General features: G+C 63.7%; 113 protein-coding genes (2 of these 113 running past the window's edge). 40 read left to right on the forward strand and 73 right to left on the reverse strand.

What is annotated here, in order from left to right:
• Positions 1-564, reverse strand: partial view of an ABC transporter ATP-binding protein gene (locus AC1RRE_RS16435; RefSeq protein WP_492982406.1) — the 5' portion only. Its footprint begins 177 nt before the window's first position; 564 of the gene's 741 nt are visible here — the first part of the coding sequence; the start codon lies at positions 562-564; its stop codon lies off the left edge, out of view.
• A 119-nt stretch (positions 565-683) separates the two neighbouring features.
• On the opposite strand from AC1RRE_RS16435, the gene AC1RRE_RS16440 reads away from it, so the two are divergent.
• From AC1RRE_RS16440 to AC1RRE_RS16460, 5 genes are read left to right on the forward strand one after another with little or no spacing between them, the layout of a single operon-like run.
• The gene (locus tag AC1RRE_RS16440; RefSeq protein WP_492982408.1) at positions 684-893 is read left to right on the forward strand and encodes a DUF1289 domain-containing protein; all 210 of its coding nucleotides are present in this window, start codon (positions 684-686) and stop codon (positions 891-893) included.
• 39 nt (positions 894-932) lie between these two features.
• A complete protein-coding gene (locus tag AC1RRE_RS16445; RefSeq protein WP_492982410.1) occupies positions 933-1,880 on the forward strand; it encodes an ABC transporter permease in 948 nt (315 codons plus the stop codon).
• Positions 1,873-2,712, forward strand: coding sequence for an ABC transporter permease (locus AC1RRE_RS16450; RefSeq protein WP_492982412.1), 840 nt, complete (start codon positions 1,873-1,875; stop codon positions 2,710-2,712). The genes AC1RRE_RS16445 and AC1RRE_RS16450 overlap by 8 nt, the downstream gene beginning before the upstream one ends.
• Position 2,713: 1 nt before the next feature.
• Positions 2,714-3,709, forward strand: coding sequence for an ABC transporter ATP-binding protein (locus tag AC1RRE_RS16455; RefSeq protein WP_492982414.1), 996 nt, complete (start codon positions 2,714-2,716; stop codon positions 3,707-3,709).
• Positions 3,706-4,698 (forward strand): ABC transporter ATP-binding protein, encoded by a 993-nt coding sequence (locus tag AC1RRE_RS16460; RefSeq protein WP_492982416.1) that lies wholly within the window; start codon positions 3,706-3,708, stop codon positions 4,696-4,698. The genes AC1RRE_RS16455 and AC1RRE_RS16460 overlap by 4 nt, the downstream gene beginning before the upstream one ends.
• Here AC1RRE_RS16460 and AC1RRE_RS16465 read toward each other — a convergent pair.
• From AC1RRE_RS16465 to AC1RRE_RS16485, 5 genes are all read right to left on the reverse strand, one after another.
• Positions 4,682-5,026: a hypothetical protein gene (locus AC1RRE_RS16465; RefSeq protein WP_492982418.1), complete on the reverse strand. Its 345-nt coding sequence runs from the start codon at positions 5,024-5,026 to the stop codon at positions 4,682-4,684. The genes AC1RRE_RS16460 and AC1RRE_RS16465 overlap by 17 nt on opposite strands.
• Positions 5,023-5,355: a hypothetical protein gene (locus tag AC1RRE_RS16470; RefSeq protein ID WP_492982420.1), complete on the reverse strand. Its 333-nt coding sequence runs from the start codon at positions 5,353-5,355 to the stop codon at positions 5,023-5,025. The genes AC1RRE_RS16465 and AC1RRE_RS16470 overlap by 4 nt, the downstream gene beginning before the upstream one ends.
• Before the next feature lie 10 nt (positions 5,356-5,365).
• A complete protein-coding gene (locus AC1RRE_RS16475) occupies positions 5,366-5,719 on the reverse strand; it encodes a hypothetical protein (RefSeq protein WP_492982422.1) in 354 nt (117 codons plus the stop codon).
• Between the two features lie 126 nt (positions 5,720-5,845).
• Positions 5,846-6,238: a Rap1a/Tai family immunity protein gene (locus tag AC1RRE_RS16480; protein WP_492982424.1), complete on the reverse strand. Its 393-nt coding sequence runs from the start codon at positions 6,236-6,238 to the stop codon at positions 5,846-5,848.
• Positions 6,238-7,008, reverse strand: a complete 771-nt coding sequence (locus tag AC1RRE_RS16485) for a competence/damage-inducible protein A (RefSeq protein WP_492982426.1) — start codon at positions 7,006-7,008, stop codon at positions 6,238-6,240. The genes AC1RRE_RS16480 and AC1RRE_RS16485 overlap by 1 nt, the downstream gene beginning before the upstream one ends.
• A gap of 56 nt (positions 7,009-7,064) precedes the next feature.
• On the opposite strand from AC1RRE_RS16485, the gene sfsA reads away from it, so the two are divergent.
• From sfsA to radC, 3 genes are all read left to right on the forward strand, one after another.
• Entirely contained in the window at positions 7,065-7,760 is a 696-nt protein-coding gene (gene sfsA, locus AC1RRE_RS16490; protein ID WP_492982428.1) for a DNA/RNA nuclease SfsA, read from the forward strand.
• A 69-nt stretch (positions 7,761-7,829) separates the two neighbouring features.
• Positions 7,830-8,636: a type I methionyl aminopeptidase gene (gene map, locus AC1RRE_RS16495; protein ID WP_492982951.1), complete on the forward strand. Its 807-nt coding sequence runs from the start codon at positions 7,830-7,832 to the stop codon at positions 8,634-8,636.
• Positions 8,637-8,646: 10 nt separating this feature from the next.
• The gene (gene radC, locus AC1RRE_RS16500) at positions 8,647-9,345 is read left to right on the forward strand and encodes a RadC family protein (RefSeq protein WP_492982430.1); all 699 of its coding nucleotides are present in this window, start codon (positions 8,647-8,649) and stop codon (positions 9,343-9,345) included.
• A gap of 20 nt (positions 9,346-9,365) precedes the next feature.
• Here radC and AC1RRE_RS16505 read toward each other — a convergent pair whose 3' ends face one another.
• Positions 9,366-11,348 (reverse strand): alkyl/aryl-sulfatase, encoded by a 1,983-nt coding sequence (locus AC1RRE_RS16505; RefSeq protein WP_492982432.1) that lies wholly within the window; start codon positions 11,346-11,348, stop codon positions 9,366-9,368.
• Between the two features lie 149 nt (positions 11,349-11,497).
• Entirely contained in the window at positions 11,498-12,061 is a 564-nt protein-coding gene (locus tag AC1RRE_RS16510) for a TetR/AcrR family transcriptional regulator (RefSeq protein ID WP_492982434.1), read from the reverse strand.
• 49 nt (positions 12,062-12,110) lie between these two features.
• Between AC1RRE_RS16510 and AC1RRE_RS16515 the strand changes: the two genes are divergently transcribed.
• Positions 12,111-12,221, forward strand: coding sequence for a JAB domain-containing protein (locus AC1RRE_RS16515; RefSeq protein WP_492982953.1), 111 nt, complete (start codon positions 12,111-12,113; stop codon positions 12,219-12,221).
• Here AC1RRE_RS16515 and AC1RRE_RS16520 read toward each other — a convergent pair.
• The 8 genes from AC1RRE_RS16520 to AC1RRE_RS16555 form a co-directional block, all read right to left on the reverse strand.
• Positions 12,218-12,595 (reverse strand): YciI family protein, encoded by a 378-nt coding sequence (locus tag AC1RRE_RS16520; RefSeq protein WP_492982435.1) that lies wholly within the window; start codon positions 12,593-12,595, stop codon positions 12,218-12,220. The genes AC1RRE_RS16515 and AC1RRE_RS16520 overlap by 4 nt on opposite strands.
• 20 nt (positions 12,596-12,615) lie before the next feature.
• Positions 12,616-13,110: an SRPBCC family protein gene (locus AC1RRE_RS16525; protein ID WP_492982437.1), complete on the reverse strand. Its 495-nt coding sequence runs from the start codon at positions 13,108-13,110 to the stop codon at positions 12,616-12,618.
• Positions 13,111-13,141: 31 nt separating this feature from the next.
• Entirely contained in the window at positions 13,142-14,695 is a 1,554-nt protein-coding gene (locus AC1RRE_RS16530; RefSeq protein ID WP_492982439.1) for an MFS transporter, read from the reverse strand.
• 94 nt (positions 14,696-14,789) lie between these two features.
• Positions 14,790-15,521: a DUF899 domain-containing protein gene (locus AC1RRE_RS16535; RefSeq protein WP_492982441.1), complete on the reverse strand. Its 732-nt coding sequence runs from the start codon at positions 15,519-15,521 to the stop codon at positions 14,790-14,792.
• Between the two features lie 14 nt (positions 15,522-15,535).
• Positions 15,536-15,937: a GFA family protein gene (locus AC1RRE_RS16540; RefSeq protein WP_492982443.1), complete on the reverse strand. Its 402-nt coding sequence runs from the start codon at positions 15,935-15,937 to the stop codon at positions 15,536-15,538.
• Between the two features lie 10 nt (positions 15,938-15,947).
• Positions 15,948-16,412, reverse strand: a complete 465-nt coding sequence (locus tag AC1RRE_RS16545; RefSeq protein ID WP_492982445.1) for an SRPBCC family protein — start codon at positions 16,410-16,412, stop codon at positions 15,948-15,950.
• Positions 16,298-16,741 carry an ArsR/SmtB family transcription factor gene (locus tag AC1RRE_RS16550; RefSeq protein WP_492982447.1) on the reverse strand — a complete coding sequence of 148 codons (444 nt, stop codon included), beginning with the start codon at positions 16,739-16,741 and terminating at the stop codon, positions 16,298-16,300. Before AC1RRE_RS16550 ends, AC1RRE_RS16545 begins: the two co-directional genes overlap by 115 nt.
• Before the next feature lie 78 nt (positions 16,742-16,819).
• A complete protein-coding gene (locus AC1RRE_RS16555; RefSeq protein ID WP_492982449.1) occupies positions 16,820-18,496 on the reverse strand; it encodes a sensor histidine kinase in 1,677 nt (558 codons plus the stop codon).
• A 385-nt stretch (positions 18,497-18,881) separates the two neighbouring features.
• Between AC1RRE_RS16555 and thiC the strand changes: the two genes are divergently transcribed.
• Together thiC and bluB are read left to right on the forward strand one after the other, a co-directional pair.
• Positions 18,882-20,690, forward strand: coding sequence for a phosphomethylpyrimidine synthase ThiC (gene thiC, locus AC1RRE_RS16560; protein ID WP_492982451.1), 1,809 nt, complete (start codon positions 18,882-18,884; stop codon positions 20,688-20,690).
• Complete coding sequence (gene bluB, locus AC1RRE_RS16565) at positions 20,687-21,334, forward strand: 5,6-dimethylbenzimidazole synthase (RefSeq protein WP_492982453.1); 648 nt, start codon at positions 20,687-20,689, stop codon at positions 21,332-21,334. Before thiC ends, bluB begins: the two co-directional genes overlap by 4 nt.
• A gap of 206 nt (positions 21,335-21,540) precedes the next feature.
• Here bluB and AC1RRE_RS16570 read toward each other — a convergent pair whose 3' ends face one another.
• The 6 genes from AC1RRE_RS16570 to AC1RRE_RS16595 form a co-directional block, all read right to left on the reverse strand.
• Positions 21,541-21,942: a F0F1 ATP synthase subunit epsilon gene (locus AC1RRE_RS16570; RefSeq protein WP_492982455.1), complete on the reverse strand. Its 402-nt coding sequence runs from the start codon at positions 21,940-21,942 to the stop codon at positions 21,541-21,543.
• 24 nt (positions 21,943-21,966) lie between these two features.
• Positions 21,967-23,391, reverse strand: coding sequence for a F0F1 ATP synthase subunit beta (gene atpD / locus AC1RRE_RS16575; protein WP_492982456.1), 1,425 nt, complete (start codon positions 23,389-23,391; stop codon positions 21,967-21,969).
• Between the two features lie 45 nt (positions 23,392-23,436).
• The gene (locus AC1RRE_RS16580) at positions 23,437-24,324 is read right to left on the reverse strand and encodes a F0F1 ATP synthase subunit gamma (RefSeq protein ID WP_492982458.1); all 888 of its coding nucleotides are present in this window, start codon (positions 24,322-24,324) and stop codon (positions 23,437-23,439) included.
• A gap of 25 nt (positions 24,325-24,349) precedes the next feature.
• Entirely contained in the window at positions 24,350-25,876 is a 1,527-nt protein-coding gene (atpA, locus tag AC1RRE_RS16585; RefSeq protein WP_492982460.1) for a F0F1 ATP synthase subunit alpha, read from the reverse strand.
• Positions 25,876-26,433, reverse strand: coding sequence for a F0F1 ATP synthase subunit delta (locus tag AC1RRE_RS16590; RefSeq protein WP_492982462.1), 558 nt, complete (start codon positions 26,431-26,433; stop codon positions 25,876-25,878). Before AC1RRE_RS16590 ends, atpA begins: the two co-directional genes overlap by 1 nt.
• Before the next feature lie 409 nt (positions 26,434-26,842).
• Complete coding sequence (locus tag AC1RRE_RS16595) at positions 26,843-27,349, reverse strand: hypothetical protein (protein ID WP_492982464.1); 507 nt, start codon at positions 27,347-27,349, stop codon at positions 26,843-26,845.
• Positions 27,350-27,511: 162 nt separating this feature from the next.
• Between AC1RRE_RS16595 and AC1RRE_RS16600 the strand changes: the two genes are divergently transcribed.
• Complete coding sequence (locus tag AC1RRE_RS16600; protein ID WP_492982466.1) at positions 27,512-27,937, forward strand: hypothetical protein; 426 nt, start codon at positions 27,512-27,514, stop codon at positions 27,935-27,937.
• Between the two features lie 3 nt (positions 27,938-27,940).
• Here the strand turns inward: AC1RRE_RS16600 and AC1RRE_RS16605 are convergent, their stop codons facing one another.
• From AC1RRE_RS16605 to AC1RRE_RS16740, 28 genes are all read right to left on the reverse strand, one after another.
• Positions 27,941-28,930 carry a dienelactone hydrolase family protein gene (locus AC1RRE_RS16605; protein ID WP_492982468.1) on the reverse strand — a complete coding sequence of 330 codons (990 nt, stop codon included), beginning with the start codon at positions 28,928-28,930 and terminating at the stop codon, positions 27,941-27,943.
• Entirely contained in the window at positions 28,927-30,411 is a 1,485-nt protein-coding gene (glpK, locus tag AC1RRE_RS16610) for a glycerol kinase GlpK (protein ID WP_492982470.1), read from the reverse strand. Before glpK ends, AC1RRE_RS16605 begins: the two co-directional genes overlap by 4 nt.
• A 2-nt stretch (positions 30,412-30,413) precedes the next feature.
• Positions 30,414-30,665, reverse strand: a complete 252-nt coding sequence (locus AC1RRE_RS16615; protein WP_492982472.1) for a DUF1272 domain-containing protein — start codon at positions 30,663-30,665, stop codon at positions 30,414-30,416.
• A 1-nt stretch (position 30,666) separates the two neighbouring features.
• Complete coding sequence (locus tag AC1RRE_RS16620; RefSeq protein WP_492982474.1) at positions 30,667-31,323, reverse strand: bifunctional 4-hydroxy-2-oxoglutarate aldolase/2-dehydro-3-deoxy-phosphogluconate aldolase; 657 nt, start codon at positions 31,321-31,323, stop codon at positions 30,667-30,669.
• A 58-nt stretch (positions 31,324-31,381) separates the two neighbouring features.
• Entirely contained in the window at positions 31,382-31,753 is a 372-nt protein-coding gene (locus AC1RRE_RS16625; protein WP_492982476.1) for a DUF805 domain-containing protein, read from the reverse strand.
• On the reverse strand, positions 31,753-32,364 hold the full coding sequence (gene ureG / locus AC1RRE_RS16630; protein WP_492982478.1) for an urease accessory protein UreG: 612 nt from the start codon (positions 32,362-32,364) through the stop codon (positions 31,753-31,755). The genes AC1RRE_RS16625 and ureG overlap by 1 nt, the downstream gene beginning before the upstream one ends.
• The gene (locus tag AC1RRE_RS16635) at positions 32,361-33,119 is read right to left on the reverse strand and encodes an urease accessory protein UreF (RefSeq protein WP_492982480.1); all 759 of its coding nucleotides are present in this window, start codon (positions 33,117-33,119) and stop codon (positions 32,361-32,363) included. The genes ureG and AC1RRE_RS16635 overlap by 4 nt, the downstream gene beginning before the upstream one ends.
• Positions 33,025-33,621, reverse strand: a complete 597-nt coding sequence (locus AC1RRE_RS16640) for an urease accessory protein UreE (protein ID WP_492982482.1) — start codon at positions 33,619-33,621, stop codon at positions 33,025-33,027. Before AC1RRE_RS16640 ends, AC1RRE_RS16635 begins: the two co-directional genes overlap by 95 nt.
• A gap of 100 nt (positions 33,622-33,721) precedes the next feature.
• Positions 33,722-35,485, reverse strand: a complete 1,764-nt coding sequence (ureC, locus tag AC1RRE_RS16645) for an urease subunit alpha (protein ID WP_492982484.1) — start codon at positions 35,483-35,485, stop codon at positions 33,722-33,724.
• A 14-nt stretch (positions 35,486-35,499) separates the two neighbouring features.
• A complete protein-coding gene (locus tag AC1RRE_RS16650) occupies positions 35,500-35,805 on the reverse strand; it encodes an urease subunit beta (RefSeq protein WP_492982955.1) in 306 nt (101 codons plus the stop codon).
• 151 nt (positions 35,806-35,956) lie between these two features.
• Positions 35,957-36,259, reverse strand: coding sequence for an urease subunit gamma (locus AC1RRE_RS16655; protein ID WP_492982486.1), 303 nt, complete (start codon positions 36,257-36,259; stop codon positions 35,957-35,959).
• A gap of 34 nt (positions 36,260-36,293) precedes the next feature.
• Entirely contained in the window at positions 36,294-36,989 is a 696-nt protein-coding gene (urtE, locus tag AC1RRE_RS16660) for an urea ABC transporter ATP-binding subunit UrtE (protein ID WP_492982488.1), read from the reverse strand.
• 2 nt (positions 36,990-36,991) lie between these two features.
• Positions 36,992-37,762 carry an urea ABC transporter ATP-binding protein UrtD gene (urtD, locus tag AC1RRE_RS16665; protein ID WP_492982958.1) on the reverse strand — a complete coding sequence of 257 codons (771 nt, stop codon included), beginning with the start codon at positions 37,760-37,762 and terminating at the stop codon, positions 36,992-36,994.
• A gap of 56 nt (positions 37,763-37,818) precedes the next feature.
• Positions 37,819-38,973: an urea ABC transporter permease subunit UrtC gene (gene urtC / locus AC1RRE_RS16670; RefSeq protein ID WP_492982490.1), complete on the reverse strand. Its 1,155-nt coding sequence runs from the start codon at positions 38,971-38,973 to the stop codon at positions 37,819-37,821.
• Positions 38,966-40,894 (reverse strand): urea ABC transporter permease subunit UrtB, encoded by a 1,929-nt coding sequence (gene urtB / locus AC1RRE_RS16675; protein WP_492982492.1) that lies wholly within the window; start codon positions 40,892-40,894, stop codon positions 38,966-38,968. Before urtB ends, urtC begins: the two co-directional genes overlap by 8 nt.
• Before the next feature lie 113 nt (positions 40,895-41,007).
• Entirely contained in the window at positions 41,008-42,312 is a 1,305-nt protein-coding gene (gene urtA, locus AC1RRE_RS16680; RefSeq protein ID WP_492982494.1) for an urea ABC transporter substrate-binding protein, read from the reverse strand.
• Positions 42,313-42,604: 292 nt separating this feature from the next.
• Positions 42,605-43,450, reverse strand: coding sequence for an urease accessory protein UreD (locus AC1RRE_RS16685; protein WP_492982496.1), 846 nt, complete (start codon positions 43,448-43,450; stop codon positions 42,605-42,607).
• Complete coding sequence (locus tag AC1RRE_RS16690; RefSeq protein ID WP_492982498.1) at positions 43,450-44,004, reverse strand: dTDP-4-dehydrorhamnose 3,5-epimerase family protein; 555 nt, start codon at positions 44,002-44,004, stop codon at positions 43,450-43,452. Before AC1RRE_RS16690 ends, AC1RRE_RS16685 begins: the two co-directional genes overlap by 1 nt.
• A 102-nt stretch (positions 44,005-44,106) precedes the next feature.
• Positions 44,107-44,943, reverse strand: coding sequence for a sugar phosphate isomerase/epimerase family protein (locus tag AC1RRE_RS16695; RefSeq protein WP_492982500.1), 837 nt, complete (start codon positions 44,941-44,943; stop codon positions 44,107-44,109).
• Positions 44,940-46,106 (reverse strand): dihydrodipicolinate synthase family protein, encoded by a 1,167-nt coding sequence (locus AC1RRE_RS16700; protein WP_492982502.1) that lies wholly within the window; start codon positions 46,104-46,106, stop codon positions 44,940-44,942. The genes AC1RRE_RS16695 and AC1RRE_RS16700 overlap by 4 nt, the downstream gene beginning before the upstream one ends.
• 10 nt (positions 46,107-46,116) lie before the next feature.
• Positions 46,117-47,271, reverse strand: coding sequence for a Gfo/Idh/MocA family protein (locus tag AC1RRE_RS16705; protein WP_492982504.1), 1,155 nt, complete (start codon positions 47,269-47,271; stop codon positions 46,117-46,119).
• Between the two features lie 17 nt (positions 47,272-47,288).
• Complete coding sequence (locus AC1RRE_RS16710; protein ID WP_492982506.1) at positions 47,289-48,710, reverse strand: enolase C-terminal domain-like protein; 1,422 nt, start codon at positions 48,708-48,710, stop codon at positions 47,289-47,291.
• Positions 48,707-49,531 carry a sugar phosphate isomerase/epimerase family protein gene (locus AC1RRE_RS16715; RefSeq protein WP_492982508.1) on the reverse strand — a complete coding sequence of 275 codons (825 nt, stop codon included), beginning with the start codon at positions 49,529-49,531 and terminating at the stop codon, positions 48,707-48,709. Before AC1RRE_RS16715 ends, AC1RRE_RS16710 begins: the two co-directional genes overlap by 4 nt.
• Positions 49,532-49,612: 81 nt before the next feature.
• Complete coding sequence (locus tag AC1RRE_RS16720; protein WP_492982510.1) at positions 49,613-51,139, reverse strand: tripartite tricarboxylate transporter permease; 1,527 nt, start codon at positions 51,137-51,139, stop codon at positions 49,613-49,615.
• Positions 51,140-51,152: 13 nt separating this feature from the next.
• The gene (locus tag AC1RRE_RS16725; RefSeq protein WP_492982512.1) at positions 51,153-51,689 is read right to left on the reverse strand and encodes a tripartite tricarboxylate transporter TctB family protein; all 537 of its coding nucleotides are present in this window, start codon (positions 51,687-51,689) and stop codon (positions 51,153-51,155) included.
• 74 nt (positions 51,690-51,763) lie between these two features.
• Positions 51,764-52,783: a Bug family tripartite tricarboxylate transporter substrate binding protein gene (locus tag AC1RRE_RS16730; RefSeq protein WP_492982514.1), complete on the reverse strand. Its 1,020-nt coding sequence runs from the start codon at positions 52,781-52,783 to the stop codon at positions 51,764-51,766.
• A 133-nt stretch (positions 52,784-52,916) separates the two neighbouring features.
• The gene (locus tag AC1RRE_RS16735) at positions 52,917-53,564 is read right to left on the reverse strand and encodes a TetR family transcriptional regulator (RefSeq protein WP_492982516.1); all 648 of its coding nucleotides are present in this window, start codon (positions 53,562-53,564) and stop codon (positions 52,917-52,919) included.
• Positions 53,565-53,622: 58 nt separating this feature from the next.
• The gene (locus AC1RRE_RS16740; protein WP_492982518.1) at positions 53,623-55,242 is read right to left on the reverse strand and encodes an inverse autotransporter beta domain-containing protein; all 1,620 of its coding nucleotides are present in this window, start codon (positions 55,240-55,242) and stop codon (positions 53,623-53,625) included.
• Between the two features lie 255 nt (positions 55,243-55,497).
• Between AC1RRE_RS16740 and AC1RRE_RS16745 the strand changes: the two genes are divergently transcribed.
• Positions 55,498-56,469, forward strand: a complete 972-nt coding sequence (locus AC1RRE_RS16745; protein WP_492982520.1) for an AraC family transcriptional regulator — start codon at positions 55,498-55,500, stop codon at positions 56,467-56,469.
• Here the strand turns inward: AC1RRE_RS16745 and AC1RRE_RS16750 are convergent.
• The 9 genes from AC1RRE_RS16750 to AC1RRE_RS16790 form a co-directional block, all read right to left on the reverse strand.
• Positions 56,466-57,239 (reverse strand): LamB/YcsF family protein, encoded by a 774-nt coding sequence (locus AC1RRE_RS16750; protein ID WP_492982522.1) that lies wholly within the window; start codon positions 57,237-57,239, stop codon positions 56,466-56,468. The two genes, AC1RRE_RS16745 and AC1RRE_RS16750, sit on opposite strands and share 4 nt — an antisense overlap.
• Positions 57,240-57,256: 17 nt before the next feature.
• The gene (locus AC1RRE_RS16755; protein WP_492982524.1) at positions 57,257-58,300 is read right to left on the reverse strand and encodes a 5-oxoprolinase subunit C family protein; all 1,044 of its coding nucleotides are present in this window, start codon (positions 58,298-58,300) and stop codon (positions 57,257-57,259) included.
• The gene (gene pxpB / locus AC1RRE_RS16760; protein ID WP_492982526.1) at positions 58,297-59,025 is read right to left on the reverse strand and encodes a 5-oxoprolinase subunit PxpB; all 729 of its coding nucleotides are present in this window, start codon (positions 59,023-59,025) and stop codon (positions 58,297-58,299) included. The genes AC1RRE_RS16755 and pxpB overlap by 4 nt, the downstream gene beginning before the upstream one ends.
• A gap of 24 nt (positions 59,026-59,049) precedes the next feature.
• Positions 59,050-59,730: a DUF2848 domain-containing protein gene (locus AC1RRE_RS16765; RefSeq protein WP_492982528.1), complete on the reverse strand. Its 681-nt coding sequence runs from the start codon at positions 59,728-59,730 to the stop codon at positions 59,050-59,052.
• An 11-nt stretch (positions 59,731-59,741) separates the two neighbouring features.
• Positions 59,742-61,109 carry a TRAP transporter large permease gene (locus AC1RRE_RS16770; RefSeq protein WP_492982530.1) on the reverse strand — a complete coding sequence of 456 codons (1,368 nt, stop codon included), beginning with the start codon at positions 61,107-61,109 and terminating at the stop codon, positions 59,742-59,744.
• On the reverse strand, positions 61,109-61,750 hold the full coding sequence (locus AC1RRE_RS16775; protein ID WP_492982532.1) for a TRAP transporter small permease subunit: 642 nt from the start codon (positions 61,748-61,750) through the stop codon (positions 61,109-61,111). Before AC1RRE_RS16775 ends, AC1RRE_RS16770 begins: the two co-directional genes overlap by 1 nt.
• A gap of 7 nt (positions 61,751-61,757) precedes the next feature.
• Positions 61,758-62,834 (reverse strand): TRAP transporter substrate-binding protein, encoded by a 1,077-nt coding sequence (locus tag AC1RRE_RS16780; RefSeq protein WP_492982534.1) that lies wholly within the window; start codon positions 62,832-62,834, stop codon positions 61,758-61,760.
• A 33-nt stretch (positions 62,835-62,867) separates the two neighbouring features.
• Positions 62,868-63,671, reverse strand: a complete 804-nt coding sequence (locus tag AC1RRE_RS16785; RefSeq protein ID WP_492982536.1) for a putative hydro-lyase — start codon at positions 63,669-63,671, stop codon at positions 62,868-62,870.
• A gap of 118 nt (positions 63,672-63,789) precedes the next feature.
• The gene (locus AC1RRE_RS16790; protein ID WP_492982538.1) at positions 63,790-64,698 is read right to left on the reverse strand and encodes a LysR family transcriptional regulator; all 909 of its coding nucleotides are present in this window, start codon (positions 64,696-64,698) and stop codon (positions 63,790-63,792) included.
• A gap of 133 nt (positions 64,699-64,831) precedes the next feature.
• On the opposite strand from AC1RRE_RS16790, the gene AC1RRE_RS16795 reads away from it, so the two are divergent.
• Genes AC1RRE_RS16795 through AC1RRE_RS16805 form a run of 3 tightly spaced genes read left to right on the forward strand, consistent with a single transcriptional unit; the run spans position 64,832 to position 67,928 of the window.
• Positions 64,832-65,743, forward strand: a complete 912-nt coding sequence (locus AC1RRE_RS16795; RefSeq protein WP_492982540.1) for a MurR/RpiR family transcriptional regulator — start codon at positions 64,832-64,834, stop codon at positions 65,741-65,743.
• The gene (locus tag AC1RRE_RS16800) at positions 65,740-67,074 is read left to right on the forward strand and encodes an aspartate aminotransferase family protein (RefSeq protein ID WP_492982542.1); all 1,335 of its coding nucleotides are present in this window, start codon (positions 65,740-65,742) and stop codon (positions 67,072-67,074) included. The genes AC1RRE_RS16795 and AC1RRE_RS16800 overlap by 4 nt, the downstream gene beginning before the upstream one ends.
• Positions 67,074-67,928: a beta-keto acid cleavage family enzyme gene (locus tag AC1RRE_RS16805; protein ID WP_492982544.1), complete on the forward strand. Its 855-nt coding sequence runs from the start codon at positions 67,074-67,076 to the stop codon at positions 67,926-67,928. The genes AC1RRE_RS16800 and AC1RRE_RS16805 overlap by 1 nt, the downstream gene beginning before the upstream one ends.
• Here the strand turns inward: AC1RRE_RS16805 and AC1RRE_RS16810 are convergent.
• Positions 67,925-69,184, reverse strand: coding sequence for a D-amino acid dehydrogenase (locus AC1RRE_RS16810; protein ID WP_492982546.1), 1,260 nt, complete (start codon positions 69,182-69,184; stop codon positions 67,925-67,927). The genes AC1RRE_RS16805 and AC1RRE_RS16810 overlap by 4 nt on opposite strands.
• A 189-nt stretch (positions 69,185-69,373) precedes the next feature.
• On the opposite strand from AC1RRE_RS16810, the gene AC1RRE_RS16815 reads away from it, so the two are divergent.
• The 4 genes from AC1RRE_RS16815 to queC all read left to right on the forward strand — a co-directional run bounded on the left by AC1RRE_RS16815 (position 69,374) and on the right by queC (position 74,989).
• Positions 69,374-70,297, forward strand: a complete 924-nt coding sequence (locus AC1RRE_RS16815) for a LysR family transcriptional regulator (protein ID WP_492982548.1) — start codon at positions 69,374-69,376, stop codon at positions 70,295-70,297.
• Between the two features lie 254 nt (positions 70,298-70,551).
• The gene (locus tag AC1RRE_RS16820; RefSeq protein ID WP_492982550.1) at positions 70,552-71,526 is read left to right on the forward strand and encodes a TAXI family TRAP transporter solute-binding subunit; all 975 of its coding nucleotides are present in this window, start codon (positions 70,552-70,554) and stop codon (positions 71,524-71,526) included.
• 113 nt (positions 71,527-71,639) lie between these two features.
• The gene (locus tag AC1RRE_RS16825) at positions 71,640-74,246 is read left to right on the forward strand and encodes a TRAP transporter permease (protein WP_492982552.1); all 2,607 of its coding nucleotides are present in this window, start codon (positions 71,640-71,642) and stop codon (positions 74,244-74,246) included.
• 20 nt (positions 74,247-74,266) lie between these two features.
• Positions 74,267-74,989 (forward strand): 7-cyano-7-deazaguanine synthase QueC, encoded by a 723-nt coding sequence (gene queC, locus AC1RRE_RS16830; protein ID WP_492982554.1) that lies wholly within the window; start codon positions 74,267-74,269, stop codon positions 74,987-74,989.
• A 13-nt stretch (positions 74,990-75,002) separates the two neighbouring features.
• Here the strand turns inward: queC and AC1RRE_RS16835 are convergent, their stop codons facing one another.
• The 3 genes from AC1RRE_RS16835 to AC1RRE_RS16845 form a co-directional block, all read right to left on the reverse strand.
• The gene (locus AC1RRE_RS16835; protein ID WP_492982556.1) at positions 75,003-75,560 is read right to left on the reverse strand and encodes a VUT family protein; all 558 of its coding nucleotides are present in this window, start codon (positions 75,558-75,560) and stop codon (positions 75,003-75,005) included.
• A 100-nt stretch (positions 75,561-75,660) separates the two neighbouring features.
• On the reverse strand, positions 75,661-77,208 hold the full coding sequence (locus AC1RRE_RS16840) for a gamma-glutamyltransferase family protein (RefSeq protein ID WP_492982558.1): 1,548 nt from the start codon (positions 77,206-77,208) through the stop codon (positions 75,661-75,663).
• Between the two features lie 32 nt (positions 77,209-77,240).
• On the reverse strand, positions 77,241-78,707 hold the full coding sequence (locus tag AC1RRE_RS16845) for a M81 family metallopeptidase (protein WP_492982560.1): 1,467 nt from the start codon (positions 78,705-78,707) through the stop codon (positions 77,241-77,243).
• A gap of 143 nt (positions 78,708-78,850) precedes the next feature.
• On the opposite strand from AC1RRE_RS16845, the gene AC1RRE_RS16850 reads away from it, so the two are divergent.
• From AC1RRE_RS16850 to AC1RRE_RS16875, 6 genes are read left to right on the forward strand one after another with little or no spacing between them, the layout of a single operon-like run.
• Positions 78,851-80,476: an ABC transporter substrate-binding protein gene (locus AC1RRE_RS16850; protein WP_492982562.1), complete on the forward strand. Its 1,626-nt coding sequence runs from the start codon at positions 78,851-78,853 to the stop codon at positions 80,474-80,476.
• Between the two features lie 34 nt (positions 80,477-80,510).
• On the forward strand, positions 80,511-81,452 hold the full coding sequence (locus AC1RRE_RS16855; RefSeq protein ID WP_492982564.1) for an ABC transporter permease: 942 nt from the start codon (positions 80,511-80,513) through the stop codon (positions 81,450-81,452).
• Complete coding sequence (locus tag AC1RRE_RS16860) at positions 81,452-82,294, forward strand: ABC transporter permease (protein WP_492982566.1); 843 nt, start codon at positions 81,452-81,454, stop codon at positions 82,292-82,294. The genes AC1RRE_RS16855 and AC1RRE_RS16860 overlap by 1 nt, the downstream gene beginning before the upstream one ends.
• 4 nt (positions 82,295-82,298) lie before the next feature.
• Positions 82,299-83,912: an ABC transporter ATP-binding protein gene (locus tag AC1RRE_RS16865; protein WP_492982568.1), complete on the forward strand. Its 1,614-nt coding sequence runs from the start codon at positions 82,299-82,301 to the stop codon at positions 83,910-83,912.
• Between the two features lie 34 nt (positions 83,913-83,946).
• Positions 83,947-85,335, forward strand: a complete 1,389-nt coding sequence (locus AC1RRE_RS16870; RefSeq protein ID WP_492982570.1) for an amidase — start codon at positions 83,947-83,949, stop codon at positions 85,333-85,335.
• A gap of 45 nt (positions 85,336-85,380) precedes the next feature.
• Positions 85,381-86,253, forward strand: coding sequence for an NAD-dependent epimerase/dehydratase family protein (locus AC1RRE_RS16875; protein WP_492982572.1), 873 nt, complete (start codon positions 85,381-85,383; stop codon positions 86,251-86,253).
• Here AC1RRE_RS16875 and AC1RRE_RS16880 read toward each other — a convergent pair.
• The 6 genes from AC1RRE_RS16880 to AC1RRE_RS16905 are packed head-to-tail and all read right to left on the reverse strand — an operon-like array spanning position 86,250 to position 91,298.
• Positions 86,250-86,825, reverse strand: coding sequence for a CatB-related O-acetyltransferase (locus tag AC1RRE_RS16880; protein ID WP_492982574.1), 576 nt, complete (start codon positions 86,823-86,825; stop codon positions 86,250-86,252). The two genes, AC1RRE_RS16875 and AC1RRE_RS16880, sit on opposite strands and share 4 nt — an antisense overlap.
• Before the next feature lie 2 nt (positions 86,826-86,827).
• A complete protein-coding gene (locus AC1RRE_RS16885; protein WP_492982576.1) occupies positions 86,828-87,361 on the reverse strand; it encodes a dTDP-4-dehydrorhamnose 3,5-epimerase family protein in 534 nt (177 codons plus the stop codon).
• Entirely contained in the window at positions 87,362-88,585 is a 1,224-nt protein-coding gene (locus AC1RRE_RS16890) for a methyltransferase domain-containing protein (RefSeq protein ID WP_492982578.1), read from the reverse strand.
• Positions 88,582-89,634 carry a CDP-glucose 4,6-dehydratase gene (gene rfbG / locus AC1RRE_RS16895; RefSeq protein ID WP_492982580.1) on the reverse strand — a complete coding sequence of 351 codons (1,053 nt, stop codon included), beginning with the start codon at positions 89,632-89,634 and terminating at the stop codon, positions 88,582-88,584. Before rfbG ends, AC1RRE_RS16890 begins: the two co-directional genes overlap by 4 nt.
• 3 nt (positions 89,635-89,637) lie before the next feature.
• Positions 89,638-90,411: a glucose-1-phosphate cytidylyltransferase gene (gene rfbF, locus AC1RRE_RS16900; RefSeq protein ID WP_492982582.1), complete on the reverse strand. Its 774-nt coding sequence runs from the start codon at positions 90,409-90,411 to the stop codon at positions 89,638-89,640.
• A complete protein-coding gene (locus AC1RRE_RS16905) occupies positions 90,408-91,298 on the reverse strand; it encodes a glycosyltransferase family 2 protein (protein WP_492982584.1) in 891 nt (296 codons plus the stop codon). The genes rfbF and AC1RRE_RS16905 overlap by 4 nt, the downstream gene beginning before the upstream one ends.
• A gap of 147 nt (positions 91,299-91,445) precedes the next feature.
• On the opposite strand from AC1RRE_RS16905, the gene hutC reads away from it, so the two are divergent.
• From hutC to AC1RRE_RS16925, 4 genes are all read left to right on the forward strand, one after another.
• A complete protein-coding gene (gene hutC, locus AC1RRE_RS16910; protein WP_492982586.1) occupies positions 91,446-92,210 on the forward strand; it encodes a histidine utilization transcriptional repressor HutC in 765 nt (254 codons plus the stop codon).
• A 14-nt stretch (positions 92,211-92,224) separates the two neighbouring features.
• Entirely contained in the window at positions 92,225-93,898 is a 1,674-nt protein-coding gene (gene hutU / locus AC1RRE_RS16915; RefSeq protein ID WP_492982588.1) for a urocanate hydratase, read from the forward strand.
• Between the two features lie 230 nt (positions 93,899-94,128).
• Positions 94,129-94,344, forward strand: coding sequence for a hypothetical protein (locus AC1RRE_RS16920; RefSeq protein WP_492982590.1), 216 nt, complete (start codon positions 94,129-94,131; stop codon positions 94,342-94,344).
• Between the two features lie 30 nt (positions 94,345-94,374).
• Positions 94,375-95,889, forward strand: a complete 1,515-nt coding sequence (locus AC1RRE_RS16925; protein WP_492982592.1) for an HAL/PAL/TAL family ammonia-lyase — start codon at positions 94,375-94,377, stop codon at positions 95,887-95,889.
• Positions 95,890-95,898: 9 nt separating this feature from the next.
• Here the strand turns inward: AC1RRE_RS16925 and AC1RRE_RS16930 are convergent, their stop codons facing one another.
• Positions 95,899-97,653, reverse strand: a complete 1,755-nt coding sequence (locus AC1RRE_RS16930; RefSeq protein WP_492982594.1) for a glucan ABC transporter ATP-binding protein/ permease — start codon at positions 97,651-97,653, stop codon at positions 95,899-95,901.
• A 91-nt stretch (positions 97,654-97,744) separates the two neighbouring features.
• Here AC1RRE_RS16930 and AC1RRE_RS16935 point away from each other — a divergent pair, with 91 nt between their 5' ends.
• The 4 genes from AC1RRE_RS16935 (at position 97,745) to rimO (ending at position 101,681) form a co-directional block, all read left to right on the forward strand.
• Positions 97,745-99,064: an amidase gene (locus AC1RRE_RS16935; protein WP_492982596.1), complete on the forward strand. Its 1,320-nt coding sequence runs from the start codon at positions 97,745-97,747 to the stop codon at positions 99,062-99,064.
• A 55-nt stretch (positions 99,065-99,119) separates the two neighbouring features.
• A complete protein-coding gene (locus AC1RRE_RS16940) occupies positions 99,120-99,779 on the forward strand; it encodes a winged helix-turn-helix transcriptional regulator (protein ID WP_492982598.1) in 660 nt (219 codons plus the stop codon).
• Positions 99,776-100,276: a transcription termination/antitermination protein NusG gene (gene nusG / locus AC1RRE_RS16945; RefSeq protein WP_492982600.1), complete on the forward strand. Its 501-nt coding sequence runs from the start codon at positions 99,776-99,778 to the stop codon at positions 100,274-100,276. The genes AC1RRE_RS16940 and nusG overlap by 4 nt, the downstream gene beginning before the upstream one ends.
• A gap of 64 nt (positions 100,277-100,340) precedes the next feature.
• A complete protein-coding gene (rimO, locus tag AC1RRE_RS16950; RefSeq protein WP_492982602.1) occupies positions 100,341-101,681 on the forward strand; it encodes a 30S ribosomal protein S12 methylthiotransferase RimO in 1,341 nt (446 codons plus the stop codon).
• Here the strand turns inward: rimO and AC1RRE_RS16955 are convergent.
• From AC1RRE_RS16955 to AC1RRE_RS16965, 3 genes are all read right to left on the reverse strand, one after another.
• Positions 101,678-103,198, reverse strand: a complete 1,521-nt coding sequence (locus AC1RRE_RS16955) for a hypothetical protein (RefSeq protein ID WP_492982604.1) — start codon at positions 103,196-103,198, stop codon at positions 101,678-101,680. The two genes, rimO and AC1RRE_RS16955, sit on opposite strands and share 4 nt — an antisense overlap.
• A 64-nt stretch (positions 103,199-103,262) precedes the next feature.
• Positions 103,263-104,417, reverse strand: a complete 1,155-nt coding sequence (locus AC1RRE_RS16960) for a glycosyltransferase (protein ID WP_492982606.1) — start codon at positions 104,415-104,417, stop codon at positions 103,263-103,265.
• Positions 104,418-106,226, reverse strand: a complete 1,809-nt coding sequence (locus tag AC1RRE_RS16965) for an ABC transporter ATP-binding protein (protein WP_492982608.1) — start codon at positions 106,224-106,226, stop codon at positions 104,418-104,420. It lies immediately after the preceding gene.
• A gap of 397 nt (positions 106,227-106,623) precedes the next feature.
• Here AC1RRE_RS16965 and AC1RRE_RS16970 point away from each other — a divergent pair, with 397 nt between their 5' ends.
• The 6 genes in view from AC1RRE_RS16970 to asnB are tightly spaced (at most 29 nt apart) and all read left to right on the forward strand, a layout consistent with a single transcriptional unit that may run on beyond the window.
• Positions 106,624-107,574: a Gfo/Idh/MocA family protein gene (locus tag AC1RRE_RS16970; RefSeq protein ID WP_492982610.1), complete on the forward strand. Its 951-nt coding sequence runs from the start codon at positions 106,624-106,626 to the stop codon at positions 107,572-107,574.
• 5 nt (positions 107,575-107,579) lie between these two features.
• Positions 107,580-108,164, forward strand: a complete 585-nt coding sequence (locus tag AC1RRE_RS16975) for an acyltransferase (RefSeq protein WP_492982612.1) — start codon at positions 107,580-107,582, stop codon at positions 108,162-108,164.
• Positions 108,157-109,281: a DegT/DnrJ/EryC1/StrS family aminotransferase gene (locus AC1RRE_RS16980; RefSeq protein ID WP_492982614.1), complete on the forward strand. Its 1,125-nt coding sequence runs from the start codon at positions 108,157-108,159 to the stop codon at positions 109,279-109,281. Before AC1RRE_RS16975 ends, AC1RRE_RS16980 begins: the two co-directional genes overlap by 8 nt.
• Before the next feature lie 29 nt (positions 109,282-109,310).
• Positions 109,311-110,306: an SDR family NAD(P)-dependent oxidoreductase gene (locus AC1RRE_RS16985; protein ID WP_492982616.1), complete on the forward strand. Its 996-nt coding sequence runs from the start codon at positions 109,311-109,313 to the stop codon at positions 110,304-110,306.
• On the forward strand, positions 110,306-111,454 hold the full coding sequence (locus AC1RRE_RS16990) for a DegT/DnrJ/EryC1/StrS family aminotransferase (RefSeq protein ID WP_492982618.1): 1,149 nt from the start codon (positions 110,306-110,308) through the stop codon (positions 111,452-111,454). Before AC1RRE_RS16985 ends, AC1RRE_RS16990 begins: the two co-directional genes overlap by 1 nt.
• Positions 111,455-111,463: 9 nt before the next feature.
• Positions 111,464-111,530: the 5' portion of an asparagine synthase (glutamine-hydrolyzing) gene (gene asnB / locus AC1RRE_RS16995; protein ID WP_492982620.1), read on the forward strand. The gene runs 1,853 nt beyond the window's last position; 67 of the gene's 1,920 nt are visible here — the first part of the coding sequence; the start codon lies at positions 111,464-111,466; its stop codon lies beyond the right edge, outside the window.

Raw genomic sequence — 111,530 nt, forward strand, 5'->3', positions numbered from 1 at the left:
GGTCGAGATGATGATCGCCTTGTCGCGCGCCATGGCCTGGATCAGGCCGCGCACTTCATGCTTCTGGTTCGGATCGAGGCCGTCGGTGGGTTCGTCGAGCACCAGCACCGGCGGATCATGCAGGATGGCCTGCGCCAGACCGACGCGGCGCTTGTAGCCCTTGGACAGCGTGTCGATCGGTTGGTCCAGCACATCCTTGATGTTGACCTGGTCGATCACCTTGTCGAGGCGCCACTGGCGGTCCTTGCCGCTCATCTCGCGCACATCGGCGATGAAATCGAGGAAGCCGCGCGCCGTCATGTCGGCATAGGTCGGCGCGCCTTCCGGCAGATAGCCGATGGCGCGTTTGGCGGCCAGCGGTTCGGCCTCCACGTCATGACCGCAGACCGAGATGCTGCCCGAAGTAGCGCTCAGGAATCCGCAGAGCATTTTCATGGTGGTGGACTTGCCTGCGCCGTTGGGCCCCAGAAAGCCCAGGACCTCGCCCTTGGCGACCGTGAAACTAATCGTGTCGACGGCGGTGAACGGGCCGAATTGCTTGACCAGATTCTTGATGTCGATCATCGTTTTAGGACGTCCCTTGCCTGCCCGTGCAGCCTCCCGCCGCACGGCGCCCGCTAGATAAGAGTTTCCACGGCCATGGTTCAAGTCTCCCACGGGAATATGCGCCGGTTTGCCGCGTCATGAACGATCAGCCGGACGTAGCCTCGCCCTGCATTAACGTCTGCCAGATCGACCGGCGGACCGGCTGGTGCATCGGCTGCTGGCGGACGGGGGCCGAGATCGGGGCCTGGCCGACCCTGGATAATCCGGGACGCCGGGTCCTGCTGTCCGAGCTGCCCGCCCGGAAAGACAATTATCTGGCTGCCAAGGCCCGGGAAGCGGCCCGATGAGCCGCTCTCCCCCGCAGCGCTGATTAGGCCGCACGCCCCATGTCGGCCTTCCTGCTGAAACGTTTCCTCACCCTGCTCGCCACCTTGGCGGCCACTTCGGTGATTGTCTTCCTGGTGCTGGAAATTCTGCCCGGCGATCCCGCCCTGCTGGTGCTGGGCATCGACGCCACCGACGAACAGTTGATCGCCTTCCGCGAACAGTATGGCCTCAACCGCCCGATGCTGGCCCGCTACCTCGCCTGGATCATCGACCTCGCCCATGGCGACTTCGGCATCTCCTATGCCTACAAAACACCCGTATGGCCGCTGATCGCCGACCGACTGGTGCTGACCTATCCGCTGGCGATCAGCGCCATGCTGCTGACCATCGCGCTGGCGCTCGCACTCGGCGTCTTTGCCGCCGCGCGCCACAACCGGGCCGGCGATCTGGTGATCATGGGCCTCAGCCAGCTTGGCATCTCGATCCCGAATTTCTGGTTCGGCCTGCTGCTGATCCTGCTGTTCGCCGTCAATCTAGGCTGGGTCTCGGCCGGCGGCTTTCCTGGCTGGAATACCCCGGCCGGCGCCATCCAGAGTCTGATTCTGCCCAGCATCGCGCTCGCCGTAGTGCAGACCGCGATCCTCGCCCGCATCACGCGCTCATCCGTGCTGGATGTGCTGCGCGAGGATTTCGTACGCACGGCGCGCGCCAAAGGCTTGAGCCGCCAGGCCGTGCTGTGGCGCCATGTGCTGCGCAATGCACTGATCCCGGTGGTGACCGTCATCGGGCTGCAGTTCGGCAACCTGCTGACCGGCACCATCATTGTTGAACAGGTCTTCTCCCTGCCCGGCCTCGGCCGCCTGATCTTCCAGGCGATCAGCAACCGTGACATCGAAGTTGTGAAGGCGGCCGTGATTCTGCTGGCTTTCACCGTGGTGATGGTGAATTTCATCGTGGACATCCTCTATGCCGTGATCGACCCGCGCCTGAAGGCCCGCGATGTCTGATTTCTGGTGGCGCGCCCTCAGACATCGCAGCTTCGTGGCTGGCGGCCTGCTGACCGCGCTGGTGCTGGGCATGGCGCTGCTGTCGCTGGTCTGGACGCCCTATGCGCCGACGGCGATCAATATTCGCAACCGCATGGCGCCACCTTCGGCCGACTACTGGCTGGGGACCGACCCCTTCGGCCGCGACGTACTGTCGCTGATCCTGGCGGGCGCGCAGAACTCGCTACTGGTCGGCGTCATCGCCGTGGGTATCGGCCTGGCGCTGGGCAGTGCGCTCGGCCTGTTGGCGGCGGCCCGACGCGGCTGGCTGGAAGAATTGGTGATGCGCTTCGCCGATTTCACCTTCGCCTTCCCCGCCATTCTCTCGGCCATCATGCTGGCCGCTATCGCCGGCGCCAGCACTATGAACTCGGTCATCGCCATCGCGATCTTCAACATTCCGGTTTTCGCTCGCGTGGTGCGCGGCTCGGCCAACGCGATCTGGGCCCGCGATTTCATCCTGGCCGCCCGCAGTGCCGGCAAGGGAAACCTGCGCATCACCATCGAGCATGTGCTGCCCAACATCCTCAGCGTCATCGTGGTGCAGGCCACCATCCAGTTCGCACTGGCCATCCTGGCCGAGGCCGCGCTGTCCTATCTCGGCCTCGGCACCCAACCGCCGACGCCAAGCTGGGGCCGCATGCTGAACGATGCGCAGGCCATGGTCTTCCGCGCACCCTTCCTTGCCGTCTTCCCCGGCTGCGCCATCGCCATGGCCGTGCTGGGCCTCAACCTGCTGGGCGATGGCCTGCGCGACCTGACCGATCCGCGCCTGTCGCGGCAGAGGCACTGATATGAGCCATGCCCCGCTGCTATCCGTCCGCGACTTGCGCGTGACGCTGCCGGCGCAGGCTGGTGACGTCGCTGCCGTCCGCGGCATCAGCTTCGACCTGCGGCGCGGCGAAACACTGGGCATCGTGGGTGAAAGCGGCTGCGGCAAGTCGATGGCGGCGCTGGCGCTGATGGGCCTGTGGCCCGAGGGCGCCACGACGGGTGGCCGCGTGCTGTATCGCGACCAGGACCTGCTGGAGGCCAGCGAAGCGGCGCTCTGCGGTCTGCGCGGCAATCGCCTGGCCATGATCTTTCAAGAGCCGATGACGTCGCTCAACCCGCTGCACCGCATCGGCGACCAGATCGCCGAGCCGCTGCGACTGCATCGCGGCCTGACCCGGCAGCAGGGACGCGAGCGCGCCATCGACTTGCTGGATCGCGTCGGCATCGCCAGTCCACGCGAGCGGCTGGACGCCTATCCACATGAACTGTCCGGCGGCCAGCGCCAGCGTGTAATGATCGCCATGGCGCTGGCCTGCGAACCCGACATCCTGATCGCCGACGAACCCACCACCGCGCTTGATGTCACCATCCAGGGCCAGATTCTCGACCTGCTGCACGGGCTGGTGAATGAAACCGGCATGGGCCTCATCCTGATCAGCCACGACCTTGGCGTCATTGCCGAAACCGCCGACCGGGTTCTGGTGATGTATGCCGGCCGCGCCGTGGAAAGCGGCCCGGTGCATGCCTTGTTCGAGCGGCTGTCGCACCCTTATGCGCGCGGACTGTTCAAGGCAATACCGCAGGTCGGCAGCAACACCCCGCATCCGCGTCCGCCACTGCCCACCATTCCCGGCATCGTGCCAGATCTGGCCGCTCTGCCACCGGCCTGCGCCTTCGCCGATCGCTGTGCGCTGGTCGAGCCGCGCTGCCGGACGGAATTTCCGCCTGATGTCGCGGTGGGGCCGCAGCATCACGCCGAATGCTGGCGCACCGATGTCACGGCAGGCATGCCATGACGGCATTGGTGGAAATCACCGATCTTCACAAGGCCTATGCCATCGGCCACAGCCTGCCGTTCGCGCCCGCACGACAGGTGCATGCCGTCAACGGCGTGTCGCTGCGCATCGCGCCCGGCGAAAGCCTGAGTGTGGTGGGTGAAAGCGGCTGCGGCAAGTCCACGCTGGCCCGCCTGGTCATGGCGCTGGAGAAACCGGATCGGGGCCAGGTGCAGTTCAATGGCCGCGACCTGCACGGCCTCTCACCAGCCGATCTGCGCGCGGCGCGGCGCGATTTCCAGATGGTGTTCCAGGACCCTTACGGTTCGCTCGACCCGCGTCTCTCGGTCGAACGCATCGTCGCCGAACCGCTGGACGTGCTGGAGAAGGACGGCCGCGCGCATCGCCGGGCCCGCGTGGCGGAGACGCTTGCCACCGTAGGCCTGCGCGCCGGCGACATGGAAAAATATCCACATGAGTTTTCCGGCGGCCAGCGCCAGCGCATCGCCATCGCGCGCGCGCTGATCACGCGGCCGCACCTGATCGTCGCCGACGAGGCCGTATCGGCGCTGGATGTCTCCGTGCAGGCGCAGGTGCTGAACCTGATGGCGGATCTGCAGCAGCGCCATGGCATCACGTACCTGTTCATCAGCCATAACCTGGCGGTGATCGACCATCTCTGCACGCATGTGGCGGTAATGTATCTGGGGCGCATCGTCGAGCAGGGCCGCACGGATACCGTCTTCGCCCGGCCGGCCCACCCTTACACGCAGGCGCTGCTGGCTGCCTTGCCGCGCCCGGTGCCGCCGCCTGTCGGACAGAAACGCCGCCGCAGCCTGCTGCAGGGCAACCCGCCGAACCAGACGCAGCTGCCGTCAGGCTGCGCCCTGGCGCCGCGCTGCATGCATGCCGACGATCACTGTCGCGCCGTCGTGCCGCTGCTGCGGCCGCTGGGCAATGGCCGCAGCGCCGCCTGCCATAAAGCCGAAGACATCACCGAGGCTGACTGAGCACCTGGAGCTGGTAGCCGCGACTGCGCATGCAGTAATCCGCGATCTCCGCCATGCGCGGCCCTCGGTCGAAATAGGACGGAGAATTATGGCCGCGCTCCCAGGGCATGCCGATCCCGCGGTTGAAACCGGTGCCGGTCCAGGGCGGATACAACGGTCGCGACGACATACTTTCGTCAAAGGCCTGGCTGGATGCGGTCTGCTGGCAATCGGCCATATCGCGCTGCCGCTGCGCCGGCGAGGTATCGCTGCGCACCCATTCGGTCGGCGTTGTCGCACAGGCCGACAACGCCACCAGACCGATCAGGATTGCGGTGCGCAATATCATTTGTGAATGGGCGCCAGCGCGTAGCCGCGCTGCTGCATGCAGTATTCGCTCAGTTCATAGACCCGCGCACCGCGCAGGGTGTAGCTGCTGCCGCGACCGCCTTCGCCGTCACCGCCACCGCCATCCTGGAACTGCGTATCCTTGTAGGGCGGATAGATGGCCTTGCTCTTGTCGCTCTCGTCAAAGGCCTGGTAGCTGGCCATGTCGAGGCAGGATTTCTCGTCGGCATTGCGCTGCGCCACCGGCGTCCCGGCACGGGTCCATTCGGTGGTGGGAGCGCAGGCGGCCATGGCAAGCAGAAGCAGGCCGGAGACGGATGAGCGGATCATGGCAGTGTCCTCATTGCGGTATCGGTTGCAGGCTGTAGCCCCGGGCGCGCAGGCAGAAATCCTGCAGATCGCTCTCGCGCTGGCCGCGATACATGAACGGGTCGTTGTAATAGGAACGCCGGTAGCCGTAAGGCCCGTAAGGGTAATACGGATAGCCATAGCCAGGATGACCGAAGGCATAGGACCCGCCGAAGAAATTTTCCCGGAAGGCCTGGTTACGGGCCAGCAGATTGCATTCGCGGCTGTCGGCCTGGGCATCGGCCATGCTGACGCCGGGTTTCTGCCAGGCCAGCCGCGGACCGCAGGCGGCCAGCAGGAAGGCGATGGAAGACAATGCGGCAAGCGAGAGCGTTTTTTTGCCCATGACGTTTCCCGTCCGGTTCTGAAGGGGCAAGAAATTATAGCCTGAAGGCTGTCGCGCGAATGCGGCGGAATCAGGGCCGGACCATCACCTTACCGTGTAGAATCGGCAGGGGCGGTCTCCCGGGATTCAGTCACCCTGGCAGGGGAAGGCGTCGCTCAGCGCCAGACGCACGGTCTGGATCGCCTCCTGCCCCATCTGGTCGGCGTTTTCCTTGACCCATTCCATATACTGCTGACGCAGCAGCGCCGGCGGCGCCTCGCGCGGCGCGCAGAAAATGCTCAGATCCTTGGCCTCGCCGACACTGAGTTCATACATCGCCACCGCGCCCTGCAGATAGCGCAGGCAGCCGGCCATCCGCGCGCTGCCCTCGGCGCCCTCGCACAAGGCCGCGAGGTCTTTACCCAAAAACCGCGGCGGCGGCGTCAGGCCGGGCGACATCGGGGCCTGACTCTGGGCCCAAGCCTGGGCAAAGGTTCCAGTAGCGGTCAGCAGGACGACGGCGACAAGCAATGCACGCATCACACGATCTCGTTCTCGAAAGGCTCGCCGCCCATGCGGCGGAAGATGGCATACATGGCTTCGGCCGCCTGATCCAGACGGTTTTTATCGGTGCTGCGCAGCACAATCGCGGTCGAGGCCCGGCCGGCGCGGAAAGCCGGATACGATCCCATATCGACATCCGGATATTCCTGCTGCAGCGCCCCCAGGTCTTCCGCAACGGCACCCTCGGGCACGAAAGCCAGCACGGTGCGCGACAGCAGCTTGTCGCCGCCGGTCAGCGTCGGCGTCACGCTGCCGACCATGGCCTGGAAGATCATTGGCACGCCGGCCATCACCATGACATTGCCGATGCGGAAACCGGGCGCCGCCGACACCGGGTTGTCGATCAGCGTCGCGGTATCGGGAATGCGCGCCATGCGCAGGCGCGCGGCATTCAGCATGCCGGCCTCGTAATGCGCCTCCAGGCGGCGGCGCGCCTCCGGATGCACGTCGATACTCACGTTGAAGGCTTTGGCGATGCTGTCGGCGGTGATGTCGTCATGGGTCGGGCCGATGCCGCCCGAGGTGAAGACATAGTCATGGCGCACGCGCAGCTCGTTAATAGTCTGCACGATGGTCTCTTCCACATCGGGAATGACGCGCGCCTCGCGCAGGCGGATGCCGATCTCGGTCAGCTTGCCGGCAAGGAAATGCATGTTGGCGTCACGGGTGCGGCCGGACAGGATCTCGTTGCCGATCACCAGGATGGCGGCGGTGACGATCTTGGGCTGCGCGGCGGGCTCGGACATGGTCAGAGGCATAGCATGCGCTGGACGGCCCGGCCAGCCGCCGCTATAGCCGGGGCATGGACTTTCCCGCGCCCCTCACCCCGGCCGTGTTGCTGCGCCGTTACAAACGCTTCCTCGCCGATGTGCGTTTCGCCGACGGCCGCGAGGAAACCGTGCACTGCCCCAACCCCGGCGCCATGCTCGGCCTCGACCGGCCCGGCAGCCGGGTCTGGCTCAAGCCCGGCAAGGGCAAGCTGAACTGGGGTTGGGTGATCGCCGAAGCCGACAACAATACGCTGGTCGGGATCGACACTGGCCTGCCAAACCGGCTGACGGCCGAGGCATTGGCCGCCGGCCGCATCGCGGAGCTGACCGGCTATCACCTGCATCGGCCCGAGGTGAAATACGGCACCAACAGCCGCGTCGATTTCCTGCTCACCGCACCTGCGCGTCCTGACTGCTATCTGGAAATCAAGAACGTGCATCTGAGCCGCCAGCCGCCGCTGGCCGAATTCCCCGACTGCGTAACGGAGCGTGGCGCGAAACATCTGCGCGAGCTGTCGGCCATGGTCGCAGCCGGTCATCGCGCCGTGATGCTGTTCGTCGTGCAGCGCGCCGACTGCAGCCATTTCCGCATCGCCGCCGACTGCGATCCGGGCTATGCCGCCGCCTTCATCGAGGCTAGGAAAGCCGGGGTGGAGACGCTATGTTATGCCTGTCGCGTTACCGAGGCCGGGATCGTGATTACCGACCGGCTGCCGATAGACCCGTAACGCCCTGTATTTGAACGATAAATCGGACGTTTTACCGTGAACCAGACCCAGGCCCGCATCATCGACGACATGGACGAGGACGACGATTTCCGTCCCGGCGCCATCCGCCTGCACAGCGCGGCGGATTTCGAAGGCATGCGCAAGGCAGGCCATCTGGCCGCCGAGACGCTGGATTTCATCACTCCGCACGTGGCGCCCGGCATCACCACGGATGAGCTGAATTCGCTCTGCCACGCCTACATCACCGAGCACGGCGCCGTGCCCGCCCCTCTGGGCTATCGCGGCTTCCCGAAGTCAATCTGCACCTCGGTCAATCACGTCGTCTGCCACGGCATCCCGGGCGACAAGGTGATGGAAGATGGCGACATCCTGAATATCGATGTCACGGTTATCGTCGACGGCTGGCATGGCGATACCAGCCGCATGTTCCTGGTCGGCGATGTCGGTGTGAAGGGCAAGCGGCTCTGCGAGATCACCTATGAATCGATGATGCGCGGCATCGAGGTCGTGAAGCCCGGCGCCACCACCGGCGACATCGGCTACGCGATCCAGCGCTTCGCCGAGAAGGAGCGCTTCTCGGTGGTGCGCGACTTCTGCGGCCATGGCCTGGGCCGCATTTTCCATGAGCCGCCGAACATCCTGCACTATGGCGAGCCGGGCACCGGCGTGCCGCTGCAGGCCGGCATGTTCTTCACCATCGAGCCGATGATCAACGCCGGCAAGTGGCAGGTGAAGCTGCTGTCGGACGGCTGGACCGCCGTGACCAAGGACCGCTCGCTGTCGGCGCAGTTCGAGCATTCGATCGGCGTCACCGAGACCGGCTACGAAATCTTCACGCAGTCGCCCAAGGGCTGGCACAAGCCGCCGTATTTCTAAGACGGACTGATTGGCAGAAGCGGGCGAAACCGAAAAACCCCACTTCCACGGCCATCGCGCAAGACTGCGGGCCCGCTTCCTCGAAAGCGGCGGCGCTGGCATACCCGATTATGAAATCCTCGAACTGATCCTGTTCGGCGTCTTCCGCAATGGCGATGTGAAGCCGTTGGCGAAGGCGCTGGTGAAGGAATTCGGCTCGCTGGCCGCCGCCTTGTCAGCGCCGCCGGAACGGCTGGCGAAGGTGCCGGGCTGCGGCGAGGCGGCCATCGCCGCACTGAAGGTCACGCGTGAAGCTGGCCTGCGCCTGCTGAAGGCCGACGCCATGCAGCGGCCCGCCGTCTCGAACTGGCAGGCGCTGCTGGATTACTGCCGCGCGGCGCTCCAGCATGAGGGCATCGAGCAGTTCCGCATCCTGTTCCTCGACCGCAAGAACCAGGTGATCGCCGACGAGCAGCAGCAGCGCGGCACCATCGACCACACGCCGGTCTATCCGCGCGAAGTGGTGAAGCGTGCGCTGGAACTGAATGCCGCCGCCCTGATCCTGGTGCACAACCACCCGAGCGGCGATCCGACGCCGTCGCGCGCTGATGTCGAGATGACCAGGCAGGTTGCCGATGCGGCGGCCGCGCTCGGCATCGCCGTGCATGACCACCTGATCATTGGCCGCAAGGGCCATGTGTCCCTGCGGGAAAAGGGGCTACTGACGTAAGACCGCGCGTCCCGTGCGCCTTATTTACCACTAGGCTTCGGCTCAACCACCTCAAACATCACCTTGAAGGTATCGAGCATCGAGAGAAGCTCATCAAGCTTGCGTGTATTGCCGTCAATCCTGACCAAGCCTGTTTTCTCTGCATCGGCGAATGTCGTTCGCTGCAAAATAACCGCATCGAGCGTGCCGCGCGCCAGCGTTACGGTCGCATCGGCGTTGGGCACTCGCTTTCCCGCCACATGGGTCAGCGCAGAGTTTTCGAGATTCAGTGCGACCCACTGACCTGAATCGGTAAAATTCCAGTTGATCGCCATGACTTTGCCTTCGGCCCGGGCCGCATTCAGCCGCACACCGAGAAAGTCGAAAACCGCCCCGCTATCGAGAGTCTTCAGCGTATCGGCATTGACCGAGCTGTTTCCAAGACTTCTCGGCAGGCCAGTGCGCAGTTCCATTGCGCCCACGAGGTAGGCATTGCGCCAGGTGGCGGCCTCAGCCTGGAAACCGAGCTGCTCCAGGGCGTCCGCGCCCAATTCGCGCGCGGCACGGTTGGTGGGATCGGCGAACACGACCTGGTTCATCGCACTCGCCACCCAGCGATACTCCCCCCTGGCGAAGTCGCCGCGCGCACGCATGATCACCGCATCAGCACCACCCATGTACTCGACGGTTTTGCGGGCATTCTCGGTTGGCGGCAATGCGTTGAGGTTGGCCGGATTGGCGTCGTACCAGCCAAGATATTTCTGATAGACCGCCTTGGCGTTGTGCCGCAGCGTTCCGTAATAGCCACGCGCGGACCATTCCTGCTCCAGGCTCGCGGGCATCCGCAGGGTCTCGGCGATCTCGCCGGGGGTGTAGCCAAGGTTCAACAGCCGCAGCGACTGGTCGTTGATGAACTTGTACATGTCGCGCTGCTTCTTCATGAGGGCGATGACACGCCCTTGCCCGACCACGGGCCAGTGATGCTGTGCGATGATGATATCCGTGTTGTCGCCAAAACTTTCCATCGCCTCGCTGATATAGCGGGACCACAAATTTCCATCGCGCACCTCGGAACCACGGATGGTGTAGAGATTGTGCATGGTCTGGGTAATGTCCTCGGCCATGTTGAGCACACGGAATTGCGGAAAATACATCAGCATCTCCGATGGCGCTTCCGATCCATGCGCCATCTGGAAGACGATTTCCACACCATCGATGATGTGCTTCTCCATGTTCCTGTCGATTGTGCCGGTGGGCGCAATCAGCGTGACGGTTCCACCCGCCACCCTCTTGCCCAGGCCCGTATCGACCTGGCCGTGCGGCCCCGGCGGCAGGAATGGGCCGAACTGATACTGCGCACGGCGGCTCATCGCCGTACCCGCCATGACGCTTTCACCTGCAATCGCTTCCAGGAATCCTGCAGGCGCCAGCACCTGAATCCTGCCGGCGGCCATATCGGCTTCACCGATCACGCCCCGCGCACCACCGAAATGATCGCTGTGACTGTGCGAATAGATCACCGCGCCCACAGGTTTCCTCGGCCGGTGCTGATAATACAGATCCAGGGCGGCGCGCGCCGTCTCGGATGTCGACAGCACATCGACGATGATCAGCGAAGTGTCGCCTTCGATAATCGTCATGTTGGAGATGTCGAAGCCGCGCACCTGATAGACACGCTCTGTGACCTTGAACAGGCCGTGGATCGCATTGAGCTGTGCCTGCCGCCACAGGCTCGGATTGACGGTGTCGGCCGCTTCGCTCTGCTGGAGAAAGTCGTAAGGCTTCAGGTTCCACACCGGGCGCGGGCCCGTACCGGGCACCAGGGCATCGGGCGCGGTGCCGACGAAGCCGCGCATGGCGTCATCGAAATCCTGCCGATTGTTGAAGGGCAGCGTCTTCGCCAATGCGGCGTTGGCCGCCAACGTCGCAGGTTCAGGTCCCTTCGGAGCGGTTTGACCCTGTGCCGTTGCCGAGCCGACTGCGATCATGACGGCAATTGCAGTTGCGCTGTACGTCTTCAACATGGATTTTCCGGGCTAGGTGAATGTCCCCGGCACAACGGTGGCACCGGCATTTAATGCAATAATAGTTGCATTAAATGCCTTTCTTAACGCAATCATATTTGCGTTACTGGCGCAGAAGCTCACTTTGTCGAAGAGCCAGCAAAGCGGCGCTAGGCCTGCACCATCAACCGGTCGACCAGACGATCCGCGACAGCCTTGCTGAGCGGCCTGCCGAACAGCGCGCGCATGTAAAGCGGCGCCAGCACATGATCCAGCAGTTCCTCGATACCGGGCGGCTTCTCGCCACGCTGCCGAGCGCGCTCCAGCACCAATTCCATCTGTTCACCCCGGCGCCTCAATGCCGCACGACGCATTGACCCATCGGCTCCGGCCGGCGTCGTTGTGGCGATCACGGTCCGAAAGAATGACGAGCCTTCACGGCTCGCGAGGCTGGTAGCGATCGGGCGGGCCCAGGCGAGCAGATCGCCGCGCAGCGAGCCGGTATCGGGCAGCGGACGCTCGCGCATCAGCTTCTCGACCGCAACCTCCATCATCAACGCGCGCACATCGCCCCAGCGGCGATAGAGGCTGGTGACATTTATACCTGCGCGTTCGGCGATATCGGCCATGGTGACCGCTTCGTGCCCCCGCTCAGCCAGCAAAGTCCCTGCAGCTTCAAAAACTGCCATCTTGTTGCGGGCACTCCGGCCACCGGGCCGGGATTTCACTGTCATGCCTCAGTCCTTATTGCGACTATATTGGCACTAATGATACCCCGCCTTGGTGTCGATACGGAATCCGTTATTCGATGGGATCAGCATCGCCGTGCACGACCACCTGATCATCGGCCGCAAGGGCCATGTGTCCCTGCGGGAAAAAGGCCTGATGGGTTAGGCCTGCCGAAGCAGCTCTGCGAATTCCTCTTCCGAGAAAATCGGGCGGATTTCCAGTTCGCTCGGGCCCGGCATCGGATTGGGACAGCGCTTGGCCCAGGCCACGGCCTCGTTCATGTCCTTGACCTGCCAGATCCAGAAGCCGGCCACCAGTTCACTGGTCGCTGCAAACGGCCCGTCCTTGACGGTACGGTTCGGCCCATCAAAGGCAATCCGCTTACCCTTGGACGACGGATGCAGTCCATCACCGGCCAGCATGATGCCGGCCTTGGTCAGGTCGTCGTTGAACTTGCCCATGGCTTCCAGCAGTTCCATAGAGGGCATTATCCCGGTTTCACTGTCGGCCGTCGCCTTCACCAACACCATCACGCGCATCTGCTCTCTCCTTCCGGTGATCAGGCCGCAGCCTTCGAGGCCGCCAACAGATCGTGCAGGCGGTCGTAAACCATCGCCACGCCCTGCTCCATGTTGGAGCCGAGCACCATGTCGCGGGCATCCTTGGTCTCGTAATGCAGCACGGCCTTGAAACCGGTCTGGCCGCCAGCCTGCTCGGTCAGCGTCGTGGTCAGCACGGCGATGCCCGGATACCATGGCGTATCGAAGGCCTCGGTATGCACCAGGCGATGCGGTGCATCGATCTCGCGATATTCGCCACCCATGCCCATCTCCGGGCCATCGCCCCGTTTCCAGACATGGCGATACCGGCCGCCAACCTTCAGATCGACCTCGCAGACGGCAAGGGTCATGCCCGGCGGCGCGAACCAGCGATGCATCAGCTCAGGCCTGGTCAACGCATCGAAGACCTGACGCGGCAGCGCGTTCAGCACCTGCGTCAGTACGATGTCGCTGTCGCCAGATGGTGTGAGTTTCAGATTGGTCTTGTTCGACATGGTTGCAGTCCTTTTTCTCTGGGGGAGGAGATCAATGCGCACCACCGAGCTGCACGCGCCGCAGCATCACGGCAGCCAGCACCGCGCCGGCGGCGGCGATCGCCGCACAAGCCAGCACGCTGAGGAAGAATCCTTGCGAGAATGCATAGCGGGCGGCATCCAGCAGGGCCGCGCCGGGCCCCGGCGGAAGCTCCGCCGCCGCCGCCATCGCGCCGCCCAGCGTGCTGCGCGCCGCTTCGGCTATGTCGGCCGGCAGATCGGCCGGAATCGCCGCATTCATGCTGTTGCGGTAAGCCGCCGTGGCAAGACTGCCGAGGATGGCGATGCCCAGCGCGCCGCCGAATTCAGAGCTGGTTTCGGCCAGCGCCGAGGCTGCACCGGCCCGCTCGGGCGGCGCGCTGCCGATGATCAGGTCCGTCGTCAGCGTGAACACCGGCGACAGGCCCAGGCAGAAGATCACCGAGCCAGTCATCAGCAGCCAGAATCCCGCCTCGGCCTGACCGATCATCACATAGCCGATGGCCGTCATCGTCAGGCCGCCGGCCAGCACGAAACCGGGGCGCAGGCGCCGGATGATTCCCGGCGCGATCATCGACCCGACAACGAAGGTCAGGCCCATCGGCGCCATCCACAGGCCGGCCTCAAACGCGCTCATGCCCAGCACCAGCTGGAAATACTGCGCCAGGAACAGGAACATGCCGAAGGCCACGAAGACGGCGATGATGTTGACGGCCAGCGACGCGCTGAAAGCCGGCGAGCGGAACAGGCGCATGTCGATCAGCGGATCGGCCAGACGCATCTGCCGGCGCACAAAGACCATGCCGATGACCAGACCCAGCAATACGAACACTGCCGAGAGGCTGTTCGGGCCATATTCGGCCAGACGCTTGATGCCATAGATCATGGTCAGCACAGCCGCCAGCGACAGAACGGCGCTGAGGATATCCAGCCTGCCCGCCTTGGGATCGCGATATTCCGGCAGCAGGATCGGCCCCAGCACCAGCAGCATCGCCATCACCGGCAGCGCCACCAGGAAGACAGACCCCCACCAGAAATACGTCAGCAGGATGCCGCCAATCACCGGGCTGAGTGCGCCGCCAGCCGAGAAGCTGGCGATCCAGATGCCGATCGCCACCGTGCGCTCCTGCGGATCAAGGAACATGTTGCGGATCAGCGATAGCGTGGATGGCGCCAGCGTGGCCGCGGCAATCCCCAGCAGGGCGCGCGCCAGGATCAGCATTTCGGCACTGGTGACGAAGGCGGCAAAGAGCGACGCGAGGCCGAAGGCGACCGCGCCGATCATCAGAACCCGGCGGCGGCCGATGCGGTCGCCCAACGTGCCCATGGTGACCAGCGACCCGGCTACCATGAAACCATAGATATCGACGATCCACAGCAGCTGGATGCTGCTGGGCTGCAGGTCGGCGCTGAGCTGCGGCACGGCCAGATTCAGGACGGTCAGGTCCATCGAATAGAGCAGGCAGGGCAGCGCCAGCACGGCGAGGCCGATCCATTCGCGGCGGCCGGCCTTGGGGGCAGGCAAAGCAACGCCGGCCGCATCTTGCGGTTGATCTAAAGCAGTCATGACAGGTCTTTCTGTCTGCGAGGTGGTTATGATTCTGGAACGCGACAGTCTACCGGTGATACCTGACAAGGACCGTCAGGTATCACCGTGACATTCAGTCGTTGCAGCAGTCGGCATTGGCTTTCGGTGCATCCTCGTATTCGTCGTGGCGCCGCATCCAGTCCATGGTTGAGGATTCGTTGCGGCCCTTCGGCGTCAGGTCGAGGTAATTATGCGTGCCGATCAGGATGTCACCGCCACGGGCATAGGATGAATAGGTGTGAAAGATGTCGCCTTTCGCATCCTTGTAGAACACGCTGGTGCCGGGCAGTTCGTCATTGCCATCCTTGATCTGCTCGAAATTGTAGAAAATCTTGCCGGCCTCCAGCTCTTCGGGTGTGAAGGAGACATGGTAGTCGTGGTTAAAATCGCTGCCCTGCGACGACACCCAGTCGAATTTCCAGCCCATGCGCTTGCGATAGGCCTGCAGCTTGTCCAGCGGTCCCCGCGATACCGCCACCAGCGACACGTCATGGTGCTTGAGGTGCTGGTTGGCGCCGTCGATATGGTCAGCCAGGAAGGAACAGCCCGGACAGCCGGCCTCCCAGTCTGGACCGAACATGAAATGATAGACGATCAACTGGCTGTTGCGACCGAACAGGTCCGATAGCGTCTTGCGGCCCGCCGTGGTCTCGAAGACGTAATTCTTGTCCACCTTCACCCAGGGCAGGGCGCGACGGTCCTCATGCAGCCGGTCCATGGCATGCGTGATTTCCTTTTCGCGGGCCAGATGCGCCTTGCGCGCGGCCAGCCAGTCTTCGCGGGATACGACTTTATGGTTTTCCATGGTCCTCTCCTTCGCTACAGGTGACGCGTCTCGGCCGGAGCATGGCTCCAGTCGTTGTTCCGGCCGTCCTCGAACCTGACGGGCGCCGAAGCCAGTTCGGCATCCCCGGCATCGTCCAGGCAGCCGAGATTGATGGCATAGAACGGTCCCAGCCCTTCGATATCACCGCGACCGAACGGCTTGATGCCGCACTGGCTGCAGAAGAAATGCCGGATCGTGCGGCTGCCGAAGCGGTACTCCGTCAGGCGATCCTCGCCCTGCAGCACCGTGACCGCATCTTCGGTCGCAATGGCCTTCCAGAGCCGCGCCTTGCGGCAGACCGAGCAGTTGCACCGGCTGGTGTCGGCCGACAGGTCAAGCTCGCATTCAAACCGCACGGCGCCGCAATGACAGCTGCCTGCATATCGGCGTTTCATGGCCATCCTTTCAGGCGAATTGCGCTTCCAGCTTGTCCAGCGAGGCGGTCCAGCCGCGCGTATGACGAGTCTTGGAGGCTTCGTCGAACATCTGCTCGTGATGCAGGGTCAGGATCGTGCTGTCGCCATCGGGCTTCAGCGTGACCGTGACCTGCGACACGCGGTCAGGCGTGGTCGACCAGTTCCAGCTGAACACCAGCTTCTGGTTCTCCACGATCTCCTTGTAGGTGCCGCCGACCTCATGGGTCTCATCCGCCTTGCCATCGATATCGGTGCGGAAGGCCACGCGGAAACGGCCACCGATGCGCAGATCGATGTCAGACGCCAGATACTCGCAATTGCCGGGGCCGAACCACGCGACTATTTGCGCGGGGTCCGTCCAGGCCCGGTAGACTTTGGCGGGCGTGGCTTTGAGCCGGCGCTTGAGGGTGAGGCTGGGGCGGACGGGGGCACCAGAGAGAGCTTGGGCGGACATGACTTTTCCTCGACAAAGGCAGCGAGACGATCAAGCGACGTGGACCAGAACCGTTGATAGCGATGCAGCCAGTCCATGGCCTGCTCCATAGGACCGGCATTGAGCCGGCAGGTAACCGTCCGACCGCTTTTGGTCCGGGTGATCAGGCCGGCATCCGACAGCACGTCGAGATGCTTCATGATCGCCGGCAGCGACACCGGAAACGGCCGGGCCAGGTCGCTGATCGTGATGCTGTCCTGCGCCTCGAGCTGCGCCAGCAGGGCCCGTCTCGTCGGGTCTGCAAGGGCTGCAAAGGTGCGGTCCAGCTGGGGTTGTGAATACTTAACCATGAGGTTTAGTATTGAGCCGCAGCGGCAGATTGTCAACCCCGTCGTTTCGTGACGGGCCTCACAGGCGATGATGTGGCGTTATTCGCGGTTTCCCACCCGGTCGGCACCGAAGCGCACCGTCACCACGGTGCCCTCGCCTGGTGAGGACTGCACGCTGACGGCGCCGCCATGCAGCAGCGCCAGCTCCTGCACCAGCGGCAGGCCGAGGCCGGAGCCCTGACGCTCGCGCGTCATCACGTTGTCGACCTGCCCGAAGCGCTGCAGTGCCTTGGCGATCTCGTCCTCATCCATGCCAATGCCGGTATCACGCACACCGAAGGCGACACCGTCACCCTGCTCCAGTCGCGCGAACAATGTGACCTGGCCGTCGCGCGGTGTGAACTTCACCGCATTGGTCAGCAGGTTCAGCGTGATCTGGAACACCGCGCGCTGATCCGCCCATAGCGCCGGCAGGTCGCGCGGCATGTCCATGGTCAGCGCGACGCCGCCGTCATGCGCGGCGGCCTCCACCTGGCGCAGGGCGCGCGCACCCACGGCCGGCAGGTCGACGCTGGCTTCCTGCAGCTCATAGGCGCCGGCCTCGATCTTGGACAGGTCGAGCACATCGTTGATCAGGCTCAGCAGATGCAGGGCGCTGTCATGGATATGGGTGGCATAGGTGCGATACCGCTCTTCCAGCGGGCCGATCACCTGGTCCTTCATCACCTCGGCAAAGCCCAGGATGGCGTTCATCGGCGTGCGCAGCTCGTGGCTCATATGCGCCAGGAACGAGGATTTGCTTTTCGAGGCGCGCAGCGCCTGGTCGCGTGCCTCGGCCAGCGCGAAGTTCATGTCTTCCAGGCGGCGACGCTGCATCTGCTCCTGGGTGACGTCGCGGCCGACGCCGATATAGCCGATGAAACCGCCATCGGCATCAAAGCGTGGTCGGCCGCTGACGCTGATGCAAACCAGACCGCGCGGGCGGTGCAGCCATTGCACCAGATCGGAAAACGGCCGGTGACCGCGCAGGTCCTCGACATGCTGCTGCAGGAACGGATCGGTCGTGATGTCATCGAACATCTCGATGCGCGACCGGCCCACATAATCGGTCACGCGCAGGCCCGTCACCTGCTCCACCCGGTCCGACATGTAGGTGTAGACCAGATCGGCATCGGTCTCCCAGATCCAGTCGACGCTCAGATCGGCCACATGGCGGAAGCGCTGCTCGGCCAGGGTTCGCTCCTCCACCTCATGCTGCAGCCGGCCGTTGGTCGCCTCCAGCTCGGCCGTGCGGGCGCTGATGCGTGATTCCAGTTCGGCGTTCAGGGCGCGCACCTGGGCTTCGGCGGCGCGGCGCTCGGCCATCTGGCGGCTCAGGCGCTTGTTGGTGTCGATCCACTGGCCGGCGCTCGGCATGCGGCCGACCAGACGCACCGCCGGAATCAGTGACACGGCGGTCGCCACCGAAACCAGCGCCGTCACGGCTTTCACCAGACCCTCGACGCCGTAATCGGGATTCCACAACACCCAGACGCCCAGCAGATGCGTCAGGCCACACAGCACGATGAAAGCCATGAACAGGCCCAGCAGCCAGCGCGGCACCAGGTCACTGCGCCGGATCGCCACATAGAGCAGCGCGGCGGGAATGGCGAAGTAGCTCAGCGCGATGACGGAATCGGCAACGAAGTGCAGCCAGAACACCTCCGGCTTCCAGATCAGGCACATGCCATGTGGCAGGAACCCGTCGGTTTCCAGGAAATCCAGGACCCAGCGCATGCTTGCTTCCTTCCCCGCGACCACTGCTGTCACAATGCCGTGCCGGAATCGCCTCTGTAAATCGCGTATTACGATCCGTGCACAGTTACAGGTTGCGAACCGGGCCCCGGGTTGACCCCGAGCGCCCTTCGCGCCACCATCCGCCTTACCGAGGGGGGCGCCGCTAGGGCGCTGAGATTCGGCCGGCAGACCTCAACCATCTGCAACGCCGTGACCCTGAAGCCCCGCCATCCCGGCCCAGCCGTGATCGCGGGCTTGTGAACCTGATCCGGGTCATGCCGGCGGAGGGAACGGTCGTATGGCGCATGCTGACGCATGCCGTCTGCATTCCGCGAACATCCACCACACCCCGGATCTCCTGTCGTCTGTTGATACGGAGATCCCCATGGACACGCTTGCCGACGCCCCCAACTTCAAGATCACCATCGGCCCCTTGCCGGCCTCGGTGAAGGTCTACCAGCCGGGTGTTCTTCACCCCGATATCCGCGTGCCGCATCGCGAGATCGCCACGCATGTTTCCGCCAACGAACCGCCGTTGCCGGTCTATGACACGTCCGGGCCCTATACCGATCCCGAGGCCGAGATCGACATCAATCGCGGTCTGCCGCGCTGGCGCACGCGTCTGATCGAAGCACGCGGCGACGTGGAGGTTTACGATGGCCGCCTGGTGAAGCCGGAAGACAATGGCGGCGCCAGGTCGGTGCCGGCCTTCCCGCTGCATCCGCGCCCGCTGCGCGCCAAGGCCGGCATGGCAGTGACGCAATACGAATATGCACGGCGCGGCATCATCACGCCCGAGATGGAATACGTGGCCATCCGCGAGAACGAAGCGCGACAGGAACTGGCCAAACGCGACGGCGAGGATTTCGGTGCAGAGATTCCCGACTTCGTGACCCCGGAATTCGTGCGCGACGAGATCGCCCGCGGCCGCGCCATCATTCCCTGCAACATCAATCACCCGGAGCTGGAGCCGATGATCATCGGCCGCAATTTCCTGGTGAAGATCAACGCCAATATCGGCAATTCCGCCGTCACGTCTTCAGTGGCCGAGGAAATCGACAAGATGGTCTGGGCGATCCGCTGGGGCGCCGACACGGTGATGGACCTTTCCACTGGCCGCAACATCCACAACATCCGCGACTGGATTCTGCGCAACTCGCCCGTCCCGATCGGCACCGTGCCGATCTATCAGGCGCTGGAGAAAGTGAACGGCAAGGCCGAGGACCTGACCTGGGAGGTCTATCGCGACACGCTGATCGAGCAGGCTGAACAGGGCGTGGATTACTTCACCATTCATGCCGGCGTGCGGCTCAGCTACATTCCACTGACAGCCAACCGCGTCACCGGCATTGTCTCGCGCGGCGGTTCGATCATGGCGAAATGGTGCCTGGCGCATCATGAGGAGAATTTCCTCTATACGCATTTCGAGGATATCTGCGACATCATGCGGGCCTATGACATCAGCTTCTCACTGGGCGACGGGCTGCGGCCGGGCTCGACGGCCGATGCCAACGACGCCGCGCAGTTCGCCGAGCTGGAGACGCTGGGCGAGCTCACCAGGATTGCCTGGGCCAAGGGCGTGCAGGTGATGATCGAGGGCCCGGGCCATGTCGCCATGCACAAGATCAAGGCCAACATGGACAAGCAGCTGAAAACCTGCGGTGAGGCACCCTTCTATACCTTAGGCCCGCTCACGACAGACATCGCGCCGGGCTATGACCACATCACCAGCGGCATCGGCGCGGCGATGATCGGCTGGTACGGCTGCGCCATGCTCTGCTACGTGACGCCGAAGGAGCATCTGGGCCTGCCCGACCGCAACGACGTGAAGGTCGGCGTGGTGACCTACAAGATCGCCGCCCATGCCGCCGACCTGGCGAAAGGCCATCCGGGCGCTGCGCGCCGCGACGATGCGCTCTCCCGCGCCCGCTTCGAGTTCCGCTGGGAGGACCAGTTCAATCTGGGGCTGGACCCCGAGACGGCAGCGCAGTTCCACGACCAGACCCTGCCCAAGGAGGCGCACAAGACGGCGCATTTCTGCTCCATGTGCGGGCCGAAATTCTGCTCCATGAAGATCAGCCAGGAGGTGCGCGACGCCGCCCGGCAGCAGAATGATGTCGCGCAGGCCGGCATGACCGAGATGGCGGAACGCTTCCGCAAGGATGGCGGAGAGATATATCATCCGGCCCCATGAGCCAGGCGCCGCCGGTCTTCGATGATGCCTTCCAGGGCAAGCTGGCCGAGCTGATGGCCTGGCGGCGCGATGTGCGCCGCTTCAAGCCGCACCAGCCCGTGCCGGATGCCCTGGTGGCGACGCTGCTGGAGACGGCAGCGCTGGCGCCCAGTGTTGGGAATAGTCAACCCTGGCGCTTCGTGCTGGTCGAGCAGCCTGACCGCCGCGCCAAGGTGATCGCGAATTTCGAACGCGCGAATAAAGAGGCGCTCGGCGATTACAGCGGCGAGCAGGCGAAGCTCTATGCCTCGCTGAAACTGGCGGGCCTGAAAGAAGCGCCGGTGCATCTGGCGGTCTTCGCCGACGAGGCGACGCTGCAGGGCCACGGGCTCGGCCGCCGCACCATGCCCGAGATGCTGGACTATTCCGCCGTGATGGCGGTCTACGGCTTCTGGCTGGCGGCGCGCGCGGCAGGCCTGGGCGCCGGCTGGGTCTCGATCTTCGAGCCGGAAGCCCTCACCCGCGACCTGGAGGTCGAGGCAGACTGGAAGCTGGTCGCTTACCTATGCGTCGGCTGGCCCGAGGAAGAGACCATCACGCCCGAATTGCAGCGCGCCGGTTGGGAGCATCGCCGCGACGTGAGCGAGCACATCCTGAAACGGTAACGCTTCGGACTCTGGGTTCCCGCTTTCGCGGGAACGACGACAGTGTTTTCTTCGTCATGCCCGCGAAAGCGGGCATCCAGGGTCGCAAGGAACAAACGGATTCACGATGGGCAACAGCAGATAAAGAACGAAACTGGTACCCTGGAGTCAAAAATCAAGGCCCGGTTTTGAGGCGGGCCTTGATCGAAACTCTATGACGCTGTGGCTTACGCCGCCGCCTCGAGCATGGCGATGTATTTCTCGACGCGCGCGTTGGCGCGGGCCTTGGCGTGGTCGTCCTTGGCGTCCTCGAAATCCTCGCGGGCGTCTTTCAGCGCCGCTTCGACCTTCGCACGATCCAGCTTCGACACCGGGGTGGCCTCTTCGGCCAGCACGGTCAGCTTGTCATTCGCCACTTCGGCGAAACCGCCGGCGACGAAGATGCGCTCCGCCACCTGGCCGTTCACCGTCACTTCGATGATGCCGTTGCGGATGGTCGAGATCAGCGGGCTGTGACCCGGCAGAACGCCGAAGTCGCCGGCCTCACCGGGCACCACCACCATTTCGGCATCGACGCTGAGAAGCAGCTTCTCGGGCGATACCAGTTCGAACCTGACGGTCTCCGCCATGGTCTACTCCTTTACGCGAAGGCCTTAGGCCGCTTCGGCCGCGAGCTTCTTCGCCTTGGCAATCGCCTCGTCGATGGTGCCGACCATGTAGAAGGCCGACTCCGGCAGGTGATCGTGCTTGCCGTCGACGATTTCCTTGAAGCCACGGATCGTCTCGGCCAGCGGCACCTGCACGCCCGGCGAGCCGGTGAACACCTGGGCCACGTCGAAGGGCTGCGACAGGAAGCGCTGGATCTTGCGGGCGCGGGCAACCGTCAGCTTGTCTTCTTCCGACAGTTCGTCCATGCCCAGGATGGCGATGATGTCCTGCAGCGACTTGTAGCTCTGCAGGATCGACTGCACGCGGCGGGCGATGTCGTAATGCTCTTCGCCGACGATGCGCGGATCGAGAATGCGCGAGGTCGAGTCGAGCGGATCGACGGCCGGATAGATGCCCAGCTCGGCGATCTGGCGCGACAGCACGGTGGTCGCATCCAAGTGCGCGAACGAGGTGGCAGGCGCCGGATCAGTCAAATCGTCGGCGGGCACGTAAATGGCCTGCACCGAGGTGATCGAGCCCTTATGGGTCGAGGTGATGCGCTCCTGCAGCATGCCCATGTCGGTGGCCAGCGTCGGCTGGTAACCCACCGCCGACGGGATACGACCGAGCAGCGCCGACATTTCCGAACCCGCCTGGGTGAAGCGGAAGATGTTGTCGACGAAGAACAGCACGTCCTGGCCTTCCTGGTCGCGGAAGTATTCCGCCAGCGTCAGACCGGTCAGCGCGACGCGGGCGCGGGCGCCCGGCGGCTCGTTCATCTGGCCGTACACCAGGGCAACCTTCGAGCCCGGGCCGTCGGTCTTGATGACGCCCGATTCCATCATTTCGTGGTAGAGATCGTTGCCTTCGCGGGTACGCTCGCCCACGCCGGCGAACACCGAGTAGCCGCCGTGCGTCTTCGCGATGTTGTTGATCAGCTCCATGATCAGCACGGTCTTGCCGACGCCGGCGCCGCCGAACAGGCCGATCTTGCCGCCCTTCGAGTAGGGCGCGAGCAGATCGACGACCTTGATGCCGGTGACCAACACCTTCTGTTCAGTCGACTGGTCGACATATTCCGGGGCCGGCGCATGGATCGGCGCGGCATGCTTGGCGTTGATCGGGCCGCGCTCGTCGATCGGCTGACCGATCACGTTGATGATGCGGCCGAGCGTCTCCTGACCGACCGGCACCGAGATGGCGCTGCCGGTGTCGGTGACTTCCATGCCGCGGACCAGACCGTCGGTCGAGTCCATCGCGATGGTGCGGACGGTCTGTTCGCCCAGATGCTGCGCCACTTCGAGCACCAGATGGTTGCCCTGGTTGGTGCAATGAAGGGCGTTCAGGATCGCCGGCAGGTAACCGTCGAACTGCACGTCGACAACCGCGCCGATGACCTGGGTAATGCGACCCGTCTTGTTCGTAGCCATGATGCTGCTCCGCTCTCTCTTTTCCGTCTCGTCCAGCGCGCGGTCTTAGACCGCCTCGGCGCCGGAGATGATTTCGATAAGTTCTTTGGTGATCTGGGCCTGACGCGACCGGTTGTAGACGGTCGTGAGTTTCTTGATCATCTCGCCGGCATTGCGCGTCGCGTTGTCCATCGCGGACATGCGGGCGCCCTGCTCGGAAGCCGCGTTCTCCAGCAGCGCACGGTAGACCTGCATCGACAGGTTACGCGGCAGCAGCTGATCGAGAATGGTTTCCTCGTCCGGCTCGAATTCGTAGATCGCACCCTGCAGGTCCGGACCGGCATTCGTCTCATCGGCGACCACCATGGCCGGGATGAGCTGCTGCACGGTCGGGATCTGGCTGATCACCGACTTGAAGTTGTTGTAGAAGATGTGCGCGACGTCGAAGTCACCGGCCTCATACATGGCCAGCACGCGATCGGCGATCTCCTGGGCTTCACCGAAGCCCACTTTCTTGACCTTGGCCAGATCGACGGTATCGGCGATCTTGCTCGCATGGTCGCGACGCAGCTGGTCGCGGCCCTTCTTGCCCACGCAGAGAATCTTCACCGTCTTGCCGGCGGCGGTCAGTTCTTCGATCTTGCGGCGAGCCAGCTTGACGATCGAGGAATTGAACGCGCCGCAGAGGCCGCGTTCGGCGGTGGCGACGATCAGGAGATGAACCTGATCCTTGCCGGTGCCGATCATCAGCTTCGGTGCGGTGTCGGAACCCATCTGGGCAGCCGACAGCGACGCCATGATCTGCGCCATGCGCTCAGCATAAGGACGCGCCGCTTCGGCGGCCTCCTGGGCGCGGCGCAGCTTGCTGGCTGCCACCATCTTCATCGCCTTCGTGATCTTCTGGGTCGATTTGACCGAGTTGATCCGAACGCGCAGTGACTTGAGGCTAGGCATGAAGCTCTACCCGTGGTTCAGCGGCTCAGGCGAAGGTCTTGGCGAGCTCTTCGAGCACGGCCTTGAGTTTGCCTTCCAGGTCCGGCGTCAGCGCCTGGCTCTCACGGATGCCAGACAGAATGTCGCCATGCTTGGACTTGATGGTGCTCAGCAGGGTCTGCTCGAAGCGGCCGACATTGGCGACCGGCAGCTTGTCGAGATAACCCTTCACGCCGGCATAGATCGAGACGACCTGCTCTTCGACCGGCAGCGGCTGGTACTGGGCCTGCTTCAGCAGTTCGGTCAGACGCGCGCCGCGGTTCAGCAGGCGCTGGGTCGCCGGATCGAGATCCGAACCGAACTGGGCGAAGGCGGCCATTTCGCGATACTGCGCAAGTTCCAGCTTGATCGAGCCGGCAACCTGCTTCATCGCCTTGATCTGCGCGGCCGAACCGACGCGGGACACCGAGAGGCCGACGTTGATGGCCGGGCGGATGCCCTTATAGAAGAGTTCGGTTTCCAGGAAGATCTGACCGTCGGTGATCGAGATGACGTTGGTCGGAATGTAGGCCGACACGTCGCCGGCCTGGGTCTCGATGACCGGCAGGGCGGTGAGCGAACCGGCGCCATTCTTGTCCGACATCTTCGCGGCGCGTTCCAGCAGGCGCGAGTGGATGTAGAACACGTCGCCCGGATAGGCTTCGCGGCCCGGCGGGCGGCGCAGCAGCAGCGACATCTGGCGATAGGCGACGGCCTGCTTGGACAGATCGTCATACACGATCACGGCATGCATGCCGTTGTCGCGGAAGAACTCGCCCATGGCGCAACCGGTATACGGGGCCAGGAACTGCAGCGGCGCCGGCTCGGACGCGGTGGCGGCCACCACGATCGAGTATTCCATGGCGCCGGCTTCTTCCAGGGTCTTCACGACCTGGGCAACCGTCGAACGCTTCTGGCCGACCGCGACGTAGATGCAGAAGAGCTTCTTCTTCTCGTCGCCCTTGTTGGTGGCCTTCTGGTTCAGGATGGCGTCGATCGCGACGGCGGTCTTGCCGGTCTGGCGATCGCCGATGATCAGTTCGCGCTGGCCGCGGCCGACGGGCACGAGGGCGTCGAGCGCCTTCAGGCCGGTCTGCATCGGCTCATGCACCGACTTGCGCGGGATGATGCCGGGGGCCTTCACTTCCACGCGGGCGCGCTTGACGTCCTTGAGCGGGCCCTTGCCGTCGATCGGGTTGCCCAGCGCGTCGACGACGCGGCCCAGCAGACCCATGCCGACCGGAACGTCCACGATGGCGCCGGTACGCTTGACGGTGTCGCCTTCCTTGATGCCGCGATCTTCACCGAAGATCACGACGCCGACGTTGTCGGTTTCCAGGTTGAGGGCCATGCCCTTCACGCCACCGGGGAATTCGACCATCTCGCCGGCCTGGACCTTGTCGAGGCCATGGACGCGGGCAATGCCGTCACCGATGGACAGAACCTGACCGACTTCCGAGACTTCGGCTTCGGCGCCGAAATTCTTGATCTGGCTCTTCAGGATTTCAGAAATCTCTGCGGCGCGGATATCCATCACGCAACACCTTTCATAACGGTCTTGAGACTGTTGAGTTTGGTCTGGATCGACGCATCGATCATGCGCGAACCGAATTTGACGATCAGGCCGCCGATCAGCGAGGGATCGACCTTGGCGTTGATCACGACATTGCCGGCGGAGGCCGTCGACAACGAAGACTTGATCTGGGCGAGCTGCGCATCGTTCAGCGGCACGGCCGAGACGACATCGGCAACGGTCTCGCCGCGATGATGGCTGAGCAGCGTCTTGAAGGACGCGATGATGTCGCTGAGCGCGAACAGGCGGCGGTTGCCCGCCACGACGCCGAGGAAACGGCGGACCAGGTCGCTTAAACCGGCCTTTTCGGCGACGGCGGCGATGGCCTTGGCCTGGTCTTCGCGGCTGAAGGCCGGCGAGCGCACCAGACGGACGAGATCCTTGGACTCCGCCAGCATGCCGGCGACAGCATTCAGATCCTTGGCGACGGCATCAAGCTGGCCCGCATCGCGCGCCAGATCGAACAGCGCAGTCGCGTAGCGGCCGGCAATGCCGGAGACGAGCGTAGTTTCAGCCACGAACGACCCTTCTTCTAAACAGGACCGGCGCTGTCGGGCGGGACTCGACCGGAGAACTCCGACCTGCCCTGCGACGCACCGCTTAAGACCTTGCACGACTTAAGGAATTTGCGGGGTGGCTATAGCTTTTTTACGGCCCCCCCGGCGCGAAAGCCGCGTTTAACTAGCATACGGGTCTGGGGGGCGCAACAGCCCGGCCGGCCGCATGGCGCAAGCCTTTTGTCGCAGTGCGCCAACGGCTGCCCGCATGGTCGTAAACCGTGCGATCCGCGCACGCAGAATGCGCAAATCCGGCCAGCGTCAGCCAATGCCCGCCAGCCCCCATGCCAATTTCAGCCAATCCGCGCCAACCCTGGCCAATTCATGCCAATTTTGACCAATTCCGACCAATTCCAGCCAGCGCGCGCCATTAATCCTCCCGTCCTTCGCGCACCTCAGCCAGCATCGCGTCGAGTTCGGCATGCGTGTAGTAGTCCAGCTCACCCGGCTTCTTGGGTGCGGCCACCGCCATCTCCGCCTTCGGTTTCAGGCCCAGCGCCACCTCCCAGCGGGCCGCGATGTCGCCCTCCAGTTTGGGCCCGAGGCGCTCCAGCCCGATCTGCGCGCCCAGCCATTGCAGGGTGCGGGCGTCCAGCTTTTCCGCATGCTCCAGATGCAGCACCGCATGCTCGCCCAGCGCCATGAAACGGAGCTGCGCCATCAGCCGCTGCTCCTCGGCCGCCTGCTCGATACGCCGGCGGAAGCTGGGCGAGCGCTTCAGGTTTCGGCGCAACACCGAGGGCGGGCAGCCCCGCTGCCCGGCCGCCGTCTCCACCGACAGACCCCGGGCGAGCAGGCCGGCGGCGAGCGGCCAGTCGACTTGCCGGCGTTTTTCAGATTTTTCGTTCGAAATCAAATCGATAGAGCCATCGTTCATGGCGATGCCTTTCCAGTCTTCCAGATTTTGCGGGACTGGCAGCGATCCTATCATGAAAATGAGAACATTAAAAGAACAAATGGTCACATCCTCCTGCCTTGGCAGGCAGCAGGCCGGACCCAATCTTTATAGATATAGAGGCGCCACGCTGATGGAGACGGCATGAGCGAGCTATGGCCCATCCTGGTCTATATCGGCCGGCCGAGCCTGATCGGCGGCCTGACCCTGATCGTGATCGCGCTGGTCGGGCTGTATGTCTCGCGCCGGCATCGTGTGGCCGATCCGCGCGACCCGTGGAAAGTCTGGGCGGCGCGCATCGCCGGTATGCTGGCGCTGCTTCCTTTGGTGATCACACTCGCATTGGCGATCGGTGAACAGTTCTCGCCTGGCCTGCTGGAGCATTACGGCCCCTATCTGGTGCGGCCGGCGAAAGCGGTGCCGGGCAGCGTGCTGGTGGCCGCAGTGCTGCTGTTCAGCCTGACCACGCGACTGATGCCGCAGCGGCGCGGCTGGTACGCGACCTATGCGGTGGCCTGCATCCTGCTCGGCTTCGGCGGCAGCGTGCTGCTGATCTACGTGGCGAGTTGACGCCTACAACAACGTCTGGCGGAAGAAGCCGGTCCAGTGCGGCACCGCCACGAAACGGTCGCCGACATAGCCGCTGTGGTAGCCCGTGCCGACGCAGCGCGCCATCATCGGCCGCGTATCCTGCCCCGGCATGGTGGCGCCGCTGTTCAGTTCGGTGACGCGGTCGGCCTCGACCAGGATATCGCAGTTGGCGTAATGCGGCCCGGTGGTGTTGCGCTGGCGGCGATAGGGTGCATCGAAGCTGTGACCGACGCCGGGCAGCACGGTGATCCTGGCATTGCCGCCGCGCGCATTCATCCACGGCACATAGCGTTCGCAATAGCGGCTCGGCGTCTCGTCATCCTCGGCGCCGGTGATGAACAGGAAGGGCGTTGCGACATAGCCGTCGCGCACCGCATGGCGGAAGCCGCAATAGCCATAGAGGCCGACCACTGCATCGAGCGGCTTGACCGTGAACGGCCGGCCATAGAGCCGCGTGACATTGCGCTCGACCTGCTCATGCGCCCATCTCTGGGTCAGCATGATGCCGCCGGCGCCGCCCTGGGATTCGCCGATGCTGCCGATCTTGTCGAAGCCACGCGCCCGCAGCCAGGCCGCCGCGGTCAGGCTGTCGAAGGCCATGTTGAATTCGTTGGCCCCCTTCAGCGAGGCGGCAACATAGTCGTGATGCGTGACGGTGACGCCGCGCGGCGTCCAGTGGTCGATCACCAACGCCGCGAAACCGGCTTCGCGCAGACTGTCGACATATTCGAACAGGCGTGAATCGAGCCCCTGTGAGCCATGGGTGACCAGCACGGCGGCACGGCTATTGGCTTTCGGGGCATTCGGCGGCGCGAAGAAATAGCCGATCGCCTGCATGCGGTTGCAGATCACCGGCTGGCCGGTGCAGGCGACGCTCTCCCAGGTGACCTTCTCGCCGCTGAAGGTCGAGGATTTCTGCTGCGCACAGGCTGTCAGCAGAAGCAGCAGCCCGAGCGCAGCCACTTTCATCATTTGGTCAGGACGCGGGCCACGGCCTTTTTCCAGCCGTCGTAGAGCTGGCTGCGCGCAGCGCTGTTCATGCGCGGCTCGAAGCGGCGCTCGCAATGCCAGCCATAGGCGACCGCATCAAGACCGGCATAGACGCCGACCGCCAGGCCCGCCAGATAGGCTGCGCCCAGCGCCGTGGTCTCGATCACCTTGGGGCGTTCGACCGCGACATTCAGCATGTCGGCGAGGAACTGGCAGAGCCAGTCATTCGCCACCATGCCGCCATCGACACGGATGGCGGCCGGTGCCGGCGCGCCATCGGATTTCATCGCCGCGGTGAGATCGCGGGTCTGGTAGGCGACCGATTCCAGCGTGGCGCGCGCGATATGGCTGCGCCCGGTATCGAGCGTCATGCCCAGCAGGGCGGCGCGCGCATCCGGGTCCCAGTAGGGCGCGCCAAGGCCCACGAAAGCCGGCACCAGATAGACGCCGTGGTTTTCCGGCGCGGCCGCTGCCAGCGTCGCGGTTTCGGCGGCGCTGCCGACGATCTTCAGCCCGTCGCGCAGCCATTTCACGGCGGCGCCGGCGACGAAGATCGAGCCTTCCAATGCGTAGGTGACCTTGCCGTCCAGCCGATAGGCCACCGTGGTGAGCAGGCGGTTGTTCGACAGCACGGGCTTGGCGCCGATATTGACCAAGGCAAAACAGCCGGTGCCATAGGTGGATTTGACCATGCCGGGCTGGAAGCAGGCCTGACCGAAGGTGGCAGCCTGCTGGTCGCCGGCGATGCCGGTGACGGGAATGGCATGGCCGAGCGTATCGGCGGTGGCGATGCCGAATTCACCGCTGCAATCCTTCACCACGGGCAGCAGCGCACGCGGCACGGTGAACAGCTGCAGCAGCGTGTCGTCCCACTCCTGCGTGGTGATATCGAACAGCATGGTGCGCGAGGCGTTGGTCGCATCCGTCGCATGCACCTGACCGCCGGTGAGGCGGAACAGCAGGAAGCTGTCAATCGTGCCGAAGCAGAGTTCGCCCTTCTCGGCACGGGCGCGGGCGCCGGGCACGTTGTCGAGCAGCCAGGCGATCTTGGTGGCGGAGAAATAGCTGTCGATCAGCAAGCCGGTCTTTTTCTGCACCAGACTGCCGGCGCCATCGGCGATCTTGCGGCGGCAGAGTTCGGCGGTGCGGCGGTCCTGCCAGACGATGGCATGATGGATCGGCCGGCCGGTGCCGCGCTCCCAGATCACCGTGGTCTCGCGCTGGTTGGTAATGCCGATGGCGGCGATGTCGGTACCGCGCAGATTCGCCTTGGCCACGGCCTCGCGCATCACGCTCTGCACGTCGCGCCAGATTTCCTCGGCATCATGCTCGACCCAGCCATCAGCCGGATAATGCTGGGTCAGCTCCTTCTGCGCGGTGGCGACCGGCAGGCCGGAGGCATCGAAGACGATGGCGCGGCTGGAGGTCGTGCCCTGGTCGATGGCGAGAACGTATTTGCTCATGATTATTCTGCTGCCGCTCCGCAGCCCTCAGCCTTGAACACGCGCTTTGTGCTGGCCGGGAATTTCGCCAGCTTGCCCGCCGGGCGCACCGGGCGCGCCACCAGGTTGCCGCCGCAATTGGGGCAGATGCCTTTCAGTGTCGCCTCGGCGCAGTCACGGCAGAAGGTGCATTCAAAGGTGCAGATCATCGCGTTCGCCGCATCGGGCGCGAGGTCGATGTTGCAGCATTCGCAGTTCGGACGCAGGTCCAGCATCTTATTGTCCTTTCGCCGTGGCGATGGCCTTTTTGGCGATGGCGGTGATTCCGGCCCAGTCGCCGGCCGCGACCTTGTCCTTCGGCGCCAGCCACGATCCGCCGGCGGCAAACACATTGGGCAGCGCGGTATAGCTGCGCAGGTTGGCCTCGGTGATGCCGCCGGTGGGGCAGAAGCGCATGTCGGGGAACGGCCCATGCAGGCTTTTCAGCGCCGGAATGCCGCCGCTGCTTTCGGCGGGGAAGAACTTGGCACGGGTGAAGCCATGCTCCATGGCGCGCATCACCTCGCTGGCGCTCGCCACGCCGGGCAGGAAGGGCAGGCCGGTATCCTTGGCGGTGAAGTACAGCGCTTCCGTGCCGCCGGGGCTGATGACGAACTGCGCGCCGGCAAGCTGGACGGCAGCGAACTGCGCGGGATTCAAGACTGTGCCGGCACCCACTTTGGCCTCGGGCACCTCGGCGGCAATGCGCCTGATCGCATCGAGGGCCGCGGCCGAGCGCAGCGTGATCTCCAGCACGGTGACGCCGCCGGCCACCAGCGCCCTGGCCAGCGGCACGGCCTTGTCCGCGTCTTCAATGACCAGAACCGGAATAACGGGAACCTGCCCCAGGATCGCATCCAGGGCCACACTGCGCTCTGCACTCTTATCCGGCATGAGTCCTCCCTTTGTTTTGAAGAAGGATAGCCGGGGCGGCAGCCGAAAAGCTACTGGCTTACGCCGCCGCTGGCAGCACCAGCGGGTCGGGACCGTAGCGGTTGGGGCCGAGCGTGCCGGGCACGAAGAAGAGCGCGAAGGCGAAAATCCATCCGACCAGCGGCACCAGCGCCAGCAGGATGGCCCAGCCGGTCCAGCCGAAATCGCGGCAGCGCTGACCGGCGACAATCCAGCCCGAAAGGATGCAGGCCACACTGGGGAGCGCGCCGATCACCAGCGGCAGCACAATGTCATCCTCGCTCATGAACGTGCCGATGAAGCCCCAGAGCACGACCAGTGCGAGGAAGTTGGTCAGGGCATAGAGCGTGTAGGATTTGCGGTTGCGACGGCCGGACAGCCGGAACAGATCGGAGAAAACCGGTTTCGACATTATTCTTTCAGGCCGCCGCTTTTCAGGATGAAATCAGCGATCTCGGCCACGCCTTTTTCCGCCTTGAGATTGGCAAAGATGAAGGGGCGCTGTCCACGCATCTTTTTCGAGTCGCGGTCCATGACGTCCAGCGAGGCACCGACCAGCGGCGCCAGGTCGATCTTGTTGATCACCAGCAGGTCCGAGCGCGTGATGCCGGGGCCGCCTTTACGCGGAATCTTGTCGCCGGCCGAAACGTCGATCACATAGATGGTGATATCGGCCAGTTCGGGCGAAAACGTCGCCGCCAGATTGTCGCCGCCGGATTCCACGAAGATGACGTCGAGGCCGGGAAAGCGCTGCTGCATGTCGGCCACGGCGGCCAGGTTGATCGAGGCGTCCTCGCGAATAGCCGTGTGCGGGCAGCCGCCGGTCTCGACGCCGGCGATGCGGGCGGGATCGAGCGCGCCGGCACGGGTGAGGAATTCGGCATCTTCCTTGGTGTAGATGTCGTTGGTGACGACGGCGATGTTCCAGTCGTCACGCAGGTGGCGGCAGAGCCGTTCGACCAGCGCGGTCTTACCCGACCCGACCGGGCCACCGATTCCAACACGCAGCGGATTTGAACTCATGAGCGGAACAGCCTCGTATACTGGGTTTCGTGCAACATGGAGGTCAGGTCAATCATCGGCGCTGCCGTGCCGCAGTCTTCCAGCGCACAGGCCAGCGCGCAAGGCACGATCGCATCGACCACTGGCATCAGGGCATGCAGCGTGCGCTGACCATCGGTCTGGCCCAGCGGAATGAGGCGCACGGCGGCCGAGACCAGATTGGCAGCAAAGGCATGCAGATAGGCCGCCAGCACGGAGGCCACATCGAGCTTATGCGCCACCGATGCCACGCCAATGGCGATACTCAAGGGGATCGGCTTGCCGGCGCGGCGGGCGGCAAAAGCCTCAAGCCGCTCATGCCCCCAGGCGGCGCGGGTGACGGTGACAAAAGACCCGCCCTGCTGGCCGCTTTCCAGCGCCATCTCGGCCGTGCCGCGCCAGGCGGCGGCCAGATCGCAGAGCTCGTCGAGCCTATGAAGATCACCAATGGCGGCATGCGCCTCCTTCAGCAGCACGGCATCGACCCAGCCGGCGCCATGGCGCAGGATATGGCCGATCCAGGCACTGAGATCGGCGGCGGTTTTCACGCGACCGGTCTCGACCGCGTATTCGATGCCATGGCTGTAGGAAAACGCGCCGATCGGATAGCTCGGCGAGAACCAGGCCATCAGGCGATAGAGATCAGTGCTTGTGGTCGTCATGACCGTGATGGTGGTGGCCGTGATCGTGACTGTGGCCATGATCGTGGTCGTGACTGTGGCCTTGCCCATGATCATGACCGGCCTTCTCGCCACCCTTGCCATAGCGCGAACCCAGCCCGTAAGGGTGCGAGGGATCGTGGTTATGCTGGCCATAGGCGCCGCCTTCGGGATCGAAGGGCGCGTCGACCGCCTGCACCTGCGCGCCAAGGCCTTTCAGCATGTCGACGATGACATGGTCATCGCGGATCAGGATGCAGTCCGCACGAATCTCGGCCGGCAGATGCCGGTTGCCCAGATGCCAAGCCAGACGCGCCAGCAGCTCGGCCGTGGGCGCTTTCACCTCGACCAGCGGCTCGGGCGCCGCCTGCACTTCGATATAGCCGCCGCCGTCGAGCTTGAGCCCGTCGCCATGGCGCAGCACGGTGGCCTCGGCCAGATCGAGCAGGAAAGCCGTGCCGTCATCAGCAGTGAGCCGGATGCGACGGCGATGGCGGTCATGATGCGCGAGCGTGACGGTGGCGCGGCGTTCAGATGCGGGCCAGCGACCAGATGATATGACGGACGTTGCCTTTAACATTCCCACCTACCCCAAGCGTCACCCGCGGACTTGATCCACGGGTCCCATTTTTAATGGGATGCCCGGGTCAAGCCCGGGCATGACAGATACATTTTAACTCTCAGAACAGGAAATACCGCTGCGCCATGGCCAATTCCTTGGCCGGTTCGCAGGTCAGCAGCTTGCCATCGGCGCGCACCACATAGGTCTCGGTGTCAACCTCGATCTTGGGCATGTAGTTGTTATGCACCATGTCCTTCTTGGTCACCGTGCGCGTGCCCTTCACGGCGACCATCGGTCGCTGCAGCCCGAACTTGGTGGCGATATCGTTCTGCAGCCCGGCCTCGCTGACAAACAGCAGGCTGGATTGCGTCATGTTGCGGCCGAAGCTGGCGAACATCGGGCGGTAATGCACCGGCTGCGGCGTCGGGATCGAGGCATTGGGATCGCCCATCGGCGCGGCCGCGATTGAGCCACCTTTCAGGATCATGTCGGGCTTCACGCCGAAAAAGGCCGGCGACCAAATCACCAGATCGGCGAACTTGCCTACCTCGATGGAGCCGATCTCATGCGCCACGCCATGGGACAGCGCGGGATTGATGGTGTATTTGGCGATATAGCGCTTGGCGCGCACATTGTCGTTGTCGCCTTTTTCTTCCGGCAGACGCCCGCGCTGCTTCTTCATTTTATCAGCGGTCTGCCAGGTGCGGATGATCACCTCGCCCACCCGGCCCATGGCCTGGCTGTCGGACGACATCATCGAAAATGCGCCGAGGTCATGCAGGATGTCTTCGGCGGCAATCGTCTCGCGGCGGATGCGGCTATCGGCGAAGGCGACGTCTTCGGGGATGCGCTGGTCGAGGTGATGGCAGACCATCAGCATGTCGAGATGCTCGTCCACGGTGTTGACCGTGTAGGGCATGGTCGGGTTGGTGGAACTGGGCAGCACATTGGCCAGGCCGGCGACCTTGATGATGTCGGGCGCATGGCCACCGCCCGCGCCCTCGGTGTGAAAGGCGTGGATGGTGCGGTGCTTGAAGGCGGCGATGGTATCTTCGACAAAACCGCTTTCGTTCAGCGTGTCGGTATGGATCGCCACCTGGATGTCATACTGCTCGGCGACATTGAGGCAGTTGTCGATGGCGGCCGGCGTGGTGCCCCAGTCTTCATGCAGCTTCAGCCCGCAGACGCCGGCAGCGATCTGCTCGACCAGCGCATCGGGCTGCGAAGCATTGCCCTTGCCGAGCAAACCAATGTTCATGGGAAACGCTTCGGCCGCCTGCAGCATGCGCATGATGTGGAACGGGCCGGGCGTGCAGGTGGTAGCCGAGGTGCCCGCCGCCGGCCCGGTGCCGCCGCCCATCATGGTGGTGACGCCGGAATAGAGCGCCTCTTCGATCTGCTGCGGACAGATGAAATGGATATGGGCGTCAAAGCCGCCGGCAGTGATGATCTTGCCTTCGCCCGCAATCGCCTCGGTGCCCGGACCGATGATGATATCGATGCCGGACTGGATATCGGGATTGCCGGCCTTGCCGATGGCCGCGATGCGGCCGTTCTTGAGGCCGATATCGGCCTTCACGATGCCCCAGTGATCAAGGATCAGCGCATTGGTGATCACGGTATCGACCGCGCCGGCCGCATTGGTGATCTGGCTCTGGCCCATGCCGTCGCGGATCACCTTGCCGCCGCCGAATTTCACTTCCTCGCCATAGAGCGGCGTGTTGGCGCTGTAGCCACCCTGCCCGGCTTTCGCCGTGGGCGGCATCGAGGTGAAATCCTTTTCCACCTCAATGATGATGTCGGTATCGGCGAGCCGCACCTTGTCGCCCACGGTGGGGCCGTACATGCCGGCATAGGCCTTGCGGGGAATGCGGTTTGCCATCTCTGTCGATCCCCTTACAGCTTACCCATGACATCGGCGCGGAAGCCGTAGACCTCACGCTTGCCGGCATAGGACACCAGACTGACCTGTCGCGTCTGCCCCGGTTCGAAACGCACCGCCGTGCCGGCCGGAATGTCCAGCCGCATGCCGCGCGCCTTGTCGCGATCAAACTTCAGCGCCGGATTGGTCTCGAAGAAATGGTAATGGCTGCCGACCTGGATCGGGCGGTCGCCGGTATTGGCGATGTCGAGCGTGACCGTGGAACGACCGGCATTGATCTCGATCTCGCCATCGGCCGTGATGATTTCGCCGGGGATCATGCGATGGCTCCATTCAGAAAGACCGTCACCCTCGGGCTTGTCCCGAGGGTCCATCCCAACCATCCGCGCATCGGAACGCACAGATGAGCCCTCGGAATAAATCCGAGGGTGACGTTTGGAGTAAAACGAGAATATCCGGCCGGCATCATCATCACCGGATCGGATTATGCACGGTCACCAGCTTGGTGCCGTCGGGGAAGGTCGCCTCGACCTGAATCTCGTGGATCATCTCGGCGATGCCATCCATCACCTGCGCGCGGGTGATGACGGTGGCGCCGGCCTGCATCAGATCGGCGACCGAGCGACCATCGCGCGCGCCCTCGACGACGAAATCGGTGATCAGCGCCACGGCCTCGGGGTGATTGAGCTTCACGCCGCGCTCCAGCCGGCGGCGGGCGACGACCGCCGCCATGGCGACCAGCAATTTGTCCTTTTCGCGGGGCGTCAGATTCATGCCGCTCCCCCTCCCCGGTTAAACGGTAATGATCCTAGACGGTAAGATAGCGGCGGACGTCGTCTGCATCCAGCCTTGCGGCATCCCCCTCCACCACAACCTCGCCGCGCTGCAGCAGGATGAAGCGGTCGGTCAGCGCCTTGGCGAAGTCGAAATACTGCTCGACCAGCACAATGGCCATGGTGCCGCGATCGGCCAGTTCGCGGATGACCCGGCCGATATCCTTGATGATGGAGGGCTGGATGCCCTCGGTCGGTTCGTCCAGCAGCAGCAACCGGGGCCGCGTGACCAGGGCCCGCGCGATCGCCAGTTGCTGCTGCTGTCCCCCCGAAAGATCGCCGCCGCGCCGGTTGCGCATCTCGTGCAGCACCGGAAACAACGCGAAGATTTCATCCTCGATCCGGCGTTCGGCGCGCGGCAGCGGCGCCAGACCGGTTTCCAGATTTTCATAGACCGTGAGGCGCGGGAAGATTTCGCGGCCCTGCGGCACCATGGCGATGCCGCGTTTGGCACGCTCATGCGGTTTCAACCCAGAAATATCCTGGCCTTCCCACATGATTTTTCCTGAGCGCACCGGCTGCAGCCCGACCAACGCCCGCATCAGCGAGGTCTTGCCAACGCCATTGCGGCCCAGCACACAGGTGATCTTGCCCGGCGCGGCCGTGACGCCGACATCGCGCAATGCATGGCTGGCGCCGTAATAGAGATTGAGGTTTTCGGCCTGCAGCATTGTCAGCGTCCCAGATAGACTTCAATGACGCGCGGATCGTTCTGCACGTGGTCGACGCTGCCTTCCGACAGCACGCTACCTTCGTGCAATACGGTCACGCGCGCGCCAAGATCACGCACGAATTCCATGTCGTGTTCCACGACAACCAGCGTGCGCTCGCCTTTCAGGGTCAGGATCAGGTCGGCGGTCTGTCTGGTTTCGGCATCGGTCATGCCGGCGACGGGTTCATCCAGCAGAATCAACTGCGTGTCCTGCACCAGCAGCATGCCGATCTCCAGCCACTGCTTCTGGCCATGGCTGAGCGCGCCGGCCTGATCGCGCAGCTTGGTCTCCAGGCCCACGGTATGCAGCGCCCAGGCGATGCGGTCGAGCGCCTCGGAATTGAGCCGGCCGAGCAAGGTCTTCCAGGCACCGCGCGCCGATTTCATGGCGAGCTCGAAATTCTCGAACACGGTGAGATTCTCGAACACCGTGGGCTTCTGGAATTTGCGGCCGATGCCCAGATTGGCGATCTCGACCTCATCCAGCTTGGTCAGGTCGACGCGACCGGCGAACATTACCTCGCCTGCGTCCGGCTTGGTCTTGCCGGTGATGATATCCATCATCGTGGTCTTGCCGGCGCCGTTGGGGCCGATGATTGTACGGAGCTCTCCGGGCGCAACCATCAGGGCGAGATTGTTGATGGCGCGGAAGCCATCGAAGCTGACGCTGACGCCATCGAGATAGAGCTGCGTGTCGGAGACGCGCGGGCGGTCGACCACCTCGGGCGCCATGCCGGCGGTGGCAGGCTGGACGATCGGCGACGGCAAGGGCATGGCAGGACGCATGATTATTCTCCCGCCTTTTCATTCAACGCATAGGTGCGTTTCTGGTCACGCCAGGCGCGCCACTGGCCGAGCAGCCCGACGATGCCTTTCGGGAACAGCAGGGTCGACGCAATGAACAAACCACCCAGGACGAAGAGCCAGAGTTCAGGCGCCGCACCGGTCAGCCAGGTCTTGACCAGATTGACCACCACGCCGCCCAGCACCGCGCCATAGAGCGTACCGCGACCACCGACCGCCACCCAGATGGCGATCTCGATGGAGTTGGCCGGCGAGAATTCGCTGGGGTTGATGATGCCAACCTGCGGCACATAGAGCGCGCCGGCGATGCCGGCCAGCAGCGCCGAGAGCACGAAGGCAAACAGCTTGGCCGCCGTCGGCGAGTAGCCGAGGAAGCGCACACGGCTTTCGGCGTCGCGCACCGCCAGCAGCACGCGGCCAAGCTTGGACAGGGTGACGAAGCGGCAGAGCAGGAAGCACAGGCCGAGCACGATCACCGAGACGGCGTAGAGCCCGATGCGGGTGCTGGATGCCTGGATCGGGAAGCCGAGGATGTCCTTGAAGTCGGTCAGGCCGTTGTTGCCGCCGAAACCCATGTCGTTGCGGAAGAAGGCGAGCAGCAGCGCGAATGTCATCGCCTGCGTCACAATGGAGATATAGACGCCGGTGACGCGGCTGCGGAAGGCGAACCAGCCCAGTACCAGCGCGAGGATGCCCGGCGCCAGCAGCACCATCAGCATGGCAAACGGAAAGCTGTCGAAGCCTTGCCAGTACCAGGGCAACTCCTTCCAGTTCAGGAAGACCATGAAATCGGGCAGCGTGGCATTGCCGTAGACGCCGCGTGCGCCGATCTGGCGCATCAGGTACATGCCCATGGCATAGCCGCCGAGCGCGAAGAAGGCACCATGGCCGAGGCTGAGGATGCCGGCATAGCCCCAGACCAGATCGAGGCTGAGCGCCAGGATCGCATAGCAGGCGTATTTGCCGAGCAGCGGGATTAGGTAATCGGGCAGATGCACCAGGCCGCCGCGCGCCGGCAACAGGTTGAGCAGCGGCACGATCACCAGCAGCACGAAGCCGATGGCGAGGAAGACGGCCCAGCCGCGGCGGTCGAGCAGCGGACGGGGCTGCGAAAGAGTCTTCAGGTCCTGCTCAAGCATCTGCGGAACGCCCCTTGGCCGCGAACAGTCCGCGCGGACGCTTCTGAATGAACAGGATGATGCAGACCAGCACCACCACCTTGCCCAGCACCGCACCGGCGACGGGTTCGAGAATCTTGTTGACCACGCCGAGCGTGAGCGCGCCGACCAGCGTGCCCATCAGGCTGCCGACGCCGCCGAAGACGACAACCAGGAAGCTGTCGACGATGTAGATGGTGCCGAGATTAGGCGAGACATTGCCGATCTGGCTGAGCGCCACGCCGGCCATGCCGGCGATCCCTGAGCCCAGCGCAAAGGTCATGGCATCCACGCGCGCGGTGGGAATCCCCATCACCGCGGCCATCTGGCGGTTCTGGGTGACGGCGCGCATATGCAGGCCGAAGCTGGTGCGCTTGAGGATCAGCGCGATCAGGCCAAGCACGGCGAAGCAGAAGATGATGATGTAGACGCGGTTCCAGGTGATCGCCAGACCGCCCGCCACGTCGATGGCGCCGGTCATCCAGCCGGGATTGGCGACCTCCTTGTTGGGCGCACCGAAGATCATGCGCACTGCCTGCTGCAGACAGAGGCTGATGCCCCAGGTGGCCAGCATGGTTTCCAGCGGCCGGCCGTAGAGCCAGCGGATGATGCCGCGCTCGATCGCCACGCCGACGGCGGCGGCGACCAGGAAGGCGACCGGCAACGCCACCAGCAGGTAAGCACCGATCCAGGACGGCGGCAGCAGGGCGCGGAAGACTTCCTGCGTCACGTAAGCGGAGTAGGCGCCGAGCATGATCATCTCGCCATGCGCCATGTTGATGACGCCCATGACGCCGAAGGTGATGGCGAGGCCGACGGCGGCCAGCAGCAGCACCGAGCCGAGCGAGATGCCCTGGATCAGGTTCTCGGCATAGGAATAGAGCGTGATCTTGGTCTGCAGCGAGTCAAACGCCTTGGTCAGCGCGGCCTTGACCTCCGCGTCGGTTTCCTGGGAGAGCCGCGCCTGCAGCAGCGAGCGCACGCGCAGTTCCGATGTGCCGCTGAGCGTCTGGATCGCCAGGATGCGCCTGGACTTGTCGGGGTCGGCGATATCGGTGGCGGCCAGCGACATCGCCATCACCGCCTTCACGCCGCTGTTCTGTTCCTTGTCGTAAGCCTCACGAAGCAGGGCGACCGTTTCCGGCGTCGGGCCTTCCAGCAGGGCGGCCGCGGCCGTGCGGCGCACGGCGGCATCGGTGCTGGACAGGCCAAGGCGGCCGATCGCCTCACGCAGCACGTTGCGCAGGTTGTTGTTGACGAACAGCGGGGTCAGCTCGGCCGGGGCGACAATGCCCTGCGCCTCGGCCGTGGTGGCACTGGTGAGCGCGATGTCATTGCCGCTGGCATTGCCAGTGACCAGCGCGCCATCGGACTTGCGAATGAAGAGTCGGCCATCGGCCAGCGCCTGGAAGACCGGGACCGCGCGCGCATCACCCATGCCGGTGAGCGCGGCGATCGCCCTGGCCTTGTCGACGAAGCTGTCGGCCTTGAGGCCGTTCACCGCCGTTGCGAAATCGACGGGACCGGACTGCACGTCGCCGGCAGCAGACCCCAGCAGCGACCGGGCATCGTCGGGCAGCGCGATGGCCTGCAGCTCGTCCGGCCTGGCCATGTCCTCGACATCGCCGGTGGCGGCGTTAGTGACGACGATCATGTCGCCATCCTTCTCACCGATCACCACGGCATTGTCGGAGAGGCGGAGATAGAGATTGCCCTGGGAGAGCGCGGCCAGCGCCGCCTTGGCCTTGTCGTCATCCAGCGCGGTGAGCGCGGCGATGGCGGGCTTGGGGTCGGACTCGGTGAGGCCGCTTAGGCTGGTCGTCAGGTCCTGCGCGTTCACCGGCCGGAAGGCGACCAGCGTCAGCATCAGCGCGACCAGCAGGATGGGCAGGAAACGGATCATTGTTGTTATAGCCGCGGCGATGACGGGGTGAATTTCTGATTTTTGGGCTACCCGAGCCCCTCCCCGCACGTCACCGCGAAGGGAGGGGCCGGATGCCATTTACGCGTCCAGGCTTAGTTCGAGAGCGCCGCGTATTTCGGCTTCTCGCAGTTGCCGCAGACCCACGGGAAGGTCCAGTCGGCGGTCAGCTTGGCGCTTTCCGGGATGTACTTCGACCAGGCGTCGGCCTTCACCGGGCCCTTGGTCTGCCAGACGATGTTGAACTGACCGTCGGGACGGATTTCACCGATCATCACCGGCTTGGACAGGTGGTGGTTGGTGTTCATCACGGCGGTGAAGCCCGACGGCGCCTTGACCTTCTGGCCATACATCGCCTGACGCACGGCATCCACATTGGTGGTGCCGGCCTGGGCGACAGCCTGGGCCCACATCTTGAAGCCGGTATAGGTGGCTTCCATCGGATCGTTGGTGACGCGCTTCGGATCCTTGATGAAGGTCTTCCACTGCTTCACGAACGCATCGTTGGTCGGGTTGGCCTTGACGTTCTGGAAATAATTCCAGGCCGCCAGATGACCGACGAGGTTCTTGGTGTCGATGCCGGCGAGTTCTTCCTCGCCGACCGAGAAGGCGACCACCGGGATGTCGGAGGCCTTGATGCCCGCGTTGGCCAGTTCCTTGTAGAACGGCACGTTGGCGTCGCCATTGATGGTCGACACCACGGCGGTCTTCTTGCCGGCCGAGCCGAACTTCTTGATGTCAGCCACGATCGTCTGCCAGTCGGAATGACCGAACGGCGTGTAGTTGATCATGATGTCTTCCTGCTTGACGCCCTTGGACTTCAGGAAGGCTTCGAGGATCTTGTTGGTGGTACGCGGATACACGTAGTCCGTGCCGGCGAGCACCCAGCGCTTTACTTCACCACCTTCCTTGCTCATCAGGTATTCGACAGCGGGAATGGCCTGCTGGTTCGGAGCAGCGCCGGTGTAGAAGACATTCTTCGAGCTTTCCTCGCCCTCATACTGGACGGGATAGAACAGCATGCTGTTCAGCTCCTCGAAGACCGGCAGAACCGACTTGCGGCTCACCGAGGTCCAGCAGCCGAAGACCACCGAAACCTTTTCCTTCGAGATCAGTTCGCGCGCCTTTTCGGCGAACAGCGGCCAGTTGGAGGCCGGATCGACCACCACGGCCTCGACCTTCTTGCCGAGCAGACCGCCCTTCTTGTTCAGATCGTCGACCATCATCAGGACCGTGTCCTTCAGGGTCGTCTCGGAAATCGCCATCGTGCCCGACAGCGAATGCAGGACGCCGACCTTGATCGTGTCCTGAGCCAGGGCTGTACCTGGGGCCGCGCCACCGGCGGTGACGGCGCCCAGCATGGCGCCTGCCGCGGCCATCGTCCGCATGAACTTGCTCATTGTATTCCTCTCCTGCTTGGGCCGGCCCCCCAAGGCGCGACCAGACAGAAGTGAAATCGCAAGGGGCGTGCCAAACCGGATATAGCCGGACGGCATGTTCCCATGACGCGGGTAATATGCTGATTCCGCGCCGCAATATGACAGGGAGCGGACCACGGGACGAACCAATGCCTAGACCTTGGTCGAGACCGCCAGCCTCATAATTGTGCACATTTAAAAGGCATAGCCCTCACAGGGGCTAGAGGCGGTTGCCTAGAAAGCGGGCTCCATGACTCTCTTTGAGTCAGGCGACTCAGAAGCGCCAGAGTCTGGGCATGCGGGCCGGCAGGCCGAGGCCGCCGCGCAGGTCGGCCCAGAGCAGCGCAAAGACCCGGCGCAGCCGGGCCGGATCGCGATCCAGCAGGCGCAGCAGCAGCAGGTCGTCGATGACGGTCGCGCCGGCTGTCGTTTGCTCTTCCAGCAGACCCCGCATGCGGTCGCGCGCCGCCTGCGGTTCCGGTCCGCGATACAGGATCAGCGCCTGCGCCACCGCGCCATCGAAGCCGGCGGGATGCTGCAGCTGCGCCGGCAGATCACCGGTCAGTCGCGCGGCATCGGTCCAGACCAGACGGCCATCGCGCCGGACCTGCCAGCGGTCGAAGAGTTCACCATGATCGAAGGTCTCGCCGCGCGCGACCCGGCCGAACACCGTGATATCGCCCGCCAGCAGCCGTGCATCCTGCTGCAGGTCGATCCGCACCTGCCGGTGCAGCCGCGCGCCATCGAACAGGATCATCTCCTGCGGCAGCCATTCCAGCATCGCCTGCGGCGCCACCGTCATCGTGATGTCGATGGCAGCGGCATCGCCGGGCGAGCGGTAGATTTTCTCGGCCGCCTGCGGCGTGCACAGCGCCACGGCCCGCGCATCCAGCGTGACCTCGACGGCAAGCCGGTCGCCGCCGGTCAGGCCGCCGGCCGTGGTGATCAGGACAGCCGTGCGCGGATCGCCCGGATCGGGTTCGGGCAGCAGGGCGCGGCAGGGATCGCGCTGATAAAGATCGGCCAGCCGGGTTGCGCCGCCATGATCCGGGCGATCAAAGCGCAGCCGCAACGCGCCATCGGCACGTTGCAGGCGTTCCGCGCCGCCCTGCAGCGTCATTACAGAAGGTCGGTCTGCTCGGACAGTTGCGGCTGGTCGATATCCTCGGGCTCGAGGATCGCATCCGCCGCCCGCACCGGCCAGTCGATCTTGAGCGCGGGATCGCGCCAGTCCAGACCGCGCACCAGTTCGGCATTATAGTCGGCGCTGGCCTTGATCAGGACTTCCGTGGCCGCAGACTTGCTGCACCAGCCGACCGCGAAGCCCGGCATGATGTAAAGCTGTTCGCCGCCCATATACGTGATGCTGGCATGGGCCGAGCGGCCAAAGGTGGCCGAGCCGACGCGGATGTCGACCGCCGCCACGAACATGTCGCCGCGCAGCATGCGCAGCAGCATCGCCTGCCGGCCCGGCGCGATCTGATAGCGCAGGCCGCGCACGCTGCCCGGTTTGTCGAAATAGGAAATGCGGTCATCGACGAATCGGTCGTGGACGCCGAGCGCGCCCAGCGCCGCCTCGTTATAGACCGCGCTGACCCAGCCGCGCCGGTCCATCAGCGTGGTGGGCTGTATCAGCAGCAGACCGGGAATGGAGAGCGGTTGGGTCTTGAACATGGCGGACCGGGTAAAAAAAGGACGGGCCACCATCATGGGGAAACCCTCCCGGCCGATCAAGGCATGGCCGGGAGGACAGGCCCAAAGACCGTCAGGCGACGATCAGACTACGGTCGCATGACGCTCGATGCAGGTTTTCAGCACCGCATCGGCATCCTTTTTCCACCAGTTATTGGTCGACATGATCTCGACCTCGCAGAAGCCGTCATAGCCGACCGCCTCGACCATGGCGCGGATCGACGGAATGTCGATGACGCCATCGCCCATCATGCCCCGATCCAGCAGCAGGTCGGTGGTCGGCACCAGCCAGTCGCAGATATGGAAGCCGAGCACGCGGCGGCCAGCGCGCTTGACCTGCGCCGCCAGCTGCGGGTCCCACCAGACGTGATAGACGTCGACGGCGACGCCAAGGTCACGGCTGTCCGGTCCGCTGGCCAGTGCATCGCAGAGATCGAGCGCCTGGCCCAGCGTGTTCACGCAGGCGCGGTCGGCGGCGTACATCGGATGCAGCGGCTCGATGGCCAGCGGGACGTTCGCGGCTTTGGCATGCTCCAGCACGGCGGCGATGCCGTCCTGCACCTGGACGCGCGCACCGGCGATGTCCTTCGAGCCGGCCGGCATGCCGCCCACCACCAGCACCAGGCATTGCGCATTCAGCGCCGCCGCATCGTCGATGGCGCGCTTGTTGTCCTCAATCGCAGCCTTGCGCCCGGCCGCATCGGCCGCCGGGAACATGCCGCCACGGCACAGGCCCGTCACGGTCAGTCCGACATCGCGGATATGCTTCGCGGCCTTCGCGGTGGTGTATTCCGCCAGCTTGTCGCGCCAGGGCGAGATACCGGTGATGCCATGGCGGGCGCAGCCTTCGATGCATTGCTGCAGCGACCACTGTTCCTTGACCGTGGCGGTGTTGAGCGACAGAGGGCCCGGTTTTTTCATGCGTCGATCCCGTGCACGGCCATCACCGCCTTCATGCGGGAAGCCGCCTGCTCCGGATTGCTGAGCAGCCCGGCCGCATCGGCGAGACGGAACAGCTCGGCCAGATGCAGGGCCGAGCGCGTGCTCTGCTGGCCGCCGACCATCAGGAAGTGATCCTGGTGGCCGTTCAGATAGGCCATGAACACGACGCCGGTCTTGTAGAAGCGGGTCGGCGCCTTGAAGATATGTCGCGACAGCGGCACCGTGGGACTGAGAATCTCGTGGAAGGTCTTCTCGTCGTTGCGGGTCAGCGCGCCCAGCGCGGCAGACGCTGCCGGCGCGATGGCATCGAAGATGCCGAGCAGTGCATCGGAATGGCCCTGTGCATCGCCGGCGATCAGTTCGGCATAATTGAAATCGTCTCCCGTATACATCCGCACGCCTTTCGGCAATTTGCGGCGCATGACGATTTCCTTATCCTTGTCGAGCAGGGAAATCTTGATGCCATCGACCTTGGCGGCATTGGCGTTGATCACATCCAGGCAGGTCTCCATCGCCTTCATGTGGTCGCCGTTGCCCCAGTAGCCGGTGAGCGCGGGATCGAACATCTCGCCCAGCCAGTGCATCACCACCGGCTGCTTCACCTGAGACAGGATGCGGCCATAGACCTTGATATAGTCATCGGGCGACTTGGCCGCCGCCGTCAGCGCGCGGCTGGCCATCAGGATGATGCGGCCGCCGAGCTTCTCGATGGCGGCGCACTGCTCCTCATAGGCGCGGATCACCGTGTCGATGGTGACATCCGGCCCCGGCATCAGATGATCGGTGCCGGCACCGGAGGCAACAACGGCGCCGGGCACATCCTTGGCCGCATCGAGCGAACGGCGAACCAGCTCCTGCGCATCGTTCCAGTCCAGACCCATGCCACGCTGTGCGGTGTCCATGGCCTCGGCGATGCCGAAGCCGAGCGACCACAGATGCCGACGGAAGGCGATGGTCTTGTCCCAGTCGATGGCAGGTGTCAGCCAGGGATCATGCTCGGCCAGCGGATCGGCCACCACATGGGCCGCAGCAAAGGCGATGCGGCTGAAGGGCGGTTTCGCCGTCGGGAAGGCCTTGGGCTGCTTCAGCTTGTACGGGCTGAGATGACCGGGCGCGTCCGGCAGGGTGAGCGTGATCGCCATGGCTTGCTCCTTAAGCCTTCAGTTCGGGCAGGTCGATCCAGCGGCGTTCCTTCCAGCTCTTCAGGCCGGCTTCGGCGAGCTGGACGCCCTTGGCGCCTTCCAGCAACGTCCACTTGAACGGCTCGTTGTCGACCAGGTGGCGGATGAACATCTCCCACTGGGCGCGGAAGCCGTTGGTGTAGATCTGGTTGTCGGGCACGTCCTGCCAGGTGTCGAAGAAGTCGATGGTCTGCGGCACGTCGGGGTTCCACACCGGCTTGGGCGTGTTGACGCGAGACTGCGTGCGGCAGCTGGTGAGGCCGGCGACGGCCGAACCCAGCGTGCCGTCGACATGGAAGGTGACCAGGTCGTCGCGGCGCACGCGGGTGGTCCAGGAGGAGTTGATCTGCGCGATCACGCCGCCCTTGAGCTGGAAGGTGGCATAGGCCGCGTCATCGGCATCGGCCTTGTAGGGCCTGCCCTGCTCGTCCCAGCGCTTCTTGATATGGGTGGCGCCGAGGCAGGAGACGCTCTCGACCTCGCCGAACAGGTTGTCGAGCACGTAGCGCCAGTGGCAGAGCATGTCGAGGATGATGCCGCCGCCGTCCTTGTAGCGGTAGTTCCACGACGGACGCTGGGCCTGCTGCCAGTCGCCCTCAAAGACCCAGTAGCCGAACTCGCCGCGCACGGAGAGGATTTCGCCGAAGAAGCCGCTGTCGATCAGCATCTTGATCTTCTGCAGACCGGGCAGGAACAACTTGTCCTGCACCACGCCGTGCTTGATCTTGTATTTCTTCGCCGCCTTGACCAGATCGAGCGCCACGCTGAGCTTTTCCGCCGTCGGCTTCTCGCAATAGACATCCTTGCCCGCCGCCATGGCCTTTTTCAGCAACCCGGCACGCGCCTGCGTGGTGGCGGCATCGAAGAACAGGGTGTCGTCCTTGTTCTTCAGCGCGGCGTCGAGATCATCGGTGTAGCGCTCGATGCCATGCTGCTTGGCCAGACGCGCCACCTTGTCGAGGTTGCGGCCAACCAGGATCGGATCGGGCATCACGCGACGGCCATTCTTCAGCACCACGCCGCCGTCCTTGCGGATGGCGCAGATGGAGCGGATCAGATGCTGGTTCATGCCCATGCGGCCGGTGACGCCGTTCATGATGATGCCGAGACGGATATCCTTACTCATGGTCGTGTGTCCTTCTTTCACGGATTCAAGGTCATGGGGGCGAGGTCGCCCCAAGCGGGTTCGGCCGCGGCGCCGAAACCGGCGGCGCCCAGCAGGCTGTTGAGATCGAGGCCGCCACGGCGGATGTCGAGCCGGACGCGGCCGGTCGCCACATCGCGGTGATAGAGATCGGGATGGGCAGCGAGGAAGGCGTCCTGCTCGACAGGAGATGCCGTGCCGAAGCCATCGACATAGTGATGCCCGTTGCGCTCGACATGGGTGAGGCCAAGGGCCGCCACCAGCGCGAGGTCCTGCTGCAGCGCCAGACCGGCCTGGCAGGTGAGATCTTCGCCGGTGATAAAGAAGCCGTCACCCCAATGCTGCGCCCGGGCGGCATTGAGGACCGCGCGGTAGACGCCTTTGCAGGTCTTGGACGAGATGCCGCGATAGCCCAGATCGCAGGCGCGCGGAAAGACATCGTAATCGGCATCCGATTCATCGACGATCAGCGGAATCTCCGCCGCCAGCGAGGCCACCGAGGCGCCAAGCGCGGCGGCGCGCCTGATCGGCTGCTCGATATAGAGAATGGAGGCACAGAGCCGGCGCAGGCGGCTGTCGGCGCGCATGGCCTGCCACAGCGCCGCGATGCCGCTCACGTCGTCATACTGCTCGTTGCCGTCGAGGCTGGCGTAGTAGGGCTCGGTCGACTGATCGAGCACGGCGGCGATGCCCTGCAGGCGCGCCAGGTCGGCTTCAGCATCGCCGCCGACCTTCAGCTTGAACCAGCGATGGCCATATTGCGCGATGGCACCTTCCAGGCTTTCCGGCAGGCCGTCATCCAGACGCGGCGATGCCACGTCGCTTTCGCGCAGCGGATCGACCATGCCCACGGTATGGCGCGCCGCGATCCGCCGCACCGAAACCAGCCCGGCAAGCCAGCCATCGAGATCGAAGCCGGCGAGATCAGGTGTCAGCGCATCGGCCTGGATGCCGAACAGATTCTTGCTCAGCGCGGCAATGAAGGGAACACGGCGCACCTGGCAGAGTGCGTCGATGATGGCGCGATCCAGCAGCGCCGGACCGTAGGACGCGACCAGGGCGTTGAGTCCGGTCTTCGCCCCTTCCTGCACCAAGGCTGCGTGATGGGCGGCGGAATGGCCAAAGGCGCTGCGCGGCGTCGGATCGGCGGCATAGGCGTTGACCGCATGCAACAGGCTCTGCCGCAGCTGGGCGAAATTCTGCTCGTTCGACAGCGCCGGGTTCTTGTCGAACCACTTCGGCGCCATCAGCTCGGCCGCACCGCCCCAACCGCTGCGGCCATCGGGCAGCGTGATGCGCAGCCGCGCATAGGCCTGCGGCGCCGCCGTCAGCGTCACCACGCCGAAACGGAAGGGCAACCGTAGCGTGACCGGACGCTCGAAAAGCTGGATATCGGAAATATGGAAGACGGGGGCGGTCATGCCGGCTCCAGCAGGTCGCGCAGATAGCGGATGGAATGTGCCGCGACACCCGGGCCATCGGGTTCGTAGATGAAGGGCTCGACGCCGATATCGCCGGCATAGCCCTGGCGCTTCAGCGCGGCGAGGATCGGCGCGAAGGTCATCTCGCCCTGGCCGGGGCCTTTTCGATTGGGATCATTGACCTGGATATGCGAGATCAGGCCGGTCGGCATCCAGCGGTCGATCAGCTCGGGCACGCCTTCCTGCTCGGCCAGACCGGCGGCGCTGCAGTCGATCATGGTGCGGAAGCCGCGACTGGCGATGCCCTCGACGATGCCGATCGCCTCGCCCACCGTGTTGACGAAGTTGGTTTCGCGGCGCGACAGCGGCTCGAGGCAGTAAGTGACGCCGGCCTTCTCGGCTGCACGTGCCGCATAACGGAAGGCTTCCAGCGCATAGCCCTTCGCGGCATGGATATCGCGATCGGGCAGCTGGCGCTGCGCCGGCGAGCCATGCACGAGATAGCGGCCGCCGAGATCGGCACAGAGATCGCAAAGGCCCTGCATCACCTCACGGGTGCGGCGGCGCACTGCCGGATCGGTGTCGGTGATGGACAGTCCCTTCGGCGTGACCAGCAGCCAGTGCAGGCCGGTGACCACCAGGCCGGTCTCTTCGACGGCGCGGCGGATCACCTTGCGCTCGCCACTGGTGAGCGACAGCGGATCGTCGCTGAGCGTGAAGGGCGCGATCTCCAGCCCGTCATAGCCGAGCTCCGCCGCCAGCGCACATTGCGCGGCGAAGGGCATCGAGCTGAGGACTTCGTTGCAGAGTGAGACGCGCATGGCTTTTCTTCTTAAAGTAACCATTCAGTTACTTATAGCGGGAAACGGACGGTGTGGTCAATTCGCGATCCATCCTGTTTTTCAGGTGCCGCTGAAGCCCAGCCGGGCTTTCACGGCCTGAATCTGGCTACGGATGATCCGGCTGGTGGTCGGGATGCTCATCAGCAGCATGATGGCGACGACCACCCAGAGCACGATGCAGATCGGCCGGGTGAAGAAAGGCGTCAGGTCGCCATCCGACAGCACCAGGCCGCGGCGCAGGCTTTTGTCCATCAGGTCGCCCAGCACCAGGCCCAGCACCAGCGGCGCCATGGAATAGCCACTCTGCCGCAGGATGTAACCGGCGATGCCGAAGCCCAGCATGGTCCAGACATCGAACAGGCGGCCGGCCAGCGAGTAGGACCCCACGGTGCAGAGCACGAAGATGATCGCCATGATGTAGGTGCGCGGAATCTGCAGCACCAGCAGCAGCGGCCGCACCAGGAACAGGCCGAAGAACAGCATGGCCACGGTGGCCATCAGGTTCATCGCCACCACGTCGTAGACGAACTGCGGGCTTTCTATCATCAGCATCGGGCCCGGCCGCACGCCATGAATCATCATGGCGGCCAGCAGCACGGCGGCAGGCGCGGAACCCGGAATGGCCAGCGCCAGCGACGGAATGATGGCGCCGGGGATCGAGGCATTGTCGCCGGTCTCGGCCGCGATCAGCCCCTCGATGGAGCCCTTGCCGTATTTTTCCTTTTCCTTGCTGGCGCGGCGGGCGGCGGCATAGGAACTCCAGGCTGCCATATCCTCGCCCACGCCGGGCAGGATGCCGACATAGACGCCGATCACACCCGACCGGAGAATGGTGCGCCAGTATTTGATCACGTCGCCGATGCGCGGCAGCACCGAGTCCACCGTATGGATGGCCGGACGCGCCTGCCGCTCCTTCATCACGGTCAGCACTTCGGCGAAACCGAAGGCGCCGACCAGCGACGGGATCAGCGAGAAGCCGCCGGTCAGATCGCTGATGCCGAAGCTGTAGCGGTCATAGGCATGGATGCCGTCCTGGCCGATCAGGGCGATGAACAGGCCGAGGAAGCCCATGATCCAGCCCTTCAGCGCGTCCTCACCCGTGATGCTGCCCGACATCATGACACCGAACATGGTGAGCCAGAAGAATTCGAAGGCACCGAAGGTGAGCGCCACTTCGCCCAGCAACGGTGTGAACAGCGCCAGACAGATGATGCCGAAGATCGAACCGACCACCGAGCCGGTGGTGGCGATGCCCATGGCGCGGCCGGCCTGGCCCTGGCGCGCAAGCTGGTAGCCATCGAGGCAGGCAGCGGCATTGGCGGCGGTGCCCGGAATGTTGAGCAGGATGGCGGTGCGGCTGCCGCCGTAGATCGCGCCCGAATAGGCGCAGATCAGGATCAGGATGGCGTCATTGGGCGGCATCCGGATGGTGAGCGTGGTGAACAGCGCGATGCCCAGCGTGGCGCTCAAGCCCGGCATGCAGCCGATCAGGATGCCGGCCAGCGTGGCGCCGAAGGCATAGAAGAGCTGCCAGGGACCGAGGAAGCTGGCGAGCGAGGAGCCGAGCAGGATAAGACCTTCGAACATACTGATTCCCCGCTTACGGCAGCCGGACCAGGAAGAGTTCCTGGAAGATGAAGGTGATGACGGCAGCACCGCCGATGGCGACGCCGGCTGCGGCCAGCAGGCCGCGCAGGCGCTGGTTCGCCGCGCCGCGTTCCTTCCACTGGAAGATCGTCACGAAGGTGAAGATGAAGACGGCGGCCGTCGCCCAGAACGGCAGCCCGCGGCCGATCAGACCGAGCGCAAAGGCCACGCAGACCGTCGCCGTTACGGCGACGCGCTTCCAGGCGATGCGCGCTTCCGCCTGCGCTTCGGCATCCTGCACCCGGGGCACAGAGAAAGCACCGGCGCGGATCGCGCGGATGGCAAGGATCACGCCGAAGAAAGCAATGAAGATGCCGAGGATGCCGGGCAGCAGGCCCGGGATCGTATAGGGATTGATGTGCAGGTTTTCGAGGCGGTCCATCTTCACCGCGCCCCAGGTGATGGCGATGCCGAGCACCACCCAGCCGACGCCCCACCAGACATCGGCCCGCGCGGCTACGGCTTTCGCCTCGTCTCCACCTGCACTCATGATCGCACTCCCCACAAAAGCAAATCGGCCGCCCGGCTTGGATCAAGCCAGGCGGCCGTTTCGTTCACCCTGCCTTACGGCTTCGGAATGCCGATGGTTTCCGGGTTGATCTTGGCCTTGCCGCCTTCCTGCAGAATCCAGGCAGCGCCCTGGATCGCCGGGAAAGAGGCCTTCTTGGCATCTTCGCCATGACGCGGATCGAAGATGGCGCCCTTGTCGGCGGCATACTTCTTCAGCGCTTCCGACTTCGAGATCTTCTCTTCCCAGATCTTGTTCAGCGTGGCGGTCACTTCGGCCGGCGCACCCTTCGGCACGAAGATGCCGAAATAGTTGGTCTCAGTGCGGAAGTTCGGCAGCGTCTTGGTGATCGGCTCGATCGGCGGCACGCCGTCGACGACCAGCGGCTTGTCGGACAGCACCGCCAGCGCGCGCAGGCGCTTGCCGCGGATCATTTCGATCTGCTCGACGCCGAGCTGGCTGGTCACTTCGGTTTCGCCGGCCACGGTGGAGATCACCGCCGGATTGCCGCCGTCATAGGACACATGCTTGTAGGTGGCGCCGGCCGCACGCGACAGCGCTTCCGAGCCGTAATGGCCCGAGGAGTTCACGCCGGCCGTGGCAAACGACACCGCGCCGGGCTTCGCCTTCATGGCAGCCAGCAGCTCGGCGACGCTCTTGTACGGGGTGTTCGGATTGACGCTGATCACCGACTGATTCGCCACGGTGAGATAGAAGTCCCAGTCCTTGGCAGTGGTGTCGAGCAGGCCCGACACGGCATAGGAGCCGATATCCTTGGCAGCGCCCGAGGCCCAGGTGTAGCCGTCTTTCTGGCCTTCCAGCACGCTCTTGGTGCCGATCGAGCCCGAGGCGCCGGGCTGATTGACCACGACGATCTTCTGGCCGAGTTCCTTTTCCAGTTCGGCTGCGGTGATGCGGATCACCTGGTCGGTCGAGCCGCCGGCGGCCCAGGGCACGATCACGGTGATCGGACGGGTCGGCTTCCAGGTCTGCGCTGCGGCCGGCTGGGCGACAAAGCCCAGGGCACCAGCCACAAAAGCGGCCACGGCTGTACGAATAGCAAGCTTGCCTTGCATGGCGGTCTCCTCCGTTTATGGATCATGGCGATCCTTGTTATCCGCCCAGCATTTCCGATGCCGGGCGGGCTTGTCAACGGAGAAGTAACCGGTCAGTTACGAAATTCGACCAAGGGCTGAGCCGGGGGCGAATTCAGGGGCGCAGATAGCCCAGCACCACCGCGATGGAGTGATCCAGGCGGATTCTCTGCTCCTTCGCGCTCAACAGGTTGCGCCCGAAAATGGTCGACAGCGTGTGGATATTCGAGAAGTAGAAGAAGCCGAGTGCCGCAATGGTTGTATACAACTCGACCGGATCGACGTTCTTGCGGAACACGCCTTCCTTCTGGCCGCGCCGCAGCAGATCGGTGATCACCACCAGCAGCGGGGTATACAGTTCGCGGATTTTCTTGGAATCCTTGAGGAAACTGGCCTTGTGCAGGTTTTCCGCATTCAGCAGCGCGATGAATTCCGGGTTGCGCGAACAGAATTTGAAATTGAATTCCATCAGGTAGCGCATGCCGTCGGTGGGCGACATGCGGGCGACGTCGATGGCGTGCTCTTCCTCGCGCATGCGCTCATAGGCGCGTTCCAGCACGGTCAGCCAGAGGCCGTCCTTGTTGCCGAAATACTCGTAGATCATGCGTTTGTTGGAGCCCGAACGTTCGGCGATCTCGTCGACGCGCGCGCCGGCCAGGCCTTTGGCGGCGAATTCCACCAGGGCGGCATCAAGAATATTGCGCCGCGTCACATCCGGCTGGCGGGTACGCTTGGTATCGGACTTGGCGGCCTTCTTGGTCATGCGGTCTCCCCTGCCCCAGTCTTGCCGGGCAACGGGTGCAGCCGTCAAGCGGCAGCCGTCAGAAGGCGTTGCAATTCGGTGTGCCGTCGGAGAAAGCGATGAATCCGCTGCCGCCGCCGCCATTGTTCTGGCAGCCGCCCGTATTGCCGGCACCCAGCCGGTTGCCGGTCGAACCGGCGCCAACCGCCGTTGTACTGTAGTTGATGTAGTTGTTAGTGCCTGCACCGGAGGCGCTGAATGTATTGTTGGTGAAGGTTCCGTCGCCAGGAGCAAGCATGGCTATGCCTGTATTCGCGCCGCCCGCTGCCGTGGCAGTGATGGTATTGCCGCTGATCACGGCACCGGTGCCACTGAGCTGAATTGCGGCAATGTTGTCGTTGCCGGTCGTATGATGGGCAGTGATCGTGCTGTCGCGGATGGTCACGCCATTACCGGAAACAGCGACTGAAACTCCGGAAGATCCGCCGCTGGCCGTATTGCTGACGGTCATTCCGATCAGCGAAGAGGAGTTCGACATATCAAGTGTCACGCCACCATTCACCGTGCCCGCAATGGTGGCGCCTGATGTGGTCAGCGTAGCGGGGCGACCCGATGCGCTGCGCACCGCGACCGTGCCGGCTCCCATCAGGGTCTGCCCGGTCTGTGTGCCGGAGGCAACCGTCGTATTGATCGTGCCCACCAAGATAACGGTGGAATTTGCGCCGGCCGCGGTGAATTCGTTGGTCAGACTACCATCGGCATCGGTATCAGCATTCATCACAACCAGCGCCTGGCCAGTCACCGTTCGCGTCGCGGTTTCCGGTGCACTGAAGCGACCGGCCTGACTGACCACATCGATGTCGCGTACGATCGGATCGGCCATGCGGCGCTCCATCGGCGTCAGCTGCGATGACGGCTTGCCATAAATCTGCAGCGGAATACGCAGCCGTGCGGTGAGGAAACCCTGCGACCCGCGCGGCTCGTCATGCTGCCATTCGGCGCCGAGGGAGAAGCGTGAACCGTTCCACAGATAAGGTACGCTATCGAAGGTAAGCTCGGCGCGGGCGCGCGGACCGGAGATGGTGGGCATGTTGTCTTCCGCAAAGCGGTAACCGCCGCCATAGACGCGCAACGCCTTGCCGTCATTGACATCGAAGACCGGCACGCGCCAGCCCAGCTCGGCATCGTAGCCGCCCATGCTGCGTTCCTCGCCGCCGTGGAAAATCACCGTGGTGCTGGAGACTTCGGCCGTGTTCAACGAGTCGACATTGTGGCTGCGCCGACCGACCGGCGCATAGTAATTCGCGCGCGCATCCCAGTCCTGCGACAGCACCTCCACACCGAGGGTGGCCTGGTTGAAATAATTGCCATACTCGCTGCGGCGGCGGTCGAAATAGCCATAGCCGCCGAGATTCCAGCCGCTGTCCAGCATATGGCGGACACCGAGGCCGTAATTGCCTTCGTTGCCGTTATTGTCATCCATACGCATGCGCAGGTTGGCGAACAGCAGCGTGGCGGCCGACTGCGCGACAGGGATGAACAGGTCGGCCTCACCCAGCGAACGCTCGGTGCCCGGCTTGGCCTCGAGATCGATATGGGGCACCCATTTCGGTTCCTGTCCCAGCGCCGGAAGAGATATGGCGACCAGCAGCGCCGCACCCGCTGCTGGCAGCCCCGCATATGCCGCGATCCCCCGCATGACTCCCCCAGTGCCTTACTTTCATTTCTTATTCCCGTGGGGACCGATACGGATCAAGGCGGGCAATGTATGCGCAACAGTCGCCATTATGCGGAAAAGCAGGATTTGCACGGGCTCAGGGATTACGCATTCAAGCCTATCAATTTCCGATTGAAAGATGACTGCCCAGATCGGCAATTCGCGTGCCGTGCACAGCCGGCAATGCTATGCGAGTTACAAACGCGACATAGAATGGGCGGCACAAGAGGAGGAGCGATGCATAACACGGACTGGCTGCTGCATGAGCCCGACGGCGAGCGCACGCTAAAAACCAGCCAGCGGATGCAACTGGATGACGCGCAATGGAAAGCGGTGATCGAGCGGATCGAGACCGGCCCGGGCCTGCGCGTTTTCCTGACCACGGCGGAGGTGCGCAACGACGTGACGGTGCAGCCGCGCGACAACGAATCCGAGCCCTGGCTGAGCAACAACATCGCGGTCAGCGGCCAGGTCGAGATCGAAATGCCGGACGGCCTACGCCTGCGGGGCGGCATGGACGAAGCGCTGATGTATCGCCCGTCGGCACGCAATCCGCGCTTTCATGTCAGAGCGCCGCAGCAGTTGCGTCTGGCCGGCTATGCGCTGCGGCGCGACCGGCTGGAGCAGATTTTCGATGGCACCCTGCCGGAGATTATGTTGCCGCTGCTCGAACCTGACATCACCGACAGCCGCTATGTGTCATTGCCGGCGAACAAGCGCCTGCGCCAGCTGGCCGCCAACCTGTTCACGCCCGGCCTGAACGGACCGCTGCGCCACATCTTCATCGAAGGCACCGTGCTGCAACTGCTGGCGGCACAGCTCGCGACCACGGCGCGGCAGGCCAGGTCGGTCAGCGCGATGGAACGCGCGGCGGCACTGTCCGCACGCGAACGCCTGCTGTCCGACATGCGCAATCCGCCCAGCCTGGGCGAGTTGGCCCAGGCCGTCGGCCTGAACGAGAAACGGCTGAATGCCTGCTTCCGGGCCGAGTTCGGCGGCACGGTGTTCGAAGTGTTGCGCAATCACCGGCTGGAACATGCACGGATTGCCCTGGCCGCCGGCGCACCGCTGAAGCAGATCGCGTTCCGCGTCGGCTACAACCACGTCACCAATTTCATTAATGCCTTCACCGCGCGCTACGGCGAGCCGCCAGGCCGCTATCTCGAAGCGAGTGACGCCGGACAGCCGAAACTGCCGGTCCCGGACTAGCCCAGCATCTCCGGCAGCGTGACCAGCTTGACGCCGGCCTTTTCCAGGCCGGCGCGGATATGGCGGGCCATCGAGACGGCGCCGGCGCTGTCGCCATGCACGCAGATGGAATCAACATTGCAGGGAATGCGCTTGCCCGAAACCGAGACAATGGCGCGTTCCTGCACCATGCGCAGCACGTTGTGCAGCGCCTCGTCATTGTCATGCACCATGGCATTGGCCTGGCCGCGCGGCACCAGATTGCCGTCGTCGTCATAGTTGCGGTCGGCGAAGACTTCCTGCGCGACGGGCAGGTTGGCCTTGGCGGCCGCCTGCACCATGGCCGAGCCGGCCGGCGCCAGGAAGATCAGATCCTTCGATACCCCGGCGATGCCCCGCGCCAGCGCCATGGCGAGGTCCATGTCGGTGGCCGCCTTGTTATTGATGGCGCCATGTGGCTTCACATGCGTGACCTTGCCGCCCTTGGTGGCCGCGACACCCATCAGCGCGCCGATCTGGTAGGCCATCAGCGCTTCGACTTCCTTGTTGCTCATGGTCATCGGGCGGCGACCGAAGCCCTGCAGATCGGGATAGGACGGATGCGCGCCAATCGAGACGCCGTTCTTCACGGCCTCGGCCACTGTGGCCTGCATCACACTCCAGTCGCCGGCATGGAAGCCGCAGGCGACATTGGCAGTGCCGACCACGGCCAGCATCGCCGCGTCGTCGCCCATGGTCCAGGCGCCATAGCTTTCGCCGAGATCGCTGTTGAGGTTGGTCTTGATCGTCATCGCCAGTCTCCGGGCAATCAGTAGCCAGTGGGCGCATCCACGGCGCCGCTGATCAGGTTCTGCGTATATAGCGCATCCAGGTCGAGATAGACATCGGGCAATGCCGTGCGGATACCCTCGATCAGGCGGCGCAGCGCCTGTTCCTGCGCGCGCCGGATCGCCTCGGCCTCGGCCACAGTGATGGCCGTGAAGGTCAGTGTGTCGCCCGGCGTCATGCGGCCGATGCGCGGCAGGTCGGCCGAGATCACGGTGGCGATCTTGGTATAACCGCCGGTGGTCTGGCGGTCGGCCATCAGGATGATAGGCTTGCCGTTGCCCGGCACCTGGATCGAGCCGCCGACCACGCCTTCGGATGCGATATCGGCGCCACGCACATGCTCGATGGTTGCGCCATCGAGGCGGATGCCCATGCGATCGGCTTCCTTGGTGACGGTGTAGGTGGCCGACAGAAACGTCTTGATGCCCTGTTCCGTGAAGCGGTCGTCCTGCGGCCCGAGCACCACACGGATCGGCCCGCTGCCGTAATCGAAGGTATCGGCCAACTCGCGCTCATCGCCCTCTTCCGCGACGGCCTTCACCGGCAGCCGGTCGCCCGCCTTCAGGGCACGGCCCTCGAAGCCGCCAAGGCCGGAGCGCATATAAGTCGACTGGCTGCCCATGAAAGCCGGGATGGCAAAACCGCCTCCAACAGCGAGATAGGCCACGCCGCCCTCTTCCACCGCGCCGATGGTCAGCTTGTCGCCGCGCTTCAGCAGCGCCGAGCGCCAGGGTTTCAAGGCACGCGCATCCGTATTGCCGGCAGGCTGCAGGGTCAGTTTCGCCACGCCCCCGAAGGCGATGCGTACAGCATCGGCATTCACCGTGAAGGTGGGTCCGAGAAAACCGATTTCCAGCGCGCCGGTGTTTTCCGCATTGCCGACCAGCCGATTGACCAGCCGCAGCGCCAGCGGATCGGTGGCGCCGGCCACCGGCATGCCCAGCGCCTGCGCACCGCGCCGGCCGAGATCCTGCACCGAGGTCATCAGCCCGGGCGCGATGATATCAAGGCTGCCGGCCGTCATGCCTTCACCTGCAGCTTGCCGTAATCGAACGCGCCCTGCTCGACCTGCCGCTGCAGGACGGCATAGTCATCGGTCAAGACGGCAGTGAAGGTCACCTCGTCGCCGGCCGCAAGCAGGATCGGCTCAGGACGTGACGGATCGAACAGCTTCATCGGTGCGCGGCCGATCAGGTGCCAGCCGCCCGGGCTTTCCCAGGGGTAGATGTTGGTCATCGATTCCGCGATCGCCACCGAGCCTGCCGGCACCTTGGTGCGCGGTTCCTTGCGACGCGGCAGATGCAGCCTGGCATCGAGGCCGCCCATATAGGCCAGCCCCGGCATGAAGCCGAGCATGTAGACGAAATACCGGCCGCCGGTATGGATATCGATCACCTGCTGCGGCGTCAGCTTGCAGTTCTGCGCAACCTCCTGCAGATCCGGCGACAGATCAGGCGCATAGCAGGCCGGCAGACGCCAGAGCCGGCCGGCGCGCTGCTGCGGCTTCAGGCCGGCAAACAGCCCATGCACCTGTGTTTCCAGATCGGCGCGACTGGTGGTCAGTGGATCATACTGCACCAGCAGGGCGCGGAAGGACGGGATGGTCTCGATCAGGCCGGCGGGATTCAGGTCGCGCAGGGCGGCATGCAGCGCCATCACCATGGCGTTGACGCCACGGTCGATGCCGTCGCCGAACTCGACGCTGAAGGCGGCGTCGCCGAAGGATCTGATCTGCGGATAGGCGGTCATGGCCCAGTCATAAGACCTTGCCCGTCAGGCGACAACCGGCAAGGCCTCGACATCATAGGCGTGGCTAAGCTTGCGCTTGAGCACCGGGTCTTCCAGTTCGAACTCGAACCGGGTGGACGGCCGGATGCCGCCGATGGCGCCCAGCGTGCCGCCGAACATCAGTGTGCCGGGCGGCAGCGAGGTCTCGTTGCGATAGCGGGTCATCAGGTCGTCAGGGCTGCGCAGCCCTGAGACCGCGCCCTCTTGATATAGGGTGCGCTTACCATCAAACGTCGCCCAGGCCCGCAGGACCAGCTGGTCCCAGTGCTTCGCCACATCGTCGTAGCGCCACAACCCCGTGCCGACGACTTTGGAGCAGAGCTGCTTGGACAGGGCGACGCCGGCGGCTTCGGCCTTGCGGTCGGTATGATCAGACCCGAGCGTGACCCAGAGGCCGTCGGCCAGCGCGACAATCACCGGCTCGACCTCACCCGAGGTATCGGGGCCCAGCACCTGCAGATGCGCGGTCTGGCTGAGCTGGCCGGTGCCGATGCGGTAGAACAGCGGCACGCTGCTCGGGCGTGGCACGCCGATGGCGGCCAGTTCCTCGATATGATGCTCGATGGCATGGGCATCGCGGCCGGCCCAGCCGGCAACAATCAGCGTGTCGATCTGCACGGCGATGCGGTCGCGGCGGTCCTGCCAGAAACGGTCGAAGGTCAGCATACTCGTATTCCCTAGTTGAACTGTGTCGGCAGCCAGAGCGCGATGCCCGGCCAGATCATCATCAGCACGATGGCGAAGATATAAACCAACATGAAGGGCAGCACGCCGGAGAAGACGTCGCTGATCGGTCCCCTATCCGGCCTCATGCCCTGCAACACATAGAGCACGGTGCCATCGGGCGGGCTGATCATGGCGATCTCGACCAGCATGGTGACGATGACGCCAAACCAGATCGGATCGTAGCCCAGTGCCTTCACGATCGGGAAGACGATCGGGATGGTGGTCAGGATCATGGAGAAGCCCTCCATGAAGGTGCCCAGCGCCAGATAGAAGCCGATGATCAGCGCGATGATCGCCCAGCCCGGCAGCGGCAGGCCGGCCACCATATCCGCCATCATCTGCGGCACGCGCAGGCTGGTGAGGATGAAGTTGAGCAGGTAGGCACCGAAGAGGATGAGCCCGATCATAGCCGTGGTCCGCGCCGTGGCCTCGGCCGAGTCATGGATCATCTTCAAGGTCAGCTTGCCGCCGACCAGCGCGAACAGCAGCGCACCGGTAACGCCCAGCGCCGCCGCCTCGGTCGGCGTGGCGATGCCAGCATAGATGGTGCCCAGCACCAGCAGGATCAGCAACGCGGTGGGGACCAGGTCCTTCAGGCTGGCAATCTTTTCGCCGAGGGGAATCTTCGGTCCCTCGGCGGCGATGGGATTGCGCAGGCCGTGGATGACGATCAGCCCGATGAACAGCACCACCACCAGCAGACTGGGGCCCAAGGCTGCGATATACAGCGCACCGACCGAGGTCTCGGTGATCAGGCCATAGATGATGAAGGTGATGCCCGGCGGAATCAGGTTGCCCAGCGCACCACCGGCGGCCAGCGAGCCCAGCACCATCTTCGGGCTGTACTGCGTGTTCTTGAAAAAGGGCAGCGCCACCGAACCCATGGTGGCGGCGGTGGCGACGCTGGAGCCGGAAATGGCCGAGAAGATGGCGCTGGCCGCAATATTGGTATGCAGCAGGCCGCCCGGCAGGCGGTTGAGCCAGACATTCAGCGCGCGATAGAGCTTGTCGGACAGCCCGGCGCGCAACAGGATTTCACCCATCAGCAGGAACAGCGGCACGGCAACCAGCACGAAGCTACTGCTCGGCCCCCAGGTCATCTGGCCGAGGAAGTTCCAGAAGGGGCGATCCGAGAAGGCGAAGCCGGCCAGCAGGCCGAGCGCACCGAGCGCCGCGCCGATATAGACGCCGGAGCCGAAGAAGGTGCACATCACGCCGACCAGCAGGATGATCTCGGCGACCGGTGCACTGCCGCCACCGGTGAGTGCGCTGGCGACCGTGATGCCGAGCAGGATGAGCAGGAAGACGACGGCAATCATTACTTGGAATCCTGTCTGCTGACGGCAACGGCCTCGAGTGCTTCGGCCGCCTCTTCGGTATAGCTGCGCGGACCGAGCAGCGCGTCGACCGCATCGGCGCGGCCGGCGGCGATCAGCAGCAGCGTCTCGGCCAGCATGGCAACGATCAGGATGAAGAAGACCACGATGCCGACGGCCCAGAGCCCCTGCGGGATCACCAGCGGCGTGTGCAGCAGGCTGTTGTCGGTGGCGCCGAAATCCTGACTTTCCTGCACCAACTCGATGGCGCCAAAGCTCAGGAAGCCAGCCAAGATGCCGAGCAGAGACAGCGCGAAGAGATGCAGATACTGGCGGCCGCGCAGCGGCACCTTGTTCAGCACCATGTCGATGCGGACATGATTGCGGGTGGCCAGCGCATGCGGTAGACCCCAGGCGATGCCGAAGGCCAGCATGTAGCCGGTCATTTCAGTGGTCGATTGTGACGAGAAACCCAGGAAGGCGCGCGCCAGCACGTCGAAGGTGACGAACAGCGCGCAGAAGACGAAGACCCAGCCGGCCGCGTAGTTCATCCAGCGGCTGACAGCCTCGATGACATGGCGGAGTTTGGCGGCCGCTGCGGCAGAAGCCGCAGCGGCGCCAGCCGCCGGAGGAGTGGCGGTCATAAGCGGATCAGTTCTTCAGCGGCACGCCGGTGATCGGGGCGATCACCTGCTCGTAGACCTTGCCGCAACGCTCACCGCAGCGCTTGACCCAGGCGGGCAGCACGGCGTCGCCCACGGCCTGGCGCAGCAGGGCCACATCGGCGGGCTTCTCGCGCACGATGGTCATGGGACCATTGGTCACCACGGTGCCGATCTTGCAACCTTCGGCCTTGCCGCTGTTGCAGGCGATGCCGTCTTCGGTGGCCTCGACACCGAGCTTCCACTGGGCTTCTTCTACATCCTTCATGGTCTTGGTCATGAAGTCGCGCACGACAGGATCAAGCTTGTTCCACCACTGCACGTTCACCAGATAGGCGGCCGTCGACCAGCTCAGCGGCAGCGTGTACATGTGCTTGGCCACTTCATACCACTTCGCGCCATTGCCCGACGAGGTGCCGGTGATGGCGCAGTCAGTCACGCCGCGTTCCAGCGCGCCATAAACTTCCGGAAAGCCGATCGCGACCGGCTGCGCGCCGATATGGTTCATGAAATCGTTCATCGAACCGCCGTTGGTGCGGACCTTCTTGCCCTTCAGGTCGGCCAGCGCTGTCACCGGCGTGCGGCAGAACAGCACCTGCGCCGGGAAAGGATAAACCGCCACGATACGCGTGTTGAATCGCTCGAGTTCGCGGTTCGCCAGCGGGACCAGCGCATCGACAACCTTGCGCGCCTGCTCGATGGTGGGATTGAGGCCGGCGAGATCGGCGCCATCAAGGAAGGGCACATCGCCCGAGATGGTGGCAAGCGGCGCAGCGCCGATATCGACCTGGCCGGCGCGCACGAGGCGGATGATCTCAGGTCCGTTCAGGTTCATTTCCGGCCAGCTTGCCAACTTGATGTCGATGCGGCCGCCGCTCTTGACCGGCACGCCTTCCTTCAGCATCGGCACATCGACCTTGGTGTATTGCGGCAGCCCCGGGCTCGGCTGGGTCGCCATGGTGATCGAAACCTTCGGACCGGCCGGCAGGCCCTGGGCCCAAGCATCATTCTGGCCGAGCATGGCAGTGGCAGCCACAAGGCTGACCGCCGTAAGAAGCGTCTTCATCGTCATCATTACCCCCTGTTGGAATGGAAAGACTTATAGGACGGCTAATCGACTGTTCTTCAGATCGGTCACCAGCATGTGGCCGGGTGCGTGCGTGATGCAGAATTCGGGCTTCACGGTGGCGATCACCGACTGGGGCGTGACGCCGCAGGCCCAGAAGACCGGCAGCTCGTCACCCTTCACCTCGACCGGGTCGCCGTAATCGGGCGCCATGATGTCCTTGATGCCGAGCAGCTCGGGCTTGCCCAGATGCACCGGCGCGCCGTGCACGGCGGGGAAACGCGAGGTGATCTGCACGGCGCGGATCGCATCGGCCGGCTTTAGCGGCCGCATCGACACCACCAGCGGACCCTTGAAGACCCCGGCCGGCGTGGTTTCGATATTGGTGCGGTACATCGGCACATTGGTGCCTGCCGCGATATGGCGCAGCGGGATGCCGTCCTCGATCAGCGCTTCCTCAAACGAAAACGAGCAGCCGATCAGGAAGGCCACGAGATCGTTGCGCCACACGGCTTTCAGGTCGCGTACTTCCTCGACCATCTTGCCGTCGCGCCAGACGCGGTAGAGCGGGATGTCGGTGCGGATGTCGAGGTCTTCGCCCAGCGCCGGGATGCGCGGATCGCCCGGTTCGGAGGCGCCGATCAGCGGGCAGGGCTTGGGGTTGAACTGGCAGAAGCGGAAAAAGTCATCGGCGAGCGCCTTGGGCAGAATGGCCAGGTTGCCCTGCACGAAACCGGGCGCGATGCCGGCGGTGGGGCCGCGATGATCGCCGCGGCGGATCGCCTGCCGGGCCTCGCGGCCGCTGGCATAGATAGAACCTGACGCGTGGGCGTTCATGTCATCCTCCTGTCCCATGCACATCGCATCATGACAGGCGCATGACTGTCCAATCGGGAGTTCCGATGGCAGCCTATAAGAATTTCTTATCGGTCAAAAATCGGGTGCGCCGATGATTTTAATGGCGCTTTTGACGGCGCTTTGCCTCGGATGCCGCCATCTCGCGCGCAATCTCGGTCACCGCTTCGGCCAGATAGCTGTCGGGTTTGACCGGATAGCAGGCATGGAAATTGAGATCCGGCAGATTCTGCTCGGCCTTGACGATGCGCAGGCGCTTTTCAGACAACTCGCGCCGGATGATCAGCGGCGGGATCGCCGAAATACCGATGTTATCCAGCGTCATACGAATGATGGTTGAAAGAGAGGCGTTGCCATACATGCGAAGCGACGGCATGTCGGAGCGCGTCATCATCTCGCGGATGGTGATATAGGGCCGGGTATTGCGCGGATAAGTTATGATAGGCCAGCGCGCCAGCACCGACAGCGGCACCGGATCGGGACCAAGATCAAGCGTCGGGCTGGCGATCCAGGCCAGCGGATAGCTCGATAAAGCCACGTTTTTCATGCGCGGTTCGCTGATCGGCCCCAGCACGAAGGCGACATCGAGCTGATGCGACAGCAGACGTTCGCGCAGCAGCGGCGAGGTATCGACCTCGATCTCCAGCGTCAGCGCCGGATAGACCGCATGCATGCGTTCGATCAGTTTTGACAGCCAGGTATGCACGATGGTTTCGGCGACGCCGAGGCGCACGATGCCGCGCATCGCCTTCTTCTCATGCGCTGCATGCACCAGATCGGCATGCAGCTGCAACATGCGTTCAGCGTAGGGCAGCAGCTCGTTGCCCTTGGCGGTCAGCGCCACGCCACGCGGCTCGCGATCGAACAGCCGCACGCCCAGCTCGGTCTCCAGCAGGGCGATGCGCTGTGACACGGCGGGTTGGGTGGTGTTGAGTTTTTCGGCTGCCGAGCGGAACCCGCCAAGATGGGCGACCCAGACGAAGGTTTCGAGATTGCGCAGATCGGCCATGGCCCGCCCCGATGGAAAAGCCGGGAGACTATAAGCCCGGCTTATCACCCGGCCGCAATGAAACAAGTGTTCCATTGTGTATTATCTTGAATCAATTGTTGCAAAGGCGGGGAAGCTGCGGTTCAATCCGATCATGATCCAGCAGCAATCGCTTGCCGACCGCATTGCCGCCGCCTTCTCCGGCCTGCCGCCGCAGCTGCAGACGGCGGCGCGCTTCGTGCTGGAGAACCCCGACGACGTGGCGCTGCTGTCGATGCGGGAACAGGCGCGCCGCGCCGGCGTGCCGCCGGTGACCATGACCCGGCTGGCGCGCGAGCTAGGCTTTGCCGATTACGCCGCCTTCCGCGACTTGCAGGCGGCAGCGCTGCGCCGCAGCCAGATGCCAGCCGGCGCCGGTTTCAGCGCCCGGGCCGGACAGTTGCAGCGCCGCCAGCAGAAAGGCGGCGATGCCGCGCTGGCCGCACAGGTCGGCTGGGCCATGGCCGAGCATATCGCCAACAGCCATGACGAGACCGGCATCGCCAACCTGATCGCCGCCGCCGGCCTGCTGGAAAAAGCGCGGCGCGTGTATTTCCTGGGCCTGCGCTCCTGCTATGCCGTCGCCTTCCAGGCGCAGTATGTGCATGGCCTTTTCCGCGACAACGGCGTGCTGCTGGACGGCGCCGGCGATACTGGCATCGACGCCCTGCGCCATGCCGGGCCTGAGGATGTGCTGCTGGCAATCAGCGTCGCGCCCTATGCCAGCGCCACCATCGAACGCCTGCGCTATGCCCGCGATCGCGGCTGCAGCGTTGTGGCGATCACCGACAGCCGCGTCTCGCCGATTGCCGGCCTAGCCCAGCGCAGCCTGCTGGTTTCGACCGAGACCCCGTCTTTCTTCCACGCCGTCACACCGGCTTTCGCGACAGCCGAAACCCTGATCGCGCTGGTGGCGGCGCGGGCCGGCGACAAGGCGCTCAGCGCCATCGCCAACGCCGAGAGCCAGCTCGGCGCCTTCTCCACCTACTGGTCTCGCAAACCCTCCCGCAGAAAGTCCAAGTCATGACGAGCCGCATCCTTCATCGCAGCATCACCCATGCCTATCCGGTTGCCGTCGGCGGCGAAGGCATCCGCATCATCGACGCCAGTGGCAAGCGCTATATCGATGCCTCGGGTGGCGCGGCGGTGAGCTGCCTGGGCCATGGCCACCCCGACATCACGCGCGCCATGCATGAGCAGGCCGACAAGCTGGCCTTTGCCCATACCAGCTTCTTCACCACCGAGCCGGCCGAGAAACTGGCCGACCGCCTGATCGCCACCGCACCGAAGGGCATCAGTCATGTCTATTATGTGTCGGGTGGTTCGGAAGCCATCGAGGCGGCGCTGAAGATGGCGCGGCAGTATCATGTCGAGTGCGGCGAGCCGCAGCGCAAGCATTTCATCGCCCGACGCCAGAGCTATCACGGCAACACGGTCGGTGCATTGTCGGTCGGCGGCAATGCCTGGCGGCGCCAGCAGTTCGCCCCGATGCTGATCGAGGCGCATCACATTGCGCCCTGCTTCGAATATCGCGACCGTCGCGATAACGAGACGCCGGAGGTCTATGGCAAGCGCGCCGCCGACGAGTTGGAAGCCAAGATCCTGGAGCTGGGCAAGGACAGTGTGATTGCCTTTGTCGCCGAGCCGGTGGTGGGTGCAACGCTGGGCGCCGTGACCGCTGCACCAGGCTATTTCAAGCGCATCCGCGAAATCTGCGACCAGTATGGCGTGCTGCTGATCCTGGATGAAGTGATGTGTGGCATGGGCCGCACCGGCACGCTGCATGCCTGCGAGCAGGAGGGCATCTCGCCCGACATCATGACCATCGCCAAGGGCCTGGGCGGCGGCTACCAGCCGATTGGCGCCACGCTGCTGTCTCAAAAGATTTTTGATGCTTTCAAGAATGGTAGCGGCTTCTTCCAGCATGGCCATACCTATCTGGGCCATCCGATGGCCTGCGCCGCCGCCATGGCGGTGCAGCAGGTGATCGAACGCGACCATCTGCTCGAGAATGTGACCGCGATGGGCGCGCATCTGATGGACCGCCTGCAGGACCGCTTCGGCAATCACCGCCATGTCGGCGACATCCGCGGCCGCGGCCTGTTCCAGGCCATCGAACTGGTGCAGGATCGTGCCAGCAAGGCCACCTTCGATCCGGCCAAGAAGCTGCATGCCCGCATCAAGCAGGAAGCGATGAATCTCGGCCTGATGGTTTATCCGATGGGCGGCACCATCGACGGCAAGCATGGCGATCATGTCCTGCTGGCTCCACCCTTCATCTGCACCAAGGGCGACATCAACATCATTGTCGACAAGCTGGGCGAAGCCGTCGATGTCTCGCTGAAGGCGGTGGCCTGATGTCTGGCAACCCGATCATTCCCGCCGTGCTGGCGCCGGCCATCGTCGCCGTCGCCCCCAACGGTGCCCGCAAGCTGAAGGCCGACCATCCGGCCGTGCCGCTGAGCGCCGACGAGCTTGGCCTCTGCGCCGCGCAATGCCGCGATGCCGGTGCCGCCATGATCCACCTGCACGTGCGCGAACCGGGCAACGGCAAGCATTCGCTGGATGCCGACCTGTATCGCGCCGCCATCAAGGCGGTGCGCCGCGAGGCCGGCGATGCGCTGATCATCCAGCCGACCTCGGAAGCCGCCGGCGTCTACAACCGGCATGAACAGATGGCGGCGATGCGCGCCCTGATGCCGGAAGCCTGCAGCCTGGCGGTGCGCGAAATCCTGCCCGATGCGGCAGCCGAAGCGGAAGGCAGCGCCTTCCTGGCCGAACTCTACAGGGCCGATGTGATGATGCAGTACATCCTCTATGCCGCCGAGGATGTGCAGCGCTTTCACGAACTGAAGGCGCGCGGCATCATTCCTGGCGACAAGCATTTTGTGCTGTTCGTGCTGGGGCGCTACACCGCCGGCCAGCGCTCCGAACCCGCCGACCTGCTGCCCTTCCTGCATGACTGGAGCGCCAGCGACGGCGAGTTCGCGGTCTGCGCCTTCGGCCCGAAGGAATCCGCCTGCGCGCTGGCCGCCATGGGGCTGAACGGCCATGCCCGCATCGGCTTCGAGAACAATACATTGCTCAGCGACGGCACGCCGGCGCCGGACAACGGCGCGCTGGTGCGGCAGACCGTGATGCATGCCGGCGTGATGGGCCGCAGCATCGCCGATGCGGCGACGGCGCGCGCCTACCTGGAAAAGCTGCGCTAGGCGGCGGCCAGAGAGAAGTCGTTCAGCGGCACCGGCGACGGCTTGCCGCTGAGTGAAGCCGCGATCACTTCCGCCGAGCCGAAGGCCAGCGTGAAGCCGAGCGCACCATGACCGACATTGAGCAGCAGGTTGTCGATGCCGCTGCCGTTCAAGATCGGCAGACCTTTCGGTGTCGCCGGACGCAGGCCGGTCCAGGGCTCCATCTGCTGCCAGGTCGAGGCGGCCGGGAAGGTCTCACGCGCCTGTTCGACCAGCAGGCCGAGACGCGCGGGATCGATGCTGTCGTCCAACCCGACGATATCGGCCATGCCGGCCACCCGCAGCGTCTCGCCCAGACGCGCATAGACCACCTTGTAGGCGGTATCGGTGACCGAGACGCGCGGCGCGGCATCGTCTTTCACGATGGGCAGTGACAGGCTGTAGCCCTTGATCGGATAGATCGGCAGATCGAGACCGGCGGTCAGGCCCAGACGACGGCTGGCCACGCCGGCCGCCAGCACATAGGCATCGGCTTCCAGCACATCGCCATTCGTGGTCTCCACGCCAAGCAGCCGCCGGCCGGCACGCAGCAGGCGACGCACGCGCGCGCCATAGACGAAGGTCACGCCACTGTTGTCGCCGGTCAGCAGGCCTTCGATGCCCATGCAGAGCCGGTAGGGATCGCCGGCTTCTTCATCGGCCGTGTAAACGCCGCCATGGATGCGGTGTGCAATGGACTTCAGCGCCGGCTCGATCTTCAGACAGGCATCACGATCCAGCACCTGCTGCACGCTGCCGAGCTTGCTCTGGTATTCGACCTGGGCGCGGGCGCCATCCAGGCCGGCAGCACTGCCCTGCAGCACCAGCTTGCCGGCACGGCTCCAGACGAAATCGAGGCCATGGATGTCGTTGGCAGCATGCAGTACGTCGCGGCTCAAGTAAGCCAGACGCAGCAGCTTGTCGGTGGTGGCCAGCGCCTCGGTCTTCGTGCAGGCGGCCAGAAATTTCAGCAGCCAGCGATACTGGAACAGGTCGAAGCCGGGACGGAACCGCACCGGCGAATTGCGGCTGAACAGGTATTTCGGCAGGTCGAACCACACCGACGGCGCCGCCAGCGGCGCAACATAGGAATAGCTCAATTGCGCGCCATTGGCATGGCTGGCGCCCTGCGCCGTGGTGGGTGCGCGGTCGACCACGGTGACGCGATGGCCATCCTGCGCCAGCCGCCAGGCCGTCGTCATTCCCACCACACCGGACCCGATCACCACGATATTCATGATTGCTCCATGGCACCGCGCGGCAGCAACTGGCCGGCAGTGCAAGACCATCAGGCTAGGCGTGAGCGGCAGAGCCCGACTACTGCCGATGCGGGTATGATCCATAACATTGGGTTATGCCGGCTCTTGGCAAAACCGGCCCCGACGCTACAGTGCTGTCATCTTATTTCCCGCCCAAGCCCGGCCCATATGCAGCTCCGCCATCTCGAAGTCTTTCACGCCATCATGCTGACCGGCACGATCACGGCAGCCGCCAAGCTGCTGAACATCTCGCAGCCAGCCGCCACCCGCCTGCTGCTGCGCGCCGAGGACCAGCTCGGGTATCGCCTGTTCGATCGCGTAAAGGGCCGCCTGCTGCCGACCCGCGAGGGCCAGGTGCTGCATGCCGAGAGCGAGCGCATCATCAGTGGCCTGGACAACCTGCGTAAACTGTCGCGCAACCTGGGCGCCGCCACCACCGGCCATCTGCGCATCGCCGCGGCCCCGGCGCTGTGCATCGACCTGATCCCGTTGGCCATCACCCGCTTCCGCCAGAAGCATGCCGATGTGAGCTTCGAGGTGGAGACCCGCCAGTATGCCGACCTGGTGCGTGTGGTGCTGAACCATGAGGTGGAGCTGGGCATCGGATTCGACGTGCAGCCGCATCCGGGGCTGGAAATCCAGACCCTGGCGGATGCGCAGTTCTACGGCATTTTCCCCAAGGCGATGGAAAGCCAGCTGCCGCCGACGGTGAAGCTCGACTGGTTCCGCAAACATCCCTTCATCGGCCTGCGCAGCGACGATCCACTGGGTGCCGCCTTCGGCGCTGCCGTCAAACTCTCGGATGTGGAACTGCGGCCGATCGTCGAGGTCAAGACCAACCAGATCGCACTTTCCCTGGTTTCCCGCGGCGCAGGCGCTGCCATCGTCGACCAGTATACCGCTGCAGCCCATGATCCGGCCCTGGTGGTGGCCCGCCCGCTGCTGCCCGTCATCGGTTTTTCGGTACAGGCGATCCGGGCGAAGCACCAGCCGGCCTCGGTGCTGGCACGGAAATTCAGTGTGCTGCTGGCGCAGACTGAGAAGGCAGTTTCAGCCGCCCTGGTCGCGGCAAAACGGCCTTTACGGGCTTGACGATATGGCCTGGACGGTGTCCATACCATAGGGTTATGGAAGAGGTATCGATACGCATGGCGGAACAGACAGGGTTTCCGCTATCACAAGGCGGTGCACAGAGGGGGCTCGTCATGCAACGGGGTGCATTGAGCCGATAAAATCCAACCTCTGTCCGATTCCGTCTCGTGTCAGCGTTTATGCGTGGCGGTCATCAACAGTGTTCGCGGCCATCGTCAATCTCGGCGGCGGCCAAAAACGGAGGAGAAGTTATCATGCAGTTTGCTAACAAGCTTGCGATGGGCGCGCTCGGCGCCGCCCTTCTGGCCGCCCTGCCGGGCGCCAGCATGGCGCAGCAGAAGTTCGTCACCATCGGCACCGGTGGTGTGACCGGCGTGTATTACGCGGCCGGCGGCGCCATCTGCCGCCTGCTGAACAAGGATCGCAAGGCCCACGGCATCCGCTGCTCGGTCGAATCGACCGGCGGCTCGGCCTACAACGTCAACACCATCAAGGGCGGCGAGCTGGATTTCGGCACCACCCAGTCCGACGTGCATTACCAGGCGCTCAAGGGCGTTGGCCCGTTCAAGGACGCCGGCGAGTTCAAGGAACTGCGTTCGGTCTTCTCGCTGCATCCGGAGCCCTTCACGGTTCTGGCCCGCAAGGAAGCCAACATCACCAAGTTCGAAGACTTCAAGGGCAAGCGCTTCAACGTCGGCAATCCCGGCTCGGGCACCCGCAATTCGCTGGAAGAGTTCATCGGCGCGCTCGGCTGGAAGCTGAGCGACTTCTCGCTCGCTTCCGAGCTGAAGGCTGACGAGCATGGCCCGGCGCTCTGCGACAACAAGATCGACGGCTTCTTCTACGGCGTCGGTCATCCCTCGGCCAACATCCAGGACCCGACCACGAGCTGCGGCGCCAAGCTGGTCTCGCTGACCGGCCCGGCCGTCGACAAGCTGGTTGCGGCGAACTCCTACTTCGCCAAGGCCACGATCCCAGCCGGCCTGTACAGCAACAACCCGCAGGCGACTCAGACCTATGGCGTGCTGGCCACGCTGGTCTCCTCGTCCAAGGTCGACAACGAGACCGTCTACCAGCTGGTCAAGGCCACCTTCGACAACTTCGAGGAATTCAAGAAGCTGCACCCGGCTTTCGCGAATCTCGACCCGAAGGACATGGTCAAGAATGGCAACTCGGCTCCGCTGCATGACGGCGCGGTCAAGTACTACAAGGAAAAGGGCTGGATGTAAGTCCGGCCATGAATGGGCGGCCCCGCAAGGGCCGCCCATTCATTATCGCGGCAGGGCATCAGCCCATGCCGCCCGCCCGCAGGCGGCATAAATCCACAATCCGGTGAGTTACCATGACTAGCAAATCCCAAGGTGCGGGCGAAAACATCCCGCAGAATGTCGATCTCGACGCCCTCGTCGAGATGGCAGATCGCGGCGGCCGTCATCCGGGCCCGATCGTCACCAAGGCCATCGCCTTTGCTGCCATCGCCTGGTCGCTGTTCCAGCTCTGGTATGCCTCACCGCTGCCCTTCATTTTCCATGTCGGCATCTTCAACGACACCGAAGCGCGCTGCATCCATCTCGCCTTCGCGCTGTTCCTCGCCTTCGCCGCCTATCCGGCCAGCGCAAACGCGCCGCGCGATCGCATCCCCGCCTATGACTGGATTTTCATCGGCCTGTCGATCGCCGCCGTGCTGTACCTGGTGGTGTTCTACCGCGCGCTTTCGACCCGCCCGGGCCTGCCCACGCCGGCCGACATCACCGTATCGGTGGTTGGCGTGCTGGTGCTGCTGGAGGCCTCGCGCCGCGCTGACGGCATCTGGATGCCGATCACCTGCGTGATCCTGCTGATCTACGTCTTCACCGGTCCCTGGCTGCCCGAGATGATCTCGCATAAGGGCGCCTCGCTCAGCCGTGCCGCTTCGCAGTTCTGGCTCACCACCGAAGGCGTGTTCGGCGTGGCACTCGGCGTGTCGACTGCCTTCATCTTCCTGTTCGTGCTGTTCGGCGCATTACTGGAGAAAGCCGGCGCCGGCAACTATTTCATCCAGGTCGCCTTCTCGCTGCTCGGCCAGTTCCGCGGTGGCCCGGCCAAGGCCGGCGTCGTCTCGTCGGGCCTCACCGGCATGATCTCGGGCTCGTCGGTCGCCAACGTGGTGACGACCGGCACCTTCACCATCCCGCTGATGAAGCGCGTCGGCTACAAGCCGGTGCAGGCAGCCGCCATCGAATCCGCCGCCGGCGTCAACGGCCAGCTGATGCCGCCGGTGATGGGCGCTGCCGCCTTCATCATGGCCGAATATGTCGGCATTCCCTATTCGCAGGTGGTGAAGCACGCCTTCCTGCCGGCGCTCATGACCTATGGCGCGCTGTTCTACATCGTCGACATCGAAGCCGTGAAGGCCGGCATGAAGGGGATTCCCCTGACCCGCACGCGCAGCATCGCCACTTCGGCCCTGCGTGGCCTGATGACCATCTGCGGCTTCATCATCCTCTGCGGCATGGTGAAATACGGCCTGGGCTGGATGACCGACGTCTTCGGCGATGCCGCCACCTGGATCGCCATGGTGCTGCTGGTGATCGCCTATGCCGGCCTGGTGCGCCTGCGCGCCAAGAACCCCGACCTGCCGATCGACGATCCGACCAAGCCGCTCGTCACCGTGCCCGACTTCTTCGAGACGGCGCGCACCGGCCTGCATTATCTGCTGCCCGTGGGTGTGCTGATCTGGTGCCTGATGATCGAGGAACTGTCGCCCGGTCTCTCGGCCTTCTGGGGCTGTGTCGCCATGGCATCCGTGGTGCTGACCCAGCATCCGCTGACCGCCTACTTCCGCAAGGAAGGCGACATTCCGGCGCGCTGGAAACAGGGCTGGACCGATTTCGTCAGCGGCCTGGAGACCGGTGGCCGCAACATGGCTGCCGTCGGCATCGCCACCGCGGCTGCCGGCATCATCGTGGGCACCGTGACGCTGACCGGCATCGGCCTGGTGCTGGTCGAAGTAGTCGAGTTCCTCTCGGCCGGCAACTTCGTGATCATGCTGATGCTGGTCGCCGTCATCAACATCGTGCTGGGCACCGGCCTGCCGACCACGGCAAGCTACGTTGTCGTCGCCACGCTGATGGCGCCGGTGGTGGTGGAGATCGCGCAGCTCAATGACCTGATCGTGCCGCTGATCGCCGTACATATGTTCGTCTTCTACTTCGGCCTGATGGCCGACGTATCGCCGCCGGTGGGCCTGGCCGCCTATGCCGCCGGCGCGATTGCCGGCGCCGACCCGATGAAAGTGGGCTGGCAGGCGACGATCTATGAATCGCGCACCGCCGTGCTGCCTTTCATGTTCATCTTCAACACCCAGTTGCTGATGATCGATATCGGCAGCGTGGTGGAATTCCTGGTCGTGGTGCTCTGCGCCACCCTGGCCATGGGTGCCTTTGTCGCCGCGACCCAGCGCTGGCTGCTGACCAAATGCAGCTGGCTGGAAGTGGTCCTGCTGCTGCTGGTCTGCTTCACCCTGCTGCGGCCGAACTACTGGATGGACCAGATCATCCCGCCCTATCAGGACCTGCCCGCCAGCCAGTTGACCCAGATCGTGGACCAGACCAAGACGGGCGACGCCGTACGCTTCCGCCTGCTGGCGCAGGACCGCGATGGTGATGATGTCGAGAAGGCCATCCGCCTGAACCTGGCGAGCGGCAACACGGCCGCCGAGAAGCTGCAGGCTGCCGGCATCACCGTGATTCAGCAGGGCAACCGTCTGGTCATCGGCACGGTGCGGCCGAGCTCGGAGGCGGCCAAGCTGCAGGTCCGCACCGGCAACGAGGTGATCGGCGTCAAGCAGCCGAACCCGCGCCCCAATCCCTACTGGGTCGCGGCCCCGGCCATTGCGCTCTACGCCCTGATCATCCTGTGGCAGATCCGGCGCCGCCGGATCGAACGGGGGGTGGCGCAGGCCGCCTGATCGTCGTAAATGATGGTCCCATGAAGACCGTCGTTCTCTGTTCGGGTGGCATCGACAGCGTCACCCTGGCCTACAAAACGGCGGTCGAGCGCAAGCTCGACCGCCTTATTTCTTTCGACTATGGCCAGCGCCATCGCCGCGAAATCGAGCATGCCGCACGCATCGCCGCCGAACTGGGGGCGCGCCATGACGTGGTGGACATCGCCGGGCTGGGAAAATTTCTCACATCCTCGTCACTGATCAGCGGCGGCGATGCGATTCCCGACGGGCATTATGCCCAGGACACTATGAAGTCCACCGTGGTGCCGAACCGCAACGCCATCATGTTGAGCATCGCCTTCGGCATCGCTGCCGGTGCCAAGGCGGAAGCCGTGGGCATTGCCGTGCATAGCGGCGACCACTTCATCTATCCCGACTGCCGCCCGGCTTTCGTTGACGCTTTCCGCGCCATGCAGGACTGCGCGCTGGAAGACATGTGGGAGATCGAGCTCTACGCGCCCTTCACCAGCACCGACAAGGCCGGCATCGTCGCCGAGGGTGCGAAGCTGGGCGTGCCGTATCATCTGACCTGGAGCTGCTACAAGGGCGGCGAGCAGCATTGCGGGCGTTGCGGCACCTGCGTGGAACGGCGCGAGGCCTTCCACCTGGCCGATGTACCGGATCCGACGCAATACGAAGATCCGGATTATTGGCTGCGGGCCATCGCCGAGATGAAAGCGAAGAAAGAAAAAGGCGGCTTATAAGCCGCCTTTTTGATTACACCGCAGCGATACCATGCCGCTGGTCGCGATCGCGCAGCAGCCGGATGACCGGCAGGCTGATCAGCACCATCCAGGCCTTGCCGATGATCTGGCCACCCAGATAGTCGAGGCTGCCGAAGGCGAGATACAGGAACACGACGGAGTCGACACAGAGACCGGCCAGGCTGGAGAGCAGCACGGCACGGATCAGGCCACGCTTCTGCAGCGGGGTATAGACGGCGAAGTCGGCGAGCTCCGACAGCAGGAAGGCGGCCATTGAGGCCGCCACCAGCGCCGGCGGCGCCACCAGGCCCGACAGCGCGGCCCCGGCGACAATCGCCCCCAGCGTCCAGCCCTTGCCCAGGCGACGCTGCACCAGATCGCGCAGCACCAGCGCCAGGCCGATCATCAGCACACCACTGGGCGCCGTGATCCCGAACGGCGCCACCGGAATGAGGCAAGGCCCCTTCGGGATGCAGACGGTGCCGACATTGCCGATCAGCCAATTGGCGACCGGCACGCAGGCGATAAAGGCGGCAAGATAGGCAAAGCCTTCGAAACGCTGGCGGTCCATGGTGACAGTTCCTGTGACGAAAATCCGCGCGGGATATACGGCCGGACCCGGCCGGAGGCAAGCCCGGCCGGCTTAATACCTGTATTTCCTCGGTAAATTCTTAGACAGCCGAAGCGCTGGCCCAGGGCTGGGCGATTTCCACCATGCCACTGCAAACACCGTCCGCCCCGAACATCACCGCGCTGGGACAGGCATAGTTGAGCGGCAGGGGGTCGCGCCGCTTCGCCAGCGCGCCGGGGAAACGGGCCCTGACCGCATCCTGCACGCCCTGTTCATGCCGCGGGTCATACCAGGGCTGCCCCATCACGCTGGCGTCGACACGCGGCTGATGGAAGGCGTCTTCCAGCGGCATCCTGTAGTCGATCAGGAAGGACAGGATTTGCATCACCGCCGGCATGATGCGGCGGCCGCCCGAAGCACCGGTCGCCAGCCAGGGCCGGTCGCCATCCAGCACCAGCGTCGGCAGCATATTGCTCAAGGGACGCTTGCCGGCGCCAATGGAATTCGGCCGGCCCGGACGGGTGTCAAACCACATGATCCCGTTGTTCATGAAGATGCCGCTTTCCGGCAGCATGACGCAGCTGCCGAAGGCGGAAAGCAGCGTCTGGGTCAGCGCCACCATATTGCCATCGCCATCGACCACGCAGAGATGGCTGGTACAGCTCTTGCCATTGTCAGTGTCACCCATGCCGGCGAGACGTTTCTCGTAGGCTTCGGTCAGGCCTTCGATATAGGCGACGTAACTTTGGCCCGAGAGCCTCTTGCGATCGAGCTTCGGTCCGGCGACCTCAAGCGCATCGCGCAAACTTGGCCCCGCTGTAAGGTTCGGCGTCAGCAGCAGCGTCTTGCCGCCATAGTCATACCGCAGCGGTTCAGTCAGGCGGGCGCGATAGCTGCTGAGATCGGCGGCGGAAATCTTCGAGCCGCCCTTCACCAGATCGGCAACGATTTTTTTTGCCAACTCGCCTTCGTAATAGTCGCGTGGACCGGCGTCGGCCAGACGCTGCAGGCTGGCGAGCAGCGCCTCGTTCTTCAGATAACCGCCGGCTTCCGCGCCCGGCGGGAAACCGTCGGCAAGAAACAGCGCCTTCGCAGCCGGCGATTTCACCAGGCTGCGCGCTGCATTCGTCACCTGCAGGCTGAGGAACCAGTCGGCCTCCATGCCGCGCTTGGCCAGTTCGATGGCCGGCGCCAGCACTTCCGACCAGCTGCGGGTGCCAAAGCTTTCCAACGCCAGACGCATGCCATCCACTTGGCCCGGCACCGCCATGGCTGGATAACCGATAATGTTGCGATCCTCCAGCACGGCGGGCCAGCCGAACATGTCGCCACCCTTGCCTTCCACCAGCGGATAATCGGCCGGATTGAGCTTGCTCGCGCTGATCATGCCGAAGTCGATCACATGCGCCTGTTTCGTGCGGGCGCAGTAGACCTGCATGTAACCGCCGCCACCGATCCCGCTCATCCACGGCTCCAGCACACTGACGGCAAAGGATGTCGCCACGGCAGCATCGATGGCATTGCCGCCGGCCCGCAGCACGGCGGCACCGACATCGGCTGCCGCCTGGTTCTGCGACACCACCACGCCGCGGCGGCTGCTGGCCGCGGTTTTACGGAACTGCAGGGTGCGATTCAGATTCGATGACATGACGGAACTCTCTCTACTTTATTTTTTGAATCTTACTCGGCGGCGAAGGGGTCGGCCACACGCGGCCAGTAGGCGCCGCGCACTTTCTGGAAGGGAATATCGGCGAAATCCGATCGCATGGCACCCGGCGCCTCGACATGCAGGATTTCGCCGGCGATCGGCGCGAAGCCGGCATGGAAATGCTGGGTCGATTTCACCACGATGATGGCCTTGGACGCCACATCGATGCCGAACTGGCTGAAGGCATCGGGATGGAAGGTCTGCGTGCGGTTGGAGTTCAGCACCAGGTCGATGCCGTTTGCCACCTGCACCCAGACCGCCGGCCCCATCGACAGGCGCCCGGCGAGCGCCGACTGCGCCGCATCCTCGATCACGCGCTTCACCGTCACCGTCAGGTCGAGCGGATCGCCCGAGACCGGGCCGCATTTGCCACCGACGCGCAGTTCCAGAACGGCGCCCTCGCCTGCATCGCGGCAGAAGCGCACCGCCATCGGGTCCCAGTAGGCGCCACTCACCACATTGCCGATGCCGCGTTCAAGAATGCGCCGCAGGATGAAGGTGGCGTCGCCCGGTGCACCACCGCCGGGATTATCGGTGACATCGGCCAGTACCACGGGTCGCCTGGCGCCGGCCGTCGTGGCGCGGTCCAATGCCGCATCGATACTCAGATTCTGCGCCGCCGTCTGCTCGCGCAGGCTCCAGATTTTCTTGCCGAAGCGCTCGGCCACCGCCGCCGCCTTGGCACCGTCGCCATCGGCGATCACAATCATCTTGGCTGTGGCATCAGGCACGTCCTGCATGGGAAAGCCATGCGCGAAGGAAACCGAGAGGATGCCATCCTTGCCCTCCTGCGCCTGCATCTCAGCCACGAAGGACTTCATCGGTTCCAGCGGCGTGCGCCACAGATTGATCATGCGGGTATCGAACACCGCCATCACCGGCTTTGCCCCACCCTGATGCTTGGCCAGCAGGATGTCGTACAGCTCCTGCGCCCGCTCCTTGCTGTCGGTGTGGGGGTACTCCTTGAAGGTTATCAGGGCATCGGCATGTGACAGCATCTTCTCCGTGATCGAGCAATGCAGGTCGAGCTCGGCGCCAACGGCGGCCTTGGGTCCTACAATCTGCCGTACCTGTTCCAGCAGGTCGCCCTCGCAGTCGTCATAGCCGTCCGCCACCATGGCGCCATGCATGCTGAGCAGCACGATGTCGACCGGCATGGCGGCCCGCAGGTCGCGCAGGATTTCATCGCGGAATCCCTCGTAAACCTTGCGTACGGTGACGCCGGCCGGCTGGGCGAAGGCCGACAGACTCTCGGTTACCTTGGCCTGCTGGGCCTCGGCGGCTTGGCGCCACAGATGCAACGGCGCCGAGAACAGGTTCTCCGGCCGCCGGGTTGCATCACCGTGGAACAGCATCCACTCCCGGAACCCGTCCTCCCCGGTGGGCAGCGGCGAAAAGGTATTCGTTTCGGTTCCCAGACAGGCGATGAACACATTCATCGAACGGATTCTCCTCGGTCGGCGGTCCTGACAGAAACAGATACCGGGAAGATCGTTCGTGCAAGGTCGAATCCGCTTGACGAGAGCCTGTTCATTGGATCACGCTTTCCAGATTGTCGCACAACATCTGACAGGGGGTATCAATGAAGAAGAACACGTCCTCCACGCGCGCTTCGATGCGCCGCCTCGGCTATGCTGCCTCATTTGTGGCCTTTGCTGCTGCATTTGGCGGCATCACGATGAACGATGCAGCAGCACAAGACAACAAGAAGGTTCTACGCTTCATTCCGCATTCGGGTCTGCGCACCACCGACCCGATCATCACCACGGCATTCATATCGCGCAACCACGGCTACATGATCTACGACACCCTTTTCGGTGTCGACGACAAGATGCAGGTCAAGCCGCAGATGGTTGAGAAGTACGAGGTCAGCGGCGACAAGCTGACCTACACCTTCACGCTGCGCGACGGCCTCAAGTTCCATAACGGCGCACCCGTCACCTCCACCGATGTCGTTGCCTCGCTGCAGCGCTGGGGCAAGGCCGATGGTATGGGCCAGAAGCTGATGTCCTTCACCAAGGACCTCACCACAGTCAACGACAAGACCTTCCAGCTCGTGCTGAAGGAACCCTACGGCCTGGTGCTCGACTCCCTGGGCAAGCCCAGCTCGAACGTGCCCTTCATCATGCCGAAGGCGATGGCCGATACGCCGCACACCCAGAATGTGCCTGATGAAATCGGTTCCGGCCCGTATCGCATGATCAAGGCCGAGTTCCAGCCCGGCGTGAAGGTGGTTTACGAGAAGAATCCCGACTACAAGCCGCGCAGCGAAGCCCCGTCCTTCATGAGCGGCGGCAAGGTGGTCAAGGTCGACCGCGTCGAATGGATCACCATGACCGATCCGCAAACGGCGATGAATGCCATCACCAAGGGCGAGATCGATATCTGGGAACAGGCATCTTATGACCTGCTGCCGGAGCTGAAGAAATCCAAGGACGTGCTGGTCAAGGATTTCGGCCCGCTGGGCATGAATTACATGATGCGCATGAACTGGCTGCAGCCGCCACTGGATAACGTGAAGATCCGCCAGGCGATCATGGCCGCGACCTTCCAGGAAGACTATCTGGCCGCCCAGGTCGGCGATCCGGAATACTACAAGATCTGCGGCGCCATGTTCGGCTGCAGCACCCCGCTGAAGAGTGAGGAAGGTGCGACGAACACCAAGAAGCCCGATCTCGCCAAGGCCAAGAAGATGCTGGCCGAGAGCGGCTACAAGGGCGAGAAGATCGTCATCATGGCCCCGACCGACCTGAACAGCATCAGCCAGTTGCCGCTGGTGACCACGCCGGCGCTGAAGGCGATCGGCCTGAACGTCGATATGCAGTCGATGGACTGGCAGACGCTGGTGGGCCGTCGCGCCAAGATGGACGGCATCGACCAGGGTGGCTGGCATATCTTCCACACTGCCTGGGGCACTGCCGATATGATGAACCCCATCGGCAATGCCGGCGTGCGCGGTCTGGGTAAGACCGGCGGCTTCTTCGGCTGGACCGAGGATGCCGAGATCGAGAAGCTGCGCGACGCCTATGCGCGGGAAACCGATCCGGCGAAGCAGAAGGAACTGGCCGTCGCGGTGCAGAAGCGCGCCTACGAGATGGTCACCTACATCCCGCTGGGCGAATATTTCCAGCCGTCGGCCATTCGCAAGAATGTCGAAGGCATGCTGCCGAGCCCGGCCTACATTCTGTGGAATGTCGAGAAGAAGTAAGATCGACGCATCATCGTCTGGTTAAGTTTTATCCATGTTGCGTTTGATCCTGTCGCGTCTGGTGGCTGCCATCCCCGTCATGGGGGTGGTAGCCATCTTCGTCTTCCTGATGCTGCGGCTCAGCCCCGGCGATCCCGCCGCCATCTTGGCCGGTGATGTCGCCACGCCCGATGTGATCGCGGCGATCCGCAGCGATCTGGGCCTCGACCGCCCGATCCCCGAACAGTTCATCACCTGGATCGGCCAGCTGGCGCAGGGCAATCTCGGCCACTCGGTCTTCTCCAAGCAGCCGGTCACCATGCTGATCGGCCAGCGCGTCGAGCCGACTATCTCGCTGGCGCTCTGCACCCTGCTGTTCGCCATCCTCGTCGCCGTGCCCATGGGCATCCTCGCCGCCTGGAAGCAGGGCAGCTGGATCGACCGTGGCATCATGGCGCTCTCGGTTGCCGGTTTCTCGATCCCGGTCTTCGTACTGGGCTACATTCTGATCTTCGTCTTCTCGATGAAACTCGACATCTTCCCGGTGCAGGGCTTTGCCTCGATCCGCGAAGGGCTGCCAGCCTTCCTGGCCCGCATCGCGCTGCCGACCTTCGCGCTCAGCTTCATCTATATCGCGCTGTTCGCCCGCATCACCCGCGCCGCCATGCTGGACGTGCTGGGCGAGGATTACATCCGCACCGCCCATGCCAAGGGCCTGAAAGAGCGCGTCGTGCTGGTCAAGCACGCACTGCGCAACGCTGCCATCCCGATCGTCTCGGTGATCGGTATCGGCTTCGCCCTGCTGATCGGCGGCGTGGTGATCACGGAAACCGTGTTCAACATTCCCGGCATCGGCCGTCTGGTGGTGGATGCCGTTCTGGCCCGCGATTACCCGATCATCCAGGGCATCATCCTGCTGTTCTCCGGCATTTACGTCCTGATCAACCTGGCGATCGACATCGCCTATGTTCTGCTCGATCCCAGAATTCGGTACTGATGCGCGCTTTTCTCCAGCACCAGGCATTTCGCAATCCTTCGGTCGTGCTCGGCGGCGGCATCCTGCTGCTGCTGCTGTGCATCGCCCTGCTTGCACCCTTCCTGACGCAATACGATCCACTGCAGATCGCACCGCGTTTCCGGCTCAAGCCGCCGTCGGATGAATTCCTGATGGGCACCGATATGCTGGGCCGCGATGTCTGGACCCGCGTGGTGCATGGCGGCCGCGTCTCGCTGCTGGTCAGCGCCTGCGTCGCCACCATCGCCATCAGTGTCGGCCTGACCATCGGTCTGGTGGCCGGCTATATCCGCTGGCTGGACGGCATCGTGATGCGCGCCATGGATGGTCTGATGGCCATCCCGGGCATCCTCCTGGCCATCGCGCTGGTCAGCCTAAGCGGCGCCTCGCTGCTGACCGTGATCGTCGCCATCGTGATTCCGGAAATCCCGCGCGTCGCCCGCCTGGTGCGCAGCGTGGTGCTGTCGATCCGTGAAGAACCTTACGTCGAGGCCGCCGTCGGCCTGGGCACCCCTACCATCAAGATTCTGCTCAAGCACATCCTGCCAAATACGGTCGCGCCGCTGATCGTGCAGGGCACCTATATCTGCGCCTCCGCCATCCTGACGGAATCGATCCTGAGCTTCCTCGGCGCCGGTCTGCCGACCGATATCCCGACCTGGGGCAACATCATTGCCGAGGGCCGCGCCGTGTTTCAGCGGGCACCCTGGATCATTCTGTTCCCCGGCGGCTTCCTTGCCTGCACCATCCTGGCCGTCAACATCATGGGCGATGGCCTGCGCGATACGCTCGATCCGCGCATGAAAAAGCGGCTGGGGGCCTGATCTGATGACCGCACCGGTTCTCAGCGTCAAGAATCTGGCTGTCGCACTGCCCAAGGGCGGCGATCGCAGCCTGGCCGTGCAGAAGATCAGCTTCGAGGTAATGCCCGGCGAGATCGTCTGCCTGGTCGGCGAAAGCGGCTCGGGCAAATCGGTCACCGCCAGCACCGTGATGGGACTGGGCAGCCTGCCGATCGTCAGCGGCGAGATAAAACTGGAAGGCGAAGACCTGCGCCAGGCCTCGAAGGCGCGCCTGCGCGACCTGCGCGGCAGCCGCATGTCGATGATCTTCCAGGAGCCGATGACGGCGCTCAATCCTGTCCACCGCGTCGGCGCGCAGGTGGTGGAGCTGCTGAAGGCGCATGACTGGACCGGCCGCGGCGTCAGCCCGGAAGAGCGTGTGCAACAGCTGTTCGCCGATGTGCACCTGCCCGATCCTGAGCGGCTGTTCAATTCCTATCCGCACCAGCTGTCCGGCGGTCAACGCCAGCGCGTCATGATCGCCATGGCGCTGGCGCTCGAGCCGGCGCTGCTGATCGCCGACGAACCGACGACCGCTCTGGACGTGACGACACAAGCCCAGATTCTGGCCCTGCTGCGTGAGTTGCAGCAGAAGCGCGGCACCGGCGTGCTGTTCATCACCCATGACTTCGGCGTGGTTGCCGATATCGCCGACCGCGTGGTCGTTATGCGCTACGGCGAAGTGGTCGAGACCGGCAAGACCGAGGACGTGCTCTACCGGCCACAGCACGACTATACCAAGATGCTGATCAATGCCGTGCCGCGCCTGAAGCCCCGGCAGGCAACGCCGATTACCACCGCACCGGTACTGAAGGCCGAGAATCTCAGCAAGCTTTACGTGTCCACCAGCCTGTTCAAGGGCACGCGCACAGTCCATGCCGTCGACGGCATCCAGCTGCAGCTCTACAAGGGCCAGACGCTGGGCATTGTGGGGGAGTCCGGTTCGGGCAAGTCGACGGCGGCACGCTGCGTCGCCCGCCTGATCGACCCGACCGGCGGACAGATTCTGCTGGATGGCGCCGATATCGCCCACATGAACGAGCGCCAGCTGCATCCGCATCGCCGCCGCATCCAGGTGGTATTCCAGGACCCGTATCGTTCACTCAACCCGCGCCGCACGATCGGCCAGTCGATCATCGAGGGGCCGCTCAATTACGGCACCTCGCGCAAGGAAGCGCTGGAGCGCACCCACAGCCTGCTCAAGACTGTGGGCATCGATGCCAATGCGCTGGAACGATATCCGCACCAGTTCTCCGGCGGCCAGCGCCAGCGTCTGGCGATTGCCCGCGCGCTCGCCATGGAACCGGAAATCCTGGTCGCCGACGAGGCCGTGTCGGCGCTGGACGTATCGGTGCAGGCGCAGGTGCTCGACCTGCTGGAAAGCATCCGCGACCAGTTCGGCATCAGCATCCTGTTCATCACCCATGATCTGCGCGTGGCCGCCCGTCTCTGCGACCGCATCGCGGTGATGCAACGCGGCAAGATCGTTGAATTCGCCGAGACGGCAAAACTCTTCGCCGCACCCCAGCATGAATATACCCAGCAGCTCTTTGCCGCCCTGCCCGGCCGCGACTGGCTGGAGGCCACGCCAAACACATAAGCCGGTCATCGCAGCGCCGGCAACGGAGGAGACCATGACGGCCTTGCATGACCTGACGGCTCACGATCTGTGGATGGGATATCGCACCGGCCGCATTTCGCCGGTGGACGCGACCAAGGCGGCGCTCAAGCGCATCGAGGCCTGGGAACCCAAGATCAACGCCATGTACATCACCGATGCCGGAGGCGCGCTGGCGCAGGCCAAGGCATCAGAGCAGCGCTGGCGCAAAGGTGAAGCGCTCAGCCCGCTGGATGGCGTGCCAATCACGCTGAAAGAGAATATCGCCACCAAGGGTGTACCGACACCGATTGGCACGGCAGCGGCCATTCTCACCCCGAGTGCAGTGGATGCCCCACCGGCGGCACGCGTGAAGGAAGCCGGCTGCGTCATCCTGGGCAAGACCACCATGCCTGATTTCGGCATGCTGGCCTCAGGCGTCTCCAGCCTGCATGGCACCACGCGCAATCCGTGGAATCTCAAACGCAATACCGCCGGCTCCTCCTCGGGTGCGGGGGCGGCCATCGCCGCTGGCTACGGCCCGCTGGCGCTGGGCACCGATATCGGCGGCTCGGTGCGCCTGCCGGCAGCCTATAACGGCATCTTCGCATTGAAGCCGAGCCTCGGCCGCATCCCGATCAATCCGCCCTATCTGGGCCGCGTCACCGGACCGATGACCCGGACGGTGATGGACAGCGCCATGCTGATGAACCACCTGACCCTGCCCGATGTGCGTGACTACATGTCGCTGCCCTATGCCGAGCAGGATTATCCCAAGCTGCTGGAAGGTGAAGCGAAGGGCATGAAGATCGGCCTGCTGCTGGATGCCGGCCTCGGTACGCCGGTGCAGTCCGCCGTGAAGGATGCCGTACAGCGGGCCGCCAGGCTGTTCGAAGCTGCCGGCGCAATCATCGAACCGGTCCAGCCCTTCATGACCCAGGCGATGGCCGATGGCCTGAATACGTTCTTCCAATCGCGCGCCTATACCGACTTCGCCGCCATGCCGCCAGAGCGCCAGGCCAAGGTGCTGCCCTATATCGCCAAATGGTGCGGCTTGGCCGCCGACTATTCGGCTGTGGACGCCATGCGCGGCCTGGGCCAGGTCTTTGCCCTCCGTGAAGCAACCGTGGCTGCCACGACGGCTTATGACTACGTGCTGTCACCAACCTCACCGATCACGGCCTATGACGCCGAGGAAGCTGCGCCCGGCAACGACCCCCAATACAAGTCCGAGCACATCCGGTTCACCGCACCTTTCAACATGTCGGAACAGCCGGCAGCCTCGATCTGCGCCGGTTATGACGGCGATGGCCTGCCTATCGGCCTGCAGATTATCGGCCGGCGGTTCGACGATATCGGCGTGCTGCGCATGGCGCATCTGTATGAGCAGATGCGTCCGGCCCTGCGGCCCTGGCCGGAGCCTTGAGCGGCAGCCTTTTCCTGATCCCGGAAACCCGCTAATCATCTCCGTATGACCATCGTGGTGTCCGGAGGAACCGGCTTCATCGGCCGGCATCTGCTGCCCCGCCTCGCCAGCACCGGCGAAGCCGTGCATGCCCTGCTGCGTCCGCAATCCAACGCCAGCACTTTGCCCGCCGGCGTCGTTCCGCACCGGATCGACACATCCCCGCAACTTGCCGCCCTGCTGGCCGATCTGAAGCCCGCAACCTGCTTCCATCTCGCCACGCGCTATCAGCATGCGGCGGAACCGGCCGAAATTCCGGCGCTGCTAGAGGCCAATCTCTGCTTTGCCACCGGTTTTGCCGACGCAGCCGCCCGCAGCGGCTGCCGCGCTTTCGTGAATGTCGGCACGGCGTCACAGATGGATGAAGACGGCAACTATGCACCGGCCTCGCTGTATGCGGCCAGCAAACAGGCCTTTGAAGACCTGCTGGCCTATTTCGACCGAGCTGGTGGCCTGCCCTGCGCCACGGTTCTGCTCTACGACACCTATGGCCCGAGCGACACGCGCAACAAGCTGCTGAGCCAGATGATTGCGGCTGCACGGGACAATCGCACCATGGCGTTGTCGCCGGGCGAACAGGAAATCGACCTGCTGCATGTGGATGATGTGGTCGACGGCCTGCTGGCCGCCGCCAGGAGCCTGCAAAACGGCGGGGCCCACCCGGCGCGCCATGCGCTGTCTTCGGGCCAGCCGCTCAGCATCCGGGCACTGGCCGACGAGATAACCCGCGCCAGCGGCAAGGCCTTCCCGGCTGAATGGGGTGCACGGCCCTATCGCGACAGCGAGGTGATGCGGACCTGGAAAGACGGCACGCCACCACCGGGCTGGCAGCCGCAACGCAAGCTGGCCGATTTCCTGCGTGCGGCGCTGAAGGCCTAGGCCTTCGCCCTGGTCACAAAATTCTCGACCGGTCCATAGAAGGCCGCTTCGAAGGCGTGAATCTTCTCATCGGGCCAGTCCCACCAGCGTATCTGCAGCAGGGCCTCGACGATGTCCGGTGAGAAACGGTGTTTCAGCAGTTTGGCCGGATTGCCCACGACAATGCCGTAGGCTGGCACATCCCGCGCAATGACAGCTCCGGCACCAATGATCGCGCCATCACCGATGTTGACGCCGGAAAGGATGATGGCGCGCGCCCCGACCCAGACGTCATGACCGATCGTTACGCCACCCTTGGTGACGGCATCTGTAATGCCGGCTTCTGGTGCGAATATCTTGCTGCGAAACGGATAGGTCGATGCGAGATGGGTTGGATGATCAGCCTGCCCGAAAATCATCACCTCGGGACCGAAGGAACAGAAACTGCCAACCGAGGCCGGCGCCTGCGCGGTCGGCCGTACGAAGCTGTGACGATTGAGGCCGTAGGTATGCCGTCCGACACCGACATGCGCCGGCCAGGCTTCGGCCTTACGCAAACCCAGCTTCTCCCGCAGACCACGGAACGCACCCATGCTCAAGCCCCCGTGTAATCTGGCCAGTTGGCATCCCGGCTGTTGACCACCGCCGGCTGCAGCGGCCAGTCGATGCCGAAGGCCGGGTCGTTCCAGCGCAGGCCGGCCGAGCAATCGGCACGTTCGCCCGCGCCCAGTTCGTACAGCACATCGGCATCGTCGGTGAGGCTGATGAAGCCGTGAGCAAAGCCATCGGGAATGAACAGCCCGCGATGATTGTCGGCACTGAGCTCCAGCCCGAACCACTGCCCCCGCGTGACCGAACCACCACGGACATCCACCACAACATCAAAGACGGCGCCTCGGATGCAGCGCACCAGTTTGGGCTGGCTGGCAGGGGCCTTCTGGTAATGCAGGCCGCGCAGCGTGCCGCGCTTCAGGTTATGGCTGATCCCGCTCTGGCGCGGCGTGAATATAATGCCGGCAGCACTGAAGGCTTCGGCATCGAACAGGCGATGGAAATAGCCGCGATCGTCCCGGCTCGGCGCCATGTCGACCGTGAAGAGACCGTCGAAACGAGTGGCGCCAATCTGCATTCAGAAGACCTGCATCTGCGGGATAGCGATGGCGAATTTTCCACCCCAGCCCCGGATCTGCGCCTGCTCGGCGGCGATCTCGTCGCGCAGGTTCCAGGGCAGGATCAGCAGATAATCGGGCTGGTCAGCGGCAATGGCCTCGGGTGCGCGGATCGGTATTTGCGAACCGGGCAGCAGATGCTGCTGCTTGTGCGGATTCTTGTCATAGGCCGCCACAATATCAGCTGCCGTGACGCCACAGTAATTCAGCAGCGTATTGCCCTTGGCGGCAGCGCCATAAGCACCGACGGTTTTTCCATCCGCCTTGGCCTGCACCAGGAAAGCACGCAGACCTTCGCGCACCGCCATAACCCTGGGTGCGAAATTGTCATACGCCGAAAGCGACTGCAGTCCCGCGGCCCGCTCACGCGCGCGCACCTGCCCCAGACCCGCCGCCTCGCCATGGGATGCATCGCGATGACAGACGAACAGCCGCAGCGAACCGCCATGGGTCGGCAGCGCCTCCACATCGAATACCCGCAAGCCATGGGCAGCGAAGATTCTCTCGGCCGCCAACAGCGAGAGATAAGAATAATGCTCATGATAGATGGTATCGAACTGCACCTGCTCGATCAGATTCAGCAGATGCGGGAATTCGACGGTCAGCACGCCCTGCGGTTTTAGCAGCAGCGGAAAGCCGCCGATAAAATCGTTCATTTCCGGAACATGGGCCATCACGTTGTTGGCCGCCATCAGGTCAGCCATGCGGCCGGCATCGCGCAGGCGCTGCGCCGTGTCGCGATTGAAGAAGGCGACCTCGGACGGAACACCCTTCTGCTCGGCCACCGCGGCGACATTCGCCGCCGGCTCGATGCCGAGTACACCGATGCTGGCAGCCTTGAAATGCTGCAGCAGATAGCCGTCGTTGCTGGCGACTTCGATAACAAGCGAGTTTGCCGTCAGGCCGAAGCGCCCGGTCATCGCCTCGGCATAGCGGCGCGCATGCTCGACCCAAGTGGTCGCGTAAGACGAGAAATAGGCGTAGTCAGAAAAAATCGCCTCGGCCGACACATTGTGATCGACCTGCACCAGCAGGCAATCCGAACAGGCGCGCGCATGCAGCGGATAGCGCGGCTCCGGCGCACCGGCCTTTGCTGCCGGCACATAGGAATTGGCCAGCGGCTGCAGCCCCAGATCGACGAAGCTGCGCGTCAGCGGCGCATGACAGAAACGACACTCACTCATAAACGACCCTCGAAATCGGCAATCTGCCTGTCCGTCAGCATGGCGGCATCTTCACCGGCCAACCAGCCACGATACCATGCCACCGTGGCATCCAGCGCGGCCTGCGTGGCAAAACCCGGTTTCCAGCCCAGGCTTTTCACGGCCAGTCGCGCATCCAGCGCCAACACGCCCTTTTCGCCCATCTCCGGCTGCGGCTCATGCCGCCAGGCCGGCGCGCCGAAAGCCTGCGTCAGGCTGGTGGCGATGGCGCCGACCGTGATGCGTTGATCCTCCAGCGGCCCGAAATTCAGGCTGGCCGGCAGAGTCTTCACGCCACTATGCAGGGTCTGGGCGTAGAGCAGATAGCCCTGCACCAGATCCAGCACATGTTGCCAGGGCCGCGTCGCCTCCGGCCGGCGCAACGTCACCGCCTGCTGGTGCTGGGCCGCACGCACGATATCGGGAATCAGACGATCGGCCGACCAGTCACCGCCACCGATCACATTGCCGCCGCGCGCCGTGACGATGCGATGGCGGTCGCGCAGGAAGCTTTTCGTCCAGCTATGCACAGCGATTTCCATCGCCGCCTTGGATGCCGAATAGGGATCGTCGCCGCCCAGCGGTGCATCCTCGGGGAAAGCTGACCCGCTTTCGTTATTGGCGTAGACCTTGTCGGTGGTGACCAGCACGGCCGTCAGCGACGCCTGATACCGCCGCATCGCTTCCAGCAGGTTGATGGTGCCGAACAGGTTGCTGGTCCAGGTGCCAACCGGATCTCGATAGCTTGCCGGCACCAACGCCTGGGCGGCCAGATGCAGCACGATCTCGGGCTTTGCCTTCTCCAGTGCCGCCGAGACGGCTGCGGCATCGCGCAGATCGGCGATGGTCTCGCCCGCCAGCGGCGTGCGCAGCAGGCCATGCAAGCTGGGAGCGGCATCGGGCGCCAACGCGAAACCGTGCACCTCGGCACCCATATGCTGCAGCCAGCGTGCCGCCCATGCGCCCTTGAAGCCGGTGTGCCCGGTCAGGAAGACGCGACGGCCGCGCCAGAAATCACGGCTGACGCCCATGCGTCAGGTCCAGCTCTTCCAGGGAGCCTTGCCGCTGCTCCACAGCGATTCCAGCACCGTGCGTTCGCGCACAGTGTCCATCGGCTGCCAGAAGCCATCATGACGGAAGGCCTGCAGCTGGTCCTCGCGCGCCAACCGTTCCAGCGGATCACGCTCCCAGATCGTGTTTTCATCGGCGATATAGTCGAGCACCCTGGGCGACAATACGAAGAAACCGCCGTTGATGAGTCCGCCGTCGCCCCGCGGCTTTTCGCGGAAGCCGGCGATGCGGTTACCTTCCAGCGTCAACGCACCGAAGCGGCCCGGCGGGCTGACCGCCGTCATGGTCGCCAGCCGGCCATGAGCGCGATGGAAGGCAATGGAGGCCGTGACGTCGATATCGGCAACGCCGTCGCCATAGGTCATGCAGAAGGCGTCGTCATCCTTGAGCCAGCGCGCCACGCGCTTCAGGCGGCCGCCGGTCTCGGTGCCTTCGCCGGTTTCGACCAACGTCACCTTCCAGGGCTCGGGCGCACCACTCAGGTATTCCAGCCGGTTGTTGGCCAGATCGACGGTGACATCGGCCGCATGCAGCACGTAGTTGGCAAAATACTCCTTGATCATGTAGCCCTTGTAGCCAAGGCAGATCACGAAGTCGGTGATGCCATGGGCCGCATAGATCTTCATGATGTGCCACAGGATCGGCCGATCGCCGATCTCGACCATGGGTTTGGGCCGCAGCACGCTTTCTTCGGCAATCCGCGTTCCGCGGCCGCCAGCCAGGATCACTGCCTTCATTTCGACTTCATCCCCATCAGATATCCCAGCGTACCGCAGAACCGGCCAGCATCCCGCAGTCCTTTTTCACGGAAGTCGGCCAGCAGGTAGAACGGTGCCTTGAGGCCATAGCGCAGCAGCGCCGGCAGGGCGATGCGCAGCATGGCCATGGTACCGCGATACTTCTTCTCGATGTACAGCCGGGACCAGGCGATATGCCAGAACTTCTCCCAGTGCTTGTCCCAGGTCCGCTTGATCGAGCCACCGCCGACATGGTCGACGATGGCATCGTTGACGCGGATCAGGCGCCAGCCGGCGCGTTGCAGCCGGATGCAGAAATCGTCGTCTTCATAATAGAGGTAAATGGCCGGATCGAAGCCCGGCACGTCCTGCAATGCCCGGCGCCGCACCAGCATGGCCGCGCCTGAGACATAGCCGGCGCAGAGATCGCCCTCGGGTTCCGGATCGACACGTCGCGACGGCATTGCTGCACGCCGGAACATGTCGACGTCATGCGAGACCTCCCACTCGCCGCTCGGCTTGCGCAGGGCTGGCGCCAGCACGGCGGCGTCAGGATAGCGTTCCGCCGCCGCCAGCAGGGTCTCGAGGCAGCCGGGCCGCAGCTTGGCATCGGGATTGACCATCAGGACGAATTCGCTGTCGGTGCGGGCCAGCCCTTGATTGGCGGCATTGCCGAAGCCCACGCCGACGTCATTGGCGATCAGCGTGGCCTGCGGCGCGGCCTGGATGATGGCGCGCGTGCCGTCGCGGCTGCCGTTGTCGGTCACGACCACAGGCAAATCCGCCGGCAGGCTCTTGAGGCACTCGCCGATCACGCGCTCGCTGTAATGCGTGACCGTCACCACGGTCACCCGGGAAGAAGCGGGCCTGTCTGCTGCTGCGGTCACGGTTATGGTCCGGTGATTTCGTTCGAGGGGTTTTACACAGATTCGCCGCCCCAGGCGAGGATTTGCGGGCTGTGGTCATGACCCCGCTGGACTTGTATATACAATTAAACCTATACTGCCCACCGGACCAGCCAGGGCAGGAAAAACATGTCCGCGTCAGCCTCCGCCGCGCAGAACGGACCGACCCCGCGCTACCGCCGGGTCAAGGAATTCATCGTCCGCCACCTTGAGGCCGGCGACTGGCGTGCCGGCGACCAGGTGCCGTCGGAAAGCGCCCTGGTCAAACAGCTCAAGGTCAGCCGCATGACGGTCAATCGCGCCCTGCGCGAATTGACCCACGAAGGCCTACTGGTGCGCGTGCAGGGCACGGGGACTTTCGTGGCCGAGAAACGCCCGATCTTCAACCTGGTCGAACTGCGCAACATCGCCGAGGAAATTGCCGAACGCGGCCAGCGCCACAGCGCCCGCGTCGAACTGCTGAAGACCGAGAAGGCCACCACCGAAATCGCGCGTGAACTGGGCCTGAATCTGAATGCCGCGGTCTATCATTCGGTGCTGGTGCATCTGGCTGATGGTGTACCGCTGCAGGTGGAGGACCGTTTCGTCAATCCGGCCACGGCTGCGGGCTATATGGACGCCGACTTCACGGCGATCACGCCTAATGAATTCCTGATGCGCACGGCACCAGCCACCGAGGTCGAGCATATCGTCGAAGCCGCCATGCCCGACGCCCGCATCCGCAAGCTATTGAAAATGGCAGTAGGCGAACCCTGCCTGCGCCTGCGTCGCCGCACCTGGGCCGGCACGCAGATCGTCTCGGCCACCACGCTCTTCTACCCGGGCCATGCGCACCGCTTCGCCACCCGTTTCTCCTACCGCGCCGACGGCACGTCGAAGCGCACGCATCTCTGAACGAGGCTTTTTTCATGTCCGACAATCGCCGCGACAATACACGCGTCATCCGCAGCCCTCATGGCAGCGAACTGCACACCAGCAACTGGCAGATCGAGGCGGCCTACCGGATGCTGCGCAACAATCTCGATCCCGATGTGGCCGAGAAGCCGGAAGAACTGGTGGTCTATGGCGGCATTGGCCGGGCGGCGCGCAACTGGCAGAGCTTCGACCAGATTCAGAAGGCACTGACGGTGCTGAAGCCTGACGAAACCCTGCTGGTGCAGTCAGGCAAGCCGGTCGGCGTGTTCCGCACGCATGAGGATGCGCCGCGCGTACTGATCGCCAATTCCAATCTGGTGCCGGAATGGGCGACCTGGGAACATTTCCATGAACTCGACCGCAAGGGCCTGATGATGTACGGCCAGATGACGGCCGGCTCCTGGATTTATATCGGCAGCCAGGGCATCGTGCAGGGCACCTACGAAACCTTCGTCGAGATGGGCCGCCAGCATTACGGCGGCACCCTGAAGGGCCGTTGGATTCTCACCGCCGGCCTCGGCGGCATGGGGGGCGCGCAGGCGCTGGCCGCTACCATGGCTGGCGCATCCATGCTCGCCATCGAATGCCAGCCGTCCCGCATCGAGATGCGGCTACGCACCGGCTATCTGGATGCGAAGGCCGAGACGCTGGATCAGGCACTCAGCATGCTGGAAGACGCGAAAAAAGCTGACAAGGCGATCTCGATCGGCTTGCTGGGCAATGCCGCCGAACTTTTGCCTGAAATGGTGAAACGCGGCATCCGCCCCGATGCCGTCACCGACCAGACCAGCGCCCATGATCCACTGAACGGCTATCTGCCGGCCGGCTGGACGCTGGAACAATGGGAAAAGGCCAAAGACGCCGATCCGCAGGGCGTGGTGAAGGCGGCTAAGGCCTCGATGGCCAACCATGTGCGTGCCATGCTGGATTTCCAGAAGCTGGGCATCCCCACCTTCGATTACGGCAACAACATCCGCCAGATGGCCAAGGAAGTGGGCGTTGCCGAAGCCTTCGACTTCCCCGGCTTCGTGCCGGCTTATATCCGGCCGCTGTTCTGCCGCGGCGTTGGCCCGTTCCGCTGGGTGACGCTCTCGGGCGATCCGGAAGACATCTACAAAACCGATGCCAAGGTGAAGGAGCTGATCCCCGATGACCCGCACCTGCACACCTGGCTCGATATGGCCAGACAGCGCATCAAATTCCAGGGGCTGCCGGCGCGCATCTGCTGGGTCGGCCTCGGCCAGCGCCACCGCCTCGGCCTCGCCTTCAACGAGATGGTCAGAAACGGCGAGTTGAAGGGCCCCGTCGTGATCGGCCGCGATCATCTGGATTCAGGTTCGGTCGCCAGCCCGAACCGCGAGACCGAAGCGATGAAGGACGGTTCGGATGCCGTTTCCGACTGGCCGCTGCTGAATGCCCTATTGAACACGGCATCTGGCGCCACCTGGGTGTCGCTGCATCATGGCGGCGGCGTGGGCATGGGCTTCTCGCAACATGCCGGTGTGGTCATCGTGGCCGACGGCACCGAAGCCGCCGCGCGTCGACTGGAGCGAGTGCTGTGGAACGATCCCGCCACCGGAGTGATGCGCCATGCCGATGCCGGCTATGACATCGCCGTAAAATGCGCAGAAGACCAAGGATTGAATCTGCCTTTCCTGAAGGTGTGATTCAGACTTCGCATCGACGAAATCCGGGGTAAACTTCAGGCCTACCCCGGAGACGTCCCATCGGCCTGTTCAACTCATCCACACGCAACAGTCGTCGCCTTGCCATCTATGGCGGCGGCGGCCTGCTGATCGCCATCCTGCTCGGCATCGTGGGCTATGTCCTGCGGCCCGGCCCGCAGGATTCGGCCCTCTATACACCGGGCATGACGCCTTCCCGCGAAGACTGTGTGATGGCCAGGGCAAAGACATACGGCAAGCTAGACAAATCCGTGATGCACAGCATCGCTACGGAATGTGAGCTGACGGTGCAGAGCATCGAGGGCCATGAAAAGCTGCGGCGCGAATGGGAAGACCGCAAGGCAGCCCGCGACGCGGCCGTCAAACCGGCAGGTCCGGAACCGGCCGCGCCCGCCGAAAGCGATCGCACACGCCGCGTCTGGCGTTGATCACCCATCATCATTGAAAAGGATTAGGACATGAGTGCCGCTGCACCGCTGCTGCTGGACGGGGAATCGCTGACTCTCGCCGATGTGGCGTCTGTCGCCCGGCAGAACCGCACCGCCAGTCTTTCGGATCGCGGCCGGCAGAAGGTGGTGGATTGCCACGGAATGCTGCAACGGATGATCAAGGATGGGACGCCGATCTATGGCGTCACCACCGGCTTCGGTGCACTGGATGGCCGCCCGGTGCCGCCAGAGGCCAACCGGGCGCAGCAGCACAACCTGCTGAAAAGCCATGCCGCCGGCGTGGGCGATCCGATGCCTGACGATGCTGTGCGCGCCATGATGCTGATCCGTGCGAATGTACTCGCGACCGGTCTTACCGGCGTCAGCCCGGCCTCGCTGGACGCCCTGCTGGCCATGTTGAATGGCGGCATCATTCCCCATGTACCGCGTCGCGGCTCGGTCGGCGCCTGCGGTGACCTGGCACCGCTCGCCCATATGGTACTGCCGATGATCGGCTTCGGTCACGCCAGGGTGAAAGACGGCGCCTGGACCAAAGGCATTACCGCTTTTGCCACGCTCGGCCTGCCGCAACCGGCCGTGGATGGCCGCGACGGCATTGCCCTGATCAACGGCACAGAGCAGACCACCGGCATTGGCGCCCTGGCCGCTTACGATGCCCGCCGGCTGGTGCGACTGGCCGAGGCCGTTGCGGCAATGAGCCTTGAGGCGCTCGGCGGTGTATCGGATGCTTTCGACGAACGCGTCGCATTGGCCAAGCCGCATCCGGGCCAGATCGCCACATCCGAGGCCCTGCGTCATTACACGGTCGGCAGCACCGCCGTGTTACCGCCGCGGCCGAGCCGCCTGCGCGACGGCCTGTCGCTTCGTTGCATCCCACAGGTCCTGGGCGCCACCCGTGATGCCGTGGAGCACGCGGCAAACACGCTCGAGATCGAGATCAACGCCACCAACGACAATCCGATCTTCGGTCTGGCTGACGGCTTCGTCACGTCCAACTCCGGCAACTTCCACGGCCAGCGTGCCGGTGAGGTTCTGGATATGATGGCAACATCCGTCTCCTCCCTTGCCATTATCAGCGAGCGGCGCGCGGCGCGGCTGGTGGACGAGAAGAATTCCGGCGGGCTGCCAGCTTTCCTGATTCACCCGCAGGCGCGGCAGGGCGAGAATTCCGGCTTCATGATCGCGCAATACACGGCGGCCTCGTTAGTGGCCGAGTTGCGCATGCGCTCGGTGCCAGCCTCGCTGCAGTCAGTGCCGACCTGTGCCAATACCGAGGATCACGTACCGATGTCGCCGCTGGCCGCCGAACGGGCCGCCTTTGCGGTCGACACGGCGGAAACCATCGTGGCCATCGAGGCACTGCTGGCGGCACAGGCCTACGATCTGCGCAGCCTGACGCCGGCACCGGCCCTGCGGCCCTTTTACGAGGCCATCCGCGCCTGTGTGCCGGCAATGATCGAGGATCGAGAAATGGGCGAGGATATCGTGGCGGTGCGAACAGCGTTGGCTGGCATCGCCTTATAACGAGCGCACCTAGTGCGCGCCCTGGAACTGGGTGCGGACCAGATCGGCGAACAGGCCACCCTGTCCCGCCAGTTCATCGAAGGTGCCGCGCTCGACCACGTGACCGTCCTTCAACACCAGGATGAGGTCGGCCTGCCGTACGGTGGCCAGCCGGTGCGCGATGATGAAGGTGGTACGGCCCTGCATCAGGGCATCCAGCGCCTTCTGGATGCGCGCTTCCGTAGCGGCATCCAGCGCCGAGGTCGCCTCGTCGAGGATCAGTACCGGCGGGTTCTTCAGCAACGCCCGGGCAATCGCCAGACGCTGGCGTTCGCCGCCACTCAGGTTCACGCCGCGCTCGCCCACCATGGTGCTGTAGCCATTGGTCTGCCGCATGATGAAGTCATGGGCCTCGGCCAGCCTGGCTGCCTGTTCGACCTCGGCATCGGACGCTTCCGGCCGGCCGACACGGATGTTGTCGGCGATCGAACGATGGAAAACCGCGCTGTCCTGGAACACCACGCCGATATTGCGGCGCAGGCTTTCCAGCGTGATATCGCGAATATCAGTGCCGTCGATGCGGATACTGCCCGACTGCGGATCCCAGAGGCGGCTGAGCAGCGCCATGGTAGACGTCTTGCCCGAACCCGTGGGCCCCACCAGCGCCACCGTCTTGCCGGCCGCGACCTCAAAACTGACATCCACCACGGCCGGCCGCTTGTCGTCATAGGACAGCGTCACATTCTCGAACGTCACGCCGCCGATCAACGCACCGGCGCTACGCACGCCGGGTTTGTCGCGGACGGCAGATTCCGTATCCAGGACCTGGAAGAATTCACCCAGGCTGTGCATCTGGAAGAACATACGACTGATGAAGCCCATCGCCGCTTCCAGGCGGCCGATCAGCATGGTGGCAAAACCCATGAAGCTGACGATCTCGCCCACACTGGTCTGGCCATGCAGGTGCAGCCAGCTGCCCAGCACGAAAATGCTGATGATGGTGATGGTGGACGCCATGCGACTCAGCACCGTCATCAAAGCCCAAAGGTTGAGGACCGGGAACTGCGCCTTGAGCAGGCGTTCCATCACATTGGCGAGCTCACGTGCCTCCAGCGCCAAACGGACAAAGCTCTGCACCAGCACCACATTGCCCAGCGCATCGCCGGCCCGCGCCGCCAGTTCGGAGTGATAGCCCTCGACCTGGCCCTGGGCCTTCTCCGTCTTCGACACCACGAAAGCGCTGACCAGCGCAAAGATGACGATCAGGCCGATCAGCAGCAAACCCAGCCGCCAGTTCAGGTATAGCGACAACGGCAGCAGTGCCAGCACGGCGACAAAGGTGGACAGATGCTCACGGAAGAAGGCCAGCCACAGGCCGAACAGGTTGTCTGCGCCGTTCAACATGATCTTGAGCAACGTGCCGGAATGGGTGGCGCTGTGGAAGGCAACCGGCAGACTCAGCACATGCTCGAAATAGAGCGCCATGACGGCAAGCCGCCGGCGATGTGCCAGCCGGTCCGCATGCAGGGCCACCAGGATGCCGGCGAAGATGCCGCCCAAGCCTGCGGCGCACCAGATCATCAGCAGTTGAATCGTCTGGGCCCAGCTTTCGTCAGGCGTGAGTCCGGCCGTATTGGACAACACGTCGATGATGCGACCAAACAGAATTGGTTCAATGAAGCCCACGCCGGCCAAGCCTATATTGGCCACGGCCAGCAGGATGGCGAGATTGCGTTCGGGCTTCAGCAGACCGAGCACGCGCGTATAGATTTGGACGAAACTCATGGCTTGAATATGCGCTGACCGGAATGGGATCGCTAGGTCTTGCCGAACGTCTCAAATCCGCGATAGTGCCGCTTTACCCCGGAGAATCACGATGTCCGCCCCCGCCTCCACCCGCCTCGACGCCTGTCTCGCCCGTATCGCGGACCCGGCCGGGGAAGGCGGGCGCACCTTCACCAAGGTCTACGCAGACCAGGCCCAGGCGGCGGCGGCGGCCTCCGATGCGCGCGCCAAGCTGGGCCAGAGCCTCGGCCCGCTGGACGGCCGCATCGTCTCGATCAAGGACCTGTTCGACATTCCCGGCGAGGCGACCACCGCGGGATCGAAGCTGCTGCGCGACGCCAAGCCGGCCACCCATGAAGCGCCGGCCATCGCCCGTCTGCGCAAGGCTGGCGCCGTGATCATCGGCAAGACCAATATGACCGAGTTCGCCTTCTCCGGCGTCGGCATCAATCCGCATTACGGCACGCCCGGCAATCCCGCCGACCGCAGCCGCATTCCCGGCGGCTCCAGCTCGGGCGGTGCCGTCTCGGTGGCCGACGACATGGCCGAACTCACCATCGGTTCCGATACCGGCGGCTCGACACGCATTCCGGCTGCGCTGTGCGGTATCGTCGGCCTGAAGCCGAGCCAATATCGCGTGCCGACCGATGGCGCATTCCCGCTGTCCTTCTCGCTCGACAGCATCGGCCCGATGGGTCGCAGCGTTGCCGATTGCGCCGCTGCCGACGCGATCATGGCCAATGAAGCCCCAGTACCGCTCGAAGCCGCGCCGCTGGCAGGCCTGCGACTGGGCATTCCGCGCGGCCTGCTGCTGGAGAATCTCGATTCCGCCGTCAGCACGTCCTACGACGCGGCCCTCGCGGCCTTGGGCAAGGCAGGCGTGACCTTAAGCGAGCCGCCGGTTGCGGATTTGCTGACCTCGATGCTGGAAGCGACGGTCAAGGGTCCTTTCGCAGCTATCGAAGCTGCCCATATCCATCGCGACTGGTTCGAAAGCCGGGGCACCGATTTCGACCAGGTCGTGCGTGGCCGTATCGAACGCGGCCGCAGCATTCCGGCCATGGATTATGTGTTTGCCCAGCGGCGCCGCTTCGCCTTGATCCGTGCCATGAATGCCCGCCTGGCCGATCTGGACGCCCTGGTTCTGCCCACCACGGCCCTGACCGCGCCGAAGATCGCCGATCTGGCCCGTGACGAGGCGGCCTTCACGGCGGTCAACCTGCTGCTGCTGCGCAATCCCAGCATGGCGAATTTCTTCGACCTCTGCGCCCTATCCCTGCCGCTGCCCGCCGGGTTGCGTGCCGGGACCCTGCCGGTCGGCCTTATGCTGGTCGCCCGCAATGGACAGGACCGTCGCCTGCTGCGGATCGGGGCCGCCGCAGAAGCACTGTTTCGCGATAAATATCAATAGAATCAAATAAATATTCCGATTGACCTTGCTGAATGACCGGCCTATCGTTCATCGTATGAACGATAGGCCGGATGGCAAGGGCGAAACAGAGCAGGATGCAGCGACCATGGTCGCCCTGCTGTCTGCCGTCGACAGCACCGAAGAACACACCCAGCGCAGCCTGGCGAGCCGGATGGATATCGCCCTGGGCTTGGCCAACGCGCTGTTGCGCCGCTGCGTGGCTAAGGGCCTGATCAAGATCCAGAATGCCCCGGCCCGGCGGTATGCCTACTACCTGACACCCAAGGGTTTTGCCGAGAAGAGCCGCCTGGTGGCCGAATATCTGGAATCCTCGCTCGACTTCTTCCGCCGGGCACGCGGCCAGTATGAAGAGTTGTTTGCCGGCCTGGTCAGCCGCGGCATCACCAAGGTGGCCATCGCCGGCAGCGGCGAACTGGCGGAAATCGCGCTGCTGTCCGCTTCGGCGGCGGGCATCACCGTCAACGTCGTGATCGCGCCCGGCCGCAATGAAAACCAATTCCACGGCCGTCCTGTCGTGGGCACGCTATCCGCCGCACTCGCGCAGGGTGCGGAATATGTGGTGATTGCGGACAGCGTTGCGCCGCAAGCGATTTACGATCTGATGACTGCCAGCATGTCGGCGGAGTGCCTGCTGGCGCCGGCCCTGCTTCATGTCACGCCAATGGCTGCCACCCGCAAGGGAAAAGCAGCATGACGCTCTTCTGGTATGCCGTTCATACGCAGCCCGGCAAGGAACCGCTGGCGGCGCAGCAGCTCGCGCACCAAGGCTTCGCCGTCTATCTGCCGCAGTATCAGAAGATGCGGCGCCATGCCGGCCGTACCGACATCGTCGCTGCGCCGTTGTTCCCCCGCTACCTGTTCGCCGGCATCGATCTGGCGCAACAGCGCTGGCGTGCCGTGAACGGCACCCGCGGCGTCATCGGACTGGTCATGTTCGGCAATACGCCTACGGCGATCCCCCAGCCGGTGATCGATGAAATCCGGAGCCGGGAAGACGAGACCGGCTTTATCCAGCTCAACGGGCCCGCCTTCCAGCGTGGCCAGTCGCTGCGCATCGTGGAAGGCCCGATGGCCGACACCCAGGCGCTGTTCGAGGAAGCCGTAGATGGCAATCGCGCCATCCTATTGATTTCACTGCTGGGCCGGCTGGTCCGCACCAAAATGCCACTGCGCCAGATCGAAGCCGCCTGACCTGGCCGGCCCTGACAGCCGACAGGCTAGCCAGCCATACAATTCGGGCTTATAAGCCGCCGCCATGACCAAGCCCGCTCCCTCCGCCAATTCCACCCCCGCCCCCAAGGTCGGGATCGTCAGCCTTGGCTGCCCCAAGGCGCTGGTGGATTCCGAGCGGATCATCACCAAGCTGCGCTCCGAGGGCTACACCATCTCAGGATCCTATGACGCCGCCGATGTGGTGCTGGTGAATACCTGCGGCTTCCTCGACAGCGCCAAGCAGGAATCACTGGAAGCCATCGGCGAGGCGATGCGGGAAAACGGCCGCGTCATCGTCACTGGCTGCATGGGCGCCGAAGCCGACAAGATTCGCGACATCTTCCCCGACGTGCTGGCCGTGACCGGACCGCAGCAGTATGAGGCTGTCGTTGGCGCGGTGCATGAGGCAGCGCCGCCGCTGCACGATCCCTTCGTCGACCTGGTGCCGCCGCAGGGCATCCGGTTGACGCCGCGCCATTACGCCTATCTGAAGATTTCCGAAGGCTGCAATCATAGCTGCAGCTTCTGCATCATCCCCTCCATGCGCGGCAAGCTGGCTAGCCGGCAGTCGAATGACGTGCTTTATGAAGCCGAGCGCCTGGTCAAGGCTGGCGTGAAAGAACTGCTGGTCATCTCGCAGGACACTTCGGCCTATGGCGTCGATATCAAGCATGCCGAGAGCCAGTGGCGTGACCGCAAGGTGAAGGCCCGTCTGACCGAACTCTGCGACGCCATGGGCAGCCTTGGCGCCTGGGTGCGCCTACATTACGTCTACCCCTATCCGCATGTGGATGAGATCATCCCGCTGATGGCCGAAGGCAAGCTGCTGCCTTATCTCGACATTCCTTTCCAGCATGCCGAACCGCGCGTGCTGAAGAGCATGCGCCGTCCGGGAAACCAGGAGAAAGTGCTGCAGCGGATCAGGAGCTGGCGTGAAATCTGTCCTGATCTCGCGATCCGTTCGACCTTCATCGTCGGCTTCCCCGGCGAGACCGAGGCCGATTTCGAATTCCTGCTGCAATGGCTGGAAGACGCTGAACTCGACCGTGTCGGCTGCTTCAAATACGAGAATGTCGAAGGCGCCCGCGCCAACGACCTACCCGGCCATGTGCCTGACGAGATCAAGCAGGAGCGCTGGGAGCGTTTCATGGCGGCGCAGCAGAAGATCAGCGCACGCCGCCTGAAGCGCCTGGTCGGCCGGACGCTCGACGTCCTGATCGACGAGACCAAGCGCACCACCGCCAGCGGCCGCAGCTTTGCCGACGCTCCCGAGATCGACGGCATCGTGAAAATAAAGAATGCCGCCCATCTGACGGTAGGCGACATGGTGCAAGTGAAGATTGAAAAAGCCGGGCCCTACGATCTGCAGGGGACAGCCGTCTAGGCGACTGCCTTTGCCCGGTACAGCCGATAGCGAGCATTTTCAAAAACGCAATCCCAGCCGCTGAAATCATAGTCCGGGGACGAACCCCGCTTGTTGAACAGCATCAGATCAACCCCGAACTCACGCCGCAGCATGTCCAACTGCGCCGGATTGACATAGGGATAATCTCCGTAGAAACGCTCGACAAAGCCCCACCCCAAAGTGCCAGCACTGAACGGATGCGGAAATGAACAGATTCGTACGGTCGTGGTCAGGTAGAAGCTGTAAACCTCGGTCTCATCGAGCAGCAGCAGCCTGGCATCCGGATAGCTATTGATGGCTTTCGCTGCCTCTTCCTGGGCATACCCCTCGGCATTGAGCAGGCGACGCTGCAGGATGCTTCTGCTGATCAGGAATACGCCTACATGCAGGACGATCAGCGACAGCACCGCGAAAGGCAGCAGAGCGGCAGGAAGCAATGCGAAGAAAAGATACCACTGGGTGGGGAAACTGAATTCCAGATAGCGTTCGGCCTCGCCAAGGATGCGGAAACGGCCAAAGCTGGTCAGCAGCCACGGCACCATCGATGCCAAGCAGATCATCAGGGCCATACGAGCGGTGGGATCGATCCGTTCCTGCAGACAGGCCATGCCGATGGCCGGCAGAAGCAAGAAATGCCGCACCAGACCAGAGAAGAATGGGTTGCGGGCGAACACTTCCTTGGCAAAACCGCGCAGATCGCCCTGCCGGAGCGTTTCAGCCAGTGCCGACCAGTCACCGCGCCTGCTGATGAAACGGTAGCCAATCCTGTTGTACCAGCTCAGATGCTCTGCCTGACCAACAACTTGCCGCACAAAGTAACCACCGGAAATCAGGCAGGCCACAAGCACGGAGAGCAGCAGGATCAAAGCGCCGCTCAGGCTTTGCGCAAGCAACAAAAATGGAATGCCGGCCAGGAGAAGATACTGCAGTGCGAATTTTGAAGTCAGCAGAAGCAGGGCCAGCAGGAAAATGACACCCGCTTCTCCCGTCCCCAACCACTCAAGGCGGGCCAGGGCATCCGGCCAAAGCAGCAGCGCGATGCAGACAATTCCCCATAGGAGCTGTGAGAAATTTCGCGGCGTCAGGGAAAAGGCCCGCGGACCGATATGCGCAAGAGTCAGGCCCGGCGCGAGGAGATACAGGGCCGTGAGAACAGGCGCATAGGCCATAGGCAGCCCAATGGACCGGAATACAAGCCAGCTCACGCCGGCGCCGATCAGCAAGTCGTACAGCAGGCCCGACCAGATTTCAAAACACCGCACGCCATGCGCCGGGAGATAGGAGAGCAGCCAGTGATAGAAAGCCGGATAATTGAATTTTCCGGGAATGAGAAAACGTGAATCCACCACGAACAATCGATGCCCTGCGCGACGGATCATTTCGATGAAGGCGTAATGGAAGGTCCGGTCGGTGCCAATTGCACTAATCGGCGATGCCGCCACCATATATCGTAGCGCCAGCGCACCGAGCAGCAGGAAGCCTGTGATGAAAATCATTTGCAATCTGCGTTAAATACCGCGGGGCAGTGACAAAGGATGTACACGGCTCCTCCACAGATGGCTATGCATAATATGCATATTCGCCACCTTCGAATCGGGCGGAGCGCAGACGGCCGGCAGCCGCACGCAGAATGGCGTCCGCGATCTGCTGCGCCCTGACACGCATGTGATGTCGTTCATAGGTGAGCCGATAGCCCTGATCAATGATCGCCTGCAAGGCAGGCTTGTCGGCATCAAACTCCTTCGCGAGACGGGCGATGTCTCCTGGCGCACATTCTATATGCGTTATCCCATCCGCGTAGCCTCGATCGGACAGGCCGGGATAAGGCGTACAGAGCAGCAGCGTTCGCTGACCAGGTATCTCGAAAAACTTCCGCGTCGGATAGTCATAGGCCGAACCGTCGGTATAGGCCGTCGCAGCCAGGCGTATAAGAGCCAGGAAGCTCCGATGCGAGAAGCCAATATTCCAGCGCACCGGCGCCCGCGAACCGGTGAACCGCGACAGCCAGGCCGCGCCCTCGCGCATGCCGGCAATCAGCTTGAACGGCGGTTCCGCGAAGGCCGGCAAGGTGGCATGGGCAATCTGCCGTCGTCGATAGCCCGTGCCGGGCACGGCACATGACCACAGCTTGTATTGACGTCCGGTAGCGAATTCGGATTCAGAAAGGGCGAAAGCCGTTTCGATCTGAATCGGCACGGACATCAGCGCGGCGTAGCATTCCTCGGGAGCACTGCCCCCGGACATCCAGGGCTCGATCAGATCGTCCGCCACGGCGTGCCGCGGCGTGAACCGGTCGGGATAGTAAAAAGACGCCAGTCCATCAAGCCGATCCAGCCGGATACCCAAGGCGGAGATATCCCCATGCAGATCGATGGTATCTGCGATCAGAATCCGCTGGGCGGACGCATTATACAAAGCGGCCACAAAATCCTGGTATGCAGAACTGCCGCCCGAGAAGGTGGCATCGCAGACCAAATCCCGCTCGACTGTCGCGCTGTTCACACCGAACAGGCTGCTATGCATGACAATGGTGTCATACTTCTGCAGACCGGCAATCAATGCCCCGACATCGGTCTCGCCACCAGTGATCCCACCGATTTCCAGATAATCCCATGACTCCATTAGAGCCTTTATATGCGAGATAAAGGCCTGCTGATGTGGATTGACGTACGCCATATCAGCATAGACAAACAGTATGGATCGCGTCTCACCCATCTAGCGCGCCCCGCCGTCGCCGACGGGGGCCGCCGGGCCGGACTGCTGCAAAAGATAGGCATGGAAGCGACCGCCGTGCTTTTCGAGCTGATCCCAGCTTCCGCTTTCCACCACAGCCCCATCTTCCATGACGCAGATCATGTCAGCCCCACGCACAGTCGAAAGCCGGTGCGCAATGATGAGGATCGTGATGCGACCGCGCAGCTCGGCAATCGCTTCCAGGATACGCGCTTCCGACATGGAGTCGAGCGCCGACGTGGCTTCATCGAGGATCAGCAGATTTTTGTCACCCAGGAGCGCGCGCGCCAAACCGATCCGCTGCCGCTGCCCGCCGGACAGGCGCACACCGCGGTCTCCGACAACGGTGTCATAGCCTGCAGGCAGACGCTGGATGAAGCCGTGAGCATGGGCCGCATTGGCCACCCGCTCAATTTCCGCATCCATGGCGTCAGGCATGCACCAGCGGATGTTGTCGCGGATCGAGGCATTGAACAGGAATGTATCCTGGCCAACATAGCCGACCGACCGTCGCCATGCCCCCAACGGCAGGGCAAAGAGATCGCGACCGCCAATCAGGATACGGCCCGACTGGTGATCGGCAAGCCGCAGTAGGCTGTCAACGAGCGTCGTCTTGCCCGCCCCGGAACCACCGACGATACCCACCGTCGTGCAGGCCGGTATTGTGAGACTGACATCCTTGAGCGCGGCAGCCTCTCCATACATCACACGCAGATTCTCAAAGCGGATATCGGCGCCCGACGGCAGAAGGACGGTATCGCCATCGTTTCCAATGGCGTTGTCCGCCGCCAGCGCCGCATCGTTGAACCGGCTTTCAACAATGGCCAGGGCTGGATACATCACCTGCAGGAGCTGAAAATTCTGCTGCAACTGCATCAGGCGGGGATAGAGGCGGACAAAAAGCGCGAGGATCAGGAAAATCAGTGCCGGTCCGGCATTAAAATACGACACGCCGAATACCATCACCGCCGCCAGCATACCGATGCCCACGCCTTCGAAAATCGCACGGATCAGATATGGCGCATAGGAATGGCGAATCCAAATCTGCCGGATATCCTCGACCACGGCATCGAATTGCGCCAGAGCATACCGTTCGGACGCGGTCGCCTTGATGATCTTGGCTCCGGCTATGAACTCACTGGTGATAGCCGTGATGTCATCATTCAGCTTGGTGACCATTTCGCCATCGCGTTGACTGCGGTGAATGATCCAGCGCGTCATCAGCATAAGGCTGGCGCCAGTCAGTGCGAGCGACAGTGTGATCTGCCAGGACGCCAACAGAGCCAGTCCCAGGTAGATGATAGTCACAATGCTGGCCGCGATGATCTGGACAACAAGATAGAAGACACCGCCGGCGCGGTAGGTTTCCCCGATGGTGATATTGACCAGCGCGCCCTGGCGCATATTCGCAAACCAGCTCCAGCGCGCATTGAAGAAGCCGCGCATCAGATTGCGCCGCCAGTCGGCGGCATAGTTGCTCTGCATGGTGGCGGCCAGCCAGCCCTGTAGCAGAAACATTCCGCTCTGGACGACCAAGACAAGAATGAGCAGCAGCAGAACAGTGCCGCCGGTCGGCTGCAGGCCAAGGGCATCAAAGGCACCCGCAATGAACTTGGCCGGGACGTGGTCATTGCCGGCATTCAGCCCCAACACCGACATCAGCGGCACCAGCATGACCATGGCCACGCCTTCGACCAGGCCGACGGCGATCATCAGCCCGATCAGCAGGACCAGCCTGTAGCCGAATCGGCGAAACAGGCTCCTGATAAAGGAGATAACCGCAGCCTCCATTTAACACCCTTTAGTTGAATTTAAAATAATAACGCCCTATAGGTTGCAATAGTTTTTGGCCGTTTACACGCCTCGCCTGGCGACGTCTGCGATCCGGACCCACAGCGGGTGATTCGATCCAGTGGTATTGCACCACATTCATAAGAACTTGAAACTCTTATTGAATAGTGGATTGACGGTGACCGGCGCAACACTTATCGTTCATACAATGAACACCGAAGGCATACAACGTCAATATGCCCCTCGGAGTGGCCGCCGTCCCAGCTTCGCCGTCTGGTGACCATAGACTGACAAACCGGCATATATCGGCCGAATGGGGAAACAGCGATTCACCCGAAGTGCGGTAGCGTGCTTGCAGCGCCATCATGATTTCCAAAAACAACAACAGGCCGAGACTATGAAACGTTTTGCTCTGGTGGGCGCCGCCGGCTACATCGCGCCCCGCCACATGAAGGCCATTCGCGACACCAAGAACCAGCTCGTCGCCGCCTTCGATCCGAATGATTCCGTCGGTATCATCGACAGCTATTTCCCGCAGGCGGATTTCTTCGTCGAATTCGAGCGCTTCGACCGCCATATCGACATGATCCGCCGCAAGGGCGAGGGCATCGACTACTTCGCCATCTGCTCGCCCAACTATCTGCATGACGCCCATATCCGCCATGCGCTACGCAACCAGGCGCATGCGATCTGCGAAAAACCGCTGGTCCTGAATCCCTGGAACGTGGACGCCCTCGCCGAGATTGAGCGCGAAGGCAACACGCGCATATACAATATCCTGCAGCTGCGTCTGCATCCGGCGATCCGCGCCCTGCGAGACAAGGTTGCCAGCACACCGGCCGATCAGATTTTTGACGTCGACCTCACGTATCTGACATCACGCGGCCACTGGTACAGCGCCAGCTGGAAGGGCGACGAGAAGAAGTCCGGCGGCGTAGCCGCCAATATCGGCGTGCATTTCTTCGACATGCTGGGCTGGGTGTTCGGCACCGTGCGCAGGAATGTCGTGCACGCCCACCGGCCTGATGCCGCGGCCGGCTATCTTGAATACGATCGCGCCCGCGTCCGCTGGTTCCTGTCGATCAATGCCGACTATCTGCCCGACCATGTCAAGGCCGCCGGCAAGCAGACCTACCGGTCGATTACCATCGGCAAGGACGAACTGGAATTCTCTGAAGGATTCACCGAACTGCATACCGAAAGCTATCGCGACATCCTCGGCGGCGGCGGCTATGGCGTGGAAGACACCCGCGCTAGCATCGAAACAGTCTATGAAATCCGGCGCGCTCCCATTTCGGCGCTGACCGGCGACCACCACCCCTTCTGCAAGTCGCTGCTCGAGCGATGACCACCATGAATAGCACCGCATCCACGGCCTTCATCCATGAAACCGCCCTCGTTGACGATGGCGCCAGCATCGGCGCGGGCACGCGCGTCTGGCACTGGGTGCATATCTGCGGCGGCGCCCGCATCGGCGAGAACTGCTCGTTCGGGCAGAATGTCTTTGTCGCCAACAGGGTCACCATTGGCAACGGCGTGAAGATCCAGAATAATGTCTCGGTCTATGACAACGTGACCCTGGAAGACAACGTCTTCTGCGGCCCGAGCATGGTCTTCACCAATGTCATCAATCCGCGCGCCGGCATCGAGCGCAAGGATGAATACCGCAACACGCTGATCCGCCGCGGCGCGACGCTGGGTGCGAACTGCACCATCATCTGCGGCATGACTGTGGGCGAATATGCCATGATCGGCGCCGGCGCAGTGGTGACACGCGACGTTCCTCCCTTTGCCCTGATGGCCGGCGTCCCTGCCCGCCGTATCGGCTGGGTCAGTCACGCCGGCGAACGGCTGGACGATACGCTGGTCTGCCCGCGGGAAGGCCGACGCTACACCGTGATCAACGACAGGCTGGAAGAAACCAAGACCAATGGGTAACGCAATCGCCATGGTCGATCTGCATGCGCAGCAGCTGCAGATTCGCGACCGCATCGAAGCCGCGATCCGGCGCGTCCTTGATCATGGACAGTACATCCTCGGTCCCGAGGTCGAGACGCTGGAAAAACGCCTGTCCGACTTCTGCGGCGTGCGCCACACCGTTACCTGCGCCAACGGGACGGATGCGTTGTCCCTGGTGATGCTGGCCGAGAAGATCGGCAAGGGTGACGCCATCTTTGCGCCTTCCTTCACCTTTGTCGCCACGGCGGAGATCGTGCCGCATACCGGTGCGACGCCGATTTTCGTCGACGTCCAGGCCGACACCTTCAACATCGACCCCGCCAGCCTTGAAACCGGCATTGCCCAGGCGAAAAAGGCCGGGTTGGTGCCACGCATCATTATCGCGGTCGACCTGTTCGGACTGCCGGCCAACTATCCCGCCCTGCGCAAGATTGCGGACCGCGAAGGCATGATCCTAATCGCGGATGCAGCGCAGAGCTTCGGTGCTGCCGCCCATGGCCGACGCGTCGGCGCCATGGCCGACTACACGACCACCAGCTTTTTCCCCGCCAAGCCGCTCGGTTGCTATGGCGACGGCGGCGCGATCATGACCGACCGCGACGAGGCTGCCGCCCTGCTCAGGTCCTATCGCTTCCACGGCAAGGGCGATGACAAATACGACAACATCCGTATCGGCCTGAACAGTCGACTGGATACAATCCAGGCTGCCATCCTGCTGGAGAAGCTGGCCGTATTTGAGCACGAGATCGAGGCGCGTGACCGGATCGCCACCCGTTACACCGAGATGCTGTCCGATGTCGCGACGCCGCAGGTGATCCCGGATGGATATTCGTCGGTCTGGGCCCAATACACGCTGGTGGTACCCGACCGGAACAAGATTGCGGGGGCCTGCCGCACCGCCGGCGTGCCAACCGCCGTCTATTATCCGATCCCGATGCACCGGCAGACCGGCTATCAGGGCTTCCCCGTGGCCGGCAACGGCCTTCCGGTTTCCGATCAACTCTCCGGCCATGTCATCAGCCTGCCGATGCACCCCTATCTTACGCGAGACGAGCAGGATCGGGTTATCGCCGCGGTACGGTCGGCGACAGTTTGAACATCGCTTACATCTGAAGGACGACTTTCATGGATATGCGCGGAAAAAAACTCCTGGTTATCGGCGGCGCCGGCCTGATCGGTTCCCACACCGTCGATCAGCTGCTTGCTGAAGACGCCAAGGAAATCATCATTTACGACAATTTCGTCCGTGGTTCGCAGGGCAACCTGGCCAATGCCCTACGCGATCCTCGCGTCAAGATTTTCGAGGCCGGCGGCGATATCACCCAGCCCGATATCCTGGATGCGGCCATCAAGGGCGTCGATGGCGTCTTCCACTTCGCCGCGCTCTGGCTGCTGCAATGCCATGAATTTCCGCGCACTGCCTTCAAGGTGAACGTCGAAGGAACCTTCAACGTCATGGATGCCTGCGCCCGTGCTGGCATCAAGCGTTTGGTCTATTCCTCGTCGGCCTCGGTCTATGGCGATGCCGTTACCGAGCCGATGGAAGAAGATCATCCCTTCAACAACAAGAACTTCTACGGCGCCACCAAGATCGCCGGCGAGGCGATGATGCGGTCCTACCATCACCGCTATGGCCTGCCCTACGTCGGCCTGCGTTATATGAACGTCTATGGCCCGCGGCAGGACTATCATGGCGCCTACATTGCCGTGATCATGAAGATGCTGGATGCCATCGACCGTGGCGAAGGCCCGACGATCCTTGGTGACGGCAGCGAAGCCTTCGATTTCGTCGCCGTCGAGGATTGCGCCTACGCCAATGTCTGTGCCATGCGTTCCGAAGCGGTCGACCGCTTCTACAACGTCGGCACCGGCAAGCGGACCTCCCTGAAGGAACTAGCCGAGATGCTGCTCAGCTTGACTGGCTGCAACCAGCCGATCCAGTTCGCGCCGCGCAGCCAGGCGACGCTGGTGCGCAACCGCATCGGCAGCCCCAAATTGGCCAGCAAGGAAATCGGTTTCGACTCCCGCATCGACCTACGTGAAGGACTGCAGAAGCTGATCGACTGGCGCAAGAGCCATATCGCCGAAGTTGAAACCCGCCGCAAAGCTGTGAGGGCCTAATGAGCGAGCGCCGCAATATCGCCATCTCCCTGCCCCAGACGGGCGACGAGGAATGGGAGGCCGTCCGTGAGCCCCTGCAGACCGGCTGGCTCACCCAGGGACCGAAGGTCTCGAAATTCGAGCAGAACTTCGCCGTCCGCCATGGCGTGAAGCATGCCCTCGCCACCACCTCTTGCACCACAGCCCTGCATCTGGCGCTGGCCGCGCTGGAAATCGGTCCCGGCGATGAAGTGATCGTCCCTAGCTTCACCTGGGTCGCCACCGCGAACGTCGTGCTGTACTGCGGCGGCACGCCGGTGCTGGCGGACGTTGACCGCACCACCTTCAACATCTCGCCGGCCGACGTGGCCCGCAAGCTGACCAAGAAGACCAAGGCCGTGATCGCCGTACACCTGTTCGGCCTGTGCGCCGATATGGATGCGCTACGCGCGGTGATTCCCGCCGACATCCCGATCATCGAGGATGCCGCCTGCGCCGCAGGCGCGAACTACAAGGGTCGCTGGGCTGGCGGCCTCGGTACGATGGCCGCCTTCTCTTTCCATCCCCGCAAGTCGATCACCACCGGCGAAGGAGGCATGCTGACCAGCAACGATGACAAGCTGGCCGATACCGCCAACATGCTGCGCAATCATGGCGCCTCGGTCTCCGAGGAACAGCGCCACAAGGGCCCGCGCCCCTACCTGCTGCCGCAATTCAATCTCCTCGGCTTCAATTATCGGATGACTGACCTGCAGGGTGCGGTCGGCCTGGTGCAGTTGACCAAGCTCGACCGCTTTATCGAGGAGCGGCAGAAATGGGCCGACTTCTACCGGTTGCGGCTCAGCCACCTCAACTGGCTGAGCCTGCCCGAGGCGCCGGCCGGCTCCGCTCATGCCTGGCAGGCCTATGTGACTTACATCGACTCTGCCAAGGCGCCGATGCCGCGCAACGACATCATGGAAAAGCTGCAGAGCGTTGGTATTTCCACCCGCCCCGGCACGCATGCCATCCATATGCTGAACTACTACCGCGACCGCTTCAGCCTGCAAGCCGATGATCTGCCCGGTGCCCGCGACTGCGACGCGAACACCATGGCGATTCCGCTGCACAACCGCATGACGGAAGAAGACTACGAATACGTGGTACAAGCTCTGTTGAGCATCAGGTAACAGTCTGCAATGTGTGGAATAGCCGGTATTCTGAATCTTGACGGACAGCCGTCATCCGCTGCGCTTATGCGGCGGA

The organism is Ferrovibrio sp. GW821-FHT12D07, from assembly GCF_058807275.1.

Coding starts and splice junctions, on each gene's coding strand:
- AC1RRE_RS16810 (WP_492982546.1), bottom strand. CDS start 69,184: ATGAATATCGTGGTGATCGGGTCCGGTGTGGTGGGAATGACGACGGCC.
- AC1RRE_RS16755 (WP_492982524.1), bottom strand. CDS start 58,300: ATGACGGCCGGCAGCCTTGATATCATCGCGCCCGGGCTGATGACCTCG.
- nusG (WP_492982600.1), top strand. CDS start 99,776: ATGACGCTCTTCTGGTATGCCGTTCATACGCAGCCCGGCAAGGAACCG.
- AC1RRE_RS16825 (WP_492982552.1), top strand. CDS start 71,640: ATGACTAGCAAATCCCAAGGTGCGGGCGAAAACATCCCGCAGAATGTC.
- AC1RRE_RS16625 (WP_492982476.1), bottom strand. CDS start 31,753: ATGTCGAAACCGGTTTTCTCCGATCTGTTCCGGCTGTCCGGCCGTCGC.
- sfsA (WP_492982428.1), top strand. CDS start 7,065: ATGGACTTTCCCGCGCCCCTCACCCCGGCCGTGTTGCTGCGCCGTTAC.
- AC1RRE_RS16595 (WP_492982464.1), bottom strand. CDS start 27,349: ATGAACGATGGCTCTATCGATTTGATTTCGAACGAAAAATCTGAAAAA.
- AC1RRE_RS16990 (WP_492982618.1), top strand. CDS start 110,306: ATGAGCGAGCGCCGCAATATCGCCATCTCCCTGCCCCAGACGGGCGAC.
- rfbG (WP_492982580.1), bottom strand. CDS start 89,634: ATGGGCGTCAGCCGTGATTTCTGGCGCGGCCGTCGCGTCTTCCTGACC.
- ureG (WP_492982478.1), bottom strand. CDS start 32,364: ATGAGTTCAAATCCGCTGCGTGTTGGAATCGGTGGCCCGGTCGGGTCG.
- AC1RRE_RS16690 (WP_492982498.1), bottom strand. CDS start 44,004: ATGTTCAAGACCCAACCGCTCTCCATTCCCGGTCTGCTGCTGATACAG.
- AC1RRE_RS16740 (WP_492982518.1), bottom strand. CDS start 55,242: ATGCGGGGGATCGCGGCATATGCGGGGCTGCCAGCAGCGGGTGCGGCG.
- AC1RRE_RS16780 (WP_492982534.1), bottom strand. CDS start 62,834: ATGAAGACGCTTCTTACGGCGGTCAGCCTTGTGGCTGCCACTGCCATG.
- AC1RRE_RS16720 (WP_492982510.1), bottom strand. CDS start 51,139: ATGTTCGAAGGTCTTATCCTGCTCGGCTCCTCGCTCGCCAGCTTCCTC.
- glpK (WP_492982470.1), bottom strand. CDS start 30,411: ATGAGCAAATACGTTCTCGCCATCGACCAGGGCACGACCTCCAGCCGC.
- AC1RRE_RS16770 (WP_492982530.1), bottom strand. CDS start 61,109: ATGATTGCCGTCGTCTTCCTGCTCATCCTGCTCGGCATCACGGTCGCC.
- AC1RRE_RS16460 (WP_492982416.1), top strand. CDS start 3,706: ATGACGGCATTGGTGGAAATCACCGATCTTCACAAGGCCTATGCCATC.
- AC1RRE_RS16970 (WP_492982610.1), top strand. CDS start 106,624: ATGAAACGTTTTGCTCTGGTGGGCGCCGCCGGCTACATCGCGCCCCGC.
- AC1RRE_RS16605 (WP_492982468.1), bottom strand. CDS start 28,930: ATGATGAAAGTGGCTGCGCTCGGGCTGCTGCTTCTGCTGACAGCCTGT.
- AC1RRE_RS16800 (WP_492982542.1), top strand. CDS start 65,740: ATGACGAGCCGCATCCTTCATCGCAGCATCACCCATGCCTATCCGGTT.
- pxpB (WP_492982526.1), bottom strand. CDS start 59,025: ATGACCGCCTATCCGCAGATCAGATCCTTCGGCGACGCCGCCTTCAGC.
- AC1RRE_RS16920 (WP_492982590.1), top strand. CDS start 94,129: ATGGCCAGGGCAAAGACATACGGCAAGCTAGACAAATCCGTGATGCAC.
- AC1RRE_RS16855 (WP_492982564.1), top strand. CDS start 80,511: ATGTTGCGTTTGATCCTGTCGCGTCTGGTGGCTGCCATCCCCGTCATG.
- AC1RRE_RS16655 (WP_492982486.1), bottom strand. CDS start 36,259: ATGAATCTGACGCCCCGCGAAAAGGACAAATTGCTGGTCGCCATGGCG.
- AC1RRE_RS16815 (WP_492982548.1), top strand. CDS start 69,374: ATGCAGCTCCGCCATCTCGAAGTCTTTCACGCCATCATGCTGACCGGC.
- hutU (WP_492982588.1), top strand. CDS start 92,225: ATGTCCGACAATCGCCGCGACAATACACGCGTCATCCGCAGCCCTCAT.
- AC1RRE_RS16865 (WP_492982568.1), top strand. CDS start 82,299: ATGACCGCACCGGTTCTCAGCGTCAAGAATCTGGCTGTCGCACTGCCC.
- AC1RRE_RS16745 (WP_492982520.1), top strand. CDS start 55,498: ATGCATAACACGGACTGGCTGCTGCATGAGCCCGACGGCGAGCGCACG.
- AC1RRE_RS16475 (WP_492982422.1), bottom strand. CDS start 5,719: ATGGGCAAAAAAACGCTCTCGCTTGCCGCATTGTCTTCCATCGCCTTC.
- AC1RRE_RS16445 (WP_492982410.1), top strand. CDS start 933: ATGTCGGCCTTCCTGCTGAAACGTTTCCTCACCCTGCTCGCCACCTTG.
- AC1RRE_RS16535 (WP_492982441.1), bottom strand. CDS start 15,521: ATGGAAAACCATAAAGTCGTATCCCGCGAAGACTGGCTGGCCGCGCGC.
- AC1RRE_RS16835 (WP_492982556.1), bottom strand. CDS start 75,560: ATGGACCGCCAGCGTTTCGAAGGCTTTGCCTATCTTGCCGCCTTTATC.
- AC1RRE_RS16965 (WP_492982608.1), bottom strand. CDS start 106,226: ATGGAGGCTGCGGTTATCTCCTTTATCAGGAGCCTGTTTCGCCGATTC.
- rimO (WP_492982602.1), top strand. CDS start 100,341: ATGACCAAGCCCGCTCCCTCCGCCAATTCCACCCCCGCCCCCAAGGTC.
- urtE (WP_492982488.1), bottom strand. CDS start 36,989: ATGCTGCAGGCCGAAAACCTCAATCTCTATTACGGCGCCAGCCATGCA.
- AC1RRE_RS16730 (WP_492982514.1), bottom strand. CDS start 52,783: ATGCAAGGCAAGCTTGCTATTCGTACAGCCGTGGCCGCTTTTGTGGCT.
- AC1RRE_RS16530 (WP_492982439.1), bottom strand. CDS start 14,695: ATGACTGCTTTAGATCAACCGCAAGATGCGGCCGGCGTTGCTTTGCCT.
- AC1RRE_RS16640 (WP_492982482.1), bottom strand. CDS start 33,621: ATGTTAAAGGCAACGTCCGTCATATCATCTGGTCGCTGGCCCGCATCT.
- urtC (WP_492982490.1), bottom strand. CDS start 38,973: ATGCTTGAGCAGGACCTGAAGACTCTTTCGCAGCCCCGTCCGCTGCTC.
- AC1RRE_RS16850 (WP_492982562.1), top strand. CDS start 78,851: ATGAAGAAGAACACGTCCTCCACGCGCGCTTCGATGCGCCGCCTCGGC.
- AC1RRE_RS16890 (WP_492982578.1), bottom strand. CDS start 88,585: ATGAGTGAGTGTCGTTTCTGTCATGCGCCGCTGACGCGCAGCTTCGTC.
- rfbF (WP_492982582.1), bottom strand. CDS start 90,411: ATGAAGGCAGTGATCCTGGCTGGCGGCCGCGGAACGCGGATTGCCGAA.
- AC1RRE_RS16955 (WP_492982604.1), bottom strand. CDS start 103,198: ATGATTTTCATCACAGGCTTCCTGCTGCTCGGTGCGCTGGCGCTACGA.
- AC1RRE_RS16930 (WP_492982594.1), bottom strand. CDS start 97,653: ATGAGTTTCGTCCAAATCTATACGCGCGTGCTCGGTCTGCTGAAGCCC.
- AC1RRE_RS16860 (WP_492982566.1), top strand. CDS start 81,452: ATGCGCGCTTTTCTCCAGCACCAGGCATTTCGCAATCCTTCGGTCGTG.
- AC1RRE_RS16450 (WP_492982412.1), top strand. CDS start 1,873: ATGTCTGATTTCTGGTGGCGCGCCCTCAGACATCGCAGCTTCGTGGCT.
- AC1RRE_RS16525 (WP_492982437.1), bottom strand. CDS start 13,110: ATGTCGAACAAGACCAATCTGAAACTCACACCATCTGGCGACAGCGAC.
- AC1RRE_RS16465 (WP_492982418.1), bottom strand. CDS start 5,026: ATGATATTGCGCACCGCAATCCTGATCGGTCTGGTGGCGTTGTCGGCC.
- urtD (WP_492982958.1), bottom strand. CDS start 37,762: ATGGCGCCCGAGGTGGTCGACCGCCCGCGCGTCTCCGACACGCAGCTC.
- AC1RRE_RS16845 (WP_492982560.1), bottom strand. CDS start 78,707: ATGAATGTGTTCATCGCCTGTCTGGGAACCGAAACGAATACCTTTTCG.
- urtA (WP_492982494.1), bottom strand. CDS start 42,312: ATGAGCAAGTTCATGCGGACGATGGCCGCGGCAGGCGCCATGCTGGGC.
- AC1RRE_RS16880 (WP_492982574.1), bottom strand. CDS start 86,825: ATGGGTGCGTTCCGTGGTCTGCGGGAGAAGCTGGGTTTGCGTAAGGCC.
- AC1RRE_RS16615 (WP_492982472.1), bottom strand. CDS start 30,665: ATGCTGGACCTGCGTCCGAACTGCGAATGCTGCAACATCGACCTCGCG.
- map (WP_492982951.1), top strand. CDS start 7,830: ATGGACGAGGACGACGATTTCCGTCCCGGCGCCATCCGCCTGCACAGC.
- AC1RRE_RS16520 (WP_492982435.1), bottom strand. CDS start 12,595: ATGCGCGTGATGGTGTTGGTGAAGGCGACGGCCGACAGTGAAACCGGG.
- AC1RRE_RS16975 (WP_492982612.1), top strand. CDS start 107,580: ATGAATAGCACCGCATCCACGGCCTTCATCCATGAAACCGCCCTCGTT.
- AC1RRE_RS16925 (WP_492982592.1), top strand. CDS start 94,375: ATGAGTGCCGCTGCACCGCTGCTGCTGGACGGGGAATCGCTGACTCTC.
- AC1RRE_RS16705 (WP_492982504.1), bottom strand. CDS start 47,271: ATGAGTAAGGATATCCGTCTCGGCATCATCATGAACGGCGTCACCGGC.
- AC1RRE_RS16685 (WP_492982496.1), bottom strand. CDS start 43,450: ATGACGCTGCAGGGCGGCGCGGAACGCCTGCAACGTGCCGATGGCGCG.
- AC1RRE_RS16805 (WP_492982544.1), top strand. CDS start 67,074: ATGTCTGGCAACCCGATCATTCCCGCCGTGCTGGCGCCGGCCATCGTC.
- AC1RRE_RS16775 (WP_492982532.1), bottom strand. CDS start 61,750: ATGACCGCCACTCCTCCGGCGGCTGGCGCCGCTGCGGCTTCTGCCGCA.
- urtB (WP_492982492.1), bottom strand. CDS start 40,894: ATGATCCGTTTCCTGCCCATCCTGCTGGTCGCGCTGATGCTGACGCTG.
- AC1RRE_RS16840 (WP_492982558.1), bottom strand. CDS start 77,208: ATGTCATCGAATCTGAATCGCACCCTGCAGTTCCGTAAAACCGCGGCC.
- AC1RRE_RS16485 (WP_492982426.1), bottom strand. CDS start 7,008: ATGTCCGAGCCCGCCGCGCAGCCCAAGATCGTCACCGCCGCCATCCTG.
- AC1RRE_RS16715 (WP_492982508.1), bottom strand. CDS start 49,531: ATGCGCGTCTCACTCTGCAACGAAGTCCTCAGCTCGATGCCCTTCGCC.
- queC (WP_492982554.1), top strand. CDS start 74,267: ATGAAGACCGTCGTTCTCTGTTCGGGTGGCATCGACAGCGTCACCCTG.
- atpD (WP_492982456.1), bottom strand. CDS start 23,391: ATGGCTACGAACAAGACGGGTCGCATTACCCAGGTCATCGGCGCGGTT.
- AC1RRE_RS16765 (WP_492982528.1), bottom strand. CDS start 59,730: ATGCTGACCTTCGACCGTTTCTGGCAGGACCGCCGCGACCGCATCGCC.
- AC1RRE_RS16695 (WP_492982500.1), bottom strand. CDS start 44,943: ATGAAAAAACCGGGCCCTCTGTCGCTCAACACCGCCACGGTCAAGGAA.
- AC1RRE_RS16505 (WP_492982432.1), bottom strand. CDS start 11,348: ATGTTGAAGACGTACAGCGCAACTGCAATTGCCGTCATGATCGCAGTC.
- hutC (WP_492982586.1), top strand. CDS start 91,446: ATGTCCGCGTCAGCCTCCGCCGCGCAGAACGGACCGACCCCGCGCTAC.
- AC1RRE_RS16750 (WP_492982522.1), bottom strand. CDS start 57,239: ATGACGATCAAGACCAACCTCAACAGCGATCTCGGCGAAAGCTATGGC.
- bluB (WP_492982453.1), top strand. CDS start 20,687: ATGAGCCAGGCGCCGCCGGTCTTCGATGATGCCTTCCAGGGCAAGCTG.
- AC1RRE_RS16620 (WP_492982474.1), bottom strand. CDS start 31,323: ATGCCGGATAAGAGTGCAGAGCGCAGTGTGGCCCTGGATGCGATCCTG.
- AC1RRE_RS16790 (WP_492982538.1), bottom strand. CDS start 64,698: ATGGCCGATCTGCGCAATCTCGAAACCTTCGTCTGGGTCGCCCATCTT.
- AC1RRE_RS16550 (WP_492982447.1), bottom strand. CDS start 16,741: ATGGTTAAGTATTCACAACCCCAGCTGGACCGCACCTTTGCAGCCCTT.
- AC1RRE_RS16735 (WP_492982516.1), bottom strand. CDS start 53,564: ATGACCAAGAAGGCCGCCAAGTCCGATACCAAGCGTACCCGCCAGCCG.
- AC1RRE_RS16470 (WP_492982420.1), bottom strand. CDS start 5,355: ATGATCCGCTCATCCGTCTCCGGCCTGCTTCTGCTTGCCATGGCCGCC.
- AC1RRE_RS16935 (WP_492982596.1), top strand. CDS start 97,745: ATGTCCGCCCCCGCCTCCACCCGCCTCGACGCCTGTCTCGCCCGTATC.
- AC1RRE_RS16480 (WP_492982424.1), bottom strand. CDS start 6,238: ATGCGTGCATTGCTTGTCGCCGTCGTCCTGCTGACCGCTACTGGAACC.
- AC1RRE_RS16870 (WP_492982570.1), top strand. CDS start 83,947: ATGACGGCCTTGCATGACCTGACGGCTCACGATCTGTGGATGGGATAT.
- AC1RRE_RS16875 (WP_492982572.1), top strand. CDS start 85,381: ATGACCATCGTGGTGTCCGGAGGAACCGGCTTCATCGGCCGGCATCTG.
- AC1RRE_RS16555 (WP_492982449.1), bottom strand. CDS start 18,496: ATGCGCTGGGTCCTGGATTTCCTGGAAACCGACGGGTTCCTGCCACAT.
- AC1RRE_RS16650 (WP_492982955.1), bottom strand. CDS start 35,805: ATGATCCCCGGCGAAATCATCACGGCCGATGGCGAGATCGAGATCAAT.
- thiC (WP_492982451.1), top strand. CDS start 18,882: ATGGACACGCTTGCCGACGCCCCCAACTTCAAGATCACCATCGGCCCC.
- AC1RRE_RS16570 (WP_492982455.1), bottom strand. CDS start 21,942: ATGGCGGAGACCGTCAGGTTCGAACTGGTATCGCCCGAGAAGCTGCTT.
- AC1RRE_RS16635 (WP_492982480.1), bottom strand. CDS start 33,119: ATGATCATGGGCAAGGCCACAGTCACGACCACGATCATGGCCACAGTC.
- AC1RRE_RS16540 (WP_492982443.1), bottom strand. CDS start 15,937: ATGAAACGCCGATATGCAGGCAGCTGTCATTGCGGCGCCGTGCGGTTT.
- AC1RRE_RS16600 (WP_492982466.1), top strand. CDS start 27,512: ATGAGCGAGCTATGGCCCATCCTGGTCTATATCGGCCGGCCGAGCCTG.
- AC1RRE_RS16980 (WP_492982614.1), top strand. CDS start 108,157: ATGGGTAACGCAATCGCCATGGTCGATCTGCATGCGCAGCAGCTGCAG.
- AC1RRE_RS16985 (WP_492982616.1), top strand. CDS start 109,311: ATGGATATGCGCGGAAAAAAACTCCTGGTTATCGGCGGCGCCGGCCTG.
- AC1RRE_RS16785 (WP_492982536.1), bottom strand. CDS start 63,671: ATGAACGCCCACGCGTCAGGTTCTATCTATGCCAGCGGCCGCGAGGCC.
- AC1RRE_RS16940 (WP_492982598.1), top strand. CDS start 99,120: ATGAACGATAGGCCGGATGGCAAGGGCGAAACAGAGCAGGATGCAGCG.
- AC1RRE_RS16545 (WP_492982445.1), bottom strand. CDS start 16,412: ATGTCCGCCCAAGCTCTCTCTGGTGCCCCCGTCCGCCCCAGCCTCACC.
- AC1RRE_RS16710 (WP_492982506.1), bottom strand. CDS start 48,710: ATGACCGCCCCCGTCTTCCATATTTCCGATATCCAGCTTTTCGAGCGT.
- AC1RRE_RS16440 (WP_492982408.1), top strand. CDS start 684: ATGAACGATCAGCCGGACGTAGCCTCGCCCTGCATTAACGTCTGCCAG.
- AC1RRE_RS16885 (WP_492982576.1), bottom strand. CDS start 87,361: ATGCAGATTGGCGCCACTCGTTTCGACGGTCTCTTCACGGTCGACATG.
- AC1RRE_RS16960 (WP_492982606.1), bottom strand. CDS start 104,417: ATGGGTGAGACGCGATCCATACTGTTTGTCTATGCTGATATGGCGTAC.
- AC1RRE_RS16725 (WP_492982512.1), bottom strand. CDS start 51,689: ATGAGTGCAGGTGGAGACGAGGCGAAAGCCGTAGCCGCGCGGGCCGAT.
- AC1RRE_RS16455 (WP_492982414.1), top strand. CDS start 2,714: ATGAGCCATGCCCCGCTGCTATCCGTCCGCGACTTGCGCGTGACGCTG.
- AC1RRE_RS16820 (WP_492982550.1), top strand. CDS start 70,552: ATGCAGTTTGCTAACAAGCTTGCGATGGGCGCGCTCGGCGCCGCCCTT.
- AC1RRE_RS16580 (WP_492982458.1), bottom strand. CDS start 24,324: ATGCCTAGCCTCAAGTCACTGCGCGTTCGGATCAACTCGGTCAAATCG.
- atpA (WP_492982460.1), bottom strand. CDS start 25,876: ATGGATATCCGCGCCGCAGAGATTTCTGAAATCCTGAAGAGCCAGATC.
- AC1RRE_RS16795 (WP_492982540.1), top strand. CDS start 64,832: ATGATCCAGCAGCAATCGCTTGCCGACCGCATTGCCGCCGCCTTCTCC.
- AC1RRE_RS16510 (WP_492982434.1), bottom strand. CDS start 12,061: ATGACAGTGAAATCCCGGCCCGGTGGCCGGAGTGCCCGCAACAAGATG.
- ureC (WP_492982484.1), bottom strand. CDS start 35,485: ATGGCAAACCGCATTCCCCGCAAGGCCTATGCCGGCATGTACGGCCCC.
- AC1RRE_RS16700 (WP_492982502.1), bottom strand. CDS start 46,106: ATGGCGATCACGCTCACCCTGCCGGACGCGCCCGGTCATCTCAGCCCG.